This is a genomic window from Nonomuraea sediminis, assembly GCF_018531495.1.
Lineage (GTDB): Bacteria > Actinomycetota > Actinomycetes > Streptosporangiales > Streptosporangiaceae > Nonomuraea > Nonomuraea sediminis.
This window is the reverse complement of sequence record NZ_JAHDTI010000009.1, coordinates 57,672-169,401: the sequence shown is the minus strand read 5'-3', so window position 1 is coordinate 169,401 and position 111,730 is coordinate 57,672. Positions and strand designations below refer to the sequence as shown.

Annotated in this window: 109 protein-coding genes, 1 tRNA gene, 1 pseudogene and 1 riboswitch (2 of these 112 only partly in view); of the genes and pseudogenes, 56 read left to right on the top strand and 55 right to left on the bottom strand. The window is 70.1% G+C overall.

From position 1 onward, the window contains the following. The 4 genes from KIK09_RS32425 to KIK09_RS32410 form a co-directional block, all read left to right on the top strand. Nucleotides 1-1,429, top strand: the 3' portion of a protein-coding gene (locus tag KIK09_RS32425) for an MDR family MFS transporter (RefSeq protein ID WP_308164411.1). Its footprint begins 5 nt before the window's first position; only the last 1,429 of its 1,434 coding nucleotides appear in the window; its start codon lies beyond the left edge, outside the window; the stop codon is at nt 1,427-1,429. Nucleotides 1,430-1,464: 35 nt separating this feature from the next. Beyond that, nucleotides 1,465-1,665: a DUF5302 domain-containing protein gene (locus KIK09_RS32420; RefSeq protein ID WP_214323214.1), complete on the top strand. Its 201-nt coding sequence runs from the start codon at nt 1,465-1,467 to the stop codon at nt 1,663-1,665. Between the two features lie 165 nt (nt 1,666-1,830). Then, a riboswitch (cyclic di-AMP (ydaO/yuaA leader) is annotated at nt 1,831-1,966 on the top strand. Between the two features lie 180 nt (nt 1,967-2,146). After that, nucleotides 2,147-2,947 carry a hypothetical protein gene (locus KIK09_RS58160; RefSeq protein WP_250574123.1) on the top strand — a complete coding sequence of 267 codons (801 nt, stop codon included), beginning with the start codon at nt 2,147-2,149 and terminating at the stop codon, nt 2,945-2,947. A gap of 97 nt (nt 2,948-3,044) precedes the next feature. Then, on the top strand, nt 3,045-3,872 hold the full coding sequence (locus KIK09_RS32410; RefSeq protein ID WP_214323213.1) for an alpha/beta fold hydrolase: 828 nt from the start codon (nt 3,045-3,047) through the stop codon (nt 3,870-3,872). A 36-nt stretch (nt 3,873-3,908) separates the two neighbouring features. On the opposite strand, the gene KIK09_RS32405 is transcribed toward KIK09_RS32410, so the two are convergent. The 5 genes from KIK09_RS32405 to KIK09_RS32385 form a co-directional block, all read right to left on the bottom strand. Beyond that, on the bottom strand, nt 3,909-4,280 hold the full coding sequence (locus KIK09_RS32405; RefSeq protein ID WP_214323212.1) for a hypothetical protein: 372 nt from the start codon (nt 4,278-4,280) through the stop codon (nt 3,909-3,911). Nucleotides 4,281-4,304: 24 nt separating this feature from the next. After that, the gene (locus KIK09_RS32400) at nt 4,305-4,679 is read right to left on the bottom strand and encodes a roadblock/LC7 domain-containing protein (RefSeq protein WP_214323211.1); all 375 of its coding nucleotides are present in this window, start codon (nt 4,677-4,679) and stop codon (nt 4,305-4,307) included. Between the two features lie 29 nt (nt 4,680-4,708). Then, nucleotides 4,709-5,503, bottom strand: coding sequence for a hypothetical protein (locus KIK09_RS32395; protein ID WP_214323210.1), 795 nt, complete (start codon nt 5,501-5,503; stop codon nt 4,709-4,711). Nucleotides 5,504-5,506: 3 nt separating this feature from the next. Then, nucleotides 5,507-5,884 (bottom strand): roadblock/LC7 domain-containing protein, encoded by a 378-nt coding sequence (locus KIK09_RS32390; protein WP_214323209.1) that lies wholly within the window; start codon nt 5,882-5,884, stop codon nt 5,507-5,509. A gap of 127 nt (nt 5,885-6,011) precedes the next feature. After that, nucleotides 6,012-6,362, bottom strand: a complete 351-nt coding sequence (locus tag KIK09_RS32385) for a winged helix-turn-helix transcriptional regulator (protein WP_214323208.1) — start codon at nt 6,360-6,362, stop codon at nt 6,012-6,014. A gap of 54 nt (nt 6,363-6,416) precedes the next feature. Here KIK09_RS32385 and KIK09_RS32380 point away from each other — a divergent pair, with 54 nt between their 5' ends. Then, on the top strand, nt 6,417-7,022 hold the full coding sequence (locus KIK09_RS32380; protein ID WP_214323207.1) for an NAD(P)-dependent oxidoreductase: 606 nt from the start codon (nt 6,417-6,419) through the stop codon (nt 7,020-7,022). On the opposite strand, the gene KIK09_RS32375 is transcribed toward KIK09_RS32380, so the two are convergent. Continuing rightward, on the bottom strand, nt 7,016-8,224 hold the full coding sequence (locus KIK09_RS32375; RefSeq protein WP_214323206.1) for a DUF4032 domain-containing protein: 1,209 nt from the start codon (nt 8,222-8,224) through the stop codon (nt 7,016-7,018). The genes KIK09_RS32380 and KIK09_RS32375 overlap by 7 nt on opposite strands. 22 nt (nt 8,225-8,246) lie before the next feature. On the opposite strand from KIK09_RS32375, the gene KIK09_RS32370 reads away from it, so the two are divergent. Then, nucleotides 8,247-9,815 (top strand): DUF885 domain-containing protein, encoded by a 1,569-nt coding sequence (locus KIK09_RS32370; protein ID WP_214323205.1) that lies wholly within the window; start codon nt 8,247-8,249, stop codon nt 9,813-9,815. A gap of 317 nt (nt 9,816-10,132) precedes the next feature. Here the strand turns inward: KIK09_RS32370 and KIK09_RS32365 are convergent, their stop codons facing one another. Then, a complete protein-coding gene (locus KIK09_RS32365; RefSeq protein ID WP_214323204.1) occupies nt 10,133-10,768 on the bottom strand; it encodes a class II aldolase/adducin family protein in 636 nt (211 codons plus the stop codon). 97 nt (nt 10,769-10,865) lie between these two features. On the opposite strand from KIK09_RS32365, the gene KIK09_RS32360 reads away from it, so the two are divergent. Then, nucleotides 10,866-11,879, top strand: a complete 1,014-nt coding sequence (locus KIK09_RS32360) for a saccharopine dehydrogenase NADP-binding domain-containing protein (protein WP_214323203.1) — start codon at nt 10,866-10,868, stop codon at nt 11,877-11,879. Between the two features lie 422 nt (nt 11,880-12,301). On the opposite strand, the gene KIK09_RS32355 is transcribed toward KIK09_RS32360, so the two are convergent. Both KIK09_RS32355 and KIK09_RS32350 read right to left on the bottom strand, forming a co-directional pair. Next, on the bottom strand, nt 12,302-12,700 hold the full coding sequence (locus KIK09_RS32355; RefSeq protein WP_214323202.1) for a YybH family protein: 399 nt from the start codon (nt 12,698-12,700) through the stop codon (nt 12,302-12,304). 182 nt (nt 12,701-12,882) lie between these two features. After that, nucleotides 12,883-13,470, bottom strand: coding sequence for a TetR/AcrR family transcriptional regulator (locus KIK09_RS32350; RefSeq protein WP_214323201.1), 588 nt, complete (start codon nt 13,468-13,470; stop codon nt 12,883-12,885). Between the two features lie 64 nt (nt 13,471-13,534). Here KIK09_RS32350 and KIK09_RS32345 point away from each other — a divergent pair, with 64 nt between their 5' ends. Both KIK09_RS32345 and KIK09_RS32340 read left to right on the top strand, forming a co-directional pair. Then, nucleotides 13,535-14,464, top strand: a complete 930-nt coding sequence (locus tag KIK09_RS32345) for a carbohydrate kinase family protein (RefSeq protein ID WP_214323200.1) — start codon at nt 13,535-13,537, stop codon at nt 14,462-14,464. A 110-nt stretch (nt 14,465-14,574) separates the two neighbouring features. Next, on the top strand, nt 14,575-15,789 hold the full coding sequence (locus KIK09_RS32340) for an aminotransferase class III-fold pyridoxal phosphate-dependent enzyme (RefSeq protein WP_214323199.1): 1,215 nt from the start codon (nt 14,575-14,577) through the stop codon (nt 15,787-15,789). Nucleotides 15,790-16,103: 314 nt separating this feature from the next. Here KIK09_RS32340 and KIK09_RS32335 read toward each other — a convergent pair whose 3' ends face one another. Both KIK09_RS32335 and KIK09_RS32330 read right to left on the bottom strand, forming a co-directional pair. Next, nucleotides 16,104-16,727, bottom strand: a complete 624-nt coding sequence (locus KIK09_RS32335; protein WP_214323198.1) for an alkyl sulfatase dimerization domain-containing protein — start codon at nt 16,725-16,727, stop codon at nt 16,104-16,106. 156 nt (nt 16,728-16,883) lie between these two features. Next, nucleotides 16,884-17,342 (bottom strand): MBL fold metallo-hydrolase, encoded by a 459-nt coding sequence (locus tag KIK09_RS32330; protein ID WP_214323197.1) that lies wholly within the window; start codon nt 17,340-17,342, stop codon nt 16,884-16,886. A 164-nt stretch (nt 17,343-17,506) separates the two neighbouring features. On the opposite strand from KIK09_RS32330, the gene ngcE reads away from it, so the two are divergent. The 8 genes from ngcE (at nt 17,507) to KIK09_RS32285 (ending at nt 25,172) form a co-directional block, all read left to right on the top strand. Further along, nucleotides 17,507-18,952 carry an N-acetylglucosamine/diacetylchitobiose ABC transporter substrate-binding protein gene (gene ngcE / locus KIK09_RS32325; protein ID WP_214323196.1) on the top strand — a complete coding sequence of 482 codons (1,446 nt, stop codon included), beginning with the start codon at nt 17,507-17,509 and terminating at the stop codon, nt 18,950-18,952. Between the two features lie 3 nt (nt 18,953-18,955). Next, nucleotides 18,956-19,870: a carbohydrate ABC transporter permease gene (locus KIK09_RS32320; protein WP_214323195.1), complete on the top strand. Its 915-nt coding sequence runs from the start codon at nt 18,956-18,958 to the stop codon at nt 19,868-19,870. Between the two features lies 1 nt (nt 19,871). Beyond that, a complete protein-coding gene (locus tag KIK09_RS32315; protein ID WP_214323194.1) occupies nt 19,872-20,726 on the top strand; it encodes a carbohydrate ABC transporter permease in 855 nt (284 codons plus the stop codon). 9 nt (nt 20,727-20,735) lie between these two features. Next, entirely contained in the window at nt 20,736-20,981 is a 246-nt protein-coding gene (locus tag KIK09_RS32310; RefSeq protein ID WP_214323193.1) for a 4a-hydroxytetrahydrobiopterin dehydratase, read from the top strand. Nucleotides 20,982-21,035: 54 nt separating this feature from the next. Beyond that, nucleotides 21,036-21,557: a hypothetical protein gene (locus tag KIK09_RS32305; RefSeq protein WP_214323192.1), complete on the top strand. Its 522-nt coding sequence runs from the start codon at nt 21,036-21,038 to the stop codon at nt 21,555-21,557. A 224-nt stretch (nt 21,558-21,781) separates the two neighbouring features. Next, on the top strand, nt 21,782-22,873 hold the full coding sequence (locus KIK09_RS32300) for a low temperature requirement protein A (protein WP_214323191.1): 1,092 nt from the start codon (nt 21,782-21,784) through the stop codon (nt 22,871-22,873). After that, the gene (locus KIK09_RS32295; RefSeq protein WP_214323190.1) at nt 22,870-23,193 is read left to right on the top strand and encodes a nuclear transport factor 2 family protein; all 324 of its coding nucleotides are present in this window, start codon (nt 22,870-22,872) and stop codon (nt 23,191-23,193) included. The genes KIK09_RS32300 and KIK09_RS32295 overlap by 4 nt, the downstream gene beginning before the upstream one ends. A 1,058-nt stretch (nt 23,194-24,251) precedes the next feature. Next, a complete protein-coding gene (locus KIK09_RS32285) occupies nt 24,252-25,172 on the top strand; it encodes a transglutaminase-like domain-containing protein (protein WP_214323189.1) in 921 nt (306 codons plus the stop codon). A gap of 106 nt (nt 25,173-25,278) precedes the next feature. Here KIK09_RS32285 and KIK09_RS32280 read toward each other — a convergent pair whose 3' ends face one another. Together KIK09_RS32280 and KIK09_RS32275 are read right to left on the bottom strand one after the other, a co-directional pair. Beyond that, nucleotides 25,279-26,040 (bottom strand): pirin family protein, encoded by a 762-nt coding sequence (locus KIK09_RS32280; RefSeq protein ID WP_214323188.1) that lies wholly within the window; start codon nt 26,038-26,040, stop codon nt 25,279-25,281. Nucleotides 26,041-26,136: 96 nt separating this feature from the next. After that, on the bottom strand, nt 26,137-26,775 hold the full coding sequence (locus tag KIK09_RS32275) for a GntR family transcriptional regulator (RefSeq protein WP_214323187.1): 639 nt from the start codon (nt 26,773-26,775) through the stop codon (nt 26,137-26,139). 105 nt (nt 26,776-26,880) lie between these two features. Here KIK09_RS32275 and KIK09_RS32270 point away from each other — a divergent pair, with 105 nt between their 5' ends. The 9 genes from KIK09_RS32270 to KIK09_RS58155 are packed head-to-tail and all read left to right on the top strand — an operon-like array spanning nt 26,881 to nt 38,249. Further along, nucleotides 26,881-28,815 (top strand): beta-galactosidase, encoded by a 1,935-nt coding sequence (locus tag KIK09_RS32270; protein ID WP_214323186.1) that lies wholly within the window; start codon nt 26,881-26,883, stop codon nt 28,813-28,815. Then, nucleotides 28,793-30,106, top strand: coding sequence for an aminomethyl-transferring glycine dehydrogenase subunit GcvPA (gene gcvPA, locus KIK09_RS32265; protein ID WP_214323185.1), 1,314 nt, complete (start codon nt 28,793-28,795; stop codon nt 30,104-30,106). Before KIK09_RS32270 ends, gcvPA begins: the two co-directional genes overlap by 23 nt. Further along, nucleotides 30,103-31,659: an aminomethyl-transferring glycine dehydrogenase subunit GcvPB gene (gene gcvPB / locus KIK09_RS32260; RefSeq protein ID WP_214323184.1), complete on the top strand. Its 1,557-nt coding sequence runs from the start codon at nt 30,103-30,105 to the stop codon at nt 31,657-31,659. The genes gcvPA and gcvPB overlap by 4 nt, the downstream gene beginning before the upstream one ends. A gap of 3 nt (nt 31,660-31,662) precedes the next feature. Then, nucleotides 31,663-32,790 carry an ATP-NAD kinase family protein gene (locus KIK09_RS32255; protein ID WP_214323183.1) on the top strand — a complete coding sequence of 376 codons (1,128 nt, stop codon included), beginning with the start codon at nt 31,663-31,665 and terminating at the stop codon, nt 32,788-32,790. Next, on the top strand, nt 32,787-33,527 hold the full coding sequence (locus KIK09_RS32250; RefSeq protein ID WP_214323182.1) for an SDR family NAD(P)-dependent oxidoreductase: 741 nt from the start codon (nt 32,787-32,789) through the stop codon (nt 33,525-33,527). Before KIK09_RS32255 ends, KIK09_RS32250 begins: the two co-directional genes overlap by 4 nt. 17 nt (nt 33,528-33,544) lie before the next feature. Further along, nucleotides 33,545-34,840, top strand: a complete 1,296-nt coding sequence (locus KIK09_RS32245) for an ABC transporter substrate-binding protein (RefSeq protein ID WP_214323181.1) — start codon at nt 33,545-33,547, stop codon at nt 34,838-34,840. After that, nucleotides 34,840-35,769 (top strand): carbohydrate ABC transporter permease, encoded by a 930-nt coding sequence (locus KIK09_RS32240; protein ID WP_214323180.1) that lies wholly within the window; start codon nt 34,840-34,842, stop codon nt 35,767-35,769. The genes KIK09_RS32245 and KIK09_RS32240 overlap by 1 nt, the downstream gene beginning before the upstream one ends. A 9-nt stretch (nt 35,770-35,778) precedes the next feature. After that, nucleotides 35,779-36,600, top strand: coding sequence for a carbohydrate ABC transporter permease (locus KIK09_RS32235; RefSeq protein WP_214323179.1), 822 nt, complete (start codon nt 35,779-35,781; stop codon nt 36,598-36,600). Then, nucleotides 36,600-38,249, top strand: a complete 1,650-nt coding sequence (locus tag KIK09_RS58155; RefSeq protein ID WP_250574122.1) for an amylo-alpha-1,6-glucosidase — start codon at nt 36,600-36,602, stop codon at nt 38,247-38,249. The genes KIK09_RS32235 and KIK09_RS58155 overlap by 1 nt, the downstream gene beginning before the upstream one ends. Before the next feature lie 359 nt (nt 38,250-38,608). Here the strand turns inward: KIK09_RS58155 and KIK09_RS58150 are convergent. Next, nucleotides 38,609-39,397 (bottom strand): annotated as a pseudogene (locus KIK09_RS58150) (serine hydrolase); the annotation flags it as partial. A gap of 109 nt (nt 39,398-39,506) precedes the next feature. Between KIK09_RS58150 and KIK09_RS32225 the strand changes: the two are divergent. Further along, the gene (locus KIK09_RS32225) at nt 39,507-41,219 is read left to right on the top strand and encodes a sensor histidine kinase (protein WP_214323177.1); all 1,713 of its coding nucleotides are present in this window, start codon (nt 39,507-39,509) and stop codon (nt 41,217-41,219) included. Then, nucleotides 41,212-41,880 carry a response regulator transcription factor gene (locus tag KIK09_RS32220; RefSeq protein WP_250574121.1) on the top strand — a complete coding sequence of 223 codons (669 nt, stop codon included), beginning with the start codon at nt 41,212-41,214 and terminating at the stop codon, nt 41,878-41,880. The genes KIK09_RS32225 and KIK09_RS32220 overlap by 8 nt, the downstream gene beginning before the upstream one ends. Here the strand turns inward: KIK09_RS32220 and KIK09_RS32215 are convergent. Beyond that, nucleotides 41,877-42,698, bottom strand: a complete 822-nt coding sequence (locus KIK09_RS32215; protein ID WP_214323176.1) for a spermidine synthase — start codon at nt 42,696-42,698, stop codon at nt 41,877-41,879. The two genes, KIK09_RS32220 and KIK09_RS32215, sit on opposite strands and share 4 nt — an antisense overlap. Before the next feature lie 71 nt (nt 42,699-42,769). On the opposite strand from KIK09_RS32215, the gene KIK09_RS32210 reads away from it, so the two are divergent. The 5 genes from KIK09_RS32210 (at nt 42,770) to lat (ending at nt 47,272) form a co-directional block, all read left to right on the top strand. Beyond that, complete coding sequence (locus KIK09_RS32210) at nt 42,770-44,296, top strand: penicillin-binding transpeptidase domain-containing protein (RefSeq protein ID WP_214323175.1); 1,527 nt, start codon at nt 42,770-42,772, stop codon at nt 44,294-44,296. Nucleotides 44,297-44,316: 20 nt separating this feature from the next. Beyond that, a complete protein-coding gene (gene trhA, locus KIK09_RS32205) occupies nt 44,317-44,964 on the top strand; it encodes a PAQR family membrane homeostasis protein TrhA (protein WP_214323174.1) in 648 nt (215 codons plus the stop codon). Beyond that, entirely contained in the window at nt 44,961-45,326 is a 366-nt protein-coding gene (locus tag KIK09_RS32200; RefSeq protein ID WP_214323173.1) for a PPOX class F420-dependent oxidoreductase, read from the top strand. Before trhA ends, KIK09_RS32200 begins: the two co-directional genes overlap by 4 nt. Nucleotides 45,327-45,372: 46 nt before the next feature. Next, nucleotides 45,373-45,906 (top strand): HdeD family acid-resistance protein, encoded by a 534-nt coding sequence (locus KIK09_RS32195; protein WP_214323172.1) that lies wholly within the window; start codon nt 45,373-45,375, stop codon nt 45,904-45,906. A 97-nt stretch (nt 45,907-46,003) separates the two neighbouring features. Further along, nucleotides 46,004-47,272: an L-lysine 6-transaminase gene (gene lat, locus KIK09_RS32190; RefSeq protein WP_214323171.1), complete on the top strand. Its 1,269-nt coding sequence runs from the start codon at nt 46,004-46,006 to the stop codon at nt 47,270-47,272. A 503-nt stretch (nt 47,273-47,775) separates the two neighbouring features. On the opposite strand, the gene KIK09_RS32185 is transcribed toward lat, so the two are convergent. After that, nucleotides 47,776-48,006: a helix-turn-helix domain-containing protein gene (locus KIK09_RS32185; RefSeq protein WP_214323170.1), complete on the bottom strand. Its 231-nt coding sequence runs from the start codon at nt 48,004-48,006 to the stop codon at nt 47,776-47,778. Nucleotides 48,007-48,240: 234 nt separating this feature from the next. On the opposite strand from KIK09_RS32185, the gene KIK09_RS32180 reads away from it, so the two are divergent. Continuing rightward, entirely contained in the window at nt 48,241-49,317 is a 1,077-nt protein-coding gene (locus tag KIK09_RS32180) for a hypothetical protein (protein ID WP_214323169.1), read from the top strand. A gap of 39 nt (nt 49,318-49,356) precedes the next feature. Here KIK09_RS32180 and KIK09_RS32175 read toward each other — a convergent pair. The 7 genes from KIK09_RS32175 to KIK09_RS32145 all read right to left on the bottom strand — a co-directional run bounded on the left by KIK09_RS32175 (nt 49,357) and on the right by KIK09_RS32145 (nt 57,674). Next, nucleotides 49,357-49,429, bottom strand: a tRNA-His gene (locus tag KIK09_RS32175). A gap of 69 nt (nt 49,430-49,498) precedes the next feature. Continuing rightward, nucleotides 49,499-50,092, bottom strand: coding sequence for an oligoribonuclease (gene orn, locus KIK09_RS32170; RefSeq protein ID WP_214323168.1), 594 nt, complete (start codon nt 50,090-50,092; stop codon nt 49,499-49,501). Nucleotides 50,093-50,161: 69 nt separating this feature from the next. Beyond that, entirely contained in the window at nt 50,162-51,493 is a 1,332-nt protein-coding gene (locus KIK09_RS32165) for a DUF2510 domain-containing protein (protein WP_214323167.1), read from the bottom strand. 39 nt (nt 51,494-51,532) lie between these two features. Beyond that, nucleotides 51,533-52,876, bottom strand: a complete 1,344-nt coding sequence (locus tag KIK09_RS32160) for a protein kinase family protein (protein ID WP_214323166.1) — start codon at nt 52,874-52,876, stop codon at nt 51,533-51,535. 25 nt (nt 52,877-52,901) lie between these two features. Continuing rightward, complete coding sequence (locus KIK09_RS32155; protein WP_250574120.1) at nt 52,902-54,542, bottom strand: serine/threonine-protein kinase; 1,641 nt, start codon at nt 54,540-54,542, stop codon at nt 52,902-52,904. Nucleotides 54,543-54,672: 130 nt separating this feature from the next. Next, nucleotides 54,673-56,949, bottom strand: a complete 2,277-nt coding sequence (locus tag KIK09_RS32150) for a serine/threonine-protein kinase (RefSeq protein WP_214323164.1) — start codon at nt 56,947-56,949, stop codon at nt 54,673-54,675. An 86-nt stretch (nt 56,950-57,035) separates the two neighbouring features. Then, nucleotides 57,036-57,674, bottom strand: coding sequence for a pyridoxamine 5'-phosphate oxidase family protein (locus tag KIK09_RS32145; protein WP_214323163.1), 639 nt, complete (start codon nt 57,672-57,674; stop codon nt 57,036-57,038). Between the two features lie 36 nt (nt 57,675-57,710). On the opposite strand from KIK09_RS32145, the gene pdxR (KIK09_RS32140) reads away from it, so the two are divergent. Further along, the gene (gene pdxR, locus KIK09_RS32140; protein WP_214323162.1) at nt 57,711-59,237 is read left to right on the top strand and encodes a MocR-like pyridoxine biosynthesis transcription factor PdxR; all 1,527 of its coding nucleotides are present in this window, start codon (nt 57,711-57,713) and stop codon (nt 59,235-59,237) included. Here the strand turns inward: pdxR (KIK09_RS32140) and KIK09_RS32135 are convergent. Continuing rightward, nucleotides 59,127-60,236, bottom strand: coding sequence for a DegT/DnrJ/EryC1/StrS family aminotransferase (locus tag KIK09_RS32135; RefSeq protein ID WP_214323161.1), 1,110 nt, complete (start codon nt 60,234-60,236; stop codon nt 59,127-59,129). The two genes, pdxR (KIK09_RS32140) and KIK09_RS32135, sit on opposite strands and share 111 nt — an antisense overlap. Further along, entirely contained in the window at nt 60,233-61,270 is a 1,038-nt protein-coding gene (locus KIK09_RS32130) for a GNAT family N-acetyltransferase (RefSeq protein WP_308164406.1), read from the bottom strand. Before KIK09_RS32130 ends, KIK09_RS32135 begins: the two co-directional genes overlap by 4 nt. A 200-nt stretch (nt 61,271-61,470) precedes the next feature. Between KIK09_RS32130 and KIK09_RS32125 the strand changes: the two genes are divergently transcribed. From KIK09_RS32125 to KIK09_RS32115, 3 genes are all read left to right on the top strand, one after another. Beyond that, nucleotides 61,471-62,505 (top strand): phosphotransferase family protein, encoded by a 1,035-nt coding sequence (locus KIK09_RS32125; RefSeq protein WP_214323159.1) that lies wholly within the window; start codon nt 61,471-61,473, stop codon nt 62,503-62,505. Further along, a complete protein-coding gene (locus KIK09_RS32120) occupies nt 62,502-63,251 on the top strand; it encodes an SDR family oxidoreductase (protein ID WP_214323158.1) in 750 nt (249 codons plus the stop codon). The genes KIK09_RS32125 and KIK09_RS32120 overlap by 4 nt, the downstream gene beginning before the upstream one ends. An 85-nt stretch (nt 63,252-63,336) precedes the next feature. Beyond that, the gene (locus KIK09_RS32115; protein WP_308164405.1) at nt 63,337-64,731 is read left to right on the top strand and encodes a GH39 family glycosyl hydrolase; all 1,395 of its coding nucleotides are present in this window, start codon (nt 63,337-63,339) and stop codon (nt 64,729-64,731) included. A 4-nt stretch (nt 64,732-64,735) separates the two neighbouring features. Here KIK09_RS32115 and KIK09_RS32110 read toward each other — a convergent pair whose 3' ends face one another. Then, a complete protein-coding gene (locus KIK09_RS32110) occupies nt 64,736-65,656 on the bottom strand; it encodes an RNA polymerase sigma-70 factor (protein ID WP_214323156.1) in 921 nt (306 codons plus the stop codon). 121 nt (nt 65,657-65,777) lie between these two features. On the opposite strand from KIK09_RS32110, the gene KIK09_RS32105 reads away from it, so the two are divergent. Beyond that, nucleotides 65,778-66,200, top strand: coding sequence for a nuclear transport factor 2 family protein (locus KIK09_RS32105; RefSeq protein ID WP_214323155.1), 423 nt, complete (start codon nt 65,778-65,780; stop codon nt 66,198-66,200). Here the strand turns inward: KIK09_RS32105 and pdxR (KIK09_RS32100) are convergent. Further along, complete coding sequence (pdxR, locus tag KIK09_RS32100; protein WP_275956345.1) at nt 66,170-67,612, bottom strand: MocR-like pyridoxine biosynthesis transcription factor PdxR; 1,443 nt, start codon at nt 67,610-67,612, stop codon at nt 66,170-66,172. The two genes, KIK09_RS32105 and pdxR (KIK09_RS32100), sit on opposite strands and share 31 nt — an antisense overlap. Before the next feature lie 444 nt (nt 67,613-68,056). Between pdxR (KIK09_RS32100) and KIK09_RS32095 the strand changes: the two genes are divergently transcribed. After that, the gene (locus KIK09_RS32095) at nt 68,057-68,230 is read left to right on the top strand and encodes a hypothetical protein (RefSeq protein WP_214323153.1); all 174 of its coding nucleotides are present in this window, start codon (nt 68,057-68,059) and stop codon (nt 68,228-68,230) included. Here KIK09_RS32095 and KIK09_RS32090 read toward each other — a convergent pair. Further along, nucleotides 68,214-69,389: an MFS transporter gene (locus KIK09_RS32090; protein WP_308164404.1), complete on the bottom strand. Its 1,176-nt coding sequence runs from the start codon at nt 69,387-69,389 to the stop codon at nt 68,214-68,216. The two genes, KIK09_RS32095 and KIK09_RS32090, sit on opposite strands and share 17 nt — an antisense overlap. After that, nucleotides 69,386-70,270 (bottom strand): EamA family transporter, encoded by an 885-nt coding sequence (locus tag KIK09_RS32085; protein ID WP_250574119.1) that lies wholly within the window; start codon nt 70,268-70,270, stop codon nt 69,386-69,388. The genes KIK09_RS32090 and KIK09_RS32085 overlap by 4 nt, the downstream gene beginning before the upstream one ends. Before the next feature lie 80 nt (nt 70,271-70,350). On the opposite strand from KIK09_RS32085, the gene KIK09_RS32080 reads away from it, so the two are divergent. Next, nucleotides 70,351-70,851 carry a MarR family winged helix-turn-helix transcriptional regulator gene (locus tag KIK09_RS32080; RefSeq protein ID WP_214323152.1) on the top strand — a complete coding sequence of 167 codons (501 nt, stop codon included), beginning with the start codon at nt 70,351-70,353 and terminating at the stop codon, nt 70,849-70,851. Here KIK09_RS32080 and KIK09_RS32075 read toward each other — a convergent pair. The 13 genes from KIK09_RS32075 to KIK09_RS32015 form a co-directional block, all read right to left on the bottom strand. Beyond that, nucleotides 70,844-72,043 carry an RNA polymerase sigma factor gene (locus KIK09_RS32075; protein WP_214323151.1) on the bottom strand — a complete coding sequence of 400 codons (1,200 nt, stop codon included), beginning with the start codon at nt 72,041-72,043 and terminating at the stop codon, nt 70,844-70,846. The genes KIK09_RS32080 and KIK09_RS32075 overlap by 8 nt on opposite strands. A 19-nt stretch (nt 72,044-72,062) precedes the next feature. Further along, nucleotides 72,063-72,425, bottom strand: a complete 363-nt coding sequence (locus tag KIK09_RS32070; protein WP_214323150.1) for a YciI family protein — start codon at nt 72,423-72,425, stop codon at nt 72,063-72,065. Between the two features lie 10 nt (nt 72,426-72,435). Then, nucleotides 72,436-73,641 carry a DUF418 domain-containing protein gene (locus KIK09_RS32065; RefSeq protein WP_250574118.1) on the bottom strand — a complete coding sequence of 402 codons (1,206 nt, stop codon included), beginning with the start codon at nt 73,639-73,641 and terminating at the stop codon, nt 72,436-72,438. 69 nt (nt 73,642-73,710) lie between these two features. After that, a complete protein-coding gene (locus KIK09_RS32060) occupies nt 73,711-76,452 on the bottom strand; it encodes an ICP22 family protein (protein WP_214323148.1) in 2,742 nt (913 codons plus the stop codon). Between the two features lie 92 nt (nt 76,453-76,544). Then, on the bottom strand, nt 76,545-77,861 hold the full coding sequence (locus KIK09_RS32055; RefSeq protein WP_214323147.1) for a lipopolysaccharide biosynthesis protein: 1,317 nt from the start codon (nt 77,859-77,861) through the stop codon (nt 76,545-76,547). Then, nucleotides 77,854-78,648, bottom strand: coding sequence for a polysaccharide deacetylase family protein (locus tag KIK09_RS32050; RefSeq protein WP_214323146.1), 795 nt, complete (start codon nt 78,646-78,648; stop codon nt 77,854-77,856). The genes KIK09_RS32055 and KIK09_RS32050 overlap by 8 nt, the downstream gene beginning before the upstream one ends. Continuing rightward, nucleotides 78,645-79,574, bottom strand: coding sequence for a glycosyltransferase family 2 protein (locus KIK09_RS32045; protein ID WP_214323145.1), 930 nt, complete (start codon nt 79,572-79,574; stop codon nt 78,645-78,647). The genes KIK09_RS32050 and KIK09_RS32045 overlap by 4 nt, the downstream gene beginning before the upstream one ends. 16 nt (nt 79,575-79,590) lie before the next feature. Next, nucleotides 79,591-80,424: a glycosyltransferase family 2 protein gene (locus KIK09_RS32040; RefSeq protein WP_214323144.1), complete on the bottom strand. Its 834-nt coding sequence runs from the start codon at nt 80,422-80,424 to the stop codon at nt 79,591-79,593. A gap of 159 nt (nt 80,425-80,583) precedes the next feature. Further along, on the bottom strand, nt 80,584-81,453 hold the full coding sequence (locus KIK09_RS32035) for a GNAT family N-acetyltransferase (RefSeq protein WP_250574117.1): 870 nt from the start codon (nt 81,451-81,453) through the stop codon (nt 80,584-80,586). 254 nt (nt 81,454-81,707) lie between these two features. Continuing rightward, a complete protein-coding gene (locus KIK09_RS32030; RefSeq protein WP_214323142.1) occupies nt 81,708-82,085 on the bottom strand; it encodes a hypothetical protein in 378 nt (125 codons plus the stop codon). A 292-nt stretch (nt 82,086-82,377) separates the two neighbouring features. Next, nucleotides 82,378-84,033 carry a sigma-70 family RNA polymerase sigma factor gene (locus KIK09_RS32025; protein WP_214323141.1) on the bottom strand — a complete coding sequence of 552 codons (1,656 nt, stop codon included), beginning with the start codon at nt 84,031-84,033 and terminating at the stop codon, nt 82,378-82,380. Between the two features lie 101 nt (nt 84,034-84,134). Next, nucleotides 84,135-85,817 (bottom strand): substrate-binding domain-containing protein, encoded by a 1,683-nt coding sequence (locus KIK09_RS32020; protein WP_214323140.1) that lies wholly within the window; start codon nt 85,815-85,817, stop codon nt 84,135-84,137. Nucleotides 85,818-86,046: 229 nt separating this feature from the next. Then, nucleotides 86,047-86,577 carry a cation diffusion facilitator family transporter gene (locus KIK09_RS32015; RefSeq protein ID WP_308164403.1) on the bottom strand — a complete coding sequence of 177 codons (531 nt, stop codon included), beginning with the start codon at nt 86,575-86,577 and terminating at the stop codon, nt 86,047-86,049. 226 nt (nt 86,578-86,803) lie between these two features. On the opposite strand from KIK09_RS32015, the gene KIK09_RS32010 reads away from it, so the two are divergent. Next, on the top strand, nt 86,804-87,583 hold the full coding sequence (locus tag KIK09_RS32010) for a DUF4184 family protein (protein ID WP_308164402.1): 780 nt from the start codon (nt 86,804-86,806) through the stop codon (nt 87,581-87,583). 46 nt (nt 87,584-87,629) lie between these two features. Continuing rightward, complete coding sequence (locus KIK09_RS32005) at nt 87,630-88,379, top strand: TrmH family RNA methyltransferase (RefSeq protein ID WP_214323596.1); 750 nt, start codon at nt 87,630-87,632, stop codon at nt 88,377-88,379. 1 nt (nt 88,380) lies between these two features. Here the strand turns inward: KIK09_RS32005 and KIK09_RS32000 are convergent, their stop codons facing one another. Beyond that, a complete protein-coding gene (locus KIK09_RS32000; RefSeq protein WP_214323138.1) occupies nt 88,381-89,199 on the bottom strand; it encodes a hypothetical protein in 819 nt (272 codons plus the stop codon). 111 nt (nt 89,200-89,310) lie between these two features. Between KIK09_RS32000 and KIK09_RS31995 the strand changes: the two genes are divergently transcribed. Beyond that, entirely contained in the window at nt 89,311-90,873 is a 1,563-nt protein-coding gene (locus tag KIK09_RS31995; protein WP_308164401.1) for a flavin-containing monooxygenase, read from the top strand. Here KIK09_RS31995 and KIK09_RS31990 read toward each other — a convergent pair. Continuing rightward, nucleotides 90,863-91,912, bottom strand: a complete 1,050-nt coding sequence (locus KIK09_RS31990) for a LacI family DNA-binding transcriptional regulator (RefSeq protein ID WP_214323136.1) — start codon at nt 91,910-91,912, stop codon at nt 90,863-90,865. The two genes, KIK09_RS31995 and KIK09_RS31990, sit on opposite strands and share 11 nt — an antisense overlap. Nucleotides 91,913-91,978: 66 nt before the next feature. Here KIK09_RS31990 and KIK09_RS31985 point away from each other — a divergent pair, with 66 nt between their 5' ends. The 3 genes from KIK09_RS31985 to KIK09_RS31980 are packed head-to-tail and all read left to right on the top strand — an operon-like array spanning nt 91,979 to nt 92,634. After that, nucleotides 91,979-92,152, top strand: coding sequence for a hypothetical protein (locus KIK09_RS31985; RefSeq protein ID WP_214323135.1), 174 nt, complete (start codon nt 91,979-91,981; stop codon nt 92,150-92,152). Nucleotides 92,153-92,211: 59 nt separating this feature from the next. Continuing rightward, the gene (locus KIK09_RS59480) at nt 92,212-92,343 is read left to right on the top strand and encodes a hypothetical protein (RefSeq protein ID WP_275956370.1); all 132 of its coding nucleotides are present in this window, start codon (nt 92,212-92,214) and stop codon (nt 92,341-92,343) included. A 12-nt stretch (nt 92,344-92,355) separates the two neighbouring features. Further along, the gene (locus KIK09_RS31980; RefSeq protein ID WP_214323134.1) at nt 92,356-92,634 is read left to right on the top strand and encodes a hypothetical protein; all 279 of its coding nucleotides are present in this window, start codon (nt 92,356-92,358) and stop codon (nt 92,632-92,634) included. A gap of 3 nt (nt 92,635-92,637) precedes the next feature. On the opposite strand, the gene KIK09_RS31975 is transcribed toward KIK09_RS31980, so the two are convergent. Next, nucleotides 92,638-93,474, bottom strand: coding sequence for a D-alanyl-D-alanine carboxypeptidase family protein (locus KIK09_RS31975; protein ID WP_214323133.1), 837 nt, complete (start codon nt 93,472-93,474; stop codon nt 92,638-92,640). Nucleotides 93,475-93,592: 118 nt separating this feature from the next. Between KIK09_RS31975 and KIK09_RS31970 the strand changes: the two genes are divergently transcribed. Continuing rightward, nucleotides 93,593-93,784, top strand: a complete 192-nt coding sequence (locus KIK09_RS31970) for a YegP family protein (RefSeq protein WP_214323132.1) — start codon at nt 93,593-93,595, stop codon at nt 93,782-93,784. Nucleotides 93,785-93,791: 7 nt separating this feature from the next. Here the strand turns inward: KIK09_RS31970 and KIK09_RS31965 are convergent, their stop codons facing one another. Further along, a complete protein-coding gene (locus tag KIK09_RS31965) occupies nt 93,792-94,220 on the bottom strand; it encodes a DedA family protein (RefSeq protein WP_504740304.1) in 429 nt (142 codons plus the stop codon). A 182-nt stretch (nt 94,221-94,402) separates the two neighbouring features. On the opposite strand from KIK09_RS31965, the gene KIK09_RS31960 reads away from it, so the two are divergent. Beyond that, a complete protein-coding gene (locus KIK09_RS31960; protein ID WP_214323131.1) occupies nt 94,403-94,909 on the top strand; it encodes a hypothetical protein in 507 nt (168 codons plus the stop codon). Here the strand turns inward: KIK09_RS31960 and KIK09_RS31955 are convergent. Genes KIK09_RS31955 through KIK09_RS31945 form a run of 3 tightly spaced genes read right to left on the bottom strand, consistent with a single transcriptional unit; the run spans nt 94,878 to nt 100,224 of the window. Further along, nucleotides 94,878-98,255: an ATP-binding protein gene (locus KIK09_RS31955; protein WP_308164400.1), complete on the bottom strand. Its 3,378-nt coding sequence runs from the start codon at nt 98,253-98,255 to the stop codon at nt 94,878-94,880. The genes KIK09_RS31960 and KIK09_RS31955 overlap by 32 nt on opposite strands. Before the next feature lie 51 nt (nt 98,256-98,306). Beyond that, nucleotides 98,307-99,356: a lysylphosphatidylglycerol synthase domain-containing protein gene (locus tag KIK09_RS31950; RefSeq protein WP_214323130.1), complete on the bottom strand. Its 1,050-nt coding sequence runs from the start codon at nt 99,354-99,356 to the stop codon at nt 98,307-98,309. Between the two features lie 49 nt (nt 99,357-99,405). Continuing rightward, a complete protein-coding gene (locus tag KIK09_RS31945; protein ID WP_308164399.1) occupies nt 99,406-100,224 on the bottom strand; it encodes a PIG-L deacetylase family protein in 819 nt (272 codons plus the stop codon). Between the two features lie 38 nt (nt 100,225-100,262). Here KIK09_RS31945 and KIK09_RS31940 point away from each other — a divergent pair, with 38 nt between their 5' ends. Further along, nucleotides 100,263-101,351, top strand: a complete 1,089-nt coding sequence (locus tag KIK09_RS31940) for a glycosyltransferase family 4 protein (RefSeq protein ID WP_308164398.1) — start codon at nt 100,263-100,265, stop codon at nt 101,349-101,351. Between the two features lie 18 nt (nt 101,352-101,369). Continuing rightward, nucleotides 101,370-102,815 (top strand): DUF2079 domain-containing protein, encoded by a 1,446-nt coding sequence (locus KIK09_RS31935; protein WP_308164397.1) that lies wholly within the window; start codon nt 101,370-101,372, stop codon nt 102,813-102,815. Nucleotides 102,816-102,837: 22 nt separating this feature from the next. Here KIK09_RS31935 and KIK09_RS31930 read toward each other — a convergent pair whose 3' ends face one another. After that, nucleotides 102,838-103,806 carry an Lrp/AsnC family transcriptional regulator gene (locus tag KIK09_RS31930; protein ID WP_214323128.1) on the bottom strand — a complete coding sequence of 323 codons (969 nt, stop codon included), beginning with the start codon at nt 103,804-103,806 and terminating at the stop codon, nt 102,838-102,840. Between the two features lie 106 nt (nt 103,807-103,912). Between KIK09_RS31930 and KIK09_RS31925 the strand changes: the two genes are divergently transcribed. Beyond that, nucleotides 103,913-105,364, top strand: a complete 1,452-nt coding sequence (locus tag KIK09_RS31925; protein ID WP_214323127.1) for an FAD-dependent monooxygenase — start codon at nt 103,913-103,915, stop codon at nt 105,362-105,364. A gap of 82 nt (nt 105,365-105,446) precedes the next feature. Here the strand turns inward: KIK09_RS31925 and KIK09_RS31920 are convergent, their stop codons facing one another. Further along, a complete protein-coding gene (locus KIK09_RS31920; RefSeq protein ID WP_214323126.1) occupies nt 105,447-105,827 on the bottom strand; it encodes a DUF8711 family protein in 381 nt (126 codons plus the stop codon). Nucleotides 105,828-105,932: 105 nt separating this feature from the next. Continuing rightward, entirely contained in the window at nt 105,933-106,490 is a 558-nt protein-coding gene (locus tag KIK09_RS31915; RefSeq protein ID WP_250574115.1) for a DUF1707 SHOCT-like domain-containing protein, read from the bottom strand. Between the two features lie 171 nt (nt 106,491-106,661). Between KIK09_RS31915 and KIK09_RS31910 the strand changes: the two genes are divergently transcribed. Both KIK09_RS31910 and KIK09_RS31905 read left to right on the top strand, forming a co-directional pair. Continuing rightward, nucleotides 106,662-107,579, top strand: coding sequence for an anti-sigma factor RsbA family regulatory protein (locus tag KIK09_RS31910; protein WP_250574114.1), 918 nt, complete (start codon nt 106,662-106,664; stop codon nt 107,577-107,579). After that, entirely contained in the window at nt 107,576-108,739 is a 1,164-nt protein-coding gene (locus KIK09_RS31905; protein ID WP_214323124.1) for a low temperature requirement protein A, read from the top strand. The genes KIK09_RS31910 and KIK09_RS31905 overlap by 4 nt, the downstream gene beginning before the upstream one ends. Here the strand turns inward: KIK09_RS31905 and KIK09_RS31900 are convergent. Both KIK09_RS31900 and KIK09_RS31895 read right to left on the bottom strand, forming a co-directional pair. Continuing rightward, a complete protein-coding gene (locus KIK09_RS31900) occupies nt 108,709-109,683 on the bottom strand; it encodes an aldo/keto reductase (protein ID WP_250574113.1) in 975 nt (324 codons plus the stop codon). The genes KIK09_RS31905 and KIK09_RS31900 overlap by 31 nt on opposite strands. Continuing rightward, the gene (locus KIK09_RS31895; RefSeq protein WP_214323123.1) at nt 109,661-110,029 is read right to left on the bottom strand and encodes a MerR family transcriptional regulator; all 369 of its coding nucleotides are present in this window, start codon (nt 110,027-110,029) and stop codon (nt 109,661-109,663) included. Before KIK09_RS31895 ends, KIK09_RS31900 begins: the two co-directional genes overlap by 23 nt. Before the next feature lie 222 nt (nt 110,030-110,251). Between KIK09_RS31895 and KIK09_RS31890 the strand changes: the two genes are divergently transcribed. Continuing rightward, the gene (locus KIK09_RS31890) at nt 110,252-110,878 is read left to right on the top strand and encodes a DUF998 domain-containing protein (RefSeq protein WP_214323122.1); all 627 of its coding nucleotides are present in this window, start codon (nt 110,252-110,254) and stop codon (nt 110,876-110,878) included. Between the two features lie 21 nt (nt 110,879-110,899). On the opposite strand, the gene KIK09_RS31885 is transcribed toward KIK09_RS31890, so the two are convergent. Further along, entirely contained in the window at nt 110,900-111,265 is a 366-nt protein-coding gene (locus KIK09_RS31885; protein WP_214323121.1) for a hypothetical protein, read from the bottom strand. An 87-nt stretch (nt 111,266-111,352) separates the two neighbouring features. Between KIK09_RS31885 and KIK09_RS31880 the strand changes: the two genes are divergently transcribed. After that, nucleotides 111,353-111,730 carry the 5' portion of a universal stress protein gene (locus tag KIK09_RS31880; RefSeq protein ID WP_214323120.1) on the top strand. It continues 81 nt past the right edge of the window, so only the first 378 of its 459 coding nucleotides appear in the window; it begins with the start codon at nt 111,353-111,355; its stop codon lies off the right edge, out of view.

Sequence of the window (111,730 nt, the reverse complement as noted above, 5' to 3'; positions counted from 1 at the left end):
ACCTAACATATCGCTGCTCCTCGCCGTGCTCGGCGGGATGTTTCTGGCCATGCTCGACCAGTCGATCGTCGGGACCGCGCTGCCGCGGATCACCGCCGAGCTGGGCGGGACCACGCTCTACACCTGGGTGGTCACCGCCTACCTGCTGACCTCGACGGTGACCGTCCCGATGTACGGCCGGCTGTCCGACCAGCACGGCAGGAAGCCGCTGCTGCTCATCGGGATGGCCGTGTTCATCGTCGGATCGGCGTTGTGCGGGGCCGCCCAGGACATGACGCAGCTGATCGCCTTCCGCGCGCTGCAGGGCCTGGGCGCCGGTGCGCTGATGCCGCTGTCGCTGGCGCTGGTGATCGAGATGTTCCCGCCGGACCGCGGCGGCTCGCGCATCCAGGGCGCGCTCGGCGCGGTGATGGCGCTGAGCTTCCTGGCCGGGCCTTTCGTCGGCGGCGTCTTCACCGACCAGGTGAACTGGCGCTGGTCGTTCTACGTGAACGTGCCGCTCGGGATCATCCTGATGGCGATCGTGTGGCGCCAGTTGCCTCGCCGTGCGGGTACGGGCGGCGGGCGGCCCGACTACCTGGGCATCGGCGTGTTCACCGTGGCGATCAGCGCGCTGCTCGTGGGGCTGACCGAGAAGGGCGTCGACGGGCACACCTGGACCAGTGCCGCGGTGATCGTGCCGATCCTGCTGGCGCTGGCGTTGCTGGTCATGTTCGTGCTGGTCGAGCTGCGGGTCGAGCACCCGATCGTGCCGATGCACCTGTTCCGCAACCGCGACTACACGCTGGTCATGGTGATCTCGTTCTTCACCGCGTTCTGCATGTACGCGGGAGTGGTCTTCCTGCCGCGCTACTTCCAGTCGGCGCTCGGCGTGAGCGCCACCGACTCCGGGATGCGGATCTACCCGCTGACCCTGGCCATGGTCACGGGCAGCATCGTCATGGGCGCCCTGATGAGCAGGACCCGCAAGTACAAGCCGTGGCTGATGGCCTCGCCGTTCCTGATGATCGCGGGCACGCTGCTGTGCGTGAACCTGGCCGTCGACACCTCGCCCTGGCTGCTGGCGGGCTGGATGGTGCTGATCGGGCTGGGCATGGGGCCGATGCTGTCGGGGCTCACCGTGGCCGCGCAGCAGTCGGTGCCGCCTCAGCACATCGGCGTGGCCTCGGCCAACCTGACCTTCTTCCGGCAGATCGGCGGCTCGGTCGCGCTCGCCTTCGCCGGCACCGCCTACACCTCCGTGATCGTGAACGAGGCGCCGCGGCACGGGCTGCCCGCCGCCCATGCCGCCGCGGCCGCGGAGGTCATCCCGATACTGGGCGTCGCGGGCGCCGTCGTCGCGCTCGTGGCGATCCTGGCGCTGCGCGGCGGCGCGCTCCCGCGCATCCCTCAAGCGCAGGTCGAGGTGGAGGCGAGTTTGGCGTCGTGAGAAGCTTTGAGGGTCCCCAACACCAGGAGGTCCTCATGGCGGAAACACCGGAGCAGGAAGTCAGCGAGACTCCCGAGGACGAGATGAAGCGCAAGTTCCGTGAGGCGCTGGATCGCAAGCGCAACCAGCACGCCGACGCGGGCGCGGGTGGCAGGGGCGGGGATCCGTCGAAGATTCACGGGGCTCACGGCCCGGCCGCCAGCAAGCGCTCATTCCGACGCAAGAGCGGCGGCTGACGCTGGTGTTTCTAGGGGGTACGGCTTGCCGTACCCCCTCTCTTTTTTGACCCTTAAGGTAGATCTTCTGCCCTTTTCATGGGTTTTGTTTTGCTTTTGCTGGTTTTGACCCATAGAGTCCTTTGCGTTACCAGCTGGTGACCGTGCCCTTCACAAAGAAGAGGCCGCCGGCTGGCGCCGAATCCCGCACCCGCGGGAACCGGGGAACCACGTTCCTTGGGGTGAATCCGGCTGTGAGCCGGTAGGGCATCTCCACGTCCGAACCCGTCAGCTAACCCGGTAGGCGAGATGGAGAGGACTTTACTCACATGCTCGTTCCCCCGCCGCGCACAGAGTCACAGCCTGCCGCAGCCTACTGACGGCCCTTCCCCCTCAGCTTTCCCCCCTGCGCTCCGCGTAGCGACCGTTCGGCCTCCTGCCCGGCTACGCCCTTCTGATTGAGCGCTTTGCCCTGTTCCCGCACGAAGGACTTTGCTTTTCCATGTCTGCTCGCTTCGGCATGCGTTCTATCGCCCTGCTCGGCGCCGGTCTCATCGGCGCGCTGACCGTCAGCACCACCGCTGCTCACGCCGACTCCTTCGACCAGAAGAGGCCCCTGCTCAAGGGCGGGACCACCGCCTCCTACTTCTGGGACGACTCCTCCGGCCGCGCCGGTGACACCGGCCTGCCCGCCAGCGGCAAGCCCATGCAGAAGGGCCTGGTCGCCAGCCCCAGCTGGCCCCTGTTCACCGAGGGCTACGTCATCTACAAGGGCAAGAAGGCGCCGTTCTTCGTCGGCGACCGCGGCCCGGGCAACCCCTCCAACAGCGGCGTCATGCTCGACCTGGACGCCAAGACCTTCGCCCAGCTCACCGGCGGCAAGTTCAACTCCTCCACGCTCGGCGTCGACGGCGTCGGCGGCGAGGGCCACATCAAGGTCCAGTACGTCATCACCAAGTGGGGCGGCGGCCCGGGCAAGAAGAACCACCCCGTGGCCTTCTCCACCGGCGCCTACGCTCGCTTTGACCACAACCCGGCCAAGCCGCCGAAGGTCATCCTGCCGCAGGCCCCGAAGCAGCAGCCCGAGACCAAGCAGCCTGACGCCCCGGCCCAGGCCGCGCTGCCCGCTGACCCCCAGCAGGACAAGCCCGCGGGCGTGAGCCCCGCGCTGGCGGCCGCCGCCAGCGAGCCGGTCAACCAGTCGAACGGCGTCGGCGGCTTCGCCATCGCCGGCGGCCTGGCCATCCTGGGTGGCGGGCTCGTGCTCGGTCAGGACAAGCTGCGCAAGCTCGTCCGCCGCTGAGACCAGAGCCCTCCACGCGGCTGCCCCTTCCCCCTGGGCGGCCGCGTGGGGGGCTCTTCCTCTTTACGAAGAGAAACTAGAATGCCATTCTGATCGGGTGACCACGCGCGTTCCCGTCAACGGCATCGAGATCGTCTACGAGAGCATGGGGTCGCCCGACGGGCGGCCCCTGTTGCTGATCATGGGCCTCGGCGCCCAGCTCATCCACTGGGACGACGACCTGTGCCGGCTCCTGGCCGAGCAGGGCCACCATGTCGTCCGCTACGACAACCGCGACGCGGGCCTGTCGACCCACCTGCCGCAGGCAGGCGATCCCCCCTACCTCCTCGAGGACATGGCCGACGACGCCGCCGGGCTGCTCGACGCGCTCGGCTGGGACCGGGCGCACATCGTGGGCGCCTCGATGGGCGGCATGATCGCCCAGGCGCTGGCCATCCGGCACCCCGACCGGGTGCTCACGCTCACCTCGATCATGTCGACGCCGGGCCCGTCGATCTCCCCGCCGACCGAGGCGGCCCTGGCGGTGCTCATGTCGGTGCCGCCGTCGGAGCGCGAGGCGCTCATCGAGCACGAGCTCCACACCTGGTCGATCATCGGCTCGCCCGGTTTCCCGCTGGACCGCGAGCGGATCGCCTGGATGACAGGGACGGCCTACGACCGCGCCTGGGACCCGGACGGGACCGGCCGCCAGCTCGCCGCGATCATGGCCTCGCCCGACAGGACCGAGGCGCTGGCCGGGCTCCGCATGCCCACGCTCGTCATCCACGGTGAGGACGACCAGCTCGTGCCGCTGGCCGGCGGGCAGGCCACCGCCGCGGCCGTGCCCGGTGCCCGGCTGCTCACCTTCCCCGGTATGGGCCACGACTTCCCGCGCCCGCTCTGGCCGGAGATCGTCGGTGCGATCACCAAGCACACCGCCGGCTGACGCGGCCCGCGCCCTCGCGCGCGGGCCGCGTGGCCGTCAGATCTCCAGCTTCTCCTCGATCGCCTTGAGGTTGTGCCTGGCCAGGGCGAGATTGGCCCTGCTGCGGTCGAGCGCGAGGTAAAGGAACAGCCCCTTGCCTCCCCTTCCCGTGATCGGGCGGATGATGTGGTACTGCCCGGTCAGCGTGATGAGGATGTCCTCGATCACGTCCTTGAGGCCGAGCGAGTCCATCGTGCGCAGCTTGGCCTTCACCACCTCGGTGTTGCCCGCCGCCGCCACCTGGAGATCCAGATCCTTGGAGCCGCCCAGCGTGCCGAGCGCCATCCCGCTGCCGTGGTCGACGATCGCGGCGCCAAGCGCGCCGTCGATCCCCATCATCTCCTTGAGGGAGACGTCCATGCCGGCCATGTTTTCCTCCGATCGTTTCTGCGGTCACTGCTTTCGTGCTGCGATGGCGGCCACGCTCGCCGCCGTCTTGCGCCCCTCCAGCCGGAGCAGCCCGAGATTGGTGCCGGGCTCTGCCAGGACTGTGAGGACGATGGTGGGGCCCGCGGCGTAGAAGGCGGCAAAGCCCGCGGTGCCCGAGATGAGCGTTTCCTCCAGCCCGCCCCGGCCGGCCAGCGCCATCATGCGCCTGCTCATGGCCAGCACCGCCGCCGACAGCGCGGCGGTCTGATCCTGGCCCTCTCCCCGCAGGTCGCTGGCGATGGTCAGCCCGTCGACCGTGCACGCGATGCTCCCGTCCACGCACGGGTTGCGCTCGCGCAGGAGGACCATCTCTTTCATTAACTCCTCGCGCAGTTCCACGGGTGGCCTCCTCCTGAGTGAGGGGAACCTCACGACAACTCCTCCAGCGCCTTCTTCAGCCGCAACAGCAGGGTCAGGTCCATCGGGTCCGCGGTCACCGTGGGACCGATGGGCAGGTGCGGCGCCTGCGGATCGTGCGGCGGGCGCTCCGTCGCCGTGCGGGGTTCGCGCCGCGGCAGCGGGTCCGCCGTCTCCAGCAGCCCGGCCGCCGCCATCTCCCGTACGGCCAGCAGGATCGAATACCCGGACCTGCCCAGCCGTGCGGCCAGTTCGAGCGGGGTCGCCTCCCGGTCCGCGCCGATCAGGATCTCCCACTGGACGTCGCTGATCGTCACGCGCGAGCCGGGCAGCCGGACCGCCGGCCGTACGGGGGAGGTGTCGAGGTCGGCGCGCGGCCAGGCCTGGGCGAGCCGGGCACGGCGCCGAGCCGTCTCGCGCACCAGCCCGGCGACGTCGAAGAACCACTGGCCGCCCAGCCAGTGCTGCTGGCCGGGCTGGAACTTGGGCCTGGTCCCGGTGACGGGCAGGAGGAAGAAGGCCGCGTCCAGCACGGCGGCGAGGACGAGGTACTGCAGCTCGCCGTGGCTGATGCTGCTCTCTTTGAGCATCAGGTCGCACCCGCCGCCGGACTGGTAGACCCGCATCGATTCCTCGGGGACCCGGCCGTTGAGGGTGAGCAGGCGGTCGGCGGTAGGGGTCTGGACGCATTCCATGTAGGTCACCCGGCCCTCGTCCAGGTAGATCGTTCCAGCTCTGCCCACTCGCAGAGCACCCGTGGAGCGTTCGCGGGCGAAACCGGCCAGCAGCGCGTCGAGGCGGGCCATGGTTCACGTCATCAACTGGCCGGAGATGGCCTGCAGGCGGTAGCGCGCCAGGGCGAGGTTCGACCGTTCCAGGTCCAGGCGCACGTAGATGACCAGCGGACCGTCGAAATGGGTCTCCAGGAGCCTGAGCAGATGATGGCCCTTGTCGGTGGTGACCAGCATGTCGTCGATCCGGACGGTCTCGCCGGGACTGGATCTGGACAGGCCGTCCATCGTGGCGCGCAACGCCTCGGTGAGGGCGGCGGCCGAGGTCTCCGCGTCCACGCCGCGGGGCGTGCTGTCGGACGCCACCGCCATGCCGCTCGTGTGGTCGACGAGCATCGCGTCCAGTGCCCCCGGGATCGCCATGACCTCGGTCAGGCAGTCGTCCAATCCCAACATCTGCTCTCCCTCGCCGTCCGCAGGACTGGGACAGCGTAGAGACGGCGGTTGAGAGGCGGGAGCGGGAAGTGACAGGTGTTTATCGCCGAGAGGAAGAGTTATCCCCTGCGGAGGAGAATTTCGCGCTTTATGCCGAAAGTTCGCGCGATTCGAGAATTTTACTCACGTTCTGTTCCGCCCATGTGGCCACCACGGCGATCGGGCCGTGCAGCGAACCGCCCAGGTCGGTGAGGGCGTACTCCACCCGCGGCGGCACCTCGGCGAAGATCTTCCTGCTGATGAGCCCGTCGTGCTCCATCGTCCGCAACGTCTGGGTCAGCACCTTCGGCGTGACCCCGCCGATGCGGTCGCGCAGCGCCGTGAACCGCATCGGCCCGTCGCTCAGGCTGAGCAGCACCAGGACCGACCACTTGTCCCCGATGCGATCCAGCACCACCCGCGTCGGGCAATTCGGGTCGAAGACATCGCCAGTATCCATAAGGTACTTATAGCACGATGAAGTAACCAGTATCCATTGGATACTATGGGCGCCATGAAGATCCTTCTCTTTGGCGCGACCGGCATGATCGGTCAGCGCATCGCCGCTGAGCTCACCAATCGCGGGCACGAAGTAACGGGAGTCAGCAGGTCAGGCGGCCCGGTCAAGGGCGACGTCGCCGACGCGGGCAAGCTCGCCCGTGGCCACGACGTGGTGATCTCGGCCATCGCGCCGCCGCGCGACGGCACCGAGCCCGAGCCGGCCTTCCTCGCCGCCAACCGCGCGCTCATCGACGGCGTACGGCAGGCGGGCGTCACCCGGCTGATCGTGGTCGGCGGCGCCGGCGGCCTCAAGGTCGCCCCCGACCTCGACCTGGTCGACACGCCCGACTTCCCCGCCATCTACAAGAAGGAAGCGCAGGCCCAGCGCTCCAACCTGCAGATCTACCGGGGCGTGGACGACCTCGACTGGACCTACATCTCGCCCGCGGCCGAGATCGCGCCCGGCGAGCGCACAGGCGACTACCGCGTCGGCGGCGACGAGCTGCTCACCGACGACGAGGGTCGCAGCTTCATCACCGCCGAGGACTACGCGGTGGCCGTCGCCGACGAGGTCGAGAAGGGAGCGCACCCGCGCTCGCGCATCTGCGTGGCCTACTGAACCGGCTCGTCGGGCAGCAGGGCCTTCTCGTCCGGCTTGTGGACCAGCACGTTGTCCACATACGACTTGACGGCCTCGGCCAGCCCGACGTCTCCCCCCGCGGCCTCCGACAGGTACCACCTGTGGTCCAGGATCTCGTGGAAGAGCTGCGCGGCCTCCAGCTTGCCGCGCAGCTCGGCGGGGATCGCGGCGACCGTGGGCTGGAACACCTCGGCCAGCCAGCGGTGCGCCACGATCGCCTCGTCCTCGTGCCGCAGTCCCTTGGCCACGCGGAAGCCGTCCAGATCGTTCAGCAGCCGCCGCGCCTGGTTCTCCTCCACGTCCAGGCCGGTCAGCCGGAGCAGGCGGCGCTGGTGGTGGCCGGCGTCGACCACCTTGGGCCGCACGATCAGCCGCCCGGTGCCGACCTTGCGCCTGACCATCATCTCCGCCACGTCGAACCCGAGCAGGTTGAGCCGCCTGATGCGGTTCTCCACCTTGTGCCAGTCGACCTCTTCGATGATCTCGTCCTGGGTGATCTCGCTCCACAGCCGGTGGTAGCGGGCGACGATGTCCTCGGCCGTCTCCATCGGGTCGATCGACGGGTGCAGCAGGTCGCCCGCCTCCAGGTCGAGCATCTCGCCGAAGATGTTGGTGTGCGCCAGGTCGATGTCGCCCAGCCGCTGGCCCTCGCTGATCATCGGGTGCATCTCGCCGGTCTCGGCGTCCACCAGGTACGCGGCGAACGCGCCCGCGTCCCGCCTGAACAGCGTGTTCGACAGCGAGCAGTCGCCCCAGTAGAAGCCGTTCAGATGCAGCCTCACCAGCAGGACGGCCAGCGCGTCCAAAAGCCTGGTGAGCGTGTCGGGCCGCAGCGTGCCCGACATCACCGCGCGGTAGGGCAGCGAGAACTGCAGGTGCCGGGTGATCAGCGCCGCGTCGAGCCCGCCGTCGCGCCCGGTCACGTAGGCCACCGGCTCCACCGCAGGGGCGTCGAGCCTGGCCAGGTCCCACAGCAACTGGTACTCGCGCTTGGCGTAGCGCTCGCTGATCTCCTTGATCGCGTAGACCTTCCCTGACAGCCGCGCGAAGCGGACCACGTGCCGGGAGATGCCGCGGGGGAGGTCGACCAGATGATGCTGGGGCCACTCTTCGAGTGGGATCTCCCAGGGGAGTCGGATCAGGTCAGGTTCGCCGAGCGCGCCGGTGATCTGCAGGGCCATTTCATCAGGATATTGTGCGAAAGTGGATGAGTTCCTGGCGTGGTACTTCGCGAACAACCCCATCACCGCGACCTCCCTCGGCGCCGACGGCTACGCCCGCACCCTGGGCGACTTCACCGAGACCGGGCTGCTCCGCTACTCCAAGGAGCGGGTCACGTGGCTCGAACGGCTCTCCGCCCAGTCCGGAGGCTCCCCCGATGACGAGATCGACCGGGAGCTCGTGCTCTCCCACCTGCGCGGCGAGCTCGCGCTCGACGGGTGGCCGTGGTGGCGCCGTGACCCGTCGGTCTACCTGAGCTCGATCTTCGGCTCGCTGTTCGTGCCGTTCCAGCGCGCCCTCCAGCCGGAGGCCGAGCTCGTCGACGACGCCGTCGCGCGGCTGGCCGAGGTGCCAGGGGTGCTGGCGGCCTGCCGTACCAACCTCTCGCCCGATCTCGCGGCGGACCTGCTCGTGCGGCGCGCCCTCGGGCAGGCGCGCACGGCGCGCGGGCTGCTCACGCGCACCATCCCCGGCATGATCTCCTCGCCGGCGCTCAGGGAGCGCTTCGTGGACGCCGCGTCGCCGGCCGCCGACGCCTTCGACGGCTTCGCCGCCTTCCTCGAGGAGTTCCGCTGCGGCGGGACCTGGCGGATGGGGGAGGAGCTCTACAGCACGCTGCTGCGCGAGCGCGAGATGCTCGGGTACGGCGCGGCCGAACTGCACGCCAAGGGGGTGGAGCAGTGGGACCTGCTCGACACCGAGATGCGTGCCGTCGCCTCGCGCCTTGACGGCTCGTCCGGCTGGCGGGCGGCGCTGGAGTCCCTGATGGACGACCACCCGCCGACCCTCGAGGCGATGCGCGCCGAGTACGAGGCCGAGACCCGCCGGGCGCGCGACTTCGTGCTCGAGCGCGAGCTGGTCACCTTCCCCGACGGGGAGGAGTGCGACGTGCTGCCGTCGGCCGAGTACAACCGGCCCATCCTCGCCGTCGCCCACTACATCGCGCCGCCGCCTCTCACCCCCTCCCGCAAGGGGTACTTCTTCGTGCCCTACACGCCCGACTCCTTCACCGAGGAGCAGGTACGGCAGCGCCTGCGCAGCAACCACCGGGCCCAGATGCCCGACACCGCCGTGCACGAGGCCTACCCCGGGCACCACTGGCACCTGTCGCACATGGCGGCCAACCCGCGCACGGTCCGCAAGGTTTTCCGCACGCCCTACTTCTCCGAGGGCTGGGGGCTGTACGTGGAGAAGATGATGCACGAGCAGGGGTACTTCGACACGCCCGCCACCGAGCTCGCCTATCTCGACGGGCGCATCTTCCGCGCGGCGCGGATGGTGGTGGACACGGCGCTGCACTGCTCGGACATGCCGATCGCGGAGGCCGAGCAGTTCATGGCCACCAAGTCGGCACTGTCTCCCGAGACGGCGGCCGTCGAGGTCAACCGCTACTGCGCCTGGCCCACGCAGGCGCCCTCATACCTCACCGGGGCCCTGGAGATCGACGACATCCGCGCCTCTTACGCGGGGTCGCTCCGCTCCTTCCACGACAAGCTCGCCGGCTCCGGCGGCCTCCCCCTCGGCCTCGCCCGCCGCGCCACCCTCTCCTAAACTCCACCCACCCCCGCCGTACGCCCCTTCCCCACCGCTACCCGCCCACCCACCCCACAACGGGGACGCCCGAGGTCCATAGAACCCACCGCTGCCCGCACGCACCTACGGCCGAGCGCTGCTACCCGGCGCCGGGTCGGCGAGACGTTGTGCGGCGGGTCCCGGCGCAACACGTGCGGCGACCGGCCGTGCTTCCACCTCGCCGTACCACGACCCCGCACGCACCCACCGGCCCAGCACTCCTACCTGGCGCCGGGTCGGCGAGCCGGTGTGCGGCGGGGCTCGGCGCGTACGGTGAACAGCCATGGCGTGCTCGGTCAGGGGCGGCGGGGGAAGGTGGGTGGGTTGAGGGCGCGGTCGACCACTGCTGCGAGCTGGGATTCCGTGAGGATCGTGGGCCGGCCGATCGCGAGGCCGCGGACGTAGACCTCGCACAGCCACTCCAGGAGGCGGGTCGAGGAGAAGGCCTGCTCGAGGGACGCGCCGACGGTGACGCCGCCGTGGTTGGCGAGGAGGGCGGCCTGCTTGCCCTCCATCGCGGCACGGACGTTGGAGGCCAGCTCGGGCGTGCCGTACGTCGCGTAGTCGGCGACCTTGATCGTGCCGCCGAGCAGCAGCGCGTTGTAGTGCACCGGCGGCAGCTCCGTCATCGTCGTGGCGACGACCGTGCCGAAGACCGAGTGCGTGTGCACGATCGCCTGCGCGCCCGTGGCCTGGTAGAGGGCCAGGTGCATGGGCGTCTCCGACGACGGCTGCGTGTCGCCCGCGACGAGGTAGCCCTCGAGGTCCACGACGGGGCAGGCCTCGGGCGTGAGCTGGTCGAGCGCCACCCCGGAAGGCGTGACGGTCACCAGGTCGCCGTCGCGGACGCTCAGGTTGCCCGAGGTCCCGATCACCAGCCCCTGCTCGACGCATCGCCTGCCGTACTCGCAGAGCTCCTCGCGCAAGTCCATGCAGGGCAATGTAGTCGGTCGTCCGAAATCCCTCAATCACGTTGACGCTCGCGAGTTGGGAACGTATGTTCGAGACCCTGCTATGGAAGGGGTCAGCATGATCGCGATCTATGGCGCCAACGGGCACACCGGCAGGCTGGTGGCCGCCGAGCTGCTCGACCGCGGCGAAGAGGTGGTGCTCGCGGGCAGGAACGCCGCCGCGCTGCACGCCATGGCCGAAGAGCTGGCCTCGACCAGCGTCCAGGTGAAGGTCGCGCCGCTGGACGATCCCAGGGCGTTACGCGAGCTGGCGAGCGGCGTCGCGGTGTTGATCCACTGCGCGGGGCCCTTCGCGGAGACGTGCGAGCCGGTGGCGTCCGCGGCCGTCGCGGGCGGGTGCCACTACCTCGATCACGCGGTCGAGCCGCATCCGGTGAAGTTCCTGTTCGAGACCTACCAGGGGGCGGCCGAGCGGGCGGGCATCGTCATGGTCCCGCAGATCAGCTTCTACGGCGGGCTCGCCGACCTGCTCGCGTCCGCGGTGGCCGAGGGGCTGGGCGAGGTCGACCGGCTGACGGTCGGATACTCGGTGAACGGCTGGCGGATGACGCCCGCCGCGGTCAGGACGGCCGAACTGCTGATCGGCGAGATCGACCGGATCACCCACGTCGGCGGCGAGCAGCGTGTCGGGCCGGTGGAGATCCGCAACACGGTCTTCCCGTTCCCGCCGCCGGTCGGGCCGCGCACGATGATCGCGCCGTTCCCCTCGGGTGAGGTCGTCACGATCCCGCGCCACGTGGCCGTCCGGACGGTCGAGTCGCAGCTCACCTCCAGCACGTTCGAGGACGAGCGCACCTTCACCAGCCAGCACGCCACGCCCGCCGAACGCGCCCAGTCCGACTTCACCATCGCCGTGCAGGCGGTCGCGGTGGGCGGCGGCGGTCGCAACGGTCACGTCCGCGGTCACGACATCTGGCGTGCCGGGGCTCTGGCCTCGGTCGAGGGCGCGATCCGGCTCGTCCACGGCGACGGCCCCAAGGAGCCCGGCGTCCTCAGCACCGCCGAAGCCTTCCCCGCCGAACCCTTCCTCCGCACCCTGGAGTCCACCGCCGCCTTCACCCTCTCCTTGTAACAGCCCCGAGTACGGCAAGCCCCAACGAACCCCGGGTTATCTCGACAGAGACCCGGGCACGACCAGACCCGATCGCGGGAGTTTCAGGCTGGGGATTCCGGGCGAACAGGACCGGGGTGGCGGGCTCCGGCTGGAGGTCGGGGGTGCCGCCACCCCCGCACGCAGCCGGTCCAGGGCGCCACGGGAGGCCGTAGGGGTTTCGTACGGGCTCTCGTGAGCGGGTGTGGTTCGGGCGCGGGAGTTTCGGGTGGGAAGTCCGTGGGTGGCCTGGACCGGGGTGGCGGGGTTTCGGGCGTCGTTGCGGTGGCCGACCGGGGGCGGGTCAGTGGGCGTCTTCCTGGAGGTGGCCGGCCCTGTGCGGCGGGTGGCGGTGGGGTGGCTTGCCGTACGTTCGCGATGGTTGCCTGGGCGTTGGAGAAGGATTACGGGCGGATTGTGGTGCCCTGGGCGGAGTGGAGGCGCCATGTGCCGTCCGGGGTGAGGGCGAAGACGTGGGTGTAGCGGCTGGCCGCGGTGAAGGGGGCGCCGTCGGGGCCGGTGAAGTTCATGGTGGTGCGCCCGACCACGATGCCCGTGTCCCCGATGCGCCGGACGATGGCCTCCTCGGGGAAGGACTCGATCGCCGGGAAGCGGAGCGAGCCGCCCGAGATGAGGCCGAGCAGCGCGTCCCGGCGGGCGATGGCGCCGTCCTCGATGCCCACCAGGACGAAGTCGTCGGCGAGCAGGCGCTCCAGGGCTTGGACGTCGCCACCCACGAGGGCGTCGAAGAAGCGGCGATCGTGGTCGAGCAGCGCGGCACGGTCCTCGGCGGTGATGGTCATTGCGGGATGTTAAACGTTGACGCCGGTGACAAGGTCAACCCACAGTCGGCGCCGCCGGTCGAGAGCGGGGAGAGGGCGGCGTTCGAGGGTGACAAGTCAACGCGGCCGGTCGAGGGATGGCACGTCAACGCAGCCGGTCGAGGGGCGGCACGTCAGCGCAGTGGCGTTCGTGCGTGACAACGTCAGCGGAGGCGGTCGAGGGCGGTGAGGAGGTGGCGTTCGAGGTCCACCCGGGTCAGGCGGCCGGGGTAGAGGAGCAGGTGCAGGCTGAGGCCGTCGACCAGGGCGAGCAGGTATTCGGCGAGGTCGTCGAGGTTCTCCTCGGCGGCCAGCTCGCCGGCCGCGCGGGCCTCGCCGAGCAGGTGGCGTACGGCGTCGCGGAGCTCGGCCGCCTCGGCGCGCTGGACCTCGGCCAGGTGCTCCGAGGCCAGGCTGCGGCTCCAGAAGCTGACCTCCAGGCGGGTCTCCTGGGTGCGTTCCGCGTCGAGCGGGAGGTTGTCCAGGAGCAGTTCGCGCAGCGCGGCCAGGCCGGTGACCCCCTCGACCTTGCGCGTGAGGCGCTCGCGGATGCGCTGGTGCGACTGGCGCAGCGCTGACAGCAGGATCTCGTCCTTGTCGGCGAAGTAGTGGGCGAGCACGCCGTTGGAGTATCCGGCCTCCTTGGCGATCGCGCGCGTGGTGGCGGCGTCGAGGCCGTCGCGGACGATCACCCGGCGCGCCGCCGACAGGACCTCGCGGCGGCGCTCGTCATGGTCAACGATCTTGGGCATTCGGTGACACCTCCCTGGCACCAGCATATTGACTTTTTATTCGGACGTCTGTCTACTAACCGCCATGAGGGTAGTCACGGTAGGTGTCCACATCGTGGATGTTCTGACCAGGCCCGTGGAGTTCATCCCCGAAGGGCAGGACACCGTCCTGGTCGACCAGATCCGGCTCACCGCCGCGGGCGCCGCCGCCGGTACGGCCGTGGACCTGGTCAAGCTCGGCAACCAGGTCACGACGATGGGCGCGATCGGCGACGACGAGCTGGGCGACTTCCTGGTCATGGTGATGGCCAGGCACGGGGTCGACGTGTCGCGGCTGTCCCGGCGGGCGGGGGAGCAGACCGCCGCGTCGATCCTCCCGATCCGCCCGGACGGCGGGCGGCCCAGCTTCCACGTCCCCGGCGCGAACCTGAGCGTCACCTTCGGCGACGTGGACGCCGAGGCCCTGCGGGATGCCGACGCGGTGCACCTGGGCGGGGTGGACGTGACGTTCGGGCTGGGCGATCCCGCGTTCTTCGAGCTGCTCGACTCCGTGCGGGCGGCCGGGACGATCGTCACGATGGACCTGCTGTCGGAGATGCCGGACCTGCTGGGGATGGCCAAGGCGTTCCTGCCGCACGTGGACTACTTCCTGCCCAACGAGTCGCAGGCCAAGCTCATGACCGGGGCACCGGACGTGGAGACTGCCGCGTCCCAGTTGCTGGCCGAAGGCCCGCGCGGCGTCCTGGTGACCCTGGGCGCCGAAGGCAGCCTCCTGGTCACCGGCGGCGTGCCGGCCGAACGGGTCCCGGCACTCCAGGTCGAGGTCAACGACACCACCGGCTGCGGCGACGCCTACTGCGCCGGATTCATCACGGGCCTGCTGCACGGCCAGGACGTGCGCACGGCCGCGAGCTGGGGTACCGCTGCCGCCACCCGCGTGGCCACCGGCCTCGGCTCCGACGCCGGCATCACCGACCTGCCCACCACCCTGGCCATCCTCCCCGCCCAGGGATGACAACGCCGCGACACCCGCTCCGCGTGTGCCGGGAGGCGATTGCCGTGGTGACGGGTAACGGCTGACGGATGACAGGGCTTGCCGTACAGACTTGTGAGGGAGACTTTCAGATGACAGATGCCGAACTTCGTCAGCGGGCGCTCAAGGTCGTGCCGGGCGGCATGTACGGGCACCTGAACGCGGCGATCTTCGCGCCCGGGTACCCGCAGTTCTTCGAGCGGGGCGAGGGCTGCAGGCAGTGGGACGTCGACGGGCGCGAGTACATCGACTTCATGTGCAGCTGGGGACCCGTCGTGCTGGGTCACCGGCATCCGCGCGTGGAGGAGGCGGCGGCCCGCCAGCTGGCCAAGGGCGACACGCTCAACGGGCCCGGGCCGATCATGGTGGAGCTGGCCGAGCTGCTGGTCGACCTGATCCCGAGCGCCGACTGGGCGATGTTCTCCAAGAACGGCACCGACGCCACCACCCAGGCGCTGATGGTGGCCAGGGCCGCGACCGGGCGGGCCAAGGTGCTGATGGCGCACGGCGCCTACCACGGCGCCGACCCGTGGTGCACGCCCTCACCGGCCGGGACCACCCCCAACGAACGCGCCGATCTCGTGGAGTTCCAGTACAACGACCTGGCCTCGCTGGAGGCCGCGGCGGCGACGGTCGAAGGGGACGTGGCGGCGATCATCGTGACGCCGTTCAAGCACGATTCCTTCGAGGACCAGGAGCTGGTCGAGCCCGAGTTCGCGCGCGGCGCCCGTGCGCTGGCCGACCGGCTGGGCGCGGCCCTGGTGATCGACGACGTACGCGCGGGGTTCCGCATCGACCTGCGCGGGTCATGGGAGCCGTACGGCGTGCGGCCCGACCTCACGGCGTGGTCCAAGGCGATGGCGAACGGCTACCCGATCGCCGCCGTGACGGGCACCGACGCGCTGCGCGCTGCGGCGCAGACGCTGTACACGACGGGGTCGTTCTGGTTCTCGGCCGTGGCGATGGCGGCGGCCAAGGCCACGATCGAGACGCTGCGCGACACGGACGGCATCGCGGCCATGGAGCGTGCCGGGACGCAGCTGCGCGAAGGACTCTACGCGCAGGCCAAGGCGCACGGCTTCGTCGTCAACCAGACCGGGCCGGTCACGATCCCGTGGCTCAGCTTCGACGGCGACGCCGACCTGTCCAAGGCGCTGTACTGGAGCGACGCCTGCCTGCGGCACGGCGTCTACATCCACCCGTGGCACAACTGGTTCATGTCCGCGGCCCACACGGAGGAGGACGTCGCCAAGGCCCTGCAGGGCACCGACGCCGCCTTCGCCGAAACCAGGTCCAACTTCGGCTGACGCTCCCGGTACGGCAGGCGACGCCGCCTCGCCGTACCGGCGCGGGGGTGTCCCGCGCCGGGGTCGGCGAGGAGGGGTGCGGCGGTCGTCAAGCGCCCTGTCCGGGGTGCCCTGTACGGCGGCAAGGGGAGCGTGGTGCGGCCGTCCGGCTTCGGGCCGGTTCGGTGCGGCTGCGGTTCTGGGCCGCGTTGCGGTGGGGCATTGGCATCGACTCGCCAGTAGCGCCGGTCGCGGGTCCTCAGCCGAAGTACGGCGGGCGGTCGGTGGCCGTGGCTCGCCGTATGGGCTCATGAAAGATCACATGCCGTACAGGCTCATGAAAGATCAGACGCCCGGGTGGATGATTCAGAAGCTGCCCAGGTGAAGACGCCCTTTGCCATCAGGGACTGTTCGTTGGCGGCGCGGGTGGCGAAGACCTGGGCTCTGACGCGTTGGACGCCGGGGTCGGCGGGGGCGGCGAGGGCGGCCATCTCGGCCAGGTGGCCGGCCAGGCGCTCGTCGCCGCGCGACAGCGCGTCCAGCGCGGCATCGGCGAGCCTGGTGGCGCCGCCGGCGAGGTCGGCCACCGCCGTGGCGAGCACCGCGTCGGGCGCGGGCTTGAGGTTGGCCGGGTTGCCGTCGTACCAGCCGCCGTACAGGCGCCACAGGTTGCGGACCACGAACTCGGGCTCGTCGTAGCGCGCCCGCAGGTAGGGCCGGTCCGCCAGGTGCGCGGGCGGCGTGACCGTGTGGACGATCTCGTCGAGCCGGGCACCGGCGTTGAGCAGGTCGAGCGTCTGCGTGATCAGCGACTCCAGCCATGCGGCCGTCTCCAGCAGCGCCTGCCTGATCCGGTCGCGCCCGAGGATCGGCGCGCCGTGGCTGGGCAGCATGATCTCGGCGTCCAGCGCCGCCATCCGGTGCAGCGCGTGCAGCCACTCCCGCGGATAGCGCTGCACCTTCTGCGGGTTGCCGCAGTTCGGCGTGACCCAGTTGACCTCCTCCCCACGGCTGAGCCAGGGGACTCCAACCCTCGCAGGTCGGACCTTCCTGCTTCACAGGCGACAGCCCCCGGGACGAACCCAAGCCGAGGTCTTACGTGGTCTCCACAGGCTTCACATCCCGCCAGCCCGGCGGTAGGTCCGGCAGCTTGGTTCTCGCCGCCGGACGACGCAACCGTACCAGCCTCGCACATATGTGCGAGGCCGTTTCCCGAAGTCGCGGTCGAAGCGGGCGGCCACCGCTTCATGGGCGTACACCGTGGCCCGGCGCGACTCCTCGAACGGCCCGGTGCCGAAGACGTGATCGATGTGCCCGTGCGAGTAGAACGCCGTGGTCAGCGGTGCCGTCGACCAGGCGCGTACGTCCTGGAAGAGCTGCCCGGCCGAGAAGGGGCTGCTCGTGTCGAACAGCGCCAGCTCCCCGTCGCCCTCGAAGGCGACGACGTTGCCGAACCCGGACCACCAGCCCAGGCCGTCCGCGATCGGCTGGACGCCCTTGCCCTCCATGCCCTGGTCGACGATGCTGTCGTCAGATTCGCCCCGCCAGATCCGATCCGCGTACTCCTCAATCATTTGTCCAGTCTCTTTCTAGAACGGGATTCTGGGCAAGAGGGTCACGGAGTTGCGTCGCAAGGTCACGGGTCGATTGCGGCCCCTTGACGGGTCACGCTGGGCGTTCGTACGTTCGGGCAAAACGATTAGGAAACTTTCCTAATTCTCTCTCTTCAGGAGCCCCCATGACCCACCCGGGAGAGATCACTCGGCGCCAGCTCCTGCGGCGCGCCGGACTGGCCGCGCTGATCGTGGGCCCCGGCGGGAGCCTGCTGAGCGCCTGCGCCACCGGCGGCTCGGGCAGCGAGCCGTCCGCGGCGCCCGCGACCTCGGCAGCCGCGTCGAGCGACCCCAAGAACCCCTTCGGCGTCGACGCGAAGAAGCCTCTCGAGGTGGTCATCTTCAGCGGCGGCTTCGGCGAGGCGTACGCCACCGACGTGCACGAGGCGCTCTACAAGCAGGAGTTCCCCGGCGTCTCGATCAAGCACAACGCCACCCAGCAGATCGGCACCCAGCTCCGCCCCCGCTTCGTCAGCGGCGACGTGCCCGACGTCATCAACAACTCAGGGCCCGAGGCGCTCGACCTGGCCCCGCTGGCCCAGGACGGCTCGCTGGCCGACCTGTCGCCGCTGTTCGACGCCCCCTCGATCGACGACCCGAGCAAGAAGGTCAGGGACACCGTCACCCCCGGCGTCCTGGAGAACGCCAAGCTCGAAGGCAAGGACCTGGTGCTCAACTACACCGTCGAGCACCGCGCGCTCTGGTACGACGCCAAGTTCTTCGAGCAGAAGGGCTGGCAGGTGCCCAAGACCTGGGAGGAGTTCAAGGCGCTCGGCGACACCGCCAAGAAGGAGGGCATCCTCCTGTTCGCCTACCCCGGGCAGAAGGGGCCGTACTACCAGCTCTGGAACATGCTCTACACGGCCGCGCAGATCGGCGGGAACCAGGTCCTGATCGACATCGACAACCTCGTCGACAACGCCTGGAACGCCGACGCCGTCAAGCAGTCGGTGAACGCCTGGGTGGACATCCAGAAGAACTACGGCGACAAGGCCTACTTCGGGCTCGACCACACCCAGACGCAGATCAAGCATCTGCAGCACAAGCTGCTCTTCTACCCCACGGGCTCGTGGATCGAGAACGAGATGGCCAAGGACAAGCCGGCCGGCTTCGAGTACGCCATCGCGCCCGTACCCAGCGTCACGGCCGGCGACAAGATGCCGTACGGTGCCATCCACGTCGGCGTGGGCGAGAACTTCGTCGTGGCGGCCAAGGGCAAGAACCCGCAGGGCGGCCTGGAGTACCTGCGGATCATGCTCTCCAAGCAGGGCGCCAAGGGCTTCACCGAGAAGACCAAGAGCCTGACCGTGGTCAACGGCGCCGCCGAGGGCGTCGACCTGCCGCCCGGCCTGATGAGCGCCTACAGGGCGCAGGACGCCGCCGGGCAGAACATCATCACCGACGCCCGCTTCGAGGGCTGGTACAAGGAGCTGTTCGACTTCGCCACCAAGCAGACCAACGCCGTGATGTCCGGGCGGATCACCCCGGACGAGTTCTTCAGCACGGTCCAGAAGAAGGCCGACGACATCAAGGCCGACTCCTCGATCACCAAGCAGACGCGGAGCGCCTAGCCGATGGTGCGGTTGCGCAAGTACGGGTTCATCGCGGGCTTCCTCGTGGTCCCGGTGGTGCTCTACGTGGTCTTCGTGATCAGCCCGTACGTCCAGGCGTTCCAGATCTCGCTGACCGACTGGAAGGGCGTCTCACCCCGGTTCAACTACGTGGGCTTCGCGAACTTCGCCCGCCTGTTCCGGGACGACGTCTTCTGGCAGGCCCTGCGGACTCACGCGATCGTCCTGGTAGCGCTGCCGCTGGTGACGATCGCGATCGCGCTGGTCTTCGCGTTCCTGCTCAACCTGGGTGGGGGAGCGCGCGGCGCGGGCATGCGCGGGATCTGGGGGTCGACGGTCTACAAGGTGATCTTCTTCTTCCCCCAGGTCCTGGCCGTCGTGGTGATCGGCGTGCTGTTCCAGGCCGTGTACCGGCCCGACGAGTACGGCGTCATCAACGGCGTGCTGATCAGGCTGGGCCTGCAGCCGGTGGGCTGGCTCACCGAGCCGAGCCTGGCGCTGCCCTCGCTCATCGCGGTGATGGTCTGGCAGGCGGTCGGCTTCTACGTGGTGCTGTTCTCCGCGGGCATGGCGGCCATCCCCAAGGACTACTTCGAGGCCGCGGCGCTCGACGGGGCGGGGCGCGGGCGCCTGTTCTTCTCCATCACGCTGCCGTTGCTGTGGGACACCATCCAGGTCGGCTGGGTCTACCTGGGCATCGCCGCCTTCGACTGTTTCGCCCTGGTCATGGTGCTGTCGGTCGACCAGGGCGGCCCCGACGGCGCCACCACCGTGCTGCCCGTCGAGATCTACAAGAACGCCTTCACCTACTCCAAGGCCGGATACGCCTCGGCCATGGGCGTCGCCCTGTTCTTCCTGACCATCACGTTCGCGGTGATCTCTCTCCGCGTGACCCGGCGAGAGAAGCTCGAGATCTGACATGGCACTCACCCGTGAGGACAGGCCCCGGCAGGGGGTGCTCAGCAGGCTCTCGCACGTCGCGCTGTTCGTCTGGGCGCTGCTGATCCTGCTGCCGCTGCTGTGGACGTTCCTGGCGTCGTTCAAGAACAACACCGAGATCTTCGGAGACCCGCTCCAGTTCCCGGGCGCGCTGCGGTTCGACAACTGGGTGCGCGCCTGGGACACCGCGCACATCGGGCGCTACATGTTCAACACGGTCGTCATCGTGGCGCTCAGCACGTTCGGCACCATGCTCTTCGGCTCGATGGCGGCCTACGTGCTGGCCCGCTACACCTTCTTCGGCAACCGGTTCATCTACTACCTGTTCGTGGCGGGCATGGCCTTCCCGGTGTTCCTGGCGCTGAGCACGCTGTTCGGGGTGGTCAAGCAGCTCGGGCTGCTCGACACCTACACCGGGGTGATCCTGGTCTACATCGCCTACTCGCTGCCGTTCACCGTGTTCTTCATGGCCGCCTTCTTCCGTACGCTGCCGGACGCGGTGGCCGAGGCCGCGATGATCGACGGGGCCTCGCACACCCGGACGTTCTTCCAGGTCATGCTGCCGATGGCCAGACCGGGCCTGATCAGCATCACCATCTTCAACGTGCTCGGCCAGTGGAACCAGTACCTGCTGCCGCTGGTGCTGCTCGCCGGCGCCAAGGACAAATGGGTCATCACCCAGGGCATCGCCAACATCTCGATCATCGCCGGCTACCAGGCGGACTGGCCCGCGCTGTTCGCCGCGCTCAACCTGGCGATCATCCCGGTGCTGATCATCTACATCATCTTCCAGCGGCAGATCCAGTCCGGGCTCGGCGCCGGGGCACTGAAGTAGCGTTGGCCCATGAGCTGGACACGTGAGGGCGAGACGCTGCGCCGTACCATCCAAGCCCCCGACTTCCCGACGGCCATCAGGATCGTCGACGAGATCGCGGTCAAGGCCGAGGAACTCAACCACCATCCCGACATCGACATCCGGTGGCGCACGCTGCACCTGTTGCTCACCACGCACGACAAGGGCGGCCTGACCGAGCTCGACTACACGCTCGCCGACCAGATCGACGACATCGCCGCCAAACACGGAGCGTAGGCGCTCGATCACTCGCTAGAGTGGTCGCCTCCGTCGCCGCTCTGGGGGGCTCGCATGCGCTCTCGCTTGCCGTACGGCATGCTCAGCTTGTCCATGCTGGTGGGACTGATCGCCACCGGCTGTTCACAGTCGACCGCCGGCACGCCGAGCGCGCCCGCCGCCGCACCCGTGGGGGTCACCGGCGGCGGCGAGTTCACCGGCGGCGATCCGGCCGCGATCGCCTACGATCGCAAGCTCGTGCCCCAGGGCGCCCAGGCCAGCCTCACCGCCGAGTCCGTCGGCGACCGCACGGTCACCTCGCTGGTCGTGGAGGGCTTCCTGCACAACCGGGCGTACGGCGCGCATCTGCACACCGAGCCGTGCGGCGCCGACCCGCAGGCGGCCGGGCCGCACTTCAAGCGCGGGACCGACGAGGTCTGGCTCGACTTCCGTACGCTGGGCAACGGCACCGGTCACGCCACCACCCGCCACGACTGGCAACTCGACCCCGCCCACCTGCCCCAATCCCTGGTCATCCACGCGGCCCCGGGCGCCTCGGCCCCCCGCATCGCCTGCCTCACCCTCCACCGCCGCTAGCTTTCGGGCCCTCGCGGATCTCGCCTGGCCTCAAGCGCCCCTGCCGCGTGCGCGTCAGGTTGCCGCCCTGTGCTGGGGGCTCACCTACGTGGCTTCACCTGTACGCCTCGTCTCCGTATCTCGGGCGCCGTAGGCGTTTGCGATCGTTGATCGCGAAATTGGTATCACTCGCACAAGAAGGGCGTCATAATTACATAATTACGCACAAAGGTGGAGGAGTGGCGATGAGCGAGCGCCGATGGCAGCCGCCCAGATTGCGGCTGTTCGAGGGCGTGCAACGCCGCGCCACCTGGCTGGAACTCCTGTACGACCTGGTCTTCGTGGTGGCCGTGGCCGAGCTGGCCGACGTGCTCGAGGCTGGCACCACCCCGGCGCGGCTGCTGACCTTCGTGGGGCTGTTCGTGCCCGTGTGGTGGGCCTGGGCGGGATACGTCTTCTACGCCAACCGCTTCGACACCGACGACGTCAGCCACCGGTTGCTGGTGATCCCGCAGATCCTGGCCGTCGCCACGATGGCGGCCAGCGTGTCCGACATCGCCGAGCGCTCGGCGATGTTCGCGCTGTCGTACGTGGCCGTGCGGGTCCTGCTGCTGGTGGCCTACCTGCGGGTGGGCCGGCACGTCCCCGACGCCAGGCCGCTGGCCACCCGCTACGCGATCGGGTTCACCGTCGCCGTGCTGATCTGGGTGGCCTCGCTGGCGGTCGAGCCGCCCACGCGGTACTGGTTCTGGGCCGTCGCGATGGTGATCGACCTGGCCACGCCGTTCGTGTCCCGGCGCCACCAGAAGGCGCTGCCGCCGCAGAGCGAGCACCTGCCCGAACGGTTCGGCCTGTTCGTCGTGATCGTCCTGGGCGAGGTCGTCGCGGCCGTCGTCGGCGGGCTCAAGGGGCACGCGGTCACCCCGGGCACGCTGCTCATCGCGCTGCTCGGCGTGGCCGTCGCGATGGCGTTCTGGTGGCTGTACTTCGACCACCTCGACGAGGAGGTCGTGCTCCGCACCCAGTTCGCCGGGCAGGTCTGGGTCTACTCGCACCTGCCGCTGTCGATGGGGCTGGTGGCCTTCGGCATCGGGATCGAGCACGCGATCGCGCACCCCAGCTCGGGCTGGGCGGTCGGGGTGCCCGCCGCGATCGTCTTCGCGCTGCTCGGGGTGCAGCGTCTGTGCTCGGGCGACCGTACGCAGGCCTTCATCCGGCTGGGCGCCGCGCTCGTGACGCTCGCCACCGCGGCGCTGCCGCTCGCGGCGGCGCTGCCCCTGATCCTTGTGTACGGCGGGGCCCAGGTGGGCCGTGATCTCATCAAAGGTGACAGATGACAGCAGAACTGTTCGAACGCCAGCTCGCCCTCATCGCCGACGGAGACCTTGAGGGGCTCCTCGCCCAGTACCACGAGGACGCCACGGTCGTCCGCCTCGACCGGGTCGTCCACGGCCCCGCGGAGCTCCGCGAGTTCTTCGCGTCGTACCTGGCGCTGAAGCCCGTCGTCGACGAGGTCAAATCCGTCCAGATCACCGACGACGTCATCTTCTACAACGCCGACATGACCATCGGCGGCAACCAACTCAACACCTTCGGCACCCTCGTCCTCAAAGAAGGTAAAATCTGGCGCCAAACCGCCGCCGCCGTCCCCCGCTGACCTGCCTCTCCGCTGCCGTACGGCAGGCCGCCGCCCCCGGCCGCCCGCCGTCGTGCGCTCGCGGCCCGCATCCGGCGCTTCCGGCGAGTCGACGACCGTGACTCGCCGCAACGCCGCTGCGATATCCAGGCACCACGGCCTTATCGGTGCTCCTGAACGAAAAATTTGCGGCGATCTCTTTGGACCAGCCCTGAAGGCTGTTTGTGTATTCAGTAGCCCATTTGCCGGAGGCGAACAGGCATTCTGAAGTTACGCACATGAATACTCATTCTTCGAAGCGAGACTCTCGCTGCCCAGCGGAGAGGGGAAGTCATGCTTCGTAATCGCTCACTCGCCATCCTCGGGACGGCACTTGTCGCCTCTCTCGCGATCCCTTCGAGCTTCGCCGCGGAGGCCATGGCAGCCTCGTCCCGAGCGAATCCAGAGGTCACGGCACCGTTGGCGAAGCGCGATCCGTGCATGGGCAAGGGCTCGGGCTGCGCAAAGGGAATGTCTGATGGATATGCCGATGGCGTACGATGCCAACCCCGCAATCCGTCGAGTCATGCGAACTCGAGCGACCCGGATTATGGATACGGCTACGAGATAGGCTGGGCAGACGGCTGGAAGCACAGCGAGTGCGGGGGTTCGACGCCATCGCAGCCCAAGAAGCCGTCCGCGAAGCTCCAACAGAGGGCTGCGGGCGAGGCCGCGGGTGAGTCCGACGCGGACGACCTCCAGCGGTGCGTAAGGTCTCACTACAGAGGCCACTCGAAGTCGTTCAAGAACGGATACCTCGAGGCCAACCCATACTGCTAGAGCCCGACCGCGCCCAGGAAGGTGGCTATCGCCCCCTGCTTCAGGCACCCTTTGCCGCCGGTGCGCTGAATGTGTGGGTTATGCGTGCTGGGTGGGGATGGTGCCGAGACGGCCGGACTGGTAGTCCTCGAAGGCCTGGACGAGTTCTTCGCGGGTGTTCATGGCAAACGGCGGATGTCTGGACAATTATGGGCGAATTTTGACACGGTGAGGGCGCCGGACGGTAATCGAAATTAGCCGACGTCTTCCGAGGTTGAATCATGCCATCTACGCGTCTCGCAGCGGACGAAGCCGCCTTCTACGCCAATCAGAGTGCCTTTTCCGCGCCCAATGGCCTCTCCCAGCTCTATGCCGACCTTCCACACGATCCAGCGGGACTTGCCCGCGCAGCGCGCGACATGATGATCCACCGCATGGAAGGCGAACTGTTCCAATACGCCATCCCGCAGGATCGCCTGTACAACGATGCCGAGTCGCGCTACATCGACGACATCCTGCGGATCATCATCGAGCGGAGCGCCGCGCCGTTGGCCGAGCGGCGCGAGGTCGGAGACCGTTTCGTCGGCGTGTGCCGCGACTTCGCGCTGCTGTACTGCTCGTTCCTGCGCCACGCGGGCGTTCCCGCGCGCCTGCGGATCGGTTTTGCCGACTACTTCGGCTCAGACGGGTTCCATGCCGACCACGTCGTGACCGAGTACTGGGATGACGAGCGGGGCTGGCTGCTCGCCGATCCGCAACTCGCCGACCCCGTGGTCGTCGCCGCGTGGAACGTCGACTTCGACCCGATGGATGTGCCGCGGGACCGCTTCCTGGTGGCGGGCAAGGCATGGCGGGCCATCAGAGCGGGCGAGGCGGACCCGACGACCTTCGGCCTCCATCCTCCCGAGGAAGGGCCGATGTTCGGGGAGTGGTTCGTGGCGCACGACGTGCAGGTTGACCTCGCCGCGCTGAACAAGGTCGAGACGCTGCTGTGGGACACCTGGGGGACAGGATCGGGCGGCGATGGCGAGATGACGCCCTCGACCTGCGAGCTGTATGACCAGGTCTCGCTGACAGCGTGCGACGAGGTTTCCTTCGACGCGGCGCGGAAGCTGTTCGCGGACGACGAGAGGCTGCGGACGCCGAAGATGGTGCTATCGCTGGCGCCTTTCAACGGTCCACGCGAAATCCGACTTCGCTGATACCGCTTGTGCCGAGTTCGGTGGGGCACCAATAACCCCCGGCTTCGGGCCGCAGAGAGCTGCTCAGGGGTCCATCTCCTGAGCAGCTCCCTGCGAGGGAGCGTTATCAGTCTTTGATGGTGGCGTGCATCTCCCAGACGAGGATCTCGGCTGGCGTGGTGGCGGTTACTTTGTTGCCGCCGGTGCTGGTGAATCGCACTGCGTCCCCTTCGTTCAGGGCGCCAGCCCCTTCGAGGACGACTTCGCCGCGCGGCACGAACAGGTGGAGGAACGGGGCATCAGGTAGCTCCACGGAATCGCCGGGGTTGAGGCGGGCGGCGTGGAGGGCGGCGTACTTGTTCTTGATGCGGATGGCGGCGTTGTCTGCGTGCTGGTCCATGCCGGAGGCGACGACGACCAGGCCGCCGCGGAGGAGTTCGTCGCCGATCTCGAGCTGTTCGTAGCCGGGGGTGATGTTGGGCTCGTCGGGGACGACCCACATCTGGATGAAGTGGACCGGGTCGATGTGCTGGTTGCCGCCCTGGAGGCGCCAGGAGTCGTTCTTCTCGCTGTGGAGGATGCCTGTGCCGGCGCTCATGCGCTGGGCGAGTCCGGGGTAGATGACGCCGTTGTGGCCGGTGGAGTCCTGGTGGACGAGGGAGCCTTGCAGCACCCAGGTGACGATCTCCATGTCTCGGTGCGGGTGGGTCTCGAAGCCCGTGCCCGGGGAGACGACGTCGTCGTTGTTGACCAGGAGCACGCCGTGGTGGGTGTTGGCCGGGTCGTGGTGATGACCGAAGGAGAACGAGTGCGAGGAGTCGAGCCACGGCAGCCGGGTGGTGAAACGCTCGTCGCGGCGGCGGATGTCGATGGTGGGCGCCGTGGTCATGAGTTCGGCCTCCTCGCGGTGAATGTGCTCTGGTGAAGAGAGCCATCCACTGGCTGTGCTCCCTTCGTGCTGGGCACAACCAAGTTTAGAATTCAACTATTCCAGGCGGGACATCATCCGCTCCATGCCGTTGACCCAGTTGTCGCGCAGCGCCCGGGTCGCGGCGGGCAGGTCGCCTGACAGGAGCTCCTCGGCGACCTTGGTGTGCTCGGCCGCCTCCCGCTCCAGTGGTGCGTCGTCGCCGTGCAGCAGGTGCGCGTAGCGGCGCATCCCGGCCTTGACGCTGGTGATCAGGTCGAGCAGGCGCTCGTTCTGGCAGCCGCTGAGCAGCAGGTCGTGCCACTCGTCGTCGTGCCGCTCGATGACCTGCTGCTCGGCCACCGCGTCGGGGAACTCCTGGGCCAGCTCGAGCAGCCTGGGCGCGATCTTGCGCAGGTAGGTGGGATCGGAGGTCTCCAGCGCCAGCGCCTCGAGCGCGGCGACGATCTCGCAGAGCTGCCTGAACTCCTGCTTGCTCACCGGCGCGAACCGGAACCCGCGTCCCTGGCTGCTCTCCAGCACTCCCTCGCCCGCGAGCGTGATCAGGGCCTCGCGCAGGGGAGTACGGCTGACGCCCAGCTCACCGGCCAGCGCCGCCTCGTTGATGTCGGTCCCGGCGGCGAAATCGCCCCGATCAAGCCTCCTCAGCAGCTCTTCCCTGATCTGCTCGCGCAGCGGTCGCCGCTCGATCGGCATGACGCTCCTCCGCTTCATCTGCCCCCGCCCGTATGTTAGCGCTTGACGTGATGCAAAATACTGCACTATGAATTCTGCATACAAAATAGTACTGAAGGAGTGACGGTGGGAGCGACCCGAGTACCGGGCCTGTTGTTCGGCGGTGACTACAACCCCGAGCAGTGGCCGGAGGAGGTCTGGGCCGAGGATGTGCGGCTCATGGCCGAGGCCGGCGTGAACATGGCCACGGTCGCGGTCTTCTCCTGGTCGCGCCTGGAGCCGCGTCCCGGCGTCTACGACTGGGGCTGGCTGGACCGGGTGCTCGACCTGCTGCACGAGCACGGCATCGCGGCCGACCTGGCCACCGCGACGGCCACCCCGCCGCCCTGGCTGGTGCGCGAGCACCCCGAGGTCATGCCGGTGGACGCCGCGGGGACCCGTCTGGAGTTCGGCTCACGCCAGGGTTACTGTCCCAGCTCGCCGGTCTTCAAGGAGCATGCCGTACGGCTGGCGAGAGCGGTGGCCGAGCGCTACAAGGACCACCCGGCGCTGGCCATGTGGCACATCTCGAACGAGTATGCCGACCACACCCTCGAGTGCTTCTGCCCGGAGAGCGCCCGACATTTCCGTACGTGGCTGGGTAAGAGGTATGGCTCCATCGAGGCGCTCAACCAAGCGTGGGGCACCTCGTGCTGGGGACAGCACTACACGAGCCTGGACCAGGTCGAGCCGCCCCGCAAAGCACCGGGACCGGTGAACCCGTCGCAGCTGGTCGACTGGCGGCGCTTCTGCAGCGACGCCCTCCTCGAGCTGTTCGGCGCGGAGAAGTCCGTGCTGCGGGAGATCACCCCGGACATCCCGGTCACCACGAACTTCATGAGCATCCTGCACGGCCTGGACTACTGGAAGTGGGCCGCCGAGGAGGACCTGGTCAGCGACGACGCCTACCCCGACCCAGCCGACCCCGAGTCGCACGTGGCGGTCGCGCTCAGCTACGACCTGATGCGCTCGCTGAAGCGCAAGCCGTGGCTGCTGCTGGAGTCGGCGCCGTCGGCGGTGTCGTGGCGTGAGGTCAACGTGCCCAAGCCGCCCGGCATGATGCGCCTGCACAGCCTCCAGGCGCTGGCGCACGGCTCCGACGGCGTGATGTTCTTCCAGTGGCGCCAGGCGGCCTACGGGCCGGAGAAGTTCCACTCGGCGATGCTCCCGCACGGCGGCACCGCCACCCGCGGCTGGCAGGACACCCTGCGCCTGGGCCGCGATCTGCGCGACCTGGCCGAGATCGCGGGCACGACCACCAAGGCCGACGTCGCGCTGATCCTCGACTGGGACAGCTGGTGGGGCCTGGAGGCGCCCGAGTCGATGCCGTCCAACCGGCTCAGGCTCAAGGAACTGCTGCTGTCCTGGTACGCGCCGCTGCACGCCCGGGGCGTCAACGTGGACCTGGCCCGCCCCGACGAGGACCTGTCGGGCTACCGCGTGGTGATCGCGCCCAACCTCTACATGTGCACCGCCGAATCGCTCAGGACGGTGACGGGACAGCTCGTCGTCGGCCCCTTCTCCGGCGTGGTGGACCCCAACGACCACGTGCACCCCGGCGGGGCGCCCGGGCCGCTGGCGGACCTCCTGGGCATCGCGGTGGACGAGTTCTGGCCACTGCCGGACGGCGCGACCCAGGAGACCACCGCCGGCACGGCGCGGACGTGGGCCGAGTGGATCCGCGTCCAGGACGCCGAGGTCGTGGCCACCTATCAGGGCGGCGAGCTGGACGGGCTCCCCGCGGTCACCCGCAAGGGCAACGCGTACTACGTCAGCTGCCTGCTCGACGACCCCACGGCCATCCTCTCGATCGAAGGCCTCGACCTCCCCGATGGCGTGGAGGCGACCCGCAGGGAGAACTACCTCTTCCTGCTCAACCATGCCACCACCCCCAAAAAGGTCATCCTTCCCGCGCCGGGACGGGACCTGCTGACCCAGCAAGACCTCGAAGGCGAGATCGAGATCGCGCCCAGAGACGCCATCGTGCTGAAGGAGTCCAGTGACACACCCGTATATCCCTAACGCCGAGCCGGGCGTCAGGGCCGAGATGCTCGCCGCCATCGGCGCGGAGAGCGTCGAGGAGTTCTACGCCGACATCCCCGCCGAGCTGCGCCTCGGCCGCCAGCTCGAGCTGCCCGCCCCCTTCGTCGCCGAGCAGGACCTGATCCGCCACATGGACGGCCTGTTCGGGCGCAACCGGCAGGGGCTGAGCTTCCTCGGCCACGGCTGCTACCCCCACCACGTCCCGGCCGTGTGCGACGAGGTGAACTCCCGCAGCGAGTTCCTCACCGCCTACGCCGGCGAGCCGTACGAGGACCACGGCCGCTTCCAGGCCCTGTTCGAGTACGTCAGCATGATGGGCGAGCTGCTCGAGATGGACGTGGTCAACGTCCCCACCTACGACGGCTTCCAGGCCTCGGGCACCGCGCTGCGGATGGCCGCCCGCTACACCAAGCGGAACAAGGTCCTGATCAGCGGCGCCGTCAGCGCGGACAAGCTGAGCAAGCTGCGCGACTTCCTGTCGCCGGACATCGCGATCGAGCTGGCCCCGGTGGCCGCCGACGGCGAGATCGGCGAGGTCGCCATCGACGGCACCTACGCCGCGATCTACCTCGAGACCCCGAACGTCTACGGCGTCGTCGAGACCCGCGGCAAGGAACTGGCCGAGCTGGCCCACGCCCACGGCGCCCTGCTCGTGGTCAGCGCCGACCCGATCTCGCTCGGCGTGCTGGCCCCGCCCTCCGCCTACGGCGCCGACATCGTCTGCGGCGACATCCAGTCGCTCGGCATGCACCAGAGCTTCGGCGGCGGCCACGCCGGCTTCATCGCCACCCAGGACCACGAGCCGCTGGTCGCCGAGTTCCCCTCGCGGCTGTTCGGCATCGCGCCGACCAAGGTTCCCGGCGAGTACGGCTTCGGCGACGTCTACTACGACCGCACCTCCTTCGCCCTGCGCGAAGAGGGCAAGGAATGGGTCGGTACGGCTGCCGCCCTGTGGGGCATCACCGCCGGCGTCTACCTGGCGCTGATGGGCCCGAACGGCATGCGGGAGCTGGGCGAGACCGTCCTGGCCCGCACCCGCTACGCCATGGACGCCCTGGGCGACCTGGTCCTGCACCGAGACGCGATCCACTTCCGCGAGTTCGCCATCCGCGTGCCCGACGCCCAGGCGCTGCTCGACGGGCTCCTGGCCAAGGACATCTTCGGCGGGGTCCGCCTGGACGACACGACGGTGCTGGTCTGCGTGACCGAGCGCCACTCCATCGAGGACATCGACCGGCTCGCCGCAGCCGTCAAGGAGGTTCTGGCATGAGCGGTCACGGGACCGAGTCGTTCGCCGAGCTGCCGGTGGCGCCCAAGCCGCCGCTGCGCCGCTTCCACCAGGCCCGCTGGGACGAGCCGGTCATCTTCGAGCTGTCGCAGCCGGGCCGCCGTGGCATCGCCGTGTCCGAGCCCGGCGCGCCCCGCGTGGAACTGCCGGAGTCCGTACGGCGGGTCGAGGCGCCCAAGCTGCCCGAGATGTCGCAGCTGCACGTGCTGCGCCACTACCTCAGGCTGTCGCAGGAGAACCTGGGCGTCGACCTGAACATCGACGTCGGCCAGGGCACCTGCACGATGAAGTACAGCCCCAAGGTCAACGACCGCTTCGCCAACGCGATCGCCGAGCTGCACCCGTTGCAGCCGGAGGAGAGCGTGCAGGGCGTGCTGGAGATCTACTGGCGGCTGGAGCAGATGCTCGCCGAGATCTCCGGCATGTCGCGGGTGTCGCTGCAGCCGGGTTCCGGCTCGGCCGCCATCTACACCAACATCGCGATGATCCGCGCCTACCACGCCGCCAACGGCGACGGGCACCGTGACCAGGTCATCACGACGATGTTCTCGCACCCGTCGAACGCGGCCTGCGCCAAGACCGCCGGGTACGAGGTGATCACGCTGATGCCGGACGCCGACGGCTACCCGGACATCGAGGCGCTGCGGGCCGCGATCGGCCCCAGGACCGCCGCCCTGATGATCACGAACCCGGAGGACACCGGGATCTTCAACCCGCGCATCAGGGAGTTCGTCGACCTGGTGCACTCCGTGGGCGGGCTGGCCTGCTACGACCAGGCCAACGCCAACGGCATCCTGGGCATCACCAGGGCCAGGGACGCCGGGTTCGACCTGTGCCACTTCAACCTGCACAAGACGTTCTCCACGCCGCACGCCTGCGGCGGGCCGGCGGCCGGCGCCTGCGGCGTGTCCCCGGCGCTGGAGCCGTTCCTCCCCGGGCCGACGGTCGAAGAGGACGCCGGGCGGTTCTTCCTGAAGGTGCCGGAGAAGTCGGTCGGCAAGATCCGCCCGTTCCTCGGCGTCACCCCGAACATCGTCCGCGCCTACGCCTGGATCATGGCGATGGGCGCCGAGGGCCTGCGCGAGGTGGCCGAGACGGCCGCGCTCAACAACAACTACCTGATGCACAAGGTCCTGCAGATCCCTGGCGCCTCGGCCCCCTGGGACAAGCGCCGCATCGAGCAGGTCCGCTACTCCTGGCAGGAGCTGTCGGAGGAGACGGGCGTCCACTCCGAGGAGATCGGCGTCCGCGCCGCCGACTTCGGCGTGCATTACTGGACCTCGCATCACCCCTACCTGGTGCCCGAGCCGTTCACGCTCGAGCCCACGGAGTCCTACTCCAAGGAGGACCTGGACGAGTACGCCGCGATCCTGGCCCACGTGGCCGACGAGGCCCGCAGGGACCCGGAGTTCGTCAAGGGCGCGCCGTACAACCAGACGATCCACAAGATCGACCCGACGTCCCTCGACGACCCCAAGCAGTGGTCGCCGACCTGGCGCGCCTACGTGCGCAAGCACCTGACAGGCAAGGACTGAGCCGTGTTCACCGTGGGGCTGGTCGTCAACCCGGTCGCCGGGCTGGGCGGCTCCGTGGGCCTCAAGGGCAGCGACGGGGCCGACGTGCAGCGCGAGGCGCTGTCGCGGGGCGCCGTGCCGCACGCGGGGGAGCGGGCCGCTCAGGCGGTCCGCACCCTGCTCTCGCGCCGCCCCGGCACCCGGCTCGTCACGGTCTCCGGCGCGATGGGCGAGGACAGCGTCCAGGGCGCGGCTGAGCTGGTACGGCTCCCGCCGCCGCCCGACGGCCACACCACGGCGGCCGACACCAGGGCGGCCGTGACGGCCTTCGCCGAGGCCGGGGCCGACCTGGTGCTGTTCGCCGGCGGCGACGGGACCGCGCGGGACGTCCTCGACGCGGTTCGCGGCCTCGGCGGGCAGGCACCACCCGTGCTGGGGATCCCGGCGGGGGTCAAGGTGTACTCCGGCTGCTTCGCGCTGAGCCCGGCCACCGCCGGGTTCCTGGCGGCCGGCTTCGACCCGGAGAGCACGCTCGAGGCCGAGGTGGTGGACCTCGACGAGGAGCGCTACCGCCACGGCCTGGTCAGCCCGCGCCTGTACGGGACCGTCCGGGTGCCGGACGCGCGCACCGGGCTGTCGGGGCGCAAGGCGGGCTCGTCGAGCGCGGTCCCCGCCACGGCCGAGGGCATCGCCAGGGAAGTTGTGTCCCGGATGTTGCCGAATGTCCGTTACATTCTGGGTCCGGGCGCCACGACGATGGCCGTCGGGCGGGAGCTGGGCGTGGTCACGACCCTGCTCGGGGTCGACGTGATCGAGTCCGGGCGGCTGGTGGCGGCCGACGTGAGCGAAGGGGAGCTGGTCGACCTGGTGCGGGGGCGGGAAGCGGTCGTCGTGCTGTCCGTGATCGGCGGCCAGGGCTTCGTGCTCGGCAGGGGCAACCAGCAGATCTCCCCGAAGGTCCTGGACGGCCGCGAGCTCCTGGTCCTGGCGACCCAGCAGAAGCTGGCCGCCCTCAAGGGGCGCCCGCTGCTGGCCGACAGCGGGGACGACGAACTGGACAGAAAGCTGAGCGGGCACGTCCAGGTGATCACCGGCTACCGCGAAAGCACGATCTACCGCATCAGTGCGGCGAGTGAGGAGAGTTTCGGATGAGTGCGTTTGACGGCAAGGTCGCCGTCGTCACCGGCGGTGCCTCGGGCATCGGCCGGGCAACCGCACGGTTGTTCGCCCAGGAGGGCGCCAAGGTCGTCGTGGTCGACATCGACGGATCGGGCGCCGAGGCGGTCGCCAAGGAGATCGGCGGGCTGGCCGTACAGGCGGACGTGTCCAGCGCCGACGACTGCCGCAGGGTCGTCGAGACCGCCACGAGCACCTACGGCGGGCTGCACGTGCTGTTCAACAACGCCGGGATCATCCGCCGCACCACCGCGCTCGACCTGGACGTCGAGGAGTGGGACCGGGTCATGGCGGTCAACGTCCGATCCGTCTTCCTCATGTGCAAGTACGCCATCCCGGCCATGACCGAGGGTGGTTCGATCGTGAACACCGGCTCCGGCTGGGGGCTCAAGGGCGGTGGCAACGCGATCTCGTACTGCGCCTCCAAGGCCGCCGTGGTCAACATGACCAGGGCACTGGCCATCGACCATGCCAAGGCCGGGATCCGGGTCAACTCGGTCAATCCCGGCGACACCATGACGCCGATGCTGCGCGACGAGGCCAAGCAGCTCGGCGAGGACTGGGCGGCGTTCGAGGCCGACGCCGCCGACCGGCCGATGGGCCGCTCCGGCACGCCTGACGAGATCGCTCAGGCCGTGCTCTTCCTGGCGAGTGACGCCGCCAGCTATGTCACAGGATCCGCGCTCGTCGTCGACGGCGGCGGGCTAGCTTAACCCCCCAGGAGAAACACATGAAGCGTGCGGCAGCCGTTCTCGGCATCCTCGCAATCGCCGTCACCGCGTGCAGCGGCGGCGGAGGCGCACCGGGCGTCCCCGGTTCCGGCGGCAAGGACGCCGCCGGCGGCCCGGTGACCATCCGCTGGTCGGCCTGGGGTTCGGCGGACGACATGAAGCTCTACGAGCCGCTGGTCAAGAAGTTCGAGAGCGAACACCCCAACATCAAGCTCAAGCTCGAGCCGGTGGCCAAGTACGAGGACTACCACCCCAAGCTGCTCACCCAGCTGACCAGCAAGACGGCGCCCGACGTCTTCTTCGTGGGCGACGACAACATCGGCAAGTTCGTCTCCGCCGGTGTGCTCACCTCGCTCAACGACAAGCTGAGCGGCCCCGACTCCAAGAGCAAGCCCGAGGACTTCTTCGAGGGCGTCTACGGCGGGGCCAAGAAGGACGGCCAGATCTACGGCGTCCCGAACGACACCAACCCCGAGGTGCTCTGGTTCGACAAGCAGGCGCTGAAGGACGCGGGCATCACCGAGAACCCGGCCGACCTGTACACCGCCGGGCAGTGGACGATGGCCAAGTACCTGGAGATGGGCGCCAAGCTCGTCAAGGCGGGCAAGTCCGGATCGCTGTTCTGGAACTGGTACGGCTCCACCTACAGCATGATCCACGGCTTCGGCGGCAAGGCGTGGGAGGGCGGCAAGTTCACCGCCACCACCGACCCGAAGGCGCGCGAGGCGCTGCAGACCCTGGCCAAGGGTTACCAGGACAAGACCTTCGTCTCGATCGACCTGCTGCCTGCGAGCAACGGCGGTGACACCCAGTTCCTCAAGCACAAGGCCGGCTTCTACGCCGGTGGCCGCTGGGTGATCGACATTGTCAAGAAGGGCGGCGACCTGGCCGACTACGACATCGTGCCGTTCCCGTCGCCGGACGGTAAGCCGATGTCGGGCGCCGTGGCCGCCTCCTACATGGCGATGAACAAGGACACCCAGCACCCGAAGGAGGCCTTCCAGTTCCTGACGGAGTTCGTCAGCAAGGAGGGCCAGATGGTGCGGCTGAAGGGTGGCGGCGCCGTGCCGTCCGTCAAGGGCGCGGAGTCGGTCGTGCTCGACGGCTACCCCGAGCACGCGCAGACCCTCCTCGATGTGCGTGACAACGGCTTCGCCAACTACCCCGAGGAGGTCGCCGTCCCGGGCCTGACCGCCAGCATCAACGAGTACCTGCTCAAGGTCTGGCAGGGCAAGGTGCCCGTCGACCAGGGCATGACTGAGCTGCAGAAGCTCGTCGAAGGCAAGCTCGGCTAGTGGCCACGCTCACCCGCCCACGGACCGCCCCGGCACACGCCTCCGCGACGAAGGTCAGGAGCCGGGACGGCCTGTGGGCCGCCTTCTTTCTCGCGCCCCAGGTCCTGGGCCTGGTCGTGTTCCTGCTCGTCCCGCTGGGCTTCGCTTTCGTACTGGCGTTCATGCAGTGGGGCGGGGTCGACGAGCCGAAGTGGGTCGGCTTCGACAACTTCGCGGCTCAGCTGACCGACCCGCTGTTCGGGCGAGCCATCTGGAACACGGTCAAGATTGCGCTGATCACCGTGCCCGTCGGGCTGACGCTGGCCGTGCTCATCGCGGTGGCGCTCAACAACCTCAAGGGCAGCAACGTCTACCGGGTCCTGTACTTCATGCCGGTCATCACCAGTTCGGTGGCGGTCGCGCTGATCTGGCAGGTCATCCTGGCCAACGACGAGAACGGCGTGCTCAACACCACGCTCAAGCGCTTGCTCGGCATCACCGGCCCCGACTGGCTCGGCGACCCCCAGTGGGTGATCCTGTCCATCGCGGTGGTGACGATCTGGTCGTCGCTCGGGCTCAACGTGGTCATCTTCATGGCCGGGCTGCAGACGATCCCGCCGCAGCTCTTCGAGGCGGCCAGGATCGACGGCGCGAGCGCGTTCCAGATCTTCCGGCGGGTCACGCTCCCGCTGCTGTCGCCCACGATCTTCTTCTCCACGATCGTCGCCGTGATCAGCTCGCTGCAGGCCTTCGACCTGATCTACGTGCTGGTCGACCCCAAGGACAACGAGGGCGCGCAGACGATCGTGTATCGCGTCTACGACCTGGGCTTCAAGAAGTTCGAGTTCGGCATGAGCAGCGCCGCCGCGATCCTCCTGCTGCTGCTCACGCTGATCGTCACCCTCGTCCAGTTCGCGGCGCAGAAGCGCTTCGTCCACTACGACTCCTAGGGATCCGCCATGCGAACCAGGCAGGTCGCCCTGCACGTCTCGCTGACCGTCGGCGGGCTCCTGATGCTGTTCCCCTTCGTCTGGATGCTGCTGACCTCCTTCAAGGGCACGCACCAGATGCTCAACAGCCCGACCGACTGGCTGCCCAGCCCGTGGCGGGCGCAGAACTACGGTGACGTGCTCAGCGGGAGCGCCATCCTCGGCGCCTACTGGAACAGCTTCTACATCGCGGTGCTGAACGTCAGCCTCACGCTGCTGACCTCCGCGATGGCCGCCTACGCCTTCGCCCGCATCAGGTTCAGGGGCTCCGGCGCGCTGTTCGTGCTGTTCCTGGCCACGCAGATGGTGCCGACGCAGGTGACCATCGTGCCGTTGTACCTGCTGCTGGCCAAGATCGGCTGGGTCGACTCGCACATGTCGCTGATCGTGCCGTCGATCGTCAACCCATTCGCGGTCTTCCTGCTGCGGCAGTTCATCAGGGCCGTGCCGGTGGAGCTGGAGGAGGCGGCCAGGATCGACGGCGCCAACCGCTGGACGATCTTCTGGCGCGTGGTGCTGCCCAACATCAAGCCGGGCCTCGGCGCCATGGGCATCATCGTCTTCCTCGCCGCCTGGAACTCCTACTTCTTCCCGCTGATCTTCCTCAACACGCCCGAGCTGTTCACGGTGCCGCTGCTGGTGGCCTCCTACGCCAAGGAGCACGGCGCGATGGACTACGGCCTCATCCTGGCCGCCTCGTCGATCGCCGTGGTGCCCACGCTGATCGCCTTCCTGATCGGGCAGCGGCGGATCATCAACTCGATGGCCGCCTCCGGACTCGGAGGACGCTGATGTTCACTCTCGACCTGCGCGAACGCCCCTTCACCGACCGTGGCTCCCGGCTGCTCGTGACAGCCGGCGAGGACGGCTCCCTGCGGGTGGCCCGCGCGCTCTACGAGACCCGCCTGTCCGACACGACCGTCATCAGGGGCCTGCGCCTCTTCGACGGCTCCCGCGAGCTGCCGGTACGGCGGGCCACCCCGGACCTGATCGAGTTCGAGGGAGGCGTCTCCTTGGCCTTCGCCGACCCCGAGACCCTGGCGCTGTCCGGGTCCGGGGCCGTGGCCCGCTGGGACGGGGGCGAGGTGGCCGTCGACGGCTGCGTCACCTTCGACGGGCGGCGGCTCGAACGGGACGTGCCCGGGCAGGCCGCCGCGCGGTGGGGCGAGTGGTTCTCGAGGATGCCGGCCGTACCGGAGGAGCTGCGGGAGCGGGCCGAGATGGCCTGGTGGACGCTGGCCGTCAACCTGGTCCGCATCCGGGGGCGGGAGTCGCTGATCCCGTCGAAGTACGGCTACGTCGGGCTGTGGAACTGGGACTCCTACTTCCACGCCATCGGGCTGAGGCACGCGGAGCCGGAGCTGGCCCGCGAACAGATCCGGATATTGCTGGACAACCAGCGTCCTGACGGGTTGATCCCCGACGTGGTGCACGACCACGGGGTGCTGGCGGAGACGACCGACCTGCCGCGCTCCGACCTGGCCCGGCTGGCCCAGCACGTCGGCGGGGAGCCGATCCGCGAGCCCGTGCCCGTCACCAAGCCGCCGCTGACCGCCTGGGCCGTCTGGAAGATCCACGAGGCCGATCCCGACGTGGGCTTCCTGGGCGAGGTGTACGAGCGGCTCGTGCGGTCGCAGGAGTGGTGGTTCGCCCGCTCCGACCCGGACGGCGACGGGCTGGCCGAGTACCTCCACCCGTACTCCTCCGGCCTGGACGACAGCCCGATCTGGGACCACGGGCCGCGCGCCGAGCCGCCGGACCTGAACTCCTACCTGGCCCTGCAGTACGACCGGCTGGCCGACATCGCCGAGGTCCTGGGCAAGTCCGGGGACGCGACGATGTGGCGGGAGAAGGCCCAGGCGGTGGTCGACCTGCTGGTGGCGCGGCGCTGGAACGGCACGCGCTTCGTCACGCCGCAGGCCGACGTCCGCACGCCGCTCGACCTGATGCCGCTGTTCACCGGCCGCCTGCCCGCCGACGTCGCCCGGCGCCTGGTGGACGACCTGCTGTCGGCGAGCTTCTGGGGCGAACGCCCCGTGCCCACGGTGGCCTTCGACGACCCCAGGTTCGAGCCCGACGTCATGTGGCGTGGTCCGGTCTGGCTGAACGTCAACTACCTGCTGATCGACGGCCTGCGCCGCTCCGGGTTCCATGCCGAGGCCGCCGAACTGCGGGAGCGCACCCTGGCCATGGTCCGCGACGGCGGCGGCCTCTACGAGTACTGGAACCCGGCCACGGGCGGGAAGGCCACCAGGGCGACCACGGGCTTCGGCTGGTCGGCCGCCCTGTTCCTGGACCTGGCTCAGGAGAGCAGCCCGAACGCGCCGCGCGACAGCGCCATCAGCTCGTTGGCCACGTCCGCCTCCAGCAGCGAGGCGCCGGGGTCGGAGGCCATCGCGGTGACCACGAACGTCCTGCCCGAGGCCGAGCGGGCCGAGTAGCTGACGTCCAGCACGCCGGGCTCGGAACCGCCCTTGTACCAGGCCTGGGACCAGCCCGGCACGTTCATCGTGCCGTCGTTCAGCGACATGGCCCTGTTCACCTGCGCGGACCCCAGCCCGCGCAGGTGGGCGTGCGCGCGGCACACGTCGAGCGGAGAGCCGAACCACTCGATCGTGTCGATGTCGCGGGGCCCGTTCCACATCTTGAACTCCGACAGCGGCACCTTGGCCACCTCGCCGGCCAGGTAGGCCCGCCGCTGCGCGGTGCCGCGCGACAGGTAGGCCTGGTCACGCCCGGTGCCCTTGAGCAGGAACATCTCCCGCGTCGACAGGAACGGCGCGTTGGCGTGGGAGGACCAGGCTCTGTTCACCGCCTCGACGTTCCGCCGTCCCGCCTGGTGCAGCAGCAGGTCGGCCCCGGTGTTGTCGCTGATGGAGATCATCAGGTCGGCCGCCTCGGAGACGGGCACGGTGCTGTTGTCCGGCCGGTCCTGCAGCACCCCGCTGGGCAGGCTCTTGAGCGACGGCTTGATCGTCAGCGGCGTGTCCCAGTCGAACCTGCCCGCCTTGACCGCCTTGGCCACCGCGCCGAGCACGTACAGCTTGAACATCGACCCGAGCGGTCTGGCCTTGTCCGCGTTGATCGCGTGCACGGGGCGGCAGCGCCCGCCGGGCAGCACCTCGGCGGCCAGGAAGCCGACGCGCGGCGCCGACTTCCGCAGCCGCTCGTCCAGCTCCTGCCACGAGGTGGGCGCGGGCCGCGTGAACAGCAGGTAGTTGATCTTCCCGGTGGAGTCGACGCCGATGTCCAGCCGGTACTGCTTGTCCTTGAGGGTGACCAGCGCTCCGATCTCGGTCGGCGTCTCGGAGGCGATCTTGTCGAGCCGCATCCCCTTGAACGCGCCCATCGACTGGTTGATCTGGGCGGCAGGCACGGCGGCGAGGAAGTCGGCGGCGAAGTGCGCGGCCAGCTCGCTTTCCGGGATCGGCGCCCGGTTGACGGCGTCGAGCAGCCAGCGCAGCTGGTCGCCCACCTGGGAGGCGGGCGTCGTGACGGTGGGAACGGGCTCGCTGAGAGCGAAGGCGGCGGGCGTGGCGGCGACGGAGGCCGCGAGCACTGTGGCCAGGGTCAAGGGGAGAATTCGCATGATCCCAGGCAATCCCCTGCGCCCCTTCCGGGCCCACCAGGCCAGCCGCCGGCAAGTGTGCGGTTAACCTCATAGACGCTCTCAAGATCTGCCGCGACGATGGGCGTCTATGGTTTCGAGAATACTGGCCGTGCTCGCCGCGGCCAGTGTGACCGCTGGCGCACTCATGGAGTCAGGGCTGCCCGGCACGGTCCCGCAGTGGATGTTCATCGTGCTCGGCTGCCTGTTCCCCACGCTCGGCTGGCTGCTGACCACGCGCCGCCCCGCCGTGCCGTACGGGTGGCTGCTGCTGGGCACGGCGCTGGCGCTGGGGCTGGGCACGTTCGGGGTCGGGCTGGCGGTCCGGGCGCCGTCGCTGGGCTGGCTGGTGGCGCCGCTGTCGGCGCTCTTCGCCGCCTTCTACGGCCTGACCTGGGTGTTCGTGCCGTTGATGTTCCCCGACGGGCGGCTGCCCTCGCCGCGGTGGCGGCCCGTGGCCTGGCTCGCGGCGGGCGCCATCGGGGTGCAGTACGTCGCCCTCGCGCTGGTGCCCGAGCTGCCGCACGGCGGACGCAACCCGCTGGCCTTCCCCGGTTCCGTCGATATGCACTGGGTAGCGTCGTACGCCCAGCTCGTCGTGCTCGTGCTGGCCCTGATCGTGCTCGGCGGGCTGGTCGGACGGTGGCGGCGCAGCCGGGCGGACGAGCGCGGGCAGTACGGCTGGATGGTGGCCGGGGCAGTGGCCGGCCTGGCCGGCTGGGTGATGCTGCTGGCTTTCCAGTTCGGCGCGCTCGCGCTGGGGCTGCTCGGAGTGCTGAGCGTGCTCGGAGCGCTGCCCGCGGCGATCGGCGTGTCCATCGTGCGGTACCGGCTGCTCGACATCCGCGTCGGCAGGCGCGGCTCCCGGCTGCACATCGTGGTCGGGGTACGCCCGACCGTGGGGGAGATGCTCACCACGCTCGGCACCGCGCTGGAGGACGCACCCGAGCCCGTCGAGCAGCTGGGCAGGCTGGCGGCAGCCGTACGGTCCGGGCTGAACCTGAGCTGGGCCGCGGTCGCGCTGACCGACGGCACACGCGTGGTCTCCGGGCACGAGGAGGGGCAGGCCGAGCTGACGGTGCCGGTGACGGGCGGGCTGGGCACGATCGAGTGCGGCCCGGGCCGCTACGGCCCGCTCGGCGAGGAGGACGGGCGGCTGCTCGAGGCGCTGGCCGTACCCGCCGGGCTGGCCATCCAGAGCGCGGGGCTGGCCACGCGGCTGGTCAACGCGCAGGAGGCCGAGCGGCGGCGCATCGAGCGCAACATCCACGACGGCGTCCAGCAGCAGCTCGTGGCGCTGATCGCCGGGCTGGAGCTGGCCCGCGCCACGGGCGGCGGCACCGGCCGGCTCGCCCACCTGCGCGACCAGGCCCGCCAGACGCTCGCGGATCTGCGCGAGCTGGCCGCGGGGATCCACCCGTCGGCCCTGAGCCAGGGCGGCCTGGTCGAGGCCGTGGAGGAGCGCTGCGCCCTGTCGCCGGTGCCCACCACGGTGACCTCGAGCGCCGGGCTGCGCGCCCGCCGCTTCCCCGACGAGGTCGAGGGCGCGCTCTACTTCACCGTCAGCGAGGCCGTCGCCAACGCGCTCAAGCACGCCGCCGCCACCAAGATGGAGGTACGGCTGGCCCAGACGGAAGGCAGGCTGAGGGTGTCGGTGACCGACGACGGCAAGGGCTTCGACACCGCGGTGAGCCCGCTGGCGGCGCTCGCCGACCGGCTCGACGCGCTGGGCGGCGGGCTGGAGATCGTCTCGGCCGACGGGAAGGGGACGCGCGTGGAGGCCTGGGTGGCTGTCGATGGCTGAGCCGCTGCGCACCGTGGTCGCCGACGACCACTACCTGGTCCGCGAGGGGACCAGGCGGCTGCTCGAGCTGTCGGGCGAGGTGGAGGTCGTGGGCGCGGTGGGCGACGCCGACGAGCTGCTCGACGCCGTCCGCAGGCTCAGACCCGACGTGGTGATCACCGACATCCGGATGCCGGGCGGCGACTGGCGGCCCGGGTTCGAGGGGATCGACGCGGCCCACCGGATCCGCGAGCTGCATCCCGGAGTGGGCGTGGTGGTGCTGTCGCAGTTCGGCGACGCGCTGTTCGCCTTCGAACTGTTCGCGCACGGCACGGCGGGAATCGCCTACCTGCTCAAGGACCGGGTGGGCGATCTGGATGAGCTGCTCGGCGCGATCAGGGCGGTGGCCACCGGCGGGTCCGTGATCGACCCCAAGGTCGTCGAGGGCCTGATGGCCAGGCACGACGTGCGCGGCGAGCAGGAGCGGCTGACCCCGCGCGAGCGCGACGTGCTGCGGGAGATGGCCCGCGGCCGCTCCAACGGCGGCATCGCCAGGGAGCTGCACCTGTCGGTCTCGTCGGTGGAGAAGAACGTGAACTCCATCTTCACCAAGCTCGGCCTGGAGCCGGGGAGCGACGTCCACCGCCGGGTCGCGGCGGTGCTGACCTACCTGAGTCCCTAGCCGAAGACCTGCGGCGGCGGGACGGGGGCGAGCACGGCGTCGCCCTGGTGGATGGGCGCCGCGCCCGCCACGAAGTTCGTCAGCTGCTCGCCGTACACGCACCGCGCCTGGGTGAGCCCGCCGGCGGCGCGGCGGATCATGTCGTCCAGGGGCAGCCCGGTGCGGGAGGCGGCCAGGATCAGGTTGCCGAAGCGGCGGCCCCGCATCACGCCCGGCTCGGCCAGCAGCGCCACGTGCCGGAACGTGGCGGCGACCGTCGCCGTCAGCCGCCTGGCGAAGGCCAGGCCCTTGCCGTCGGCCATGTTGACCAGCAGGGCCCCGTCGGGGCGCAGCACCCTGGCGATGTCACCCAGGTACTCCACCGTGGCCAGCTCCACCGGCATCGTCGCGCCGTTGAAGGCGTCGAGCACGAACAGGTCCGCCGTGGCGTCCCAGACCTTGGCCGTACCCTCGAGGCCGCCCTGCACGATGACCTTCAGCTTCGGCACGGAACGCAGGTCCAGCTGCTCGCGCACCAGGTTGACCAGCAGGCCGTCCGGCTCGATGACGATGTGCCGCGAGCCCTGGCGGGTGGCCGAGACGTAGCGGGGGATCGTGAACGCCCCGCCGCCCACGTGCACGCAGCTCAACGGACCCTCGGGCAGCAGGTCGATGATGTCCGCGATGAGGCGGACGTAGTCGAAATCCAAGAAGGTGGGGTCTTGAAGGTCCACGTACGACTGCGGTACGCCATCCTTGGACAGCACCCAGCCGTCCTGCCTGTCCAGGTCCCGGAGCAGTTCGATCTCACCGAACGTCACCGGGTACAGACCGGGCATCGGTTCCCGCTGTCCACGTGCCACGCTGATCCCTCCTGGGAGAACACCGTATGCGACGGAGAAGGCTGATTGTGCTCCTTATCGCGGTTCTTGCGGTTGTGGGGGCCGGAGCCTTCGCCATCACGGTCTCCAACGCCGTCGCGAGCCGGGTCAAGGGCAGCGCGCAGCAGACGGCCGAGGCCTACTTCCGCGACTGGCGTGCCGGAGACGTCGAGGGCATGTCAGGGCTCGTCTACCGGCCGCCCGCGGACTTCGTCACCCGGCACCTGTCACTGACCGAGGAGCTCCACGTCGAGTCCATCGAGCTGAAGCCGGGGGCGCTCAGGAAGACCGGCGAGGACACGGCCGAGGTCCCGTTCACGGGGACCAGGCGATTACGCGAGTTCGGGGCGTGGCCCTTCAGCAGCACGCTGCGGCTGGCCGTACGCGACAGGACCTGGAAGGTGCTGTGGGCGCCCGAGACGCTGCACCCGCTGCTCAAGGACGGCGGGACGCTCGACCTGGCGCGCTTCGACGGGCCCTCGACCGAGCTGGTCACCGCCGAAGGCGACAAGATCCCCGAGAACAGCTACGCCGACACCTACCTGCGCAAGATCCAGCCCTCCGTCGGCAAGGTGCACCGCGGCTGGGCCCTGGTCTCGAGCCTGCCCGGCAGGCCCGCGCAGCAGCTGCTGACCGTCCAGCCGGACGCGGACACCAAGAAGACCACGCTCTCGCGGGCCGTCCAGGCGGCCGCGGCGCGGGCGCTCGACGGCGTGGACGACGCCGCGGTCGTCGCCGTGCGGCCCAGCACGGGCGAGCTCCTGGCCGTCGCCGACCGGCTCAAGGACAACTACAGCGCGCTGGTCGACGCCTTCCCGCCGGGCTCGACGTTCAAGACCGTCACCGCGGCGGCGCTGCTGAAGTCCGGGCTCGACCCGGCGGCCACCATGGACTGCCCCGGCACCTACACGATCCCCTTCCACCGGACGTTCAAGAACGCGGGCGAGGCCGCGCACGGGCAGGTGTCCTTCACCGACGCCTACGCCTACTCCTGCAACACCTCCTTCGTCGAGCAGACCGTCGCCAGGATCGGCGCGCAGGACCTGATCGACACCGCCAAGGAGTGGGGCTTCGACAAGGGCATGCCGACGGGCGCCGGCGCGGCGGCGTGCGGCACCATGCAGCCGACCGATGACGTCGACATGCTCGGCCAGGACGCGATCGGGCAGGGCAGCGTGCAGGCCAGCCCCATCTGCATGGCCGCCATCGCCGCCGCGGTCGAGGACGGGACGTGGCGGCCGGTCAGGATGCTGCCGCCCAAGGACGTCGAGCGCATCGACGGCCCGCTGCCCGAGCCGGTCACGCTGGACGACGGGGTGGTGACGGCGCTGCGGGACATGATGGCCGCGGTCGTCGACCACGGTACGGCCGCCGGCGCCGGACTGCCCGAGGGCGTGTCGGGCAAGACGGGCACCGCCGAGGCGGCCGACGGCGGTGAGCACGGCTGGTTCATCGGCTACCGCGGCGACCTGGCCTTCTGCGTGTTCGTCAGGCACGGCGGCTCCGGTCGCGCCGCGGCGCTCCCGATCGCGGTCCGCTTCCTGGCCGGACTCTAACCTACGGTACCGTAGGTTCCATGACGACCATCACCGCGAAGCCTCGGCTACGGGGCTGGTTGCACACCGGGGCGCTCCCGGTGACGCTGCTGGCCGGGTTCGTGCTGGTGGCGCTGGGGCCGACGTTGCAGGCCCGGGTCGCCGCCGCCGTCTACGCCGTCACCTCCGGGCTGCTGTTCGGCGTCTCGGCCACCTACCACCGCGGCACTCTCGGCCCCCGGCTGGCCGAGCTGCTGCGCCGGCTCGACCACGCCAACATCTACCTGATCATCGCGGGCACCTACACGCCCTTCGCGCTGCTGGCCATGGACGGCGCGCCCAGGATCGCCGTGCTGTCGGTCATCTGGGGCGGGGCGCTGGCCGGGGTGCTGTTCCGGGTGTTCTGGATGAGCGCGCCCCGATGGCTCTACACCGTGCTCTACCTGGCGCTCGGCTGGACCGCGATCTTCGTGATGCCGCAGCTGCTCGAGGGCGCGGGCGTGGCCGCCGTCGTGCTCGTCGCCGTCGGCGGCCTGTTCTACACCGCCGGCGCCGTCGTGTACGGCCTGCGCCGCCCCGACCCGTCGCCGCGGTGGTTCGGCTTCCACGAGGTCTTCCACGCCTTCACCATCGCGGCCTACCTGGTGCAGTACATCGCGGTGTCGATCGTGGTCTACTCCCACGTATGAGTTTGGGAGATGAGCAGTACGTCTCGGTGACCACCTACCGCCGCGACGGCACCCCGGTGTCCACGCCGGTCTGGGTCGCCGCGGACGGGGGGGATCTGGTCTTCTGGACGGTCACCTCCTCGGCCAAGGTCAAGCGGATCAGGAACAACCCGGCCGTGACCGTGGCGCCCTGCGACCTCCGCGGCAACCTCAAGGGCGAGGCGGTGCGGGGGACCGCCACGATCCTGTCGGCCGAGGAGACCGAGCGGGTGCGCGGGCTGCTGCGGCGCAAGTACGGGCTGGTGGGGCGGATCACGCTGCTGGGCAGCAAGCTGCGGCGCGGCAGCACCGGCACGGTGGGCGTGCGGATCACGGATATTTGACCGCCCGATGGGCTCCATGGGTGATCTGTGTGGATAACAGACGGGCATGGAGCAAATTTCGCGGACCTGGTGGCTGGTCCTCATACGCGGCATCGTGGCCATCATCTTCGGCATCCTGGCCCTGATCTGGCCGGGAATCACGATCTACGTCCTGGTGATCTTCTTCGGTGCCTACGCGATCGTCAGCGGGATCTTCGCGCTGTTCGCCGCGTTCGGGCACGGCGTGCAGTCCAAGGCCTGGCTCATCATCTCCGGCATCCTCGGCATCCTGGCCGGCATCGTGGCCTTCGTCTGGCCGGGCATCACCACGCTGGCCCTGCTCTACGTCATCGCCTTCTGGGCCATCTTCACGGGCATCGCCGAGATCGTGGCGGGCATCCGGGCCAGGGCGGTCATCGAGAACGAGTGGATGATGATCGTCGGCGGCATCCTGTCGGCCATCTTCGGCGTCCTGCTGATCATCTGGCCGGCCTCGGGCGCCCTCGCGCTGATCTGGCTGATCGCCATCTTCGCCATCATCTACGGCATCGTGATGATCGTCCTGTCCTTCCGGTTCAAGAAGCTGGCGCCGCAAACCTGAAGATGCTTGCGCAGCCGAGCTATTTCGCCGGATTTTTTCGGATACATACGCCGTGTTGAGGGAACGAATGCCGTGTCTGGCTCACTGTGGAGGAGACATGGACGTACACTCCCGCCTTGCCCGCCACCTGCTGGTCGACGGATACCGGCTGGTGCTCGACCTGGAGCGCAGCCAGGGCTCCTGGCTCGTCGACGCCCGAGACGGCCGCCGATACCTGGACTTCTACACGTTCTTCGCCTCGGCGCCCCTCGGGGTGAACCCGGCCTTCGACCTCTCGTTCGAGGCCCTGCTCGGGCGCGTGGCGCGCAACAAACCCGCCAACCCCGACATGTACACCGAGCACCTGGCCGACTTCGTCGAGACCTTCACGCGGGTGCTGGGCGATCCCGAGCTGCCCCATCTGTTCTTCGTCGAGGGTGGCGCGCTGGCCGTGGAGAACGCGCTGAAGACGGCCTTCGACTGGAAGAGCCGCCGCAACGAGGCCGCCGGGCGCTCGCGCGATCTCGGGACCCAGGTCATGCATCTGACGCACGCCTTCCATGGCCGCAGCGGTTACACGTTGAGCCTGACCAACACCGAGCCGGGGAAGACCGATCGGTTCCCCAAGTTCCCTTGGCCGCGGATCGAGACGCCCGCCGTACATTTCGGAAATGTCGCCCAGGCTGAGGAGCGGGCGCTGGCGCAGGCCCGCGCGGCCTTCGAGGCCCATCCGCACGACATCGCCTGCTTCATCGCCGAGCCGATACAGGGTGAGGGCGGCGACAACCACCTGCGGCCCGAGTTCCTGCAGGCCATGCAGCGCCTCTGCCATGAGTACGACGCGCTGTTCGTCCTCGACGAGGTGCAGACGGGCGGCGGCACCACCGGCACGCCGTGGGCCTACCAGCAGCTCGGCCTGGAGCCCGACATCGTGGCCTTCGCCAAGAAGGTGCAGGTCGGCGGCATCATGGCCGGACGCCGCGTGGACCTGGTCCCCGACAACGTCTTCCAGGTCTCGGGCCGCATCAACTCCACCTGGGGCGGCGGCCTGGTCGACATGGTCCGCTCCCGCGGCCTCCTGGAGATCATCGAACGCGACGCCCTGATCCCCCGCGCCGCCCGCCTCGGCGCCACCCTCCTGGACTCCCTCACCGAACTCCAGGAATCCCACCCCGGCAAGGTCACCAACGCCCGGGGCCGCGGCCTCATGGCCGCCTTCGACCTCCCCGACACGGCCGCCAGGGACGCCCTCGTCACCTGCCTACGCGAGGACCACGCCGTCCTCGTCCTCCCCTGCGGCCCCCGCTCCATCCGCCTCCGCCCCGCCCTCAACATCCCCGACCAAGCCCTAACCCAAGGCCTAACCGCCCTCTCCACCGCCCTCTAACACCCCCGTCCCCACAGGTCGGCGGGCCGGGGTACGGCGAACCACCCCACGGACCCCGGGCGCCTAGACCGCAGTAGGCGCGGGCGCCGTGTCGGCGGGACGGGGGTACGGCGAAGGTCGGCGCCGTGTGCGGCGAGTGACCCACGGAGTCCGGTGTCTGGGCCACGGCACCTCACGGGCGCCGGGTCGGCGAGACGAGGTATGGCGAAGGTCGGCGCCCATTGCGGTGGGGAACCGGGGCCGGGGAGCCGCGGTTGTGGAGGGGCGTAACGGAGCTCAGCCATGTCCTGCTGGGCGTTGCGTCTTCCTGGACAGAGCCCGGCCCTGTGCGGTGGGTGGTGGTGGCGGCGGCTTGCCGTACGGGCGTGAAAGCAGCCGCGCCCGCTGTATGGGCGTGGAAGCGACGTCGGCCCGCTGTGCGGGCGTGAAAGCAGCGGCGGCGCGCCGTGCGGGCGCATCACCATCAAGGAGCCGCGCGGCCTCGTAACCTCAAGAAAGAGGGGCTAATTGTCCGGGGCGCGGGAAAGCCAGAGGCCGATGGCGGTGGGCCGGGAGTCCACGCCGAGTTTGGCGTAGATGCGGTTGACGTGATTCTTGACGGTTTTCTCGCTGAGGAACAAGCGCTGCGCGATCTGGCCGTTGGAGTGGCCCGTGGCGATGAGGTCCATGACCTCGGCTTCGCGCTTGCTCAGGGATGTGTACACGCTATCGAACGCTGCGTCTTCGACTCTCATCCGGCCTCCGGGGGCGCGCAGACGGTCAGATCGCCGATGGCCCCCGTGCTTCCGGCGTTAGCGGTCAGACAGTGAGCATAACTCGCAATGTCGTGATTTGGGGACGATGTCGGTGAAAAACGGCAAGGGCTGCGCGGGGGATTGAGTCCCCATCATGCCCCAGATTCGCGGGCAGCGTACGGCGAATGAGGCTAGCCTCGTTGATCACGTCGATCCGTACAGGGAGAACGCATCGTGGCGAAGAACGACGGATACGCGGTCAGCCATGAAGATCTCACAGACGCCGGTATTTCCTTCCATCACGTCGCCGAACAGTTCAACTACTGTCAACCACCCCCGCCCCTTCACCCCTTCGCCCTGAGCGTGGTGGGCGAATTCTGCCGCCACACGCACGAACGCATCCGTGCCGAGGTCGAGCAGCAGCTGCAGTACGGCCAGGCCGAGGCGAAGGCCATCGGCGAGAAGTTCGGCAAGACCGCCTACAGCTATGTCGAGCCGGAGAGCGCCAACGTCAAGAACCTGCTCGACGTGGCGGGCATGGTGGGGGGCAGGCCCCAGCCGGACCTCCACCTGCCCCACGACGGCCGGGACACCCCCACCGGCGGGGTGGACAGATCCCCGGTCATACCCTTGGGCCTCCTCAGCGGCACCCTCGCCTTCGTCGAGGCGAGGATCAAGCACCTCGCCGTCAAAGAGTTCACGGCGAACCCGGCCGCCAAGTCTCAGGCCACGCTCCGGGCGCTGATCGGGGCGCGCAACTTCTCCATCGCTGTCGGCGCGGCGGCGACGCTGTGGGGGGCCACGGTCATCCCGTCCGACGACAACGTGGGCAGGACTGTCGACGACTGGAGCAGACTGGCGCAGGCGCTGGCCCGCATCTTCGGCTCGGACTTCGACGGGACCGAACGGGCGCTGGCGGAGGTCGGCTGGTCCGGTGCCGCCAGGGACAGCGCGGACGGCAGGATCACGGAGTTCGTCGCGGCGGGCATCCATCTGACCCAGATGTCCGCGCGGGTGTCGCGGGGGCTCAACGACCTGATGGAGGCGATGGACGACCTGCACGGGAAGGTACTGGACGCCGCGTTGTTGATGCTAGCCGCGATCATGGCGGCAGGCGCGGCGGCGGCCATCTGGCCCACGCTCAGACCTGTGGTGGAGGGGATGGGCTCCAAACTGACCATGGTGATCGTCAGCGCGGCGTCCCTGGTGTCGCTGCTCTACGCGGTGGGGGTCAGCAAGGTCGCTCTGGCAGGAGTCGACGATCCCCTGCGGGTCGGCGGGCACGAGGTCCGCGGCTTCCGGCGCTCGTGAAAACGAAGAAGGGCCCCGGAAAGGGGCCCTTCTTGGAAGGGTGAGCGAAGGGACTTGAACCCTCGACATCCAGGACCACAACCTGGCGCTCTGCCAACTGAGCTACGCCCACCATCGTGCGCGCCGTGACGGCGGCACAGGGAAAAGTGTAGCGGTGTTCAGGAGTCTTTTCGCCACCCGATTAACCGCTGACACCTTCGGCCAGCGTACGGGCGGTCGTCGAGTCGGGACCCGGCTGCGCCACGAAGACGGCCGCGCGGTAGTAACGCAGCTCCCTGATGCTCTCGGTGATGTCGGCCAGCGCCCGGTGACCGCCCTGCTTCTCGGGCGCGGCGAAGTAGACCCGGGGGTACCAGCGGCGCACCAGCTCCTTGATCGAGGAGACGTCGATCATCCGGTAGTGCAGGTAGCCGTCCACCGCGGGCATGTCCCTGGAGATGAACGTGCGGTCGGTGCCGATGGAGTTGCCGCACAGCGGCGCCTTCTTCGGCTCGGGGATGTGGCGGCGGATGTAGTCGAGCACCAGCGACTCGGCCTCGGCCAGCGTGACTCCGCCGGCCAGTTCGGGCAGCAGCCCGGAGGCCGTGTGCATCTCGCGCACCACCTGCGACATCTGCTCAAGCGACTCGGGCGGCGGCTTGATGACCACGTCGACGCCCTCGTCGAGCTGGTTGAGCTCGCTGTCGGTGACGATGCACGCCACCTCCACCAGTGCGTCCCGGCTCAGGTCGAGCCCGGTCATCTCGCAGTCGATCCAGACCAGCAGATCACTCATTCGTTCTCCTCGCCCAGCGGCTCGGAGCTACCCGCCCGCTTGCTTGTCCCACCAGCCTAGTGCCACCGCTCAGGCGGGCTTGAGCGAGGCGAGAACCTGCTCCACCACGTTGGTGCCCAGGTTGTCCGGAACCGAGATGTAAAGGATCGCAGGACGCTGACCCTCGCCTCGGTCCATCAGCACGATGGCGCCGTTCTCGGTGTTCCACTTGTAGCCCTTCTTCTTCGACTCGGCCGAGAAGTCCAGCTTGAACTGGAGCACCCACGCGTCCTTGTCACCGATCTTGATCGCCTTGTTCTGGACGATCTTCTGGGTGTGCTGGATCCCGTAGTACTTCTGGAAGTCGATGAAGACCGTCCCCGTCAGGTTCTGCAGGTCCTGCGAGCTGCCGTAGGGGAACACGTCGTTGAGCAGGCCGGTGTAGACGTTGCCGATCCAGTCGTCCTTGCCGTCGTACTTGGCCTGCGCGGTCTGCTGCACGGCACTCGACCAGGCCTGCTCCTGCGGGTCGGTGCCGTTCACCGCGCCGACGTCGGGCACCTGCCAGCCCGACGGCGGCGCGTACGACAGGCCCGCGACCGGGTCGGTGATGCGGCCGTCCTGCGCCTGGGGCAGCTGCTGCGGCGCGCTGGTCGAGGGCGGCGGCTCCTGCGTCTGTCCCGTGGTCGGCGACGGCGGAATGTAGGTGTCGTCGGCCGTGGACCTGCCGGAGTCGCGGCTGACGAAGAAGATCGCGCCGACCACGATCAGCCCGACCACGACCAGCGCCGCCAGCCCGCCGAACACCCACGGCAGCGGGTTGCTCTCCCGCCGCGGCTGGCCGTACCCGGGCGGTTGCTGCCGCGCCCAGTCCGGCACCGTGTGCTGCGGCGCGCCGTACTGGGGAGCGGTGTACTGCGGCCCGCCCTGCGCCGGCGGCGCGAACTGCGGCACCCCCTGCGGCGGAGCCTGTGGCCCGCTCTGTGGCCCGCTCTGAGGCTTGCTCTGGGCTCCGCCGTACGGCGGGCCGTCAGGGGCGTGCGAGGGGAGGGGAGGACCGCCGTACGGTGAGCCGCCGGGGGTGGGTGAGGTCAGCGGAGGACCGCCGTACGGCGAGCCGCCGGGGGAAGGCGGGGTGAACTGGGGTCCGCTCTGCGCAGGCGCCGAGTAGTGCGGCTCGGGGTGGTCCGGCTGGCCGTACTGTCCCTGCCCGTGGAGCGGCTCCCCGTAGGTCAGCGTCGGGTTGGCCGGGTGGTCCGTCCACGACGGGCCTGGGGGGAACTGCGGACCAGACCCCTGCTCGGGGGGCGCCGACTGCTCCAGCGGATGGGTCGCGTCGGTCCACTGGCCGCCGTCCCACCAGCGCAGTTGGGGCGATCCGTAGGGGTCGGGATACCAGCCCGCGGGGGTCTGCGTGGTCATGCCCGTCAGCGTAGTAAAGAACCGGTTTGATATGCAGCGTCAGCACTTGTAGGTGAAGGTGGCCTTGTCGTCCAGCTGGGGTCCCGGCGCGGTCACCGTGAGCGTGGCCGTGGCCTTGACGCTGCTCTTGCCCTTGAGCGTCCACCGGAGCGGCACCTTGTAGACCGTCTGGCCGGAGGTGACGCGCAGGGTCTGCTTGACGACCTCCTTGTCCAGGTTCTTGTGCCACTCGTAGGCGACCTCGCCCGCGCCACCGTTGGTGACGATCGTGCCGGTGATGTTGACCGAGCTGTCGCAGCCCTGCGTCTTCTTGGGCGCGGCCACGTCGATCGACTTGACCGCCAGCGCGGGCGCGCTGCCCAGCTTGAACCAGGCCAGCAGCGCGCCGGCCATGATGAGGGCGAACACCGCCGCCGCGATGATGGTGCGGCGCCGCCTGGCCCGCGCCGCCTTGACCGCCCGGCCGCCGCGCCGGGTGGCGAGCTGGTCGCGCCCCTCGCGCCAGATGCGTTCCGCGGTGGTGCCCATGTTCGGCGGTTCCGTGGTCACCCCCGGGCCGAAGTGCACCGCGTGGTCGAGGTTGGTGCGGCCGGGCACGTGCAGCAGCGTCACGATGTCGCCCTCGTCGCGCTCCATCACCTGCTGGGGCGGCGCGGCGAACGCGGACCTGCCGCGCGCCGCCTGTGCGAGCCCGTCGCGGCTGATCGCGCCGCCGGGCAGCGCCTCCCGCCCGGCCAGCAGCGTGTCCCTGGCGGCGGCCAGGCCGCGGGTGCTGGCGGCCGCCGCGGCGTGCTCGAACAGGTCGGCGGATCTGGGCGCGCCGGGCGACGTGGCGGCGGCCAGCCCGCGGGCCAGCGCCGCCCACGCCGTGGTGTCGCGCTCGAAGGAGGGCGCCTGACCGCGGACGGCGTCGGCCAGGCCGCGCTCGCTCAGCAGCGCGGCGCCGTCCACGGCGACCACCACCGTGCCCGGGTGCACCGAGCCGTGGGCCAGCCCGGCCGAGTGCAGCGCGAGCAGCGTCTGGGCGGTCTCGACCAGGATCGCCGCCGCGCCGCCGGGATCGATCGCGCCCGCGCCCATCAGGTCCGACAGCGTCGGGCTGACGGCCTGGTCGGTGAGCAGCCAGACCTGGTCGCCGGCCGCCACCACGTCGGCCACCGAGACCAGCCCGCCCAGCCCGCCCTGCACCAGCCGCTGGTCGGCCAGCACCGCGGCCACGACGCGGTCGCGGACCCCGGGCAGCGCGATGATCTTCGCGTCGAAGAGCAGCGCGCCGGCCCTGCGCCCGTCGGGCGTGACCGCGTCGATCCAGTTGCCCAGCTCGGTGATCCAGGTGTGCTGGGTCAGCCGGAATCCGGCGATCCCGTTCCTGTCGTTGTCCATCCCGCCGTTGCCCCCCGGGCGCCTCTCAGCGCTTTCTACGGTGCCGACCTGCCATGCGGCGTTTCACCGCAAGTGTGACGGGAACCGCGCCCGACGTCACCAGTCCGAGTGCCAGCAGCCCGGCGGGGACGTTCTCCGCGTTCGGTGAAGGCGTCTCGCTCGGCGTCTCGCGGCCCGGGGGTGGGCTCTCGCCCGACGGAGTGCTCGGCTCGGTCGTCGAGGGCGGCGGCGAGGAGGTCGAGGGCCTGCCCGTGGGCTGCGTCAGGGTCGGGGTCGGGGTGGGAGTGGGGGCGTTGGGCGTGCCCGGGTCGGCCGTGGCGATCTTGCCGGAGACCTCCGGGTCGGGGGTGTCGCTGGGCGTCGGCTTCTTCGTGGGCGTCTTGGTCGGCTTGGGCTTGGGCGTCTTGGTGGCCTTGGCCGGGCTCGGGGTGGGCGTGGCGGTCTTGGTGGGCAGCGGCGGCGGCGCGGCGCTGCTGGTCGTGGGATCCGGGGTCGGGGTGTCCGACCGGGTGTCGCTCGGCGTGGGCGTCGGCGGGGCCTCCGAGGACGGCTCGTCCGTGGGCGCGGCCGCGTCCGTGGCGGGGGCGGCGATGCTCGGCGTGGCCTGGGTGGTCTGCGCCTGCAGCTGGGCCTTGTGGCTCACCGAGTTCACCAGCACGATCGCCACGGCGACGACGGCGCCGATGCTGACCGTGCCCACCACGATCTTCGCCGACAGCTTGGCCAGCAGCCTCGACGGCCCGCCGAACGTCGTCTCCGTGAGCGAGGTCTGCACCTCGGCGGGCGTGTCCGGCGCCGTCGGGAACAGCAGGAGCAGCAGGCCTGCCAGCCGGGCCAGCCGCCTGCGCCCGCGCTCCTCCCAGTCGGCGCCGTAGGCCTCGGCGGCCACGGCCTCCAGCTCGGTCAGGAACGCCTCAGCGGTCGGCGGACGCTCGGAGGGGTGCTTGGCCAGGCCGCGCTCCACGAGGCTCTGCAGCGGCGCGGGCACCTCCTCGACCGGCGGCGGGGTGCTGTGGTGCTGGCGGGCCAGCGCGGCCACGTTGGCGGCCCGGTAGGGGCGCGTGCCGGTCAGGCACTCGAAGAAGACCACGGTCGCGGCGTAGACGTCGGTGGCGGGCGCGGACGGGGAACCCGACCACTGCTCGGGAGCCATGTACGGCGGGGTGCCCGCCGCGCTGGCACCCTGCCCGGCGCGGACGGCGATGCCGAAGTCGACGAGCTTGCTCGTGCCGTCGCCCTGGACGATCACGTTCTCCGGCTTGAAGTCGCGGTGCACGACGCCGATCGCGTGCGCCGCCGCCAGGCCCTTGAGCGAGCCCTTCAGCACGGCCAGCGCCGCCTCGGGGCCCGTGGGGCCCTCCGACCTGAGGATCTCGCGCAGGGAGACGCCGTTGACCAGCTCCATCACGATGGCCGAGCCTTCGCCCGACTCCACGTAGTCGATCAGCTGGGCGTTGTAGGGGCTGCGCATCGTGCCGAGCAGGCGGGCCTCGTGACGGAACCTGGCCACGAAACCGACGTCGGATCTGAGCTGGTCGGCCAGATACTTGATGGCGACCTCGCCGCCGTCGTGGTCACGGCGGGCCAGCATGACGCGCCCGGAGGCCCCGGCGCCCAGCTCCCTGATCTCGCTGTATCCGGGGACCCCCCACTGCCCATCGTGCATCAACGGTCTCCTCTGGAGTCGTCTGGGCCCCCACCCTCAACAGCCGGACCGTAGCTTAACTCTGGACAGCCCTTTCCCGCCTCTTCTCTCCAGATGAGTCGAGAAACCGTACATGCCCCTGTCAGGGGCCCTATCCTGGGCTGTCACCCCCGGAGTCCCCCGGCGAGGGGGTGTCCGACTGGCAGTCAGGCAGCGTGCCACTGGCCGAGTCGGCACCCGAGTCGGCCGCCGGGTTGGTGGCGGCCACCATGCGCCAGCCCGAGCCGCAGGCCGCCGCGTCGAAGTTGTGCGCCACCTTCTCGGTGTAGGCCGTCTGCCCCGACAGCGTCAGGGTCTCGGTGGCGGTCCGCCCGGCCAGGGTGAAGGTGACGCTCAGCCGTACGGCCTGGTCGTCGTACGGCGTGACCGCGACGACGGCGACCGCCAGCCCGCTCGCGGTCACGGCCGAGCGCAGGATCGACACCTTCCGCACGCCCGCCGGGCAGTCGACCTTGGTCTCCGCCGAGGTGTCCTTGCCGCCGGCGGTCACCCGCACCGACACCGTCGCGCCGCGCGCGCAACTGGCGAAGGCGTGCGTGAAGGCGGGAGCGTAGGCCGTCTTGCCCGACAGCGTGACGGAGTGGGAGTCCACGCGGTCGCCGTTGACCAGGAACGCGAGCGTGAGCGGGACCTTGCCGGTGCCGCTGGTCACCACCCGGGCCACCGCCCGCGCGGTCCGCCCGGTGTCGTCCATGGAGACCGCGGCGCTCAGCCTGGTCACCTCGGCCGGGCATTCCGGCACCGCGAAGGAGGCGCTCTTGGCGCCGCCGGGCGCCGCGGGCGCGGTCTTGACCGTGAGCGTCACCGTCTTGCCGCACGGGCGCTCACCGAGGTCCAGGCTGAGCGTGCGGGAGTAGGACTTCGCGCCGGCCAGCTTCAGCGTCTGGGAGCGTACGGCCTGCCCGCCCACCGTCCACGTCCCGGTGGCGGTGACCGTGTCGGTGCGGTTGGCGGAGAACGTGACCGTGCCGGAGGCCAGGCCGTTCGCGTCGACCGTCACGCCGCCGACCGACAGGTCCGACACGGCCAGCGGCGGCGGCGCGGGCGTGGTCGGGGGAGCGCTCGTGGGCGGCTTGGTGGTGGGGGGCTTGGTCGTCGGGGGCTGCGTGGTGGGGGGCTTGGTCGTGGGTGGCTGGGTGGTCGGCGGAGCGCTCGTGGTGGGCGCCTCGGTGGTCGTCGGCGGTTTCTCCGGGGGCTGCGTGGTAGTGGGGACCTCGGCGGCCAGCGACGGGGTGATGGTCGGCGTGTCCACCGTCTCGGGGGATATTTCCGGGCTTGTCGGGCCGACTTCGGCGGCGGCCTCCGAGGAGTGCGTGGGCACGGCGGCCGCCACGTCGAAGGGCGTGGGCCTGCGGTTGTAGTTGGCCAGCACGACCACCACGACCACGGCGATCGCCACGGCCACGGACACGCCCGCCGCCATCCGTACCGCGTTGTGCCGCATCGAGCGGAACACCGTGCGGAAGAAGGAGGTCGTCACCTCGGCCGTGGGCGGCGGCGTCTGCGGCATCGGCAGCAGCAGGCCGAGCAGCAGCACCAGCGCGGTCAGTCGGCGGCGCCCGCGCTCCTCCCAGTCCTCGCCGTAGGCGCCGCGGGCGGTCGCCTCCAGCTCCTCCACGAACGCCTGCGCGCTCGCCGGACGCTCTGCCGGATCCTTGGCCAGCCCGCGCATGACCAGCTCGCGTACCGGCTCGGGCGCGTCGTGCGCCGGGATCGGCGCGTGCAGGTGCTGGTAGCCCAGCACGCTCGGCTCGGTCGAGCGGTAGGGCCTGTGCCCGGTCAGGCACTCGAAGAACACCGCGGTCGCGGCGTAGACGTCCGTGGCGGGGGAGGCGGGCAGCCCCTCCCACATCTCCGGCGCCATGTACGGCGGCGTGCCCTCGGGATGGGAGACGGTGCCCTGGGTGACCGCGATGCCGAAGTCGACGAGCTTGCTCACGCCGTCGTCCCTGACCAGCACGTTCTCCGGCTTGTAGTCGCGGTGGACGAGCCCGAGCCCGTGCGCCCTGGCCAGGCCGAGCAGCGAGCCCTTCAGCACGACCAGCGCGGCCTCGGGACCGGTCGTGCCGTTCTCGCGCAGCAGCGCGCGCAACGAGACGCCGTTGACCAGCTCCATCACGATGGCCGCGCCGTAGCGGTCCTGGATGTACTCCCACAGCGTGGCGATGTGCTGGTCGCGCAACGTCACCAGCAGCCTGGCCTCGGCCTGGAACCTGGCCAGCGCCGCCGGGTCGGCGCGTAACCGCTCGTCGAGATACTTGATCGCGACCTTCACACCCGTGTCGTCGTGCACGGCCAGCACGACACGACCACTCGCCCCCGTGCCGAGCTGCCGTACCTCTGTGTAGCCCGGGGCGCTCCACTCCATAGCGATCTCCCATCAGGAGTTCGGCCCACCTGATGAGACGCAGGATCCAGGAGAAAGGTTTGCCAGGTGGTTCCTGAATTATGGAACTACTGACGGGCCGAGATGTGAACAGGCATCTCGATACCATCCGCGAGCACGGGATCGGGCTCCGGCGCCCCCCAGGCCGTCACCAGCGGCAACACCCCGGCCCACACCGGCAGCGCGTAATCCTCGTCCTCGTCGTCCGGCGCCCCGCTCCGGATCTTCACCGATGCCTCCTCCAGCGAGAGCGCCAGCACGGCCGTGGCCGCCAGCTCCTTGCGGGTGGGCTTCCTGGCGTAGTCCCACTGCCCCGGCGCGAGCTGCTCGGTCAGCGCCCGCAGCCCGTCCAGGCGCTCGTCCTCGTCGGTGAGGAGCCTGGCCGTGCCGTAGATGATCGCGGAACGGTAGTTGACGGAGTGGTTGAAGATCGAGCGGGCCAGCACGATGCCGTCCACGTGCGTGACCGTGACGCACACCTCGGTGCCGTCGCCCGCCCTGAGCGACTTGGCGCCCGTCGAGCCGTGCAGGTAGAGGGTCTCCCCGATGCGGCCGTAGCCGGTCGGGATCACCATCGGGTGGCCGTCGAGCACCACGCCCAGGTGGCAGATCAGCCCGGAGTCCAGCACCTCGTACAGGTCGTCGCGGTCGGTGCTGCCGCGGTGCTTCTCGCGGCCGAGGGTGGTGCGGGGCGTGGTGGAGAGCATGTCACTCACGGTAGTGAGAGAGTGGACCTATCCTGTATGGCCACTATTGACCGCTTTCCGGAGACCACTTCCGTGCGCGACCTGCCCGTCACCCTGTCCCGCGACTCGTCCCTGCCGCTGTCCAGCCAGCTGGCCGACTGGCTGCGATCGGCCATGCGCTCGGGGACCCTGGCTCCTGGCGAGCGGCTGCCGTCCTCGCGCGGCCTGGCCGGGCAGCTCGGCGTCAGCCGTACCGTGGTCACGGAGGCGTTCCAGCAACTGTACGCCGAGGGCTGGCTCGAGGGCCGCCACGGCTCCGGCACCTACGTCGCCGCCGTCGAGGTCTTCTCGCCCGCAGCGGAGCGTCCCCACCCCCGCGCCGACGAGCAGGACGTACGGCGGAGCCAGGCGGAATCGATCGACCTGATCCCCGGCACCCCGTGGGTGCGCGATTACGACAAGGCGGCGTGGAAGCGCGCCTGGCGCAGGGCCGCAGACCTCCCGCCAGGCGCGGACCCCGACCCGTACGGCCTGCCGCACCTGAGAGAACTGCTGGCCGGCCACCTCAGGAGGGCCAGGTCCGTGGCCGTCGGACCGGAGAACATCCTGGTCACCCGGGGCACCGGCAACGGGATGGACCTGGTCGCACTGGCGCTGCTCGGGCCGAAGGCGCGGGCGGGCGTCGAGGATCCCGGCTACCGGGTGGCGCGCTCGGTGTTCGCGGCGCGGGGAGCGGAGATCGTGCCGTGCCCGGTCGACGAGGACGGCGTGATCGTGGACGGGCTCCCCGAGGACCTCGCGCTGCTGTACACCACGCCCGCGCACCAGTACCCGCTGGGCGGGCGGCTGCCGATCTCGCGCAGGGAGCGGCTGCTGGCCTGGTCGCGGCGGACCGGCGCGATGATCGTGGAGGACGACTACGACGCCGAGTTCCGCTACGACGTGGCGCCGCTGCCGGCGCTCTACGGGCTCGACCCCTCGCGCGTGGTGCTGCTCGGCACGCTGTCGAAGTCGCTGGCGCCGGACGTGGGGGTGGGCTGGCTGGTCGGCTCGCCAGAGCTGCTCGCCACGATCGCGGCGCTGCGCGACGAGCTGGGCGACCGTACCAGCGGGCCGGTGCAGCAGGCCGTGGCCACCTTGCTGGAGAGCGGCGACCTGGACAGGCACCTGCGGCGGATGCGCCTGGAGTACGCCCGGCGCAGGGCCGTGGTGGTCGAGGTGCTCGGCAAGGTCTGCCGCCTGCACGGCGACACGGCCGGCCTGCACGTCCTGGCCGAGCTGCCGGACGCGCTGGTGCCCCGGATCATCGCCAGGGCCCGCGAGCGCGGCGTGCTCCTCGACTCCACCGAACGTCACCATCACGAGCGCGCGCGCCTGCACGGCGTGGTGATCGGGTACGGCGCGGCCTCCCTGCCGGAGGTGAGACGCGGCTGCCAGATCGTCGCCGATCTCATCGCGGAGGCGAACCAGGCCTCAGGAGGGCGGCCGCAGCGTGCGGAGGACGGGGAGGGCCCGGCGGGCGTAGCCGGGGTCGACCGGGAGGACGTGGCGGCACCAGTGCCGGGCCGGTCCCGGGTCGGGTGAGGCGACGACGAAGGCGGAGGCGTAGTCGTCGTAGGGCGGGTCGTAGAGGTAGCCCGTGGCGACGCCGCGGGACTCCAGCGCCGCGATGGCCGCGTCGCGGTCGTCGACCAGCAGCGGCACCCGGAACAGCGGCTGGTCGAGGTGGTCGTGGACGGCGCCGGCGACCGTGGGCAGCCCGGCGAGCAGTCGTACGCCTGCCAGCCGCCGGGCCCGGTCGGCGGGCACCTTGGCCAGGCGCCTGCCCTGGTACCAGCGGGCCACCCGGCCCCGGCGGGCCCGGTAGTCGTGCAGGTCGGCCCGCACCCAGGCGTCCAGCGGCGGCAGCGCGGGCGCCTGCTTGAGCGCGAGCTCGAGGGCGTCGGCGTTCAGCGCGATGCGGTAGCCCTCGCGTTCCTCCTGCATGCCGAGCGCGCGCATGAGCCGCAGCGCGGGCCGCACCAGGTCGAGCCTCAGCGCCGCCTGGCGGGCCATCGAGGTGGCCACCGCGAACAGCTCGGCGCGCAGGTTCCCCGGCTCGAGCAGCCTGTCGCGCTCGCGCTCCAGCGCCCGCAGATCCGCCAGATCCGGTACGGCGAGCACCCCGCCGGAACCGGCACCGGGATGCTTCGACAGGCTGAAGACCCCTGCCTGGCCGAACGTGCCCAGGGGCCGCCCGTCCACGGTGGTCTCCATCGCGTGCGCGACATCCTCGATCAGGATTTTTCCGGAGAAGGTGGTCACTTGGTCGGGCAGGCCGTACAGGTTCGTGGTGAGGACCGCGTCCACCTCGGACAGGTCCACCCGGGAGGCGTCGATGTTGCCGTCGCGCGGCGAGACCGGCGCGATCACCGGCCGCAGCCCGGCCGCCAGGACCAGGAAGAGGATCTCGTCCGCCGAGATCGGCGACATGAGCAGCCGCTGCCCGGGCGTCGTCCAGTGACGCAGCGCCAGGTAGAGGCCGAGCCGGTTGGAGGGAAGCAGGAGGCAGTGCCGGCCCGTGCGCTCCGCCAGGAGCCTCATGACTGCAGCGAGGTGCGCAGCCGGCCGAACGTCTTCAGCGCCCGGTCGGCGGTCTTGTGCAGCAACGGGTTGGCCAGCACGGTGGCACGCGTCTTGCGGAGCGGCACCCGCAGCACCCAGTGGACCGCCGCCCCCACGCTGGCGCGCGCCACCCGCCCCTCGGCGACCTCGAGCTCGCCGTTCTTCAGCTTCTCCTTGTACTCCTTCTGGCCGCGGCCCATGTCGATCACCTGGATGCCGGCGGCGGCCGCCTGCTCGGCCATGGCCAGGTGGTGGATGAGGCCGGGGGAGTACTTGGCGTAGCGGGTGTCGTAGGCGGGGAACCAGCCGGACAGCGTGGTGCGCGTGCGCAGCCCGAAGTGGCCGGCGACCGGCAGGCCGTCGGCGTAGACCATGTCCAGGACGCCGGCGAACGACTCCGTCTGGGTGGCCAGCAGGCGCTCGACCAGCTCCACGATCCACTGGTGGGCGAAGCGGTCGGTGCGCCCGGTGCGCCGGTACTGGTCGGTCTTCCAGCTCAGCAGCGTGTGCAGCGGCTCCAGGTCGGTGGTGGCGAAGTCGTGACGGATCTCACCCACGTCACGCTGCAGCTTGCGCTCCTTGGCCAGGGTGGTCTTGTACGTCTTGCCGGAGTTGACGCGCAGCGACTCGGTGTACTGGTCGTAGCCGGCGCGCAGGTCGATGATCGGCGACGGGTGCTTCTCGTGGTGGGCCGGCAGCAGCGGCTGCTCGGCGACCAGGTGGTCGAACTCGTAGACGCCGAGCCCGCACTCGCTGATCAGCCAGCGCGCGTCGATCTCCGCGTCCTTGGCGTGCACCAGCCCCTGGGCGTCGGTCAGCCCCGCCGCGACCGGCTTCCCAATCCCCGAAAAATGCCGCTCAAAGGGAAAGAATCCGACAATGTCGGGGCCGTCATAGATCACCCCGACCCTGACCATGTCGCGCAGTTGGCCGACCGTGAGCGTGAACTCCGGAGACAGAAAGGGATTGTCGAAGACGGGGTCGGCATCCTGCAGAGCCCGCCATCGGCTCACTTCCGGTTCTCCCAGCTCACGGGGGTGAGCAACTGTGACGCGCATGGGCTCCTACTGTCGGCATGCTCCCTCTGTTCAGCATGCGGGCAGACGTGTATCCCCAGAGTAAAGGATCTCGTAGAGGGTTACGTGGTCGGACGAGGAACGTTACACAATTCTCAGCCTGGGTTAAGAACCGAGTCACGTTCTAATGTGTGTCCATGACCGTACCTGGGATTGACTGGCCGCGGCTGGTCGCGTGGATGACCGAGCACGTGCCCGCGGCGGGCGAGCCGCTGTCCGTCTCGCTCATCTCCGGCGGCAAGTCGAACCTGACTTACCTCGTCGAGGCCCGTGACCGGCGGCTCGTGCTGCGGCGGCCGCCGCTCGGGCACGTGCTGCCGACCGCGCACGACATGCGGCGCGAGTTCCGGGTGATCTCGGCGCTGGCCGGCACGCCCGTCCCCGTGCCCGAGCCGGTGGCCTTCTGCGCCGACGAGGACGTCATCGGCGCGCCCTTTTACCTGATGGGCCACGTCGAGGGCGAGGCGGTGCGGACCCGCGACGAGCTCGGCACGCCATCCCCCGAGGACACGCGGCGGCTGTCCGAGCGCCTGGCCGAGGTGCTTGCCGCCATCCACGCGGTCGACTACCAGGAGGTCGGGCTGGGCGACTTCGGGCGTCCCGACGGGTACCTGGCCAGGCAGCTCGACCGGTGGTGCCAGCAGTGGGAGCGGTCGAAGACGGCGGACCTGCCCGAATACGACCGGCTGGTCGCCCGCCTGCGCGACCGGCTGCCCGCCTCGGGCGAGAACACGCTCGTGCACGGCGACTACCGCCTGGACAACACGCTGGTACGGCTGGCGCCCGCCCCGGAGATCCTGGCCGTCGTGGACTGGGAGATGTCCACCCTCGGGGATCCGCTGGCCGATCTCGGGCTCACGCTCACGTACTGGCACGACCCGGGCGACGACGAGCGGGCGGGCATCCCGGTGGCCGGGGACGTCACGCTCGCCCCCGGGTTCCTGAACGCCGCCGAGTTCGCCGCCCACTACGCGAAGGTCTCCGGCCGCGACATCTCCGATCTCGGGTTCTACGTGGCCTTCGGCAATTTCAAGCTCGCGGTCATCGTGGAGGGTATTCACGCCCGGTTCCGTCAGGGTAAGACCGTTGGGGAGGGGTTCGATCGCATCGGCTCCGCCGTACCCACGCTCATCGCCCGCGCCCATCGGATGCTCGGAGAGGACCTGTCATGAGCACTGTCGCACTCATCACCGGAGCGGCCAGCGGCATCGGAGCGGCGGTGGCCAGGCGGCTGTCGGCGGGCGGCGCCACCTGCGTGCTGGTCGACCTCGACGGCGACGGCGCCGAGCGGATGGCCAAGGAGGTCGGCGGCACCTGGATGCAGGCCGACGTCAGCACCGAAGAGGCCTCGCGGAGCGCGGTCGAGCTGTGCGAGCAGCAGTACGGCAGGCTCGACCTGGTCCACCTCAACGCCGGGATCTCCAGCGGTGTGGACATGGACGCCTTCGACCTGGACACCTACCGCAGGGCGGTCGGGGTGAACATCGACGGCGTGGTGTTCGGCGTCACGGCCAGCAGGCCGCTGCTCAGGCGGTCCGGCGGCGGGGCGATCGTGGCCACCTCGTCGCTGGCCGGGCTGGTGGCCTACGACGGTGACCCGATCTACACCATGACCAAGCACGCCGTGGTCGGCCTGGTCAGGGCGATGGCCGTGCCGCTGGCCAAGGAGAACATCAGGATCGGCGCGGTGTGCCCGGGCTTCACGGACACGCCGCTCGTGGCGGGGGCGCGCGAGATGTTCGTCAACGCCGGGTTCCCCCTGCTGAGCGCCGCCGACGTGGCCGCCGCGGTGGAATCGGCCTTCTATGCTGAGGAACCGGGCACACTGCTCGTCGTTCAGCCAGGCAGGCAGCCGGTCCCCTACCGGTTCGCCGGTGTTCCCGGGCCCGCCGGCGGGCAGCGGCCGCCCGGGCGCTGATCGAACGCAAGTCTGCTGCAAGTCGGGCGGATACGGTTATAAAGGCCAGGCGAGGTGCCTGGCCTTTGTTTGGGTTGGAGGTCCGGTGATACCGACCGACGGTCGACATGCCCGCAGGCGCTCACCGTGGCCGATCGCCGTCGGAGCAGGCGTCCTCGCCGTGCTGCTGGTGGTGGCGATCATGGTTTACACCGGACTCAAGAAGAGCTCCCAGGGCGACTACCGGGGTGGCGAGGTGGCCAAGGTAGGTCCCACCGAGCCGCCGCCCTCGCTCGAACCGCCGCCCGCGGTGGAGAGCTGGCCGCGCTGGGGCGTGACGCACACCCAGTACAGCGCCGACAACGAGCCGCGCCAGGTCACCGACGAGGCCAGGGGCGTGCTCGGCCGGGTGCCGATGCTGCAGAACCAGCACATCATGGGCTGGGGCGTGAACAACCCGGAACCGAGCCCCGGCCAGTTCAACTTCCACGATCTCGACCGGCGGCTGAAGTTCATGGCCTCCTCGCGGGCCATGCCGGTCATCACACTGTGCTGCGCGCCCGACTGGATGAAGGGCGGGCAGCCGGGGCGGACCGACTGGAGCAGGAACCCCACGGTCGCCCCCAAGAAGGAGAACTACGACGACTTCGCCAAGCTGGCCGCCCGGGTCGCCCGGCAGTACCCGACGGTCAAGTACTACCTGGTGTGGAACGAGTTCAAGGGCTTCTGGGACCCGGCGACCAACCGCTGGGACGTCGAGGGGTACACCGAGCTGTACAACAAGGTCTACGCGGCGCTGAAGAAGGTCAACCCGGACATCCAGGTCGGCGGGCCGTACATCCCGATCGAGAGTGACAGCCGCAAGGGCGCGTCGGAGATCAGCGGGCCCTGGGGCACGGTCGACCAGCGCGCGCTCGACGCGATCGAGTACTGGCTCGAGCACAAGAAGGGCGCGGACTTCATCGTCGTCGACGGCGCGTCGATGACCAACGACAAGGCCAACGTGCCCGACGACTTCAAGGCGCAGGCCAAGTTCGGCGCCATCACCAACTGGCTGCGGCAGAAGAGCAACGACATGCCGGTGTGGTGGGCCGAGTGGTACGTCGAGCCGGAGAACTCCGGCTGGAGCGAGGACAAGCGGACCGCGGTGCAGGCCACGACGATGATGGAGTTCGCCAGGAGCGGCGTGACGTCGGCCCTGTACTGGAACCCGCAGCAGAAGGGCGAGGGCGACTGCCGCGGCTGCGTCTGGGCGCCTGGGCGCGGCGCGGAGCTGCCGATGGCGGGCCTGCTCAGCGGCTTCGCCAGGTGGTTCCCCTCCGGGGTGCAGCTCGACCAGGTGCAGGCCTCCGATCCGCGGGTCCACGTGCTCGCGCAGCCGCAGCAGCTCGTCATGGTCAACACCGCCGACACGGACGTCACGGCCACCGTCGACGGCCAGCAGGTCACGCTGCGCCCCTACGAGATCAAGTGGTCCGGCCGCGGAGTCGGCCCCGGCTAGGCGGTCAAGAGGAGCGGCGGGCCTGCCGTACTTCGCGGTCGACTGCCCAGGCGTCCGCCACCGGGCCCATGTGCCCGAGCTTGTCGGGGTTGATCACCAAGCGGATCGCCTGGATCTGCCCGTCGAGCACCTCGAGCGCCAGGGTGTGGAGCACCTTGCCGTCCCGGTCGCGGAAGATCGCGCCCGGCTGGCCGTTGAGCTCGTGCGGCTCGAACATCACCTCGACCCGGCCCATCTGCGGGAAGACGGAGGCGAGCAGCCTGGCCACGTTCTCGGCGCCGACGATGGCCCTGGCCAGCTGTGGGGCCTTGCCGCCGCCGTCGCCGACCATCGAGACGTCGGCGGCGAGCAGTCCCTGCAGGCCGGCCAGGTCGCCCTCGCGCAGGGCGTCGAAGAACCGCGACGCCAGTTCCTCCCGCTCCTTGCGGTCCGCCTCGAAGCGCGGCCGGCCCGCGGCCATGTGACGCCGCGCCCGCACCGCCAGCTGGCGGCACGCCGCCTCCGTGCGCCCCACCGCCGACGCGACCTCGGGAAAGCTGAAGTCGAACACCTCCCGCAGCACGAAGACCGCCCGTTCGAGCGGGCTGAGCCGCTCGAGCAGCAGCAGCGCCGCCATCGACACCGAGTCGGCCAGCTCCGCCGACCGCTCAGGATCCTCGTAGGGGTCGGCGAGCAGCGGCTCGGGGAGCCACGGCCCGACGTACTCCTCCCGCCGGACACGGGCCGAACGCAGCACGTCGATCGAGATCCTGGTCACCGTGGCCGACAGGAAGGCCCTGGCCGACCTGGGCTGCTCCGGGGAGGCCGCGAAGCGCAGCCAGGCCTCCTGGACCGCGTCCTCGGCCTCGCTCACGCTGCCCAAGATCCGGTAGGAGATCGAGAACAGCAGCGGCCGCAGCTCCTCGAACGCCTCGGTCCTGCTCACGCCACCTCCTCCTGGAATCCTGGGCGCCACGAACGCTAGCGCAGCCACCGGCCGGCCTCCCGCCCGACCCTGTCCGGATATGGCGAGTTCGCGGCGGCGGCGAAGCCTAGGGTTGGCCGGTATGTCGCAGGAGAACCTGGACGTCGTCACGAACGCCTGGCGCGCTTTCGCCGGGCACGACGCCACCGAGATCGAGCCCTTCTTCACCGAGGATGCCGAGTGGCTGGCCCCGCCGGGCAACGCCACCGCCGTCGCCCTGGGCGGTCCCAGCCACCTGGTCGGCAGGAAGGCGATCACCGGCTTCATCGCCGTCGACTTCCTGCGCATGTTCGTCAAGGACGTCGCCATCGACTTCCACGGCATGTACGCCTCCGGCGACCGCGTGATCGTCGAGGAGACGATGACCGCCACCCTGGCCAACGGCAACGCCTACGCCAACGACTACTGCTTCGTCTTCGAACTGCGTGGCGGCCGGATCCACCGGGTCCGCGAATACATGGACACCGCCCGCGCTCACCGCATGGTCTTCGGGACCCCGGCCTGACCGAAATGCGCATGCAGAGCGCTGATGAGAGACGTGACCGCGTTGCCGTAGGCGTGGTCGGCCGGGGTCGCGTAACCGATGAGGATGCCGAGCGGGGACTCCTCCGGCCGGTCGTAGAAGGACGAGATGCCGTCGACGTGGATGCTGCGCTCGGCCAGGTGGGTGACGAGCCGGGCCTCCTGCTGTGAGTCTCCGGGGAGGCGGAGGACGGCGTGCAGGCCCGCGGCGATGCCGGAGAGCCGTCCGTGGGGCAGTTGCCGGGTGACGGCGTCGCCGAGCAGGTCCCGGCGCCGGCGGTAGCTGGTCCGGCAGCGGCGCACGTGGCGGTCGAACTCGCCCGTCTCGATGAGCCGGGCGAGGACGAGCTGGTCGATGACGTTGACGTAGGACTCGTCCCAGCGCGTCGCCTCCTGCAGCGGGGCGAGGAGACAGTCAGGGAGGACGAGCCAGGCCAGACGCAGGCCGGGAGCGATGGTCTTGCTGGCGGTTCCCGCGTAGATGACCCGGTCGGGTGCCATGCCCTGGAGGGCGCCGACCGGCTGGCGGTCGTAGCGGAACTCGCCGTCGTAGTCGTCCTCGACGATGAATCCGCCGGCTCGCCGTGCCCAGGACACGAGCTCGACGCGGCGGGCGGGGCTCAGCGTGACTCCGAGCGGATACTGGTGGGCGGGGGTGACGACGGCGGCGTTCTCGCGCGTGAGCTCCTCGACGATCAGCCCCTCGTCGTCGATCGGGACGCGAAGGGCGCTGTGGCCCAGCTGTTCGGCGAGCACGGGGTAGTCGGGCTCGGTCGGGTCCTCGAAGGCGATCCTGGCGGGGGAGCCCAGGTGTTGCCCCAGGATCTGGCAGATCACGCGCAGCGCATGGGTGTAGCCCGCGCACACGATGATGTGGGCCGGTGTGGCGACGACACCGCGGGACCGGCCGAGGTACTCCGCCAGCGCCTGCCGCAGCTCGAGGGCTCCGGCTCGCTCGCGGTAGCCGAACGCGGTGTTGGGGGCCTTCTGCATGACGTGCCGGGTGGCGGCGAGCCACTCGCGTCGCGGGAAGGCGGCCAGGTCGGGAAAGCCCGACCGGAGATCCACGCCCCGTACGGGCGGCAGAGTGGCCGGGGGCGGCGGTGCGGCTTCCTCGGGGGGCGCGGTGGGGTGCGGGGCCACGCGAATGCCCGACCGCGGCCTCGACTCCAGATACCCCTCGGCGATGAGCTGGTCCAGCGCCTGGGTGACCGTGCCACGCGCGACGCCCAGATCACGTGCGAGCGTCCGGGACGAAGGCAGCGGCGTTCCCGGCGGGAGCTGGCCTCGGCGCATGGCATCACGCAGGGCGTGCTCCAGACCGGCTCGCAGGCCTGCTTCCGGCCGGAGATGCAGGTGGAGATCAAGTCCCCATCTGGACCACTGATCCTCCATAGATCTGGACTATATCTCTGCGCCAGATGCTTCCTAGCGTGGGGGTATGAGACATCTAGCAGCGGCCATCGGTCTCACGAACTACCTCATGGGGCCGTCTCCTTCTTCAGCGTCGAGACCGGCACCCGGCTCGTCGTGCACGGATCGATCCTGCGACGAACGGCGGTGGGGTGCCGGGCAGTGGCTCAGAGGATGGCGACGAGGCTGAGACCCGCCGGAAGTATCTTCCGAAATGCACAACCCTTTACGGTTCGACTTTCCCGGCGTACCTAGACTGACCCCATGGCTGCCACCGAGCCATCCCGCATCTCGGATGCGGAGCAGCTCAAGGCACCGGGGCACCCGCTCCGCGTGTGGTCCTTCACGGCCACCTTCTTAGGCCTCCCCTTCCGACGCTGAGATTCCGACGTCACCGAGGGATGGAGCCGCTGAGGAGGTCGGGGGATGGATCCTGGTATGCACCGCTACCTGCAACAGATGCGCGCGGCCGAGCTGCAGGCGGAGGCCGCCAGGTGGCGGCTGGCCCACCAGGCGGCCGCCGCGAGGCGCCACAGGGGCGCTCTGCGGCGGCGGCTCGGGTGGGTGATGGTGGAGGTGGGGCTCAGGCTCGTGGCGTAGCGGGTTCGAGCGGGCGGCCCACGCGGGCCCGCAGGACGACCAGCGTGGTCAGGACGGTGAGGGCCGCGCCGAGCCAGAGGACGCCCGTGAGCGTGACCGTGTCGACGACGATGCCGCCGAACAGGGCGCCCAGGGCGATGGCCAGGTTGAAGACCGAGGTGTTGAGCGCGCTGGCCGCCTCGGCCGCGTCGGGGGCGGCCTTGAAGATCAGCATCTGCACCCCGACGGGCACGCCGCCGAAGGCCAGGCCCCACAGCAGGACCAGGCCGATCCCGGTCACCGGGGTGCCCCCGGCGAGCGGGAAGAGGGCCAGGACCGCCGCGAGCAGCAGGCTGCTGCCGGCCACGGCGGCCCGCACGTCACGCCCGGCCACCACGCCCGCGAGGAACGTGCCGAGGATCCCGGCGACGCCGAACCCCAGCTGGACAGGCCCGATCGCGGCCGCGGGAACCCCCGAGACGGACTGCAGCAGCGGGCTGACGAAGGTGAACGCCGCCCAGTGCCCGCCGACCAGCAGGAACGTGGCCAGCACCGCGACGCGGATCGCCGGGTTGCGCAGCTGCGAGACCAGCGTCCCCACGCTCACGGCCGAGGTGGCGGGCAGCGGGGGCAGCAGCACGAGCAGCGCCAGCGCCACCAGCAGCCCCAGCCCGGCCACGGCCAGGAACGAGGCCCGCCAGCCCGTCAGCTCGCCGAGCAGCGTGCCCGCCGGCACGCCGAGCACGTTGGCCGCCGTGGCGCCGCCGAAGGCCAGCGAGGTCGCCCGCCCCATGTGCTGCGGGGAGACCAGCCGGACGGCGACGCTCGCGGCCAGCGCCCAGAACCCGCCGATGCTGACGCCCGCCAGGAACCGCGAGGCGAGCAGCACAGGGAACCCGTTCGCGACGGCCGACAGCAGCGTGGCCAGCACCATCAGCGCCATCAGTCCGAGGAGCACGATCCGCCGGTCGAGCCGCCGGATCACGACCGGCAGCAGCGGCGCGGTGGCCGCGGCGACCAGTCCGGGCACGGTCACCATGAGGCCCGCCGTACCGGGGGAGATGTGGAGCGCGCCGCTGATCGCGGTGAGCAGCCCGACGGGCAGGGACTCGACGGTGACCATGGCGAAGGTTCCGACGGCGACCGCGATGACGGCCAGCCATCCTCTGCGGGCGTTCACTTCCTGCTCCCCAGGGTCTGGCCGGCGACCAGGGCGCCGAGCGCGAGCGTGAAGCCGACCAGCTGCCACCCGGTGAGCGTCTGCCCCAGGATCAGCAGTCCGGCCAGCGTGGCGACCAGCGGGTTCGTCAGGCCGAGCAGCGACAGCGAGGTGGGCTGGAGCCGGTCGATGCCGCGGAACCACAGCGCGTAGGCCAGCGCGGTCCCGACGATCCCCAAGTAGGCGAACCCGAGCAGGTTCGTGCCGGTGATCGCGGCGGGAACCCCCTCGACCAGCAGGGTCAGCGGGAGCAGCACGACGCCGCCCACGGTCAGCTGCCATCCGGTCATCACCAGCGGCGACTCGGGCCGCCCCCACTTCTTGGCCAGCACGATCGCGGTGGCCATCAGCGTGGTCGCGGTCAGCATGGCCGCGATCCCGAGCGGATCGAGCCGCGCCGCCGAGCTCAACGTCAGCAGCGCCACACCGCCCGTGCCGGCAAGGGCTGACAGCAGTACGGCACGCGCGGGCCTGACCTGCAGCACCACCAGCGACAGCAACGCCACGACCAGCGGCTGGACGGAGCCGATCGTGGAGGCGACCCCGCCGGGCAGCCGGTAGGCCGCGAAGAAGATCAGCGGGAAGAACGCCCCGAAGTTCAACATGCCGAGCACCGCCGACTTCCACCACCACGAGCCCTTCGGCAGGCGGCGGGTGAAGGCGAGCAGCACCAGTCCGGCGGGAAGGGCCCGCATCGTGGCGGCCAGCAACGGCCGGTCAGGCGGGAGCAGGGTCGTGGTGACCACGTAGGTGGTGCCCCAGCTGGCCGGCGCCAGGGCTGCGAGCACCAGGTCGCTCGCGTGGCGGGTGCTCAGGACCCGCGGGGCCGTGATGGTGGACATCCGGATCGCCTCTCATTGATAATCTCAACGTTGAGACAAAGTATCTGAACGTTGAGATTATTTCCATTGAGAGGATTTCCGTGGCCGACGCCGTCGACGAGCTGATCGCGCAGTGGGGGCGGGAGCGTCCCGACCTGGACGTGTGGCCGATGGGCATCGTGGGGCGGGTCTCCAGGCTGTCCCGGGTCTTCGACCGGCAGCTCAGGGAGTTCTTCACCGAGCACGGGCTGGAGTACTTCGAGTTCGACGTGCTGGCCACGCTGCGGCGCAGCGGCCCGCCGTACGAGCTGAACGCGGGCGCGCTGCTCAAGGCCGCGATGGTGACGTCAGGGGCGATCACCAACAGGATCGACAAGATGGAGCGCAAGGGTCTCGTCGAGCGCACTCCCGACCCTGACGACCGCAGGTCGGTGCGGGTGCGGCTCACGCCGCACGGTCACGAGCTCATCGACCGGCTCGTCGACCTGCACGTGGAGAACGAGAAACGGATGCTGGCGGCCCTGGACCCCGAGCAGCGCGAGCAGTTCGCCGGGCTGCTGCGTCACCTGCTCGAAGCGGCGGGAGACACCTCACTCAAGTGAGGCCGAGCCGGGCGGCCCGCGCGCGCAGGTAGCGCTGCTCGGGCAGGCTGAGCGTGCCGCGCGCGGCCTGCTCGTACTCGCCGCGCGCCGCATCGGCCGCGCCCGCCAGTTCCAGCAGATGAGCCCGTACGGCGTGCACCCGGTAGTGCTCCTGGAGCTCGATCGTGGACAGCTCGGCCAGGCCCGCCTCGGGTCCCTCCACCATGGCCAGGGCCACCACCCGGTTGAGCGTGACCATCGGGCCCGGCGCGAGGTGCTCGAGCAGGTCGTACAGGCCCAGGATCTGCGGCCAGTCGGTGTCCTCGGCCCGCGCCGCCTCGTCGTGCACGGCCGCGATCGCCGCCTGCACCTGGTAGGGACCCAGCGGCCCCGAGGCCAGCGTCTTGGTGATCAGCTCTACGCCCTCGGCGATCGCCGCCGGGTCCCACAGGCCGCGGTCCTGCTCGTCGAGCGGTATCAGCGCGCCGTCGGCGCCGGTCCTGGCCGCCCTGCGCGCGTCGATGAGGAGCATGAGCGCCAGCAGCCCCGCCACCTCGTCGTCGCCGGGCAGCAGGACGCGCAGCTGCCGGGTCATGCGGACCGCCTCCGCGGTGAGCTCGACCCGCTGCAGGTCCGCGCCCGAGCTGGCCGCGTAGCCCTCGTTGAAGATCAGGTAGAGCACGTGCAGCATGGCCGCCATCCGCTCGGCCCGCTCACCGGGCGGCGGCATCACGAAGCGCGCCCCGCTGTCCTTGATCCGCTGCTTGGCCCGGCTGATCCGCTGCCCCATCGTGGCCTCGGGCACCAGGAACGCCCTGGCGATCTCTCCGGTCGTCAGCCCGCCCACCGCGCGCAGCGTCAGCGCCACCTGCGTGGCCGGCGTGAGCGCCGGATGGCAGCACAGGAACAGCAGCGTGAGCGTGTCGTCCACGGCTGCCACGGGCTCCTGCTCCACCTCGGCCATGGCCACGCTCTCCTCGCGCCGCCGGCGGGCCGTCTCGCTGCGCCACGCCTCGATCCTGCGCCGCGAGGCGACCGTGATCAGCCAGCCCTTCGGATCGTCCGGCACTCCCTGCTCGGGCCACTGCGTGGCGGCCGCGAGCAGCGCCTCCTGCACGGCGTCCTCGCACCCGGCGAAGTCGCCGAATCGCCGCATCAGCGCGCCCAGGACCACCGGCGCCAGCTCCCGCACCAGCCCTTCGAAGCCCGTCATGACGCTGTACGGCGGGCCGTCACGGCAACTCGCGCACCGGCCGGATCTCGGCGGCGCCCACCGCCACCTCCGGGATGGCGGCCGCGATCTCCACGGCCCTGTCCATGCTGTCGGCCTCCACCAGGTAGAAACCGGCCAGCAGCTCCTTGACCTCGGCGAACGGCCCGTCGCTCGCCAGCGCCCTGCCGTCGCGCACGATGACGTGCCTGGCCTCCTCCACGTCCATGAGCGACTCCGAGACGATCAGCTCGCCCGAGGCCGTCAGCGAGTCGTTGAGCTCGGCGTAGGCGCGGTAGGCCGCGGCACGGTCGGCGTCGGTGAAGCCCTCCTCCCAGATCTTCCTGGTGGACGGGTTCCGGTAGATCAGGATCAGATACTTCACCGCCGGCCTCCTAGACGGTCGTGGAGGAGTGGCGCGCCCGGTAGGACCGCGACGACGGCCTGCTCCAGTAGGTGAGGAAGCGCAGCAGCCACTCCACGGGCCCGTAGCGATGCCCCCGCAGCCAGAAATGGCTGTAGGCCACCTGTACCCCGAAGATGCCCACCGCGATCACCACGAGCAGCGGCGGGCTCACCCGGTCCACCAGGGCCAGGCCGTACCCGGTGAAGATGAGCGAGCAGATCAGCGACTGCCCCAGATAGTTCGACAGCGCCATCCGCCCCGGTGCCGCCAGCATCGCGCCCACCCGCGGGATGTACGGCAGCAGCCGCAGGAACGTGGCCGCGTAGGCGGCGGCGAGCAGGGGAGCGGTGACCAGGTCGACGGCCTGCCCGAGGAACTTGTGGAAGGCGCCGTTCCACGCCGACTGCGTGTAGAAGAAGGCCCCGGCGATGCCGACCGTGAAGCCGACCCACTGGAGCCTGCGCAGGGCCGCGGTGTGCGAGCCCAGGTCGCGCAGCACGCCCAGCTTGCCGATCGCCAGCCCGATGAGACAGGCGGCCAGCACGGCGGGTCCCTGGAAGAAGATGCGCAGCAGCACGATGAGCGACAGCTTGCGCAGGTGCTCGGCGATGATCTGCAGGGCCGAGCCGTCCATCGCGGCGTCGGACTTGATCGCCTCGGCGGTGCCGTGCGAGACCGTGCCCGCGGTCTCGAGCCCCAGCATCGACAGCACGGCCAGCAGCACGAATCCGAGCGCCAGCAGCGAGGTGAGCCCGATCGCCAGCATCACGGCGGTCTTGGGCTTGATCTTGCGCAGGATCAGCAGGGCGAGCCCGACGAAGGCGTAGGTGGTCAGGATGTCGCCGGGGAACAGCAGGATCGCGTGCGCCAGGCCGAGCAGGAGCAGCCCGGCCAGGCGGCGCAGGAACATCGGCACGAACGCCTTGCCCTGCCGTACGGCGGAGTCCAGTTGCAGCGTGAAGCTGTAGCCGAACAGGAAGGAGAACAGCAGGTAGAACTTGTTCTCCAGGAACATCGTGACGACCCACCGGACGACCCAGTCGAACGGCGAGTCGAAGGCGGGCTCGGCCAGACCGGCCATCCGGTAGCCGGAGGCGAGGTAGGCGATGTTGACGACGAGGATCCCGAGAAGGGAGAACCCGCGTAACGCGTCAACCGACGTGATTCGCGATGCCGCGAGTCGCCCGTCCCCCATAGTGCGAAAAGTCTCCTGAGTCGTCATCAGCGAACATCATCCCGCATAACCTGAGAGTTTCCTGTGAATTCAGTGATTTAGAGCGATATAGATGAATCGCTCGATGATCACGCCGAATGCGACCAGGAACGCCGGAATCGCCACGTAGAGCAGGCGACGCCGCGCACGCGGAGCGCGCTCGGGTCCGTGCAGACGGATCACCTCGTAGCCGAAGAGCGCGATCCACGTCACAGCCAGCCCCGCGACCCCGATGGGCGTCCATGGCGTGGTCGGGTCACCCCGCCCCTTGTAGGGCTGGGGATCGGGGATCTCCGTGCCCTTGACGAACTTCTTCCATGTGTAGAGCGCCGCGTCGGCGTTGGAGAAGACCTTCTTCACGTCGGGGGACGCGTCGAGCGCGGCCCTGAACTTCTCGCCCCAGCCCTCAGGGAAGCCCTCGTTGAGCTGCAGGTAGCTGACCTGCCCGCGGCTGACCACGAGATAGGTGTTGCGGTCGCGCGCCTTCAGCGCATCGACCGCGTCCTGGATCTGCGTCGGGTCCTTGTTCACCTTGGCCTGGCCGTTGAAGTTGACGATCTCGACGTCCTTGGCGCCCCACGGCAGGGTAGGCGTGACCTCGGGGCTGGCCTTGGGCACCAGGTACAGCACGCGGGCACTGGGCTTGTCGTGGTCGTAGACGTACTTCATGGCTGCGATCTCACCGGTGGTGACCCGCTCGAACTTCTCGTTGCCGTAGCGGGCCAGCAGGAACAGCCCGGCGAACAGCACCGCGAAGCAGGCCGCGAGCACGACCGACAGCTTCTTGGTCAGCTGCGGGTTGAAGCGCACGTTCCGCTTGCGGATGGGCACCGTCTCCTCCCGCACGTCGGCACTGTCGGCCGGCAGGTTCGGGAAGAACGCGTACGCCGCCAGCAGGCAGGATCCGGGCAGCGCGAACATGTAGACGCGCAGGCCCATCTCGCCGCCGTAGCTCTGCAGGCCCATCGCCAGCACGGGGACGCACAGCAGGATCATCGCCATCCGGTCGTGGACCCCGCGCCGCAGCCGCCGCAGCAGCCCGACGGCGGCCAGCGACAGGATGATCACCAGGATGCCCAGCCGGGCCTTCAGCACCATCGCGTGCGCGGGGTCACTGCCCTCGATCCGGCCGCTGGAGCTGTTGACGAAGTTCTGGATGAGCCGGCCGAACCCGCCGAAGATCGCGTCGATCTGGCCGGCCCAGAAGCCGACCGTCTGGTAGCTGATCCAGGCCAGCACCACCAGGCCGAGGAAGAACGGCAGCGCCCAGGTCAGCCTGGTCCGCTTGAACAGCAGGCACGCGGCCAGCACGCCGAGCATCATGAACGGCGTGATCTGGTGTGAGGCCGTCGCCGCGAAGAACAGGGCGATCAGCAGCATCAGCATCAGCAGCCGGTCGGCCCGGTAGGTCCCGGTGTTGGCGATCTCGCCGGGCGTCATCGCGTCGAGCTTGGCCAGCAGCCTGCGGATCTTCCCCTTCTCCGGCAGCGGCTCGGTGCGCTGCTCGACCCGGCCGAACCAGCGCATCAGGATCGCCACGAAGGCCAGGTAGAGAGCGAAGGTGAAGCCCTGCGGCGAGAAGTAGTCCTGGCCGATCCACTGCACCAGGACGAACAGCAGCGCCGCGAACCAGCGGGCCCGCGTGGTGGCCACCACCTGGCGCAGGATCAGCACGAACGGCAGCAGGTAGAGCAGGTTCGACAGCAGCGGCGTCCACTGCAGGATCGGCGTCAGGTCGGTGATCCCCGCCGCCTTCGTCACGAAGGCGAACAGCGCGAAGAACCCCGGCCAGCCCATCCGGGCGTCGATGTTGATCGCGGTCTCGCCGCTCCTGCCGATGAACTCCACGAATCCGGCATGGATGTACGCCGTGGGGAAGCGCGGCTCCGTGGCCACCAGCGCGCCCGCGCCGTGCAGCGCGAACGTGATGACCGCGATCTGGAACAGCAGCAGGAACTTCCTGTCCGTGCTCTGAGCCACGGTGACGAAGAACGACACCATCATGATGAGGAGCGCCGCGAACGCGCTCAGCGGCAGCGCGGCGATCAGACCCAGACCGTTGATGGCGTTCGGATCGACGCCCCGCAGCGGGCCAGGCGCCACCTTCAGCGCCAGCACGTACATGATCAGGCCCTCGACGGTGAGCAGCACCGGCAGCCAGCTCGGCGCGGCCAGCACGAGCTGCGCGGCCCTGCCGGCCAGCCCGCCGGGCTTCGCCGGCGCCTGCGGCTTCTGCGCGGGCTTGGCCGGCTTGGCGGGGGCCACCGGCGCGGGAGCCGCCGCACTCTGCGGCGAGGCCTCAGATGGGGCCTCGGGCGGGGCCTCGACCACGAGCCTGGCCAGCCCGGACTCCCGCGCGGGCTTGGCGCCGCCGGGAAGCCGCAGGTTGACGGTGCGCTCGGCCTCACCCGACGGCTTCGCGTCGGCCGGAGGCTTGCGCTCGACGGGAGGCTTGGCCTCGGGACGCTTCAGCGCGGGCGCGGTGTCGTCCGTGTCCGCCGTCTCGGCCTTCTCCTCCGGTACGGCGGGCGTCTCGGGCTCCGCCTCGGCGGGCGTCGGAGGAGCACCGATCTTGACGACGAACGACTCGGGAAGCCGCTGCGTCGTCGTGGTCTCGTCCTCGTCATCGCCCGGAGAGTCCTCGGCGCCCGGCATGTCCGCAGCGTCCGAGGAGTCTTCGGGAACCGAAAGGTCCGAGGTGTCAGGGGTGTCCTCGTCCGGTCCGGATGACTCATCCGGGTCCGGTAGCGACAGCCGGGGGATCACCCCGGTTGCCTCCGGATCGAAGGACACGTCTGACTCCTCCCCTGTCTCCCCTCGCACCCCGGAGGAGCCGGTGATCCCCGTTGTCATGCCATCGCCGTCCCGTTGCCTCACGTTGACCATCATGCGGCCCCGGGCGACCCCTGAGTGACGCTGGGCTGCCCTGTTTCGCCAAATTTGAGAACTTTACGTAGTCCGGGGAAGATCAAAATTGCCATCAGGATCTCGCTGAGCAGCACGCCGTACCCGACCGCGTCGACCCCCGCGAGCGGGAACAGCGACACGGTGGAGACCAGCACCAGCCCGGCCAGCCCGATCTGGATCGCGGCCAGCCGCTTGGCCACCTTCTGCGCCCGCAGCGTGCTCAGGTAGACCTCGATCAGCACCCGCGGGAAGACGGCCAGCGCCATCAGCCGCAGCAGCGTCGTCCCCTCGGCCGCGAACTCCTTGCCGAAGATCGACAGGATCAGCGGCGCGGCCACGATCGCCACCACGATGCACGGCGTGATGAGCAGGAAGGCCCGTTTGAGCGCCCTGCGGCTGTTGGCGGCCAGCCTGCTCCGGTCGAAGGAGCCCTCCGCCGTGAGCGAGGCCGCCATGTTCATCGCCAGCAGCTCGATCATGCTGGCCAGCGTGTGGGCCATCGAGAAACGCCCGAACGTGGCCTCGCCCACCTGGGTAGCGATCACCACCGGCACCAGGTACACGATGGCCATCATCGACAGCTGGCCGGGGAAGTCCCCGGCCAGGAAGCGACCCACCTCGCGCAGCTGCGGCGGCTCGCGGTCGGCGGAGTGCTCCCTGACGTACTTGGGAACGGCGTAGCCGAAGATGAACCAGTTGACCGGGATCAGCGCCAGAGCCGTGGGCACGATCCAGGAGACGAAGATGCCGCCGGTGGGCAGCGCGCCGGCCATGGCGATCAGCAGGCCCATCTTGACCACGCCGAAGACCAGGTTGTTCAGCGGTACCCAGGTGGCCTTGCGCAGCCCGACGAGCACGTAGTCCTGCAGCGTGAACACCGCCCACACCAGGACCGAGCCCAGGAAGAACACGCCGGGTCCGAACCCGCCGAGCACCTGGTAGGTCTGGCCCCACAGGGGCAGCGTCAGCAGGAACCCGACCGCCGCCGCCCCGCCGGCCGCGGCGGCCACGCCGTACCCGCGCAGGATGAACTCCGGCGTGCGGCGGCCCGCGATCGGCAGGAACGTGACGATCGCGCCCTGGAAGCCGAGCGCCATCAGCGAGGCGAACAGCCGCATCGCGGTGATCGTCGCCTGCCCGCGCCCGAACTCCTCGGGTGAGAAGAAGTGCGCGGCCAGCAGCCAGTAGCCCATGCCGAGCGTCGCGGTGATGACCGTGTTGGCCATCAGCGCGTAACCGTTGCGGAACAGCGGGTTGCTGAGATCGCGCAGGATCCGCTGCCAGAGCCTAGACATGTCCGCGCACCCGCTGCAGGCCGTACCTGGTCCGCCTGACGACCGCGTATCCCTTGGTGAGGATGCGCTCGCGCAGGTAGATCAGCGGTACGGCGCTGCCCTCGACGGCGCGCCTGAACATGCTGAGGTTCGTGTGGTAGGAGACGGTCAGCCGGGGGATGGCGAGCATGTCGTGGCGGTCCGCGGCGATCATGTTGTTCACGGCGCAGGCGGCGAAGTAGCCGGCCCTGCGCACCTCGCGGCGGACCCTGGCGCTGGAGTAGCCGAAGGGGTAGGCCATGGTGGCCACCGGGGCGCCGATCTTCTCCTCCAACAGGCCCTTGTTCCTGCGCAGCTCCTGGCGCAGGTCCTCGGTGCGCAACTGGTCGAGCTGCGGGTGGCTGTGGCTGTGGCCGCCGATCTCGATGCCGGTCTGGGCGGCCTCGCGGGCCTGGCTCCAGGACAGCATGGCGTCGAGCGGCCGCCCGGCCGCGTCGCCGCCCGCGTCGGCCACCCACCCGCTGGTCAGGAAGACCGTGGCGGGGAAGTTGTAGCGCTCGAGCAGCGGCAGCGCCGCACTGTGGAAGTCGGCGTAGCCGTCGTCGAAGGTCACCACGATCGGCTTGGGCGGCAGGGCGTGCTTGTTCACCGAGGCGACCAGCGCGCCCAGCGTGAGCGGCGTGAACCCGCTCTCCGACAGGTAGGCCAGCTGCTCGGCCAGGGCGGACGGCCTGACCGAGTGCGGCTTGGTCTCCTCGGTCGGCCGGTCGGTGACCGAGTGGTACATCAGGATCGGTACGCGGGTCATCGCAGCCTCCAGGATCCGACCACGTAGCCCCAGGTCGTCCAGGCCAGGCCGATCACGATCGCGGCGGCCCTGCCCAGACCTCCGACGTCACCGCGGAGCGCCTCGCCGACGCCGCGCAGCGCGCCGAGGGGCAGGGTCTTCATCGCGTGCGCGCGCTCGCTCGCCAGGCCGTCCTGCGACCCGACCTCCCGCGTCACCAGCGCCTTGGACAGGCCCTCGGCGTAGCAGCGGGAGCGGAAGTAGGCGAAGCGCTCGCGCTGCCTGGACACCTTGTGCCCGATCACGGCGCTCGGCTGGAACAGCATGACCGCGCCCGGCTTGCGCTGGCTCAGCCGGATGCAGAACTCGGTCTCCTCGCAGCCCAGCGGCCTGGACTTGCGTCCCTGCACGCTGCGGCCGATCCCGCTGTGGAAGCCGCCGACCTCGGCCACGACCTCCCTGCGGAAGGCGGCGTTGCCGCCCATGACGTTGCGGATGGGCGCCTTGACCTCGGGCATGCCGCGGTAGGTGCACCCGACGGTCCAGTCGAACTCGTAGGGGAACCACCGCGGCCTGCGCTTGGAGGCCCAGAGTGGATCGGTCCGACCGCCGACGCCGACGACATCCGGATCCTGGAAGCCCTCCTCCAAAGCCTCCAGCCAGCCGGGATCGGCGACCGCGTCGTCGTCGAGGTAGGCGACGATGTCACCGGTGGCCACGTCGGCCCCGGTGTTCTTGCCGCCGGACAGGCCCTGCTCGTGGGTGTTCTCCACGACGACTGCCTGCGGGTACGCGCGCTTGAGTTTCAGATGCAGGTCCGGGTTGTGGTCGACCACCAGAATCAGCTCGTACGGCGGGCGGGTCTGGTTTCCGACCGATTCCACTGCCTGTCTGATGTCCTCCCAGCGCTCCTCGGTGTAGACGCAGATGACGACGGACGTGTTCACTTCACTGGCCTTCGAATTAAGCGACGCCCCGGTCGGCGGCTGGGGCGGCGGTTGGCTCGGGCTGCGCGGGCGCAGGCTGCCTGCGCCACTCACGCAGGATGGTCTTGAGCACCCGGAAGCCGTCGCGGACGGCCCGCAGGTTGCTCTCACCATGGATGCGGCAGCGTTCGTGGCTGGGCACCTCGTGCACCTTCAACCCGGCCTTGGCGGCCCGCACGTTCATCAGCGTCTCCACCTCGAAGCCGTCGCAGTCGAGGTCGAGCACGTCCAGGTGGCGGGCCCAGAAGGCGTTGTAGCCGTAGCACAGGTCGGTGTACTGCGTGCCGTACATCAGGTTCACCAGGCCGGTGAGGACCTTGTTGCCGAAGCGGCGGCTGAAGGTCAGGTCGTCGCTGCCGCCGCCGGCGGCGTAGCGCGAGCCCTTGACGAAGTCAGCGCCCGTCACCAGCGCGCCGACGAACGCGATGATCTCGTGGCCGTCGGTGGAGCCGTCGGCATCGATCATCACGATGATGTCGCCGGTGCAGGCGGCGAAGCCGGCGGCCAGCGCGTCGCCCTTGCCCTTGCCGGTCTGGGTGACGATCTTCACGTTCGGGCGCAGCCGCCTGGCGACCGCGACGGTGTCGTCGACCGACCTGCCGTCCACCAGGACGATCTCGTCGATCCACTGGGGGAGTGTGGCGAAGACATGCGGGAGGTTCTCCGCCTCGTTCATCGCCGGCACCACGACGCTCACCGTTGGAGATATGGCCAGGTGAGGCGTGAGGGGCGTGAACCGCTCAATCGGCGGCATCGAGCGCAACGGGCCATTGATGACCTTGCCGTTGTGCTTGGTGATCTCGGGACTCATGGTGAGGGAAATCCTTCCGGGACCCCACCGCGAGCAACCACCCCGGGGTGCTGAGGGAATGGCGGATGCGGAGAACGGTGCATTGGAGGGTCCAATGAGGTGAGGGTGGGTGCTGTGGTGTGCTGTGCTGCTGTTACTGCTGGGGCGAGGGTGGAGCGCTCAACGCGCTCCGGTTGGTTCCTTGACAACTGGGTTGGGTGACTCTTGGTGCAGAGAGGTGCGCACCCGACCGAAGCCCTTCAGGACACGATCGGCCGCTCTATAGAGAGACGGTCGATCCATGACAATTGTTCGGGCTTTGTTGAAAGGAGTTCTCCCCATCCAGTGGACCGCCGCCGCCGCGGAGGGTCTGGAGATGCGGCCCTCGGCGACGTACAGGACTCCGCTCTTGAGCCAGTCCTTGTACTCCTTGCCGCCCTTGCCCATGTCGACCATGTGCAGGCCCGCTCCCGCAGCGGCCTCGGCCATCTGCAGGTGGTGGACGATGCCCGGGGAGTAACGGGCGTACTCGGTGTCGTAAGCGGGGAACCATCCGACCAGCGTGGTGGCCGTCCGCAGTCCGAAATGGCCGGCGACCGGGACGTCCCCGGCGTACAGCATCGTCAGGACCCCGGAGAAGTCGGGCGTGGCGAGCCCGTGCATCTCCTCGATCAGCTGGACGATCCACGGCTGAGCGAAACGGTCCACTCTGCCGGTACGCCGGTACTGGTCTGACTTCCAGGCGAGCAGCGTATCGAGCACCTTCTTGTCGGCCGAGGCCCACTCGAAGCGCAGGTCACCCTGCTCCCTGCCGAGTTTGCGCTCCTTGTAGCGCACGGTCTTCAGATTCTTCGGGGAGTTGGCCTTCACCTGGTCGATCCAGGCCTCGAAGCCCGCGGTGAAGTCCATGACCGGCGCCGGGCGGACGTCGGTCTCGTACGGGGCGAACGTCGGCTGCCCCGCGACCAGATGGTCGAAGTCGAAGACGCTCAGCTTGCACGCACGCAGCAGCGCCTTGGCGTCGACCTTCAGGTCCGGAATTGAGATCAAACCGTGACACGTAGTGAGGAAGCCGCCCAGCGGCTTCCCGATCCCAAAACTGTGTCTTTCATAGGGGAAGAACCCGACTATCCGGTTTGCATCCTGGATGACCGCCACCCTCACGTAGTCGCGCAAGCGGTCCATCGCCAGGGCGAACTCGACAGAAAGGAACGGGTTGTCGAGGCTCGGATCGGCTTTCTGTATCTCCCGCCATCGGGACCGTTCGGAGTCGCCGAGCTCCCCCGGGCGAACGACTGAGATGTTCACCTTGCCCTGGCCCCCTGTTCGGTCTGCATGTTCTTCCCCCGGTACAACACGCGAAGCACGTACATGAACCCTCCGAGCACGGCGACGGTAGCCACGCCGGCCCTCGGAGACCACGCGTGGAAGAGCAGCATGGCCTGGGCAAGGAGAACGTTCATGACGAGACTTGCCGCGGCTCCTACTGATAGTGCGGCAAGCGGGTCACGATCACGCAACAGTCCGACGACCGCTGCGCCGGGAACGACGAGAAGGAACAGCGAGATCAGGAGCGGGCGCAGCGGCGTCTCTATGTCGAAGAGCGCGATCACCGCACCCGCGATGCACGCGAGCGCGAGCAGCCACGTGAACGCCTTGAGCGCTCTGCGGTGCTTGAGCATCTACTGTCTCTCTCCTGGCTCCTGGCAGACTACGGGCACGATTGATCGCATTGTCATGGGACCAATCCGCCCCTGGACACGTCAATGCCGACGCTTGGAGAAGCGCTCCGGTTTACCCAGGAGCCGATTTTTCTCGTGTGTCGATAAACACACCGTCAAGACCCAGGCCCGTGCGATCCCCAAGCACACCAGGATGCCCTATATGTGGGTGGATCTTCGAGTCAGGGTCCGTTTTATCCCCGTTTGTCACTCTAGTATTAGCTGGCACCAGATCTTGTGTGACGTTGCTCTCTCATGATCCGAGAGGCTGCGACGCGGTGCTGCTCTCGCCGCCGGACGGCGCGGTGTCGGTCGGCGTCGCGGGCGGGGAACTGGGGACGTCAGTGGGCGGGTCGGAAACCTGGGGCTGGTGGCCATGCCAGGTCAGCGAGCAGCCGGCGCCACCGCCGTTGGAGGCGAACGACACCGAGCCGCTGCCCGCCTCGTCCGGGTTGTTGGCCGTCACCCAGATCGCCACCGAGCCGCCGGCCTTGATCGTGCCGGTGGCGGGGAAGACGTCGAGCCCGGCGCTGGAGGTCGCGCTCCACGTCACGGTCGCGTTGCGGGCCGAGAGCCCGATCTTCGCGGCGCCGTCGAGCGTGCCGGGGCACGACACCGCGAGCTTGGCGCCCGGCAGCGGGCGGCGGCGGGTGGCCGTGGGCGCCGGGGCCGCCGGCCGGGTGGTGGTCGCCGCGGGCGCGGGCCGGCTGGTCGGCGGTGGCGTGGTGTTCACCGTGAGCTCGGGGCTTGACGTCGTGGTCGGGTCGTCGGGCGGCTCGGTGGCGGTCTGGAGATCCGGCTCGGCGCTGGTGGCCGTGGCCGAGGGGGTGGGCACCAGGTGAAGCGCCGCCGCGTCCGTGCCGTCGGCGCCGCGGTTGAGCACGACCATGGTTCCGGTGGCCGCCAGCACCGCGATCCCGGACAGCAGGACCGGCGCCAGCCTGCGCCGCCTGCGCCGGGGGTGGCCGTCCAGGTCCAGCCGGTGCGAGCCGGCGCCGAGGTCGAGCGCCTCGGTGGGGTCGCCGGTCTCGCGGCGCCTGGCCGTACCGCGGCGCCTGCGGGAGCCGGTGGACCTGGCCGGAGCGGGGAAGCCGCTCCTGTCGAAGCTGTCGCTGCGGTCGGTGATCAGCACGCGGGTCTGGTCGGACTCCGGATCGCCGCAGGTGTCGATCACCCGGCGGCGCAGCGAGATCGGCGGGAACGCCACCGGCACCAGGTCGAGCAGCCTGGCCGCCGAGACCTGGCGGTGCCGCCCCTCGGTGCACACCTCGCACCCGCTGATGTGCCCTGACAGGCGGCGCCGCAGCAGCGGGGTGAGGGGCCCCTCCCACGAGTCGACCATGGCCGACAGGTCGGGGCAGTGCGCCCGCCCGGTCCTGGCCAGCACGACGGCGGCGGCCGCGTTCTCCAGGTGGTCGCGGGCCCGGCCGAGGCGGGAGGCGGCCTGGCGGGAGGTGAGCCCGAGCACGCCGCCCACCTCGGCCGGGGTCAGCCCGTGCCTGACCGACAGCTCGAGCACCTCGCGCTCGTTCCTGCTCAGCTCGCCCAGCGCCTCGTGCACCAGCTCGGCCAGCTCCGGGTCGTCCGGGTCGTCGAGCACGGGTGGCGGCAGGCCCTCGTCGTCCTTTCGGGCGAGCCTGGCCATGGCCTGGAACCTGGTCAGCGCGTACAGCCACGACCGCAGCCTGGTGCCCTCCTTGAGCCGGTCGACCCGGCCCTGGGCGGTGACGATCGCGTCGTGCACGGAGTCGGCCGCGCTGTCGCGGTCACCGGTCAGCGAGCAGGCGTAGTCGTGCAGGCGTTCCGCGTAGGCGTCGTAGAGCCTGGCGGGGGCGTCGGGGTCCGCGCGCCGCAGGGCGTCCGCCAGCTGGTGGTCGTCGGCGCGGTCGACGGTCGGCCATCCGGGCACGGATCTTCCCTCCCCGCAGGTGTGACTGTGCGGTTAGGACGTGCCCGGCATGTCCGTGGATGACGGGTCATAACGGCCGGGTATGGCTTGTTACCAGGGAGTCAGCCGTCACACTTGGGGGCGCAGAGGCGGCGCTGCATGCCCTGCAGGAAGAAGTCGCGCACCTGCAGGACGTTCTTGGCGATGTACGCCTCGCCGCCGGTGGCCTGGGCCAGCGCGTCCATCTGCTTCTTGCCCTTGGGCGCGTCGGGGCCGAAGGCGATCAGCAGGATGCTGACCGGGCGCTTGGGGTCGTACTTGTCCTTGAGGAACTTCAGGATCTGCGCGTCGCTGGTGCCGCCGTTCGGGTCGTCGTTGCCCGCGCCGTCGGTCAGGATCAGGATCGTGTTGATCTTGTCGCCCGCGTAGTTCTCGGTCATGTCGGCGTAGGCGGCCTTGAGCGTGTCGTTGAGCCCGGTGTCGCCCGTGGCCTTGGCCTGGATCGTGGCCAACTGCCTGGCCAGCAGGTCCTTGCGGGTCACGCCGTTGACCGTCTCGCTGAGCGGGCCGACGGAGACCGCTTCCTTCCAGTCCTTGGTGCCGTCGAGGAAGGTGGAGAACGCCCACACGCCGATCTCCGCGTCCGCGGGGAACAGGCCGAGGCCCTCGGTGGCGATCTTGCTGATGGCCTGCATACGGGTCATGTTCGTGCCCGGCACCGGCAGCGCCATCGTGCCCGAGACGTCGAGCAGGGTGAGCATCCTGGTGCCCAGGTTCAGCCTGGACCAGGTCTGGCCCATGCTGGCCACGGTCTTGGCGTCAGGCGCGGGCAGCGCCTGCGGGGCCTTGGGGTCGAAGCCCTTGTCCTTGGACAGCGAGTCGCCCGCCTTGCCGTCGGGGCTGCGGAAGCCCTGGTCGCGCAGGACCTTCTGAGCCCAGTCGAGGGCGAGCTCCTTCTGGAAGGCCGCCGCCGCCTTCTGCACCCCCGCGTCCTTGGTGAGCACCAGGACCGGGTAGTCCAGGCTCAGCGTGCCCTCGGCCGGGTACAGCGGCACCACCGGCGTCTCGGGCTTCTTGGTGTTGTAGAGGTAGATGGCCTGCTCGGAGGTGACGCCCACCGGGACCCGGTTGCCCGACTTGACCGTCAGGCTGGCCAGCAGCGAGCCGGGGTCGGCGACCAGCTGGGTCGACAGCTCCTTGAGCGCGCCGACCAGCGCCTTGTCCTGGCCGGACTTCTTGGCCAGGCCCGCGGCGGCCAGCAGCGCGGCCATGCCGGCCGAGTTCTTCTGCGGATCGAGCGCCAGCACGCGGACCTTCTTGACGGGCCCGTCCGGGTTCGCCACGTTCGACGCGGCGATCATGCCCGACCAGCTGGGCTGCAGGCTGCCCGACAGCTTGGCGGCCGAGGACTTGGCGGCCGCCAGCACGACCGGCGTGGTCGCGATCGAGGCGCCCGGCTCGGGGATCGCGGCGGCGGCCGCGGGCTCGGCGCGCAGCCGCGCCACCACCAGGCTGGAGTCGGCCACCCACAGGTCGGCGTTGACCTTCCCGGCGGCCAGGCCGCCGGCGGTGCGCGCGGTGGCCTCCTTGGCCACGGTGACCTCGACGCAGCGGCTGTCGATCGAGTGCAGCGCCTTGTTGTAGGTTCCGGCGATCTTGTTCAGCGCGGGCTGGATGTCCGCCGAGGCCGTCACGCGCAGTGGCAGCTTGCCGCCCGAGCAGTCGTGGTCGCGGTTGAAGATGACGAACGCGGCGACACCGAGCAGTACGGCCAGCGCCACGGCACCGGCCAGCGGGACGAGCACCCTGCCCCTGCCTGCGCTGCTTCTCCTGCGGGGAGGGGGAGGACCCTGGGCTCGATAACCATCATCGAGCTCGTCTGTGCGATGTCGCCCCACGATGTCCTCTTCGGTATGTGTCGAGACCTTCCGGAGACCCTAGCGGGAGATGCTCCGCAATACCTCCGGAACGATACTCGGTACGCTTCGTGTGGCAAAACAGCCCTTTTGGTGCGACGATTACCTAGCGTTGCGGTCAATGGCAGCATGCGTGACCGTGCCACGCGCGGATTCCTTCCCGCACGGCCACCGCCGCGAGCGCCACCGCCATCGCCGGGTCCACCCACCACCAGCCGAGTGTGTTGAGCCACAGTCCGGCCAGCACGCCCGCGGCCATCGCGGCGCAGATCAGGTTCTGCGTGCCCTCCCCGGCGGTCGCCGTGGAGGCCAGCCGTACCCCGAGCCGTCGCTTGGCCAGGCCCAGGGCGGGCATGCTGACCAGGCTGACAGTCGTCACGGCGATGCCGAGCGCGGTCGGCGAGGAGCGGTAGCCGTGCCCCAGGTCGTAGCCGACGTGCGCGATCAGGTAGGGCGCCAGCAGCCAGAAGCTCGCCGCGACCAGGCGGCGCGCGGTCGTCTCCGCGCCGGGGGACAGCATGCGCGAGCCGGTGAAGCGCCAGACCACGATGAGGCTCGCGGCCGCCTCCACGAACGCCGACAGCCCCCAGCCGATCAGCGCCACCGAGTGCGCCGACAGGCCGGCGAACAGGCCGAGCGTGCTCTCCACGGAGAGCCATGCAAGTGTGGCGATCGACAGTGTCCGGGCCCGCCTCGCGTCCCGGAGCCAATCGGCTGACGCGGCCGGATGTGCGTGAACCCGCTGGTCAGGCACCTTGATCCTCCGAACTCCCGCCACCCGGCCGTCGACAGCGCTACGTACCATACCCATTACTTAGCGTGACTTTATGGCAAGCGGGAAAGGATCGGTCAAGATTCACCGGGTTATCGTCGAAGTGATCGTTCACGGGGGAGGGTCAGTGCCGTTCACGCCAAGCCATATCGCAGCCGTAGTCCCTTTCATGAAGACCAAATGGGCAGATCCATGGGCGCTGGCCATCGGCGCGATGGTGCCCGATATGCCGATCTTCCTGCCGTTCCTGCCTGAATACCGCTACTGGCACTCGTGGGTGGGCGTGGTCACGCTCGACCTGTCCGCGGTGCTCGTCCTGCTCGGGCTCTTCCACCTGATGTTCAGGGAGCCGCTGATCTCGCTGCTGCCGCCGCCGCTCGCGGCCAGGGCGGCGCTGCTCGCGCCGTCCCGCTCGCTGCCCGCCATGGTCGTGGGCGGCGTGATCGGCGCCGCCAGCCACGTGCTGTGGGACTCCTTCACCCACTCCTACGCCAGCATCCAGTGGGGCGCCTGGCTGGGGACGTCGGTGTTCGGCGTCATCCACCTGTTCCGGCTGCTGCAGTACATCTCCTCGGTCGTCGGACTGGCGATCGTGGTGTGGTGGGCGTGGCGGGGCCTGTCGCGCATGTCGCCGACCGTCCTGCCCGAGCGGCTGCGGATCAGCCCCTGGGTACGGCGGGCCGTCCTGCTGGCCAGCGCGGTGGGGACCGTGACCGGCGCCCTGCTGTGGCCGCTGGTCGACGAGCCGGCGCCGCAACTGGGCCTGCCCAGCGTGATCACCAAGGTGGGCGCGGGCACCGTTATCGGCCTGTGCCTGGTGCTGACCTGTTACGCGGCCGTCTGGCAGGTCAGGCGGCTCGTGGCAGTATCGGAGGGTGCTTGAGTACGTGACCTCGGCGGACGATCCGCGCCTGGCTGACTACACCCGGATGCGCGACGTGGAGTTGCGCAAGAGCCTGGAGGCCGAGCGCGGGCTGTTCCTGGCCGAGGGGGAGAAGGTGATCCGGCGGGCGATCGGCGCCGGATACCCGATCCGCTCCGTGCTGACCACGCAACGCTGGCTGGAGTCGCTGGCGGACGTGCTCGGCGACGCCACGGTCTACGTGGCGAGCGACGAGGTCATGGCGGGCATCGCCGGGTTCCCGGTGCACCGGGGCGCGATGGCCTCCATGGCCAGGCTGCCGTTGCCGCCGGTGGACAAGCTCACCGGCCTGCGGCGCCTGCTGGTCCTGGAGGACCTGGTCGACCACGGCAACGTCGGGGCGATCTTCCGGTGCGCGGCGGCGCTCGGGGTGGAGGGCGTGATCCTCTCACCGCGCTGCGCGGACCCGCTCTACCGCAGGTCGGTCAAGGTGTCGATGGGCGCGGTCTTCTCGATCCCGTACGCCAGGATGTCCGACTGGTTCGACGGCCTCGATCAGCTGCGCAAGGCGGGCTTCCAGACCCTGGCCCTCACACCGGACCAGGAGGCGACCTCGATCGACCAGGTCGAACTGGGGGAGCGGGTGGCGCTGCTGCTCGGGTCGGAGGGCGACGGGCTGTCCTCGCACTGGCTGGCGGAGGCCGACGTGCCCGTCTGCATCCCGATGAGCGCCGCCGCGATGGCCGCCGGGGTCGACTCGCTCAACGTGGTGGCCGCTGCGGCGATCGCCTGCCACGGCCTGATGCGCGCGACCTGACCTAGTACCTGCACCGCCGCGTCCAGCGCTTGCCGGTGAAGACGTTCCTGCACTTGCCGGAGACCGGTCCCAGGCTCTCGTCATCGGTCTGGGTGCACACACCGTCCACCGTCTCGACGCAGTGGTCGGTGTCGACGCAGTCGCCGTCGATGGTGGCGGTGCAGTGTTCTTCGTCGGTCTCCTCGGTCTCCTCGGGCGCATCGGGATCCTCGTAGTCGATCGCCGCCTTGGCGGCGTCGCCGCCGCTCCTGCGCGCCCGGTACGCCTCGCTGTACGGCTCGCGGAAGGAGCCTTCCTCGGCCTGCCTGCCGACCCGCGGGACGTGGCCGTCCATGCGGATGTAGTACCAGGCGTAGCCCTTCTCGCCGTCGTCGCACCTGATGTCGGAGACCCTGATGCGCGTGGCCTGGCGGACGCACACCTGCACGCGGTCGTCGATGTCGGTGATCATCACGTCCGAGCCGACGCCGCCCTTGGCCGGAGCCCGGTAGGTCTCACCGGACGGTTGCCTGAACGAGCCCTTCTTCGCCTTCGACCCGGTGGCGGGGACCTTGGCCCGCAGCGGGAGGAAGTACCAGGCGCGGCCGGGTCGCGCGTCGTCGCAGCCTCGGTAGTTCACCCGGACCAGGGTCTTCCTGTTCACGCAGATCTCGATGAAGCCCGGGTCCTCGGTGTCCGTGTCCTGCGCCGGCTGCTCTGTCGGTGCATCGGTGGCGGGCGTCCGGGCGGGGGTGGGACTGGGGGTCGGGGCCGCGCATCCCGCGACCATGAGGACAGGTGCGACGATGGCGGCCAGCCGTAATCTGATCAGTGCCGACACTCCTCATGCGGGGCGGGAAGCTCTGTCGAGCCGATCAACGAGGGGCGTCGGCGCGGAGTTCCGCCACGGCGATGACCTTGACGCCGGATGTTCCGGTGTTTTCCTGGAATCGTGCTCCAAAAAGATGCCATCATCATCGGCGCCGGGTTCGCGGGCCTGTACATGCTCCACCGGCTGCGCGGCCTCGGCATGGACGTCCAGGTGTTCGAGGCGGGCGACGGCGTGGGCGGGACCTGGTACTGGAACCGGTATCCGGGCGCCAGGTGCGACGTGCCGAGCCTTGAGTACTCCTACTCCTTCTCCGAGGACCTCCAGCGGGAGTGGGCCTGGAGCGAGCGCTACGCCTCCCAGCCCGAGATCCTGCGCTACCTCGATCACGTCGCCGACCGCTTCGACCTGCGCAGGGACATCGCCTTCCGCACCAGGGTGACGAGCGCCGCCTTCGACGACGGATGGACCGTCGAGACCTCCCAGGGGGAGCGGGTCACCGCCCGGTACCTGATCGCCGCCGTCGGCTGCCTCGCCTCCGCCCCGCGCGTGCCCGACCTGCCGATGTTCCACGGCGCGACCCACCACACGGGCCGGTGGCCGCACGAGGGCGTGGACCTGGCGGGCAAGCGGGTCGCCGTCATCGGCACCGGCTCGTCCGGCATCCAGGCCATCCCGGAGATCGCCCAGGTCGCCGAGCACGTCACCGTGTTCCAGCGGACCGCGAACTTCAGCGTCCCCGCCCGCAACGGCCCCATGGACCCCGCCTACGAGAAGTGGTTCAAGGACAACCACGGCGAGATCCGCGCCGGCATGCGCGCCACCCACAGCGGCCTGATGACCACGCCCAACCCCGACTCGGCCCTGTCGGCCGGCCCTGAAGCGCGACTGAGCGCCTTCGAGGAACGCTGGGAGCGCGGCGGCATCGCCTTCCTCGGCTCCTTCTCCGACCTGCTGGTCAGCGAGGAGGCCAACACCGCGGCCGCCGACTTCGTCCGCGGCAAGATCCGCGCCACGGTCACGGAATCGCGGGTCGCCGAGAAGCTCACGCCGTACGACCACCCGATCGGCAGCAAGCGCATCTGCGTCGACACCGGCTACTACGCCACGTTCAACCGCCCCAACGTGAGGCTCGCCGACCTCAGGACGGCGCCGCTGGAGGAGTTCACCAGGTACGGCGTGCGCACCACCGCGGGCGAGCACCCGGTGGACGTGATCGTGTTCGCCACCGGGTTCGACGCGCTGACCGGGCCGCTGCTGAACATCGACATCCGCGGCAAGGGCGGCCTCCCGCTGCGCGACAAGTGGGCGGCCGGGCCGAAGACCTATCTGGGGTTGATGAGCGCCGGATTCCCCAACCTGTTCACGATCACCGGGCCGGGCAGCCCTTCGGTGCTCAGCAACATGATCGTCTCGATCGAGCAGCACGTGGACTGGATCGCCGGCTGCCTGGCGCACCTGGACGGGCGCACCATCGACGCCGACCCCGCGGCCGAGGACGCCTGGGGCGCGCACGTGGCCGAGGTGGCCGGCTACACGCTCTTCCCCAGGGCCGACTCCTGGTACATGGGCGCCAACGTGCCGGGCAAGCCCCGAGTCTTCCTGCCCTACGTGGGCGGGGTCGGCCTCTACCGGGCCAGGTGCGAGGAGGTGGCCGCCACCGGCTACGCCGGCTTCACGATCTGATCGGCGCCGTCGAAGTCCGCACGACCAGCTCGTGCGGGAAGACGCGCCTGCCCGGCTCAAGGGCGCCGCCCGACAGCAGCATGCGCCCCGCGGCCTCGCCGATCTCCTGCTTGGGCTGGCGGATCGTGGTCAGTCCCGCCTCCTGCGCGGCGCTGTCGGAGAAGCCGACCACCGACAGGTCTCCCGGCACTGCGAGCCCCAGATCGGCGGCTGCATCGAGCACGCCGAGCGCCAGCACGTCGGTGTTGGTCAGGATCGCCGTCGGCCGCGGGTCCGCCGACAGCAGCGCGTGGCCCGCCTTCCTGCCCATGTCCCTGGAGTTGCGTGCCACCTCGTAGAACGGTACGGCGGGCCAGGCGACCCCGGCCGCCTCGCAGGCCGTCCGGTAGCCGTTCATCCGGGTGCGCATGGCCTCGAACACCGCGCCGTCGCGCCGGGCGGGATCGGCCCAGCCGGTGTAGCCGTCCTCGTGCAGGCCGACCATGGCGACCCCGACCCGCCGGTGCCCCAGGCCGAGCACGTGCCCGGCCGCCTCCGCCCCCGCCGCCAGTTCGTCGATGCCTACCAGGGGATGGCCCTCCACGTACGGCTCGTCCACCACGACCACGGGCAGCTTGCGGGCCAGCACCTCGGCCAGGGCCGGATGGCGGTCGGGCAGGGAGATCACGCAGAAGGCGTCCACCACCGCGTCGCGCACCGTGTCGGAGCGCCGGTCGCCGTGCGGGATCGGCAGGATCAGCAGCCCCACCCCCGCCTCCTCGGCCGCCGCGGCGATGCCCTGGAAGAAGCCGATGGCGTAGGGGTCGGCGAAGGCGTACGGCAGGGTCTCGCTGAACAGCAGGCCGAGAGCCCCGGCGCGGCCCAGCCGCAGCGACCGCGCCGTCGGGTTGGGCCCCGCGTAGCCGAGCTCGTCCGCGATCTCCATCACGCGCCTGCGCAGCCCGTCGCTGACCTGGTCCGGCCGTGAGAAGGCGTAGGAGACGGTGGCCCGCGAGACCCCGAGACGGTCGGCGATCGTCTGCAACGTGACCTTGGCCATCCACCAACCCTATTGCCTGACGCTACTTAATTGATTAAGGTCTTAATGCATTAAGAAGGAGGGAACATGGATGCCATGCAGGTCCTGGCCCACGAGACCGCGATGGGGTACCAGGGCTCGCTCCACGAGGCCCTGCCGGAGGCCCCGGTCAAGCCCGACAAGCCGCCGGCGAAGATCCGGCTGGCACGCACGCTGCGCCGCACCGCGGACAGGCTCGACCCCGTCCCGGCCTGCCCCTGACGGCGCCGGGGATCCGCTTAGGACCGATCCTGTCCTAAGCGGTTCCTGGCGTCGCGACCATGCAGAACTTCCGCATCGACATCCCGCAGGCCGACCTCGGCACCCGTCTGCTGAACACCCGCTGGCCCGCCGAGCTGCCCGGCGTCGGCTGGGGCCGCGGCGTCCCCGACTTCTACGACAAGATCCGGTGAGATGCTGGTGTCATGAGCAGGAATGCGGCGTTGACGCTGGGTCTGGCGGGGTTCGCGCTGATCGTCGCGTCTGTGCTGGTCTACACCCTGCGCTGTGACATCACCACGTTCTTCCCGCTGCTGGTCGCCGGGTACGTCGTCGGCGTGATCCTGGTCGCCGTGGCGCTCATCGGCGGCCTGCGGTCCGGCATGGGTATCGCGATCCTCATCGTGCTGGCGATCGCCACGGTGGCCGTGGCGATCGCCTACATCGCGATGCTGTTCGCCTTCGCCCGCTGCTTCGAGTTCTGAGGCTCAGCCGTTCTCGATCTGCGAGCCGGCGTAGTCCAGCAGTTTCTCGGCGGTGGTGAAGCGGCGCGCGTCCTGGTCGCCCAGGAGCACGCCGACGACGCGCTTGCCGCCGCGATCCCCGGCGAAGACCAGGCAGTACCCGGCCGCGTCCGTGTATCCCGTCTTCACACCCAGGACGTCGTCGCCGGTCTGCAGGAGCTTGTTGGTGTTCTTCCAGGTGTGCGCGCGGTGCAGGCCGGACTTGGCGACCTTCTTCACCTTGCTCCCGACGACCGCGCTGAACGTGGTGTTCTCCATGGCCTTCTGGGTGAGCCTGGCCTGGTCGACGGCCGTGGAGTAGCCGCCGCCCTTGGGCGTGGGCAGGCCGTCGGCGTTGGTGTAGCGGGTGTCGGACAGGCCCAGGCTCTTGGCGGCGGCGTTCATCTTGGCGACGAAGGCGGCATTGCCCGGCCCGTACTTGCGGGCCAGCGCGCTGGCGGCGTCCGCGCCCGACGGGAGCATCAAGCCGTACAGCAGGTCCCGCACCGTGAGTCGCTCGCCCTTGCGCAGCCCGGCCGTGGTCGCGCCGTTGCTGGTGGCGTGCCGTACGTCTGCCGCGGTGATCGTGACCGTGTCGCTCAGGCCGGCCTCGCGCAGCACCACGTACGCTGTCATGATCTTGACCAGGCTGGCGACGGGGACGCGGCGGGACTCGCGCTTGCTGAAGTGGATCGTTCCCGCTGAATCGACCACGTAGGCCTCTCGGGCGCCCACGGTGGGCTCCGTCGCCGCGTGGGCCGTCGGGGTGAAACCCACGACCAGGGCGAGCGCGGCGGAGCCGAAGATACCCCCAATATGCATGCCAGACATGGTGGCAGGTGATCAACCGTAGATTTGCCGAACTTGACCACAAGCCGCGAAAACAACCCCAGCGGACGGGTAAATGGTCGGTAGAACTGGCACAACGGGGGAGAGCGCCATGGCAGGTAAGTTCGTGATCTCGAAGGACAAGCGGGGCGAGTACCGTTTCAAACTCGTCGCCGCCAACGGTCAGACGATCGCGGTCAGCGAGGGTTATTCGACGAAGGCGGCGTGCGTCAACGGTGTGGAGTCCGTACGTAAGAACGCCCCGGACGCGACCGTGGATGACACCACTCTCGCGGCGGTGTAGCCACCCCTCACGCGGCGATGGATCGCCGGCGCCGCCGCCAGATCAGGTAGGCCGTCACCGAGACGATCGCGAGCACGGCCACCACCACGGCGGTGATCGGCGACCTCGCCGCGAGCTGGAGCCAGCCCCACACCAGGGCCGAGATGCCAAGCCACCAGATGGGCGCCCAGGTCAGGCAGCCCAGGGCGCTGGCCACGACGTACCACGGGTAGGACACGCGCAGCGCCCCGGCCACCCAGGGCAGCGTGTGCCGCAGCATCGGCACCCAGAAACACCCGTAGACGGCCAGCGCGCCCCACCGCTCGACGACCTGCTCCACCTTCTCGATCCGCTCGCGGCCCACCCGGCGGCCCAGTTTGGAATCGTAGAGCTTCTCGCCGAGCCTGCGGCCGATCCAATAGTAGGCCTGGAACGCGCCGAACAGGGCGGCTATCAGCAGGGCCCCGAGCCAGAGCGGGCCGATCGGCTTGATGGCGACATCACCAACCCAGGGAGATCATTAGGTCAGCCTTACCTTAGTTCAACGTGCAAGGCATCTGCAAAGGGTGCAACTGGGGGACAAGCCGCCCTCAACCGCCCTGTTCTACACCTGAGGTGAGCATAAAAGAGGTGTTGATCATGGCAACGAGAAGCGCGACCGTACTGGCCACCGGCTCTGCCACCACGGCCAAACTCTTCGTGGCGGCCCTCGCCTTCACCGCCGCGTACGTCGGCGTCTCGGCCTACGGCACCGCCAACTCCGCCCCCGGCCACGCCCAGACCGTCACCCTGTCGGCACGCGAGCTGCCGATCACCGGTCCGGTTCAGCCGGCCGTCGACCCCGGCACGATCTCCATCACCGAACTTCCGGGCGAGTCGGGCTGCGCCAGGAGCTTCCTGGCCCGCGGCGTCGTGACCAATCCCACACCGCACTCCACGATCATGTACGGCTGGCGCCTGGCCCGCTGGAACCCGCGCACCAACACCTGGCGCACCTACCAGGTCGACTACGCCGGCTTCAGCGGCGCCGAGCGCACCGTCGACTGGGAGACCAGGATCTCGGGCAACCCCGGCTGGTACCGCATCGAGCTGCGCGTCGACGGTGCCAAGACCGTCAGGAGCGACCGTTTCCAGGTGAGTTGCTGACCGCCCTGCGGGCCGCCTCCACCCAGCGCGGCACGCCCACCCGCTCGGCCACCTCCAGGGCCTTGACGTAGTGGTCGCGCGAGGCCTCCGGCTGGCCGAGCCGTACCGCGAGGTCTCCGAGAGTGAGGGCGACGGGCCACAGCGCCACCACACCGGTGCCCGCGCCGGCGACGCGGTCGGCGAACGGCTTGAGCTTGTCATAGCAATCGACCATACGCTCGCGATCGTCGAGCAGCATCCCCGCCAGCGCCCGCCAGGTCATCGCCAGCTCGTACAGGAAGTCCGGGCGGACCGGCGGCCGGGTGGCCGCGACGGCCTTGGCGTCGGACAGGTGCCCAGCCGAGGCCAGCGCCAGCGCGTAGGCGTCGAGCGTCCACTTGGCACCGCGCTGGTGCGCCTCGGCCAGCAGCTCGACGGTCTCGGCCGCCCTCCCATCGACCAGGTGCAGGCAGAACGTGGTGATCAGCGGCAGGTCCTGGCGGCCCTCCAGCATGCCCGCGCGGGCGGTCATCCTGGCCGCCTCGCGGTAGGCCCGCTCCGCGCCCGTGTAGTCTCCGGCGATCATCATCCGCTGACCGGCGTACCAGGCGCAGACCGCGGCGGGCGCCGACAGGTCGTACTGCCGGGCCAGCCGGTCGGCTGCCGCCGCGTGTTCGTCGGCCACCGCGAACTCGCCGCGCGCCGCAGCGCACTCCAGTAACACCAGGTGGGCCAGCGCCTGCGTGGCCATCTGCCCGGAACGCTGCGCGACCTCGAGCAGCTCGCGCCCGATGCTCTCGCGCGTGTCGACGGCCGGGATGTCGTAGGACTGGCGCAGCCGCCCGCTCAGCGCGGCCGCCAGCAGCGCGGGATCGCCGCTCTGCCGGGCCAGCTCCAGCGCCTCGAGCGAGGCCTGCCTGCCCCGCTCGGGCGCCGAGGAGCCCTCCAGCTCGAGCGCCAGCGTGGTGAGCAGGCTGGCGCGCAGCGTCTGCTCGCCCTCGGGCAGCTCCATGAGCGCCTTCTCGGTGACGTCCACGATCTCCCACGCGGTGCGGGTGAAATCGCGCGCCATCCCCTTGTGCGGTACGGCCAGCGACGCCGCCACCCGGGCGGTGATCTCCAGGTCGCCCAGCGGCAGCGCCGTGTCCATGGCCTGGCGGCGCAGCAGCCTGGCCGCGGTCATGTCGCCGCACAGCGCCAGCGCCCTGATCTGGCGCAGCATCAGCTGCAGCCGCTCCTTGACGTCGCCGTCGGTGCGGTCGAAGGCGGCGATCGCCTGCTCCCACAGCGTGGCCGCCTCGCGGTGGGCGAAGCGCCGCTCGGCCTGCTCGGCCGCCAGCCCCGCGTAGTGCACCGCCTTCCCGGCGGCGTCGGCCAGGAAGTAGTGGTGCGCCAGCGCCGCCACGTCCGACGGCGTGCGCCGCTCGATCACCGCCGCCACCGCCGCGTGCAGGCGCGTACGGCGCAGCCTGGAGGCGTCGGAGTAGATGGTGTCGCGCACCAGATCGTGGTCGAAGCGCAGCAGCCCGGGACCCGGCTCGGTCACCAGCCCTGCGAGCAGCGCGGCCTCGACCGCCTCGACCACGGCGTCCTCGTCGCCCGCCACGTCGACCAGCACGTCCACGTCCACATCGCGCCCGATCACCGCGGCCTGCAGCAGGATCTGCTGCGCCCCGGCCGGCAGCCGGGAGATGCGCCGCCGCAGCACGTCGCGCACCCCTGACGGGACGCGGGACAGCACCTCGGTGGGGCTGGCCTGGTCGGCGGCCGCCTCGGAGTCGAGCAGGCGCACGGTCTCGCGCACGAAGAACGGGTTGCCGCCGGTGCGCTCCACGATCGTCTCGACGGCGTCCTCGTCGATCTCGCGCAGGCAGGTGGCCCGCACCAGCTCGGCCACCGCCTTCGGGTCGAGCCCCGACAGCCCCACCCGGACGGGCCCGAGCCTGGCCAGCGCGGCCAGCACGTCGGACTGCCGGTCGTCGAGCTCGCTCTCCCTGCAGGTGACCACGAGCAGCACCCGGCTGGTGGCCAGCAGGCTCGGCAGCGCGCGCAGCAGCGCCAGCGTCTGGTCGTCGGCCCAGTGCAGGTCCTCGAGCGTCAGCAGCACCGGCGCGCGGCGGGCGACCCCGGCCAGGTAGCCGCCGACGGCCCGGTGCAGCCGGAACCCGCCCGACACCTCGTCCTCGTCGGGATCGGGGTCGGCGTCGTCGAGCAGCGGCGCGAGCAGTTGGGCGTACTCGCCCGCGCCGGTCACGGCCACCAGCGTGCGCAGGATCTCCACCCACGCCCAGCCGGGCGGCGTCGCGCTGGAGTCGGGGCAGGCGCCGGAGGCGGTCATCCAGCCGTCGGCCCTGAGCCTGCCGTCGAGCTGCCGCAGCAGCGTGGTCTTGCCCGCGCCGGCCACGCCGGTGACGATCGCCACCTGGAAACGCCCGGTGCGGGCGCCGGCCGTGGTCAGCCGGTTGAGCTCGGCGTCGCGCCCCACGAACGGCTCGGGCTCGAGCGGGGGCGGCTCGATCGGGGTGGCGGGCCTGGGCGGCCAGGTGTCGGTGACGGGCGTGGCCCGCACGGGCCGCGTCGGCGGAGCCAGGTCGAGCTCGGGCGACTGGCTGAGGATGTCGGACTCCAGCTTGCGCAGCGCGGGCCCCGGGTCGATGCCCAGCTCATCGGCCAGGATGCCGCGGGCGCGGCGCAGCGCCGCCAGCGCGTCGCCCTGCCTGCCGCACCGGTACAGGCCCAGGGCGAGCAGCCGCCAGCCCTCCTCGCGCAGCGGGTGCTCGGCGGTCAGCGCCTCCAGGTCGGGCACGGTCTCGGCGTGCAGGCCAAGCCGCAGCCCGGTGTCGGCGTGCCGTTCGCGCGCCACCAGCCGCAGCTCCGCCAGCCGGTTGACCTCCGCCTCCGCCCACTGCTGGTCGGCGAAGTCGGAGTACGGCGTGCCGCGCCACAACCCGAGCGCCTTCTCCAGCCGCGCCCTGGCCGACTGCGGGTCGCCCTCCTCCAGGTGCTCGCCCGCCGCCCTGACCAGCTGCTCGAAGCGGAGCGCGTCCACCTGGTCGGGCGCGACGCGCAGCGCGTACCCGGAGGCGACCGTCACCAGCAGGCGGTTGGGCCCGCCGCGCGGGCGGCCGGGCTCGAGCACGCGGCGCAGCCGCGAGATGTAGACCTGCAGCCCCGACTGCGCGCCCTTGGCGGTGTCGTCTGCCCACAGGTCGTAGAGCAGCGTGTCGACCGGCACGACCTGACCCCTGGCCACGAGGAGTCGGGCGAGGACGGCCCGCTGCCGCAACCCGCCGAGGTCGAGTTCGTCGTCTTGTTCGTACGCCTCGACTGGCCCCAGAACCCGGAACGCCACCATGTCAGCCGCCACGCTATGCGCGCTTCTGAATGGTGCACAAGGTCTTTGGTGGCTTTGCGATTGTCACTGGGGGGCCTTCGAGATCGCGGACGGGGACTCCGTGGCGGTGCTCCGACCGTTGCGCCTCCGCAGGAACGCCCAGGCGCCGAGTGCGAGTCCACCGAACGGGATCTCGATAGTGTAAGTCCAGAAGCCGAACAAGAGTGCAGTGGCCGTCGCGGGAGCGGCGTCCACGCCGAAGGCGGTCAGCAGCAGAACCACCCCGCCCTCCATGATCCCGGCGCCGCTCGGGGTGATGAGCGCGCTGGTCAGCACCCGCGACAGGGCGAACACCGCCAGCGACTGCGCCAGACCGGGGTAGGCGCCGGTGGCCAGCATGCAGGCCACCATGATCGCCCACTGCAGGCCGAGGAAGAACACCATGGCCAGGCTGAGCCGGTGCCAGCGGGTCCTGACGATCTCCGCGGTGTCGTGGCGCAGCTTGAAGAAGGCCTGCGAGGCGTGCAGCCGCTTGGGCAGCACGAGGTCGAGGCCCTTGCCCAGCAGGACCGCGGCCCGCTCCCAGTACAGGGCGGCCCCCACAATCACGCACAGCACGAGGATCGAGACCGCGCCCACCCAGCCGGCGTGCGCCACGGTCGGGTTGGGCACCTCGCCGGACATCAGCAGCGCGATGATCCCCACGGCCGGCAGGATGAATCTGAACAGGGTGTTCCAGATGCCGCTGACCAGGGTCATCACCACGATCGGCCGGTTGCCGAAGCCCCAGCCCCTGGTCATGGCGAACGTCACCGCCACGCCGGCCGCGCCGCCGAAGGGCAGCAGGTTGCTGATCGCGCTGCCCGCGGCGTTGATGGTGAGCGCCTGCAGGTTGTTCAGCCCGGGCAGCGAGTTGGTCAGCACGAAGGTGTAGGCCAGCAGGCTGAGCAGCCACAGCGCGGTCATCGCGGCGATCGCGCCGGCGTTGAGCGTGCCGAAGACCGTCCCGATCGCATGCCAGGACACCGGCTTGCCGGTCAGCGTGTGCACGATCTGCGGCAGGTACACCACCAGCAGGACGGCCAGGCCGAGCGACAGCACGGACAGCGCGATCTGGAGCCACTTGTTCTTCATCGTCTACCAGTCTGCCGGGCGCCCGCACCCGCCCGCTCCTCCTCCGGAGTCATTTCGGCCACCGGTCGAAAGGATGAGTCAGCCGGGTGCCCGGCGGGACGTCGCGGCGCACGTACCATTCGGTGCCGAACACCAGCCGGTAGAGCGCCCGCGGCACCTTCAGCATGACGGCCAGGGTCCTGTCGGTGTCGCCGCCGCTGGCCTGGGAGGCGTGCGCGGCCATCGAGGCCCGCTTCTGCGCGGCGTACTTCCTGACGTTGACCTTGTGGGTGATGATCTCGCCGGGGGAGTAGGCGCTCTCGAACGTCCGCACGTCGAACTCCGGCGGGAACCGGTAGACCCTGCCCGCCGCCCGCAGCAGGCGCAGCAGCGGGTCGCGGTTGACCGTGGCCTCCAGCAGGATCGGCGTCCCCGCGATCTGCGCCGCCCGCTTGCCGACCCGGTGGACCTGCACGTGGTCGGGATGGCCGTAGCCGCCCGCCGGATCGTAGATCGTCAGCAGTTCGGCGTCCTCCTCCTGCAGGATCGCCGCCAGCGCTTTGGCCGCCTCCTCGGAGTCGGCGTCGATGAAGGCGTTGTCCGGCCGCTCCTCGGCCACGCCGCCCTTCGGGCTCAGCCCCGAGTCGCCGTATCCCAGGCACTCCACGCGGGCGCAGCCGAGCAGCGCCGCCGAGGCGTACAGCTCCCGCATGCGGGTGTCGCGCAGCGCGTCGCCCGGCTCCTGCTCGGCCAGCCCGCGCTCGCCGGCGGTGGCCACGACGAGGACCACGCGGTGCCCCTCGGCCGCGAGCATCGCCATCGTGCCCGCCGTCAGCAGGGCCTCGTCGTCGGGGTGCGCATGGAAGAACACAGCGGTACGTGGAGCCACAGGCCCAGATTAGTGTGGGAGGGGTGCGGATCTTTCACGTGAGTGACTGTTACCTGCCGCGCCTCGGGGGGATCGAGGTCCAGGTCGCCGACCTCGTACGGATGCAGCGCGAGGCCGGGCACGAGGTCCAGGTGGCCACCGCCACGCGCGGCGAGCCGATGGACGGCGTGCGCCGGATGGTGGCCAGGATGCCGTTCGACCTGCCGGTCCACCCGTTCGGTGTGGGCCACATCACCAGGGCGCTGACCTCCTACCGGCCCGACGTGGTGCACGTGCACACCGGGGCCGTCTCGCCGTTCGCCTGGATGGGGGTGCGGGCGGCGGTGCGGTGCGGGCTGCCCACGGTGGTGACCGTCCACAGCATGTGGGATCCGGTGACGCGAGGGGTGTACCGGTCGCTGCGGCTGGCCTTCGAGTGGCAGCGCTGGGGGCTGGTCGCCACCACGGTCAGCCACGCCGCCGCCGGGCCGATCAAGGCGGTGGCCGGGCGCCGGGTGCCGGTGCACGTGGTCTCCAACGGGCTGGACCTGTCGGGGTGGCGGCCCGCCGGGCCGTACGCGCCGCGCGACGACAGCGAGGTGCACGTGGTCGCCGTCGGGCGGCTGGCGCCGCGCAAGCAGCCGGTGCGGCTGCTGCGGCTGCTCGACGAGGTCCGCGCGCGGGTGCCCGCGAGCGTGGGGCTGCGGGCGACGGTGATCGGCGACGGGCCCGCGCGCGGCCAGATGGAGCGCTACCTGGCCAGGCACGGCATGACGTCGTGGGTGTCGCTGCCGGGGCGCTACTCGCGCGAGGAGATCGCCAAGGTGCTCGACTCGGCCGACATCTTCGTGGCGCCGGCGCCGCGCGAGTCGTTCGGCATCGCGGCGCTGGAGGCCAGGGCGGCCGGGCTGCCGGTGGTGGCCAGGGCGCAGAGCGGGGTGGCCGACTTCGTCAGGCCGGGCAAGGAGGGGCTGCTCGGCCGCTCCTTCGCCGACCTGGTGACGGCCGTGGCCAGGCTGGCGGCCGACACCGAGCTGCGCGAGTCGATCGCCGCGCACAACCACGTCACCGAGCCGGCGGCCGGGGCGTGGCCGGTCGTGCTCGACGGGTTCAACCGCGCCTACGAGCAGGCGATGAACCTGCGCTGACTCCACTACGCTGCTGGCGTGACGCTGGTGGCCGACCCCCAAGCCCCCGTCGCGGAACGCGGCCTGCGGCATCGGCATCCCCTCTGGCTGGCGTTGATCGCGACCCTGTCCGCGAGCGCCTACGCGCTGCTCGGCCTGTTCAGGCTGGCCACCTACCGGGCCAGCACCTTCGACCTGGTGATCGTCGACCAGGCGGTGCGAAACTACGCGCACTTCCGCCCGCCGTACATCCCGGTCGTGGGCGCCTTCCATGGCCGGGGCCTGGACTACCTCCAGATGGCCGACCACTTCTCGCCGATCTACGCGCTGCTCGCGCCGTTCTACTGGATCCACGACGGGCCCGGTTCGCTGATCGTGGCGCAGGCACTGCTGTTCGCCGCGGCGATCCCGTTCATCTGGCTGTTCACCAGGCGGGTGCTCGGGACCGTGCCCGCCTACCTGGTCGCGCTGGCGTACGCGCTGTCGTGGCCGGTGGCGCAGGCGATCGCGTTCGACGCGCACGAGGTGATGTTCGTGCCCGTGCTCACCGCGATCATGATCGAGCGCTACCACGCGGAACGCCATCTGCCCGCCTTCGCCGCCATGTTCGGGCTGCTGCTCGTCAAGGAGGACATGGGGCTGATGGTGATCGGCTTCGGGCTGTACCTCTTCGTCATCGGCGACCGCTACCGCGGGGTGTGCGCCGCCGCGATCGGGTTCGGCGGGGCGCTGCTGACCAGGGGCGCGCTCATCCCGATGCTGGGCGGCGACCACAACGACTTCTGGGCCTACGGGCAGCTCGGACCCGACGTGCCCGGCGCGCTGCTGGCCGTCGCGCGCGACCCGCTCGGCGCGCTGCTGCTGCCCTTCAGCGCCGAGGCGAAGGTCGACACGCTGTTCCTGCTGGTCTGGCCGACGCTGCTGCTGTGCCTGCTGTCGCCGCTTTCGCTGATGGCGCTGCCGCACGTGCTGGAGCGCATGCTCTCCGACCGCGAACCGTGGTGGCAGGCCGACTTCCAGTACAGCGCCTTCACCGTGGTCATCCTGCTGCTGGCCGGGGTCGACGGGCTGGCCAGGCTGATCCGCTGGACCAAGCGCACGGAGCTGAAGCTTGCCTGGTCGGTGGCCGTGTGCGCGATCGCCCTGACCCTGGTACCGCGTTTCGCGCTCGACCAGCTCTACCACCCCTCCTTCTACAAGGGCGACGAGGTCAAGTCCGCCGCCGCCCGCGAGGCCGTGGCCAAGGTGCCCTCCGGAGTCCAGGTCGAGGCGGTCAACTCGCTCGGGCCCGCGCTGACGGCGCGCACCACGGTGCTGCTGTGGACGGGGGAGCCGCACGGCTCGCCGTGGGTGGTGGCCGACACCAGCCGCTGGGAGTTCCCCTTCGGCTCGGCCGAGGACCAGGCCGGTCAGGTGAACCGCCTGCTGTCGGAGGGGTACGCCAAGGTCTTCGAACGCGACGGGATCGTGGTCCTTCACAAGTAGACGTGACTGGAGCGGTGGTGCCCTAGCCGATCATCGGTCCCGCGTACTTCACGGCCCGCAGGACCGGCGCGGTCTCCACGTGGTGGATGCCGTCGAGCGGGGCGACCCGCCGGGTGAGGTAGTCGTACAGGGACGCGCTGTCGGCGCAGGCCAGGCTCGCGCACAGGGCGGCGGCGCCCGTCGTGGCCGCGACGAAGGCGGTCTGGGGGTGCCCGGCCAGTTCGGCGCCCACCCGCTCGAGGTGCGCGGGGGAGACGGTCAGCCACATGATCGTCCTGAGCCCGATGTCGAAGAGCCGGTCGTCGAAGTCGACGTCGAAGTAGAGCGTGCCGCAGGAGCGCAGCTCGGCGAGCCTGCGGCGGACCGTGGCCGCCGCCAGCCCGGTGGCCGCGGCCAGGTCCGCGATGGGCGCGCGGGCGTCCATGCCCAGTACGGCCAGCATGCGCCGGTCGGCCTCGGTCGGCGCCTGGTGCGCGGAGCCGCTCACCACGGGAGGCTCCAGCCTGCTGACCTGGTCGGGGCTGAGCGCCGAGGTCTTGCCGAGCCAGCTGAGCGGCCCGCCGTAGAACAGGTGCAGGATGCGGTGCGCCTCCACGGCGATGACGCGCGGGGTTCTCGGCAGCCGCGCGAGCAGGTCCGCGCCGCCGTCCCTGTCGGCCCTGGCGCGTACGCCGCAGAAGATCTCCGTGCCGCCCGAGGTGAGGTACACCCACGAGGTGTCCGCGCGGCGGGCCAGCGCCTCGGCCACCGTGCCCGCGGAGCCGGGCGCGCAGCGGATCCGCATGAACCACGGGATCTGGCCGTCGAGCAGGGGCGCGAGCTGCGCGGTGACCCGCAGCGCCCCGGTCGCGCGCAGCCGGGCGTACCGGCGGGCGACCGTCTGGCCCGACACCCCGACCACCTCGCCGATGCGGCTGAAGGGAACCCTGGCGTCGATCTGCAGCGCCTGCACGATCTGGCGATCCAGGGCGCTGTCCGTGTCCGATCGCATCGCCTGTTGCCTCCTGTTTGGAGGATAGTGCCGTCCTGCCGCGCGTTCTGTGGGAGAAGGCGGCGATCGGCCGCATCGTGATGCGAAAACACGTTGAGGAGATCGCATGACGAACGACACCGAGGTCGTGATCGCGGGCGCGGGGCCGACGGGGCTGATGCTCGCGGCCGAGCTGCGCCTGGCCGGGATCGACGTGGTCGTGCTCGAGCGCGACGCCGAGCCGAGCCCGCACTCCAGGGCCTTCGGGATGCTGCCGCGCACGCTGGAGGTCCTGGACCAGCGCGGCGTGGCCGACCGCTTCGACGGTCCGATGTTCGGGCAGGCCGATCTGGCCGCCGACATGGTGGACCTGGACTTCACCCGCCTGGACACCCGCTACGGCCAGCTGCTGCACGCCCAGGCGCGCACCGAGCGCATCCTGCGCGACTGGGTACGGGAACTGGGCGGCGAGCTCGCGACCGGGCGCGAGGTGACCGGCGCGCGTCAGGACGAGGACGGCGTCACCGTCGACCTGGCCGACGGCTCCGCACTGCGGGCCCGCTACCTGGCCGGATGCGACGGCACGCGCAGCACGGTGCGCGGCGCCGCGGGCATCGGCTTCCCCGGCGAGTACTCCGCCGCGGACTTCGTCCTGGTCGACCTGAAGGGCGCCCGCCTGGAGCGGCTGCCGCTGTTCGAGCGAGGCCCGCGCGGCCTGCTGATCGCCCTGCCGATCGCGCGGGACACCGTGCGGGTCGTGGTCCACGAGTACGGCGGGCAGCCCGGCGACCGGGAGGCGCCGACCTGGGAGGAGGCCGTGAAGCTCTTCGCCAGGGTGGCGGACTTCGACCTCACGATCGGCGACCCGGTGTGGATCAGCAGGTTCCGCAACACCGCCAGGCTCGCCGACACCTACCGGCGCGGCCGGATCCTGCTGGCGGGCGACGCCGCGCACGCGCACCTGCCGGCCGGAGGGCAGGGACTCAACCTCGGCATCCAGGACGCGGTCAATCTCGGCTGGAAGCTGGCCGCGCGGGTCCGCGGCTGGGCTCCCGAGGAGCTGCTCGACTCGTACGAGTCCGAGCGCCGTCCCGTGGCCGGGCGGGTCCTGCTCAGCACCAAGGCGCAGTTCGCGCTCATGCAGGGCGGGCCCGAGGTCGGCGCGCTGCGGACCCTGCTGGCGGAGGTGCTGTCCGCCGAGGAGGTCAACCGCCGGCTCGCGGCGGAGCTGAGCGGGGTCGGGATCCGCTACGACGTGGGGGAGGGCGGCCATCCGCCGGCCGGGTGCCGCCTGCCGTACCTGCCGTTGCGGCTCGAGCCTGGTGGGGCGGAGAGCGACACGATGCGGCTGCTCCACCGGGGCAGGGGTGTGCTGCTCGCGCTCGCCGACGGGCCGTGGGCCGGGTCGGCGGAGGGCTGGGGTGATCGGGTCGACGCGGTGCGGGCCAGTGCCGAAGGGGCGGGGTTCGCGTGCGCGCTGATCCGCCCTGACGGGCACGTGGCGTGGGCAACGGCGGGCGCGCGGGACGGAGACGGGCTCGCCCGCGCGCTTCGCCGCTGGTTCGGTATCCCCCGTTAACCGCGCTGCGCCTCTGGGGGCAGCGCGGCCCGGCCGCCGCGCCGCGCCGCCCCCCACGGGCGGAACGGCGACCGGACGATCATCAGCCGCAGGCGCTCTGGATCTTCGTGGTGGCGCTCTGGATCTTGCCCGTCAGCGAGCTCAGGGTGGCCGGGTCCGCGCCGACCTTGATGCTGCCGAAGACGTCGCCCAGGTCGTTCAGTGCGCTGGCGAGGTCGCCGTCGTACTTGGAGGCGAGCGACTTGAGCTTGCTCGAAGCGTCCTGGCTGGCGGTCTCGAGCGCCTTGGGGTCGGTGGCGGCCGAGGCGATCGAGCCGGAGAACTCCTGCGAGATCTTCTGGACTTCGCCGCTGACCTGGGCGCAGTCAACCTTGTTGCCGATCGCGCCACAGGCGGTCGTGCTGAGCGCGGCAATGGCGAGCGTCGCGACCGCGATGGCGAGGCGACGGCGAGGGGAAGTCATTTCTAGCCCTTCGTTGGTATGTGGACGAAGGGACATTATGGATCAATCCTTGATTGTCACTTACATGCGACTTACAACTGGAGCCCGAACCCGTTAAAAGCGGCCTCAGCGGCCGAACAGGCCCCTGCGCGGGTAGCCGACGGCCAGGTGGCCGTAGCCCGTCTCGCCGCTGACGACCACCCGGACGGCGCCGGGGCGGGGGAGTCCTGGCACGCGTGACACGGCCGAGCCGTGCCGGCTGCTGAAACGGTCGATGTCCGCGCCCGCACCCTCGGGCAGCACGATCCTGGCCGAGCCGTACTTGAGCCTGAGCTCGATCTCCACGACGGGATGCGTGATGACCGCCTCGGTCAGGTCGAGCGCGACGTTGCCGTACTTGCAGGAGATCCGCAGACGGCGGGGGACGACCCACTCGCCCCAGCGGCGCACGTGACCGTTCGTCGACTCGAGCACGACCAGGTCGTCGGCCGGTGGCGGGGGTTGGTCGGCGGGCAGATCGGAGATCAGCGCCAGCAGGTCGGCGTAGGTCTTCGCGGCGAAGGCGAGACCGACCCGATCCTCGAACTCCGGCTGGGTGAGGCGGCCCTCGGTGAAGGCTCGCTGCAGTTGCCCCGCCGTGCGCTCCCGATCGTCGTCGGACACGCGCATCTGCAATTCCGACATACCCGAAGCATAGGCGTCAGAAGGGAAGCTGACGGCCGGAAGGCGTCCGCAGATCGAGGGGGAGCGGCCGGCGGGGGACTAAGGGACGCTTAACGATCTGTAGTTTCTTCACACCTTAGAGATACCCACTACATCGCCATGAATTCTTCCTCCGGGGTAGCGTGAGAGGTGATGCTGGCTGACCCCTTCGTGCATCCGGCGCTCTTCTACCGAGGCGACCGGGAGTACGTCGACACGACAACCGCCTTCATCCGGGAAGGGCTGGACGCGGGCGAGCCCGTGGCCGTCGCGGTCCCGGGCCGCAACCTCGCGCTGATCCGGTCAGGGCTCGGGGCGGCGGCCGAGAAGGTGTCGTTCGTCGACCTAGCGCAGGCGGGCCGCAATCCCGGGCGCATCATCCCCGCGGTGCTGCGCGACTTCGCCGACCGCCACCCGGACGAGCGGGTGCGCATCGTCGGCGAGCCGATCTGGCCAGGCCGCTCGGCCATCGAGTACCCGGCCTGCGTCCAGCACGAAGCGCTGATCAACTACGCCTTCCGCGGTCGCCCCGCCACGATCATGTGCCCCTACGACGCGGCCGGGCTGGCCGAGCCCGTGCTGCGCGAGGCAGAGCGCACCCACCCGGTGCTGCGCGAGGCGGGACGCCAGTGGGCCAGCCCCAGCTACGCCCCCGACCGGGTCATCAGCGTGCACAACGAGCCGCTCGGCGAGCCCGAGCGGTTCGCCGCGCTGCACTTCGACGCCACCAACCTGGCCGCCGCCCGCGAGCTGGCCGCCGAGCACGCCAGGCAGCTCGGCATCCAGGGCGGCAAGCTGGACGACATCCGGCTGGTGATCGCCGAGCTGGGCGCCAACAGCCTCGACCACGGCGGTGGCTCGGGCACGATCAGGGTCTGGACCGAGGACGGGCGCCTGGTGTGCGAGGTCAGCGACGCGGGCCACATCACCGACCCGCTGGTGGGGCGCGAGCTCGTCGACCCCGCCACGGCCGGATCGCGCGGCCTGCTCATCGTCAACCTGCTCAGCGACCTGGTCAGGATGCACACCACGGCCGGCTCCACGGTGGTCAGGGCATACTTCGACCTATGATCGCCCTGCGTCCGATGGTGGCGCGTGACAGTGGTGAGCCGCACCGCGTCGCCTCCACGCTCGAGCTGCTGTTCGACCTGTTCTTCGTGGTCGCCGTCTCCTTCGCGGGATCGGAGCTGCACCACGCCATCTCCGCGGGCCATCTGGCCACCGGCGTGGTGAGCTACCTGGCCACGTTCTTCGCGATCTGGTGGGCGTGGATGAACTACACCTGGTTCGCCTCCGCCTACGACACCGACGACTGGCTCTACCGGCTGATGACGCTGGTGCAGATGGCCGGCGTGCTGGTGCTGGCGGCGGGCGTGCCGCGGGCGTTCGAGGAGCACGACTTCCGCGTCGTCTTCTTCGGATACGTGATCATGCGGGTGGCGATGGTCGCGCAGTGGCTGCGCGCCGCCGGCGGCGATCCGGATGGCAGGAAGGCCGCGCTGACGTACGCCACGGGCATCTGCGTCGCCCAGGTCGCCTGGGTCTCCCTGCTGCTCGTGCCGGGACAGTGGTGGATCGCGGTCTTCGCGGCCGGGGTGGTGCTGGAGCTGTCGGTGCCGATCCTGGCCGAGCGGCAGCGGCCGACGCCGTGGCACCCGCACCACATCGCCGAGCGCTACGGGCTGTTCGTGCTCATCATGATCGGCGAGAACGTGCTGGCCGCCACCGTCGCCGTCCAGCAGAGCGCCAGCACGCAGGGCGTCAGCCTCGGCCTGATCGGGCTGGCCGGGGGCACCCTGGTGATCGCGTTCTCGCTGTGGTGGATCTACTTCGACCCCGAGACCCCGGAGATCCTGGACTCCAACCGGCGCGCCATCCCGTGGGGCTACGGCCACTACCTGATCTTCGCCTCGCTCGGCGCGTTCAGCGCCGGCATCGAGGTCGGCATCGACTTCAAGACCGGCAAGACGGAGCTGCCCGCCTACCAGGCGGCGCTGGCCATCGCCGTGCCGATCGCGCTGTTCCTGTTCATGGTCTGGCTGCTGCACGTGCGCCCGCACCGCTTCGGCGCCGCCGACACCGCGGCCTTCCTGGTGGCCACGGCTCTGGTGCTGCTCGCCGTACTGACTCCCGCGCCCGTCGAGGTGATCGCGGTCGTGCTGGCCGCGCTGGTGGCCGTCACCAGCGCGGTCAGATCGGGTCAGTCCTCGATGCGCGACATGTCCGCGTAGCGCTCGCCTCGCACGGCGTCCGGCGGTACGGCTGCCGCCAGCTCGGCCAGCCGCTCGTCCGTCAGCGTGATCCCGGCGGCGGCGGCGTTCTCCTCCAGGTACTTCAGCCGCTTGGTGCCCGGGATCGGCACGACGTCGTCGCCCTGGGCCAGCAGCCAGGCCAGGGCGAGCTGGGCCGCGGTGATGCCTGCCTCGTCGGCGATGCGCTTGACCTGCTCGGCGAGCTTGGCGTTGTGCGCGGCGTTCTCGCCGATGTTGCGCGGGGTGTACTTGCGGAAGTCGTCGTCCGGCAGCTGCTCGGCGGGCGGTACGGTGCCCGTCAGGAAGCCGCGGCTGATCGGCGAGTAGGCCACCAGGGCGGTGCCCACCTCCCTGGCCGTGGGCAGGATGGTCTCCTCCAGGCCACGGGTGAACAGGGAGTACTCGCTCTGCAGCGCGGCGATCTGGTGCACGGCCGAGGCCCTGCGCAGGGTCTGCGCACCCACCTCCGACAGGCCCAGGTGGCGGACCTTGCCCTGCTGGACGAGCTCGGCCATCGCGCCGACCGACTCCTCGATCGGGACCTCGTTGTTGTAGCGGTGCATGTAGTAGACGTCGATGTGGTCGACGCCGAGGCGCTGCAGCGAGGCGTCGCAGGCGGCCCTGATGTACTCGGGGCGGTTGTCGATCGTGCGGACGCCGCCGTCGCGGCGGACGGCGAACTTGGTGGCCAGCACGACCTCGTCGCGACGGGCCTTGATGGCGCGGCCTACCAGCTCCTCGTTGTGCCCGCTGCCATACATGTCGGCCGTGTCCAGAAAATTCATGCCTAGGTCGAGGGCGCGATGGATGACCGCTATGGACTCCTGCTCGTCGCCCTGGCCGTAGAACTCCGACATACCCATGCAGCCCAGGCCGATCGCGGAGACCTCCGGGCCTCCGTTACCGAGAGTGCGCTTGTTCATCCTGTCCCCTGTAAGACTCGATCTTGTAGTCCAGGACCTCGAGGTCCCGGGTCAGCTCGGCGATCCTGGCCCTGACCTTCTCGCGGTGCGCCTCGAGCAGCTCGCGCCGCTCGCCGGCCGTACGCGGGCCCATGCGGGCCAGCTCGGCGTAGCGGCACATGTCGGCGATCGGCATGCCCGTGGAGCGGAGCTTCGTCAGGAAATTCAGCCACGCCAGGTCGCGCTCGTCGTAGTCCCTGTGACCGCTGCCGTCGCGGCCCACGGAGTGGATGAGGCCGATCCGCTCGTAGTAACGCAGCGTGTAGGCGCTCAGACCGGACCTGCGGGCCGCCTCCTGGATCGTCATATGTCCAGGGTCACTCTTAGAGTGCGCTCTAAGTCAAATCGCGCCCCCTGGTGGTGCTCAGGGGATGGACCCTGATGGGGCCAGCACTACCCAGGGTCGTCTCTCCGCAGGTCATCCCGGCGGTGACCGAACTCCTACGACCAAGGTACTAAGGGGTCGATCAGGGCTGCTTCGGGCCGATCTCCGATACTCCGGAACCCCGCGTTCCACGAGCTTGGAGGCATGAAGGGATTGCTTGTCAGCGGGTTCGCGGCCATCGGCACCGGTACGGTCGCCATGCTCGATCTTCAGCTCGAAGCGGGGCTCGACCCCGTGCACAGCGTGATCAGCGAGTACGCCTGGGCGCCGAACGGCTGGCTGCTGCCGACCTCGCTCACGCTCTTCGCGATCGGCTCGGCGTTCATGGCCGAGGCGTTGCGGCGGGCGGGGGCCGGCCGGTGGGTCGTGGTGTTGCTGGTGGCCTGGGGGGCGAGCATGTTCCTGATCGGCGCCTTCCCCACGGACCGTCCCGGTGTGCCGCTCTCGCTGTCGGGCGGCATTCACAGGTACGCCGCTTTCGCCGCCTTCCTGGCCATGCCGATCGCGGGATTGCTGCTGGCCAGGGCGCGGATCAGGTACGCACGAGCCGTAGCGGTGCTGTCGTCGATCGCCCTGGGGGCGCTGCTGCTCGTCGTGGTCCCCTATGTGGTGCGGATGTTCGGCATCCCGCTCAGCAACGACGACATCCCCGCCGGGGTGACGCAGCGGGTCGTGGTCGTGACCGAGCTCGGGGTGCTGGCGCTGGCCGGGTTGTCGCTCATGAAGGCCACCGCCGCGCGCGCCCGCGCCGTCGCGCCCAGCCTCGCCTGAGATCGGCCCCGTTCTGGGAGCTCAGCGCTCCCAGGGCGGGGTTTCGTGCATCTTGGCGTAGTACTTGGCCAGGTGGGACTTCACCCTCCCGATCTCGTCCTCGGGGAGGTCGACCCCGCCTCGGGCGCCGTCGATGACCCCGCCCGCGGACATGACGGCGTGCGGGACCACCTTCAGCTCGCCGTCCACCACGTCCGCGATCGGCAGCTTGTAGGCCCCGAACTCGTCGGCTCGGGAGCCGTCGTACCAGAGGAACGCCTTCCGGTACTGCTCGTTGGGCTTGTCCTCGGCTCCTGCCCACTTCCGCACGCGCCGGTCGGCCGCCGCGGAGTCCCACTCGCGGCCCCGGTCGGCCAGGGGCAGGTCCTGAAACTGGGTAACGGTCATGGTCCCCGCCTACCCGTTCTTCAGGCGTGAAACGGATTTGTGGGGAAAGAGGTAGAGAACGCGACCACTACTTTAGGGCAGGCCTTAATGACCATTTTGATCGCATATGACGGCTCGGATGATGCCAAGGCGGCCATCGACTTCCTCGCGAACTGCGTCAAACCGCAGCCCGCCGTGGTGCTCACGGTGTGGGAGCGGGCGTCCATGACGGCGGCCCGGGCCTCCATCGGGATGATGGCGCCCGTCGATCCCTCGCCCGAGGAGGATCAGGCCATCTTCGACGCCATGACCAAGCTGTCTCAGCAGGGGGCCGAGCTGGCCCGCAAGGCCGGGTTCGACGCCACGGCCCGCTGCGAGACGGAGTCCATCGCGGTGTGGTCGACGATCGTGGACGTGGCCAAGGAACTGGACGCCACGCTGATCGTGACGGGTACGCGGGGGCTGGGCGGGGTCAAGTCGTTCCTC

Coding starts and splice junctions, on each gene's coding strand:
- KIK09_RS32135 (WP_214323161.1), bottom strand. CDS start 60,236: ATGAGGCTCCTGGCGGAGCGCACGGGCCGGCACTGCCTCCTGCTTCCC.
- KIK09_RS31915 (WP_250574115.1), bottom strand. CDS start 106,490: ATGTCGGAATTGCAGATGCGCGTGTCCGACGACGATCGGGAGCGCACG.
- KIK09_RS32295 (WP_214323190.1), top strand. CDS start 22,870: ATGACAGCAGAACTGTTCGAACGCCAGCTCGCCCTCATCGCCGACGGA.
- KIK09_RS32055 (WP_214323147.1), bottom strand. CDS start 77,861: ATGTCTAGGCTCTGGCAGCGGATCCTGCGCGATCTCAGCAACCCGCTG.
- KIK09_RS32405 (WP_214323212.1), bottom strand. CDS start 4,280: ATGGCCGGCATGGACGTCTCCCTCAAGGAGATGATGGGGATCGACGGC.
- KIK09_RS32320 (WP_214323195.1), top strand. CDS start 18,956: ATGGTGCGGTTGCGCAAGTACGGGTTCATCGCGGGCTTCCTCGTGGTC.
- KIK09_RS31900 (WP_250574113.1), bottom strand. CDS start 109,683: ATGAACAAGCGCACTCTCGGTAACGGAGGCCCGGAGGTCTCCGCGATC.
- KIK09_RS32340 (WP_214323199.1), top strand. CDS start 14,575: ATGACAGATGCCGAACTTCGTCAGCGGGCGCTCAAGGTCGTGCCGGGC.
- ngcE (WP_214323196.1), top strand. CDS start 17,507: ATGACCCACCCGGGAGAGATCACTCGGCGCCAGCTCCTGCGGCGCGCC.
- KIK09_RS31905 (WP_214323124.1), top strand. CDS start 107,576: ATGATCGCCCTGCGTCCGATGGTGGCGCGTGACAGTGGTGAGCCGCAC.
- KIK09_RS32380 (WP_214323207.1), top strand. CDS start 6,417: ATGAAGATCCTTCTCTTTGGCGCGACCGGCATGATCGGTCAGCGCATC.
- KIK09_RS32225 (WP_214323177.1), top strand. CDS start 39,507: ATGGTTTCGAGAATACTGGCCGTGCTCGCCGCGGCCAGTGTGACCGCT.
- KIK09_RS32085 (WP_250574119.1), bottom strand. CDS start 70,270: ATGTCCACCATCACGGCCCCGCGGGTCCTGAGCACCCGCCACGCGAGC.
- KIK09_RS32095 (WP_214323153.1), top strand. CDS start 68,057: ATGGATCCTGGTATGCACCGCTACCTGCAACAGATGCGCGCGGCCGAG.
- KIK09_RS32030 (WP_214323142.1), bottom strand. CDS start 82,085: ATGCTCAAGCACCGCAGAGCGCTCAAGGCGTTCACGTGGCTGCTCGCG.
- KIK09_RS31985 (WP_214323135.1), top strand. CDS start 91,979: ATGGATGCCATGCAGGTCCTGGCCCACGAGACCGCGATGGGGTACCAG.
- KIK09_RS32350 (WP_214323201.1), bottom strand. CDS start 13,470: ATGCCCAAGATCGTTGACCATGACGAGCGCCGCCGCGAGGTCCTGTCG.
- KIK09_RS32395 (WP_214323210.1), bottom strand. CDS start 5,503: ATGGCCCGCCTCGACGCGCTGCTGGCCGGTTTCGCCCGCGAACGCTCC.
- KIK09_RS31920 (WP_214323126.1), bottom strand. CDS start 105,827: ATGACTTCCCCTCGCCGTCGCCTCGCCATCGCGGTCGCGACGCTCGCC.
- KIK09_RS31925 (WP_214323127.1), top strand. CDS start 103,913: ATGACGAACGACACCGAGGTCGTGATCGCGGGCGCGGGGCCGACGGGG.
- KIK09_RS32300 (WP_214323191.1), top strand. CDS start 21,782: ATGAGCGAGCGCCGATGGCAGCCGCCCAGATTGCGGCTGTTCGAGGGC.
- KIK09_RS32050 (WP_214323146.1), bottom strand. CDS start 78,648: ATGACCCGCGTACCGATCCTGATGTACCACTCGGTCACCGACCGGCCG.
- KIK09_RS32310 (WP_214323193.1), top strand. CDS start 20,736: ATGAGCTGGACACGTGAGGGCGAGACGCTGCGCCGTACCATCCAAGCC.
- KIK09_RS59480 (WP_275956370.1), top strand. CDS start 92,212: ATGCAGAACTTCCGCATCGACATCCCGCAGGCCGACCTCGGCACCCGT.
- KIK09_RS31895 (WP_214323123.1), bottom strand. CDS start 110,029: ATGACGATCCAGGAGGCGGCCCGCAGGTCCGGTCTGAGCGCCTACACG.
- KIK09_RS32360 (WP_214323203.1), top strand. CDS start 10,866: ATGATCGCGATCTATGGCGCCAACGGGCACACCGGCAGGCTGGTGGCC.
- KIK09_RS32075 (WP_214323151.1), bottom strand. CDS start 72,043: ATGACGGGCTTCGAAGGGCTGGTGCGGGAGCTGGCGCCGGTGGTCCTG.
- pdxR (WP_275956345.1), bottom strand. CDS start 67,612: ATGGAGGATCAGTGGTCCAGATGGGGACTTGATCTCCACCTGCATCTC.
- KIK09_RS32195 (WP_214323172.1), top strand. CDS start 45,373: ATGGAGCAAATTTCGCGGACCTGGTGGCTGGTCCTCATACGCGGCATC.
- KIK09_RS32120 (WP_214323158.1), top strand. CDS start 62,502: ATGAGCACTGTCGCACTCATCACCGGAGCGGCCAGCGGCATCGGAGCG.
- KIK09_RS32155 (WP_250574120.1), bottom strand. CDS start 54,542: ATGCACGATGGGCAGTGGGGGGTCCCCGGATACAGCGAGATCAGGGAG.
- gcvPB (WP_214323184.1), top strand. CDS start 30,103: ATGAGCGGTCACGGGACCGAGTCGTTCGCCGAGCTGCCGGTGGCGCCC.
- KIK09_RS31975 (WP_214323133.1), bottom strand. CDS start 93,474: ATGCATATTGGGGGTATCTTCGGCTCCGCCGCGCTCGCCCTGGTCGTG.
- KIK09_RS32125 (WP_214323159.1), top strand. CDS start 61,471: ATGACCGTACCTGGGATTGACTGGCCGCGGCTGGTCGCGTGGATGACC.
- KIK09_RS31885 (WP_214323121.1), bottom strand. CDS start 111,265: ATGACCGTTACCCAGTTTCAGGACCTGCCCCTGGCCGACCGGGGCCGC.
- KIK09_RS58155 (WP_250574122.1), top strand. CDS start 36,600: ATGTTCACTCTCGACCTGCGCGAACGCCCCTTCACCGACCGTGGCTCC.
- orn (WP_214323168.1), bottom strand. CDS start 50,092: ATGAGTGATCTGCTGGTCTGGATCGACTGCGAGATGACCGGGCTCGAC.
- KIK09_RS32365 (WP_214323204.1), bottom strand. CDS start 10,768: ATGGACTTGCGCGAGGAGCTCTGCGAGTACGGCAGGCGATGCGTCGAG.
- KIK09_RS32215 (WP_214323176.1), bottom strand. CDS start 42,698: ATGCCCGGTCTGTACCCGGTGACGTTCGGTGAGATCGAACTGCTCCGG.
- KIK09_RS32165 (WP_214323167.1), bottom strand. CDS start 51,493: ATGACCACGCAGACCCCCGCGGGCTGGTATCCCGACCCCTACGGATCG.
- KIK09_RS32185 (WP_214323170.1), bottom strand. CDS start 48,006: ATGAGAGTCGAAGACGCAGCGTTCGATAGCGTGTACACATCCCTGAGC.
- KIK09_RS32315 (WP_214323194.1), top strand. CDS start 19,872: ATGGCACTCACCCGTGAGGACAGGCCCCGGCAGGGGGTGCTCAGCAGG.
- KIK09_RS32220 (WP_250574121.1), top strand. CDS start 41,212: ATGGCTGAGCCGCTGCGCACCGTGGTCGCCGACGACCACTACCTGGTC.
- KIK09_RS32275 (WP_214323187.1), bottom strand. CDS start 26,775: ATGCCGATCGAGCGGCGACCGCTGCGCGAGCAGATCAGGGAAGAGCTG.
- KIK09_RS32245 (WP_214323181.1), top strand. CDS start 33,545: ATGAAGCGTGCGGCAGCCGTTCTCGGCATCCTCGCAATCGCCGTCACC.
- KIK09_RS32065 (WP_250574118.1), bottom strand. CDS start 73,641: ATGGGGGACGGGCGACTCGCGGCATCGCGAATCACGTCGGTTGACGCG.
- KIK09_RS32390 (WP_214323209.1), bottom strand. CDS start 5,884: ATGTTGGGATTGGACGACTGCCTGACCGAGGTCATGGCGATCCCGGGG.
- KIK09_RS32345 (WP_214323200.1), top strand. CDS start 13,535: ATGAGGGTAGTCACGGTAGGTGTCCACATCGTGGATGTTCTGACCAGG.
- KIK09_RS31910 (WP_250574114.1), top strand. CDS start 106,662: ATGCTGGCTGACCCCTTCGTGCATCCGGCGCTCTTCTACCGAGGCGAC.
- KIK09_RS32305 (WP_214323192.1), top strand. CDS start 21,036: ATGCGCTCTCGCTTGCCGTACGGCATGCTCAGCTTGTCCATGCTGGTG.
- KIK09_RS31980 (WP_214323134.1), top strand. CDS start 92,356: ATGAGCAGGAATGCGGCGTTGACGCTGGGTCTGGCGGGGTTCGCGCTG.
- lat (WP_214323171.1), top strand. CDS start 46,004: ATGGACGTACACTCCCGCCTTGCCCGCCACCTGCTGGTCGACGGATAC.
- KIK09_RS32005 (WP_214323596.1), top strand. CDS start 87,630: ATGCGCGACGTGGAGTTGCGCAAGAGCCTGGAGGCCGAGCGCGGGCTG.
- KIK09_RS31950 (WP_214323130.1), bottom strand. CDS start 99,356: ATGAAGAACAAGTGGCTCCAGATCGCGCTGTCCGTGCTGTCGCTCGGC.
- pdxR (WP_214323162.1), top strand. CDS start 57,711: ATGGCCACTATTGACCGCTTTCCGGAGACCACTTCCGTGCGCGACCTG.
- KIK09_RS32105 (WP_214323155.1), top strand. CDS start 65,778: ATGTCGCAGGAGAACCTGGACGTCGTCACGAACGCCTGGCGCGCTTTC.
- KIK09_RS32385 (WP_214323208.1), bottom strand. CDS start 6,362: ATGGATACTGGCGATGTCTTCGACCCGAATTGCCCGACGCGGGTGGTG.
- KIK09_RS32250 (WP_214323182.1), top strand. CDS start 32,787: ATGAGTGCGTTTGACGGCAAGGTCGCCGTCGTCACCGGCGGTGCCTCG.
- KIK09_RS32375 (WP_214323206.1), bottom strand. CDS start 8,224: ATGGCCCTGCAGATCACCGGCGCGCTCGGCGAACCTGACCTGATCCGA.
- KIK09_RS31990 (WP_214323136.1), bottom strand. CDS start 91,912: ATGGCCAAGGTCACGTTGCAGACGATCGCCGACCGTCTCGGGGTCTCG.
- KIK09_RS31960 (WP_214323131.1), top strand. CDS start 94,403: ATGGCAACGAGAAGCGCGACCGTACTGGCCACCGGCTCTGCCACCACG.
- trhA (WP_214323174.1), top strand. CDS start 44,317: ATGACGACCATCACCGCGAAGCCTCGGCTACGGGGCTGGTTGCACACC.
- KIK09_RS32200 (WP_214323173.1), top strand. CDS start 44,961: ATGAGTTTGGGAGATGAGCAGTACGTCTCGGTGACCACCTACCGCCGC.
- KIK09_RS32150 (WP_214323164.1), bottom strand. CDS start 56,949: ATGGAGTGGAGCGCCCCGGGCTACACAGAGGTACGGCAGCTCGGCACG.
- KIK09_RS32420 (WP_214323214.1), top strand. CDS start 1,465: ATGGCGGAAACACCGGAGCAGGAAGTCAGCGAGACTCCCGAGGACGAG.
- KIK09_RS32235 (WP_214323179.1), top strand. CDS start 35,779: ATGCGAACCAGGCAGGTCGCCCTGCACGTCTCGCTGACCGTCGGCGGG.
- KIK09_RS32280 (WP_214323188.1), bottom strand. CDS start 26,040: ATGACCACGGCGCCCACCATCGACATCCGCCGCCGCGACGAGCGTTTC.
- KIK09_RS31890 (WP_214323122.1), top strand. CDS start 110,252: ATGAAGGGATTGCTTGTCAGCGGGTTCGCGGCCATCGGCACCGGTACG.
- KIK09_RS32160 (WP_214323166.1), bottom strand. CDS start 52,876: ATGGACAACGACAGGAACGGGATCGCCGGATTCCGGCTGACCCAGCAC.
- KIK09_RS31930 (WP_214323128.1), bottom strand. CDS start 103,806: ATGCGATCGGACACGGACAGCGCCCTGGATCGCCAGATCGTGCAGGCG.
- KIK09_RS32285 (WP_214323189.1), top strand. CDS start 24,252: ATGCCATCTACGCGTCTCGCAGCGGACGAAGCCGCCTTCTACGCCAAT.
- KIK09_RS58160 (WP_250574123.1), top strand. CDS start 2,147: ATGTCTGCTCGCTTCGGCATGCGTTCTATCGCCCTGCTCGGCGCCGGT.
- KIK09_RS32330 (WP_214323197.1), bottom strand. CDS start 17,342: ATGATTGAGGAGTACGCGGATCGGATCTGGCGGGGCGAATCTGACGAC.
- KIK09_RS31970 (WP_214323132.1), top strand. CDS start 93,593: ATGGCAGGTAAGTTCGTGATCTCGAAGGACAAGCGGGGCGAGTACCGT.
- KIK09_RS32355 (WP_214323202.1), bottom strand. CDS start 12,700: ATGACCATCACCGCCGAGGACCGTGCCGCGCTGCTCGACCACGATCGC.
- KIK09_RS32145 (WP_214323163.1), bottom strand. CDS start 57,674: ATGCTCTCCACCACGCCCCGCACCACCCTCGGCCGCGAGAAGCACCGC.
- KIK09_RS32040 (WP_214323144.1), bottom strand. CDS start 80,424: ATGAGTCCCGAGATCACCAAGCACAACGGCAAGGTCATCAATGGCCCG.